At 47.2% G+C, this 99,089-nt stretch carries 85 protein-coding genes and 2 tRNA genes (1 of these 87 only partly in view); 32 read left to right on the top strand and 55 right to left on the bottom strand.

What is annotated here, in order from left to right:
• Window positions 1–383: 383 nt before the first annotated feature.
• Window positions 384–458, bottom strand: a tRNA-Gly gene (locus C9J03_RS14035).
• Window positions 459–931: 473 nt separating this feature from the next.
• Here C9J03_RS14035 and aspA point away from each other — a divergent pair.
• Window positions 932–2,362 (top strand): aspartate ammonia-lyase, encoded by a 1,431-nt coding sequence (gene aspA, locus C9J03_RS14030; RefSeq protein WP_044621371.1) that lies wholly within the window; start codon window positions 932–934, stop codon window positions 2,360–2,362.
• A gap of 120 nt (window positions 2,363–2,482) precedes the next feature.
• On the opposite strand, the gene C9J03_RS14025 is transcribed toward aspA, so the two are convergent.
• The gene (locus C9J03_RS14025) at window positions 2,483–3,406 is read right to left on the bottom strand and encodes a LysR substrate-binding domain-containing protein (RefSeq protein WP_044621372.1); all 924 of its coding nucleotides are present in this window, start codon (window positions 3,404–3,406) and stop codon (window positions 2,483–2,485) included.
• A gap of 397 nt (window positions 3,407–3,803) precedes the next feature.
• On the opposite strand from C9J03_RS14025, the gene C9J03_RS14020 reads away from it, so the two are divergent.
• Entirely contained in the window at window positions 3,804–4,991 is a 1,188-nt protein-coding gene (locus C9J03_RS14020; protein ID WP_044621373.1) for a dicarboxylate/amino acid:cation symporter, read from the top strand.
• A 194-nt stretch (window positions 4,992–5,185) separates the two neighbouring features.
• Window positions 5,186–5,401, top strand: a complete 216-nt coding sequence (locus C9J03_RS14015) for a hypothetical protein (RefSeq protein WP_044621374.1) — start codon at window positions 5,186–5,188, stop codon at window positions 5,399–5,401.
• 223 nt (window positions 5,402–5,624) lie between these two features.
• On the opposite strand, the gene C9J03_RS14010 is transcribed toward C9J03_RS14015, so the two are convergent.
• The 3 genes from C9J03_RS14010 to C9J03_RS14000 form a co-directional block, all read right to left on the bottom strand.
• Entirely contained in the window at window positions 5,625–7,628 is a 2,004-nt protein-coding gene (locus C9J03_RS14010; protein ID WP_044621375.1) for a methyl-accepting chemotaxis protein, read from the bottom strand.
• Window positions 7,629–7,773: 145 nt separating this feature from the next.
• The gene (locus C9J03_RS14005; RefSeq protein ID WP_044621376.1) at window positions 7,774–11,004 is read right to left on the bottom strand and encodes a glycoside hydrolase family 3 protein; all 3,231 of its coding nucleotides are present in this window, start codon (window positions 11,002–11,004) and stop codon (window positions 7,774–7,776) included.
• A gap of 84 nt (window positions 11,005–11,088) precedes the next feature.
• A complete protein-coding gene (locus tag C9J03_RS14000) occupies window positions 11,089–12,282 on the bottom strand; it encodes a carbohydrate porin (RefSeq protein ID WP_052829645.1) in 1,194 nt (397 codons plus the stop codon).
• Between the two features lie 1,018 nt (window positions 12,283–13,300).
• Between C9J03_RS14000 and C9J03_RS13995 the strand changes: the two genes are divergently transcribed.
• A complete protein-coding gene (locus C9J03_RS13995; RefSeq protein WP_044621378.1) occupies window positions 13,301–14,302 on the top strand; it encodes a LacI family DNA-binding transcriptional regulator in 1,002 nt (333 codons plus the stop codon).
• A 101-nt stretch (window positions 14,303–14,403) separates the two neighbouring features.
• Here the strand turns inward: C9J03_RS13995 and C9J03_RS13990 are convergent, their stop codons facing one another.
• The 9 genes from C9J03_RS13990 to C9J03_RS13945 form a co-directional block, all read right to left on the bottom strand.
• Complete coding sequence (locus C9J03_RS13990; RefSeq protein ID WP_197078553.1) at window positions 14,404–14,835, bottom strand: hypothetical protein; 432 nt, start codon at window positions 14,833–14,835, stop codon at window positions 14,404–14,406.
• Window positions 14,836–14,851: 16 nt separating this feature from the next.
• Window positions 14,852–18,301 (bottom strand): hypothetical protein, encoded by a 3,450-nt coding sequence (locus C9J03_RS13985; RefSeq protein ID WP_044621379.1) that lies wholly within the window; start codon window positions 18,299–18,301, stop codon window positions 14,852–14,854.
• A 62-nt stretch (window positions 18,302–18,363) separates the two neighbouring features.
• The gene (locus C9J03_RS13980) at window positions 18,364–19,341 is read right to left on the bottom strand and encodes an ABC transporter ATP-binding protein (protein ID WP_044621380.1); all 978 of its coding nucleotides are present in this window, start codon (window positions 19,339–19,341) and stop codon (window positions 18,364–18,366) included.
• A 10-nt stretch (window positions 19,342–19,351) separates the two neighbouring features.
• Window positions 19,352–20,308: an ABC transporter ATP-binding protein gene (locus tag C9J03_RS13975; protein ID WP_044621381.1), complete on the bottom strand. Its 957-nt coding sequence runs from the start codon at window positions 20,306–20,308 to the stop codon at window positions 19,352–19,354.
• Window positions 20,305–21,252 (bottom strand): ABC transporter permease, encoded by a 948-nt coding sequence (locus tag C9J03_RS13970; RefSeq protein ID WP_231580646.1) that lies wholly within the window; start codon window positions 21,250–21,252, stop codon window positions 20,305–20,307. Before C9J03_RS13970 ends, C9J03_RS13975 begins: the two co-directional genes overlap by 4 nt.
• Before the next feature lie 42 nt (window positions 21,253–21,294).
• Window positions 21,295–22,269: an ABC transporter permease gene (locus tag C9J03_RS13965; protein WP_039456067.1), complete on the bottom strand. Its 975-nt coding sequence runs from the start codon at window positions 22,267–22,269 to the stop codon at window positions 21,295–21,297.
• Between the two features lie 54 nt (window positions 22,270–22,323).
• A complete protein-coding gene (locus C9J03_RS13960) occupies window positions 22,324–23,961 on the bottom strand; it encodes an ABC transporter substrate-binding protein (protein ID WP_044621383.1) in 1,638 nt (545 codons plus the stop codon).
• A gap of 433 nt (window positions 23,962–24,394) precedes the next feature.
• Window positions 24,395–24,574 carry a hypothetical protein gene (locus C9J03_RS13950; protein WP_044621385.1) on the bottom strand — a complete coding sequence of 60 codons (180 nt, stop codon included), beginning with the start codon at window positions 24,572–24,574 and terminating at the stop codon, window positions 24,395–24,397.
• Window positions 24,575–24,734: 160 nt separating this feature from the next.
• On the bottom strand, window positions 24,735–27,083 hold the full coding sequence (locus C9J03_RS13945) for a glycosyl hydrolase family 18 protein (protein ID WP_044621386.1): 2,349 nt from the start codon (window positions 27,081–27,083) through the stop codon (window positions 24,735–24,737).
• A 408-nt stretch (window positions 27,084–27,491) separates the two neighbouring features.
• Between C9J03_RS13945 and C9J03_RS13940 the strand changes: the two genes are divergently transcribed.
• The 3 genes from C9J03_RS13940 (at window position 27,492) to C9J03_RS13930 (ending at window position 30,641) form a co-directional block, all read left to right on the top strand.
• Window positions 27,492–28,397 carry a chemotaxis protein gene (locus C9J03_RS13940; RefSeq protein ID WP_044621387.1) on the top strand — a complete coding sequence of 302 codons (906 nt, stop codon included), beginning with the start codon at window positions 27,492–27,494 and terminating at the stop codon, window positions 28,395–28,397.
• A gap of 282 nt (window positions 28,398–28,679) precedes the next feature.
• Complete coding sequence (locus tag C9J03_RS13935; RefSeq protein ID WP_420813008.1) at window positions 28,680–30,074, top strand: FMN-binding glutamate synthase family protein; 1,395 nt, start codon at window positions 28,680–28,682, stop codon at window positions 30,072–30,074.
• Between the two features lie 258 nt (window positions 30,075–30,332).
• A complete protein-coding gene (locus C9J03_RS13930) occupies window positions 30,333–30,641 on the top strand; it encodes a hypothetical protein (protein ID WP_039456083.1) in 309 nt (102 codons plus the stop codon).
• Window positions 30,642–30,716: 75 nt separating this feature from the next.
• Here C9J03_RS13930 and C9J03_RS13925 read toward each other — a convergent pair whose 3' ends face one another.
• Window positions 30,717–33,089, bottom strand: coding sequence for a hybrid sensor histidine kinase/response regulator (locus tag C9J03_RS13925; protein WP_044621389.1), 2,373 nt, complete (start codon window positions 33,087–33,089; stop codon window positions 30,717–30,719).
• 79 nt (window positions 33,090–33,168) lie between these two features.
• Here C9J03_RS13925 and C9J03_RS13920 point away from each other — a divergent pair, with 79 nt between their 5' ends.
• Complete coding sequence (locus tag C9J03_RS13920) at window positions 33,169–33,939, top strand: substrate-binding periplasmic protein (RefSeq protein WP_044621390.1); 771 nt, start codon at window positions 33,169–33,171, stop codon at window positions 33,937–33,939.
• Between the two features lie 69 nt (window positions 33,940–34,008).
• On the opposite strand, the gene ribA is transcribed toward C9J03_RS13920, so the two are convergent.
• The 5 genes from ribA to hdfR all read right to left on the bottom strand — a co-directional run bounded on the left by ribA (window position 34,009) and on the right by hdfR (window position 37,473).
• Entirely contained in the window at window positions 34,009–35,061 is a 1,053-nt protein-coding gene (gene ribA / locus C9J03_RS13915) for a GTP cyclohydrolase II (protein WP_082008411.1), read from the bottom strand.
• A 353-nt stretch (window positions 35,062–35,414) separates the two neighbouring features.
• Complete coding sequence (locus C9J03_RS13910) at window positions 35,415–35,597, bottom strand: restriction endonuclease subunit S domain-containing protein (protein WP_044621391.1); 183 nt, start codon at window positions 35,595–35,597, stop codon at window positions 35,415–35,417.
• Between the two features lie 84 nt (window positions 35,598–35,681).
• Window positions 35,682–36,005, bottom strand: a complete 324-nt coding sequence (locus C9J03_RS13905; protein ID WP_039456088.1) for a DUF6916 family protein — start codon at window positions 36,003–36,005, stop codon at window positions 35,682–35,684.
• Window positions 36,006–36,111: 106 nt separating this feature from the next.
• On the bottom strand, window positions 36,112–36,270 hold the full coding sequence (locus tag C9J03_RS26740) for a hypothetical protein (RefSeq protein WP_162845570.1): 159 nt from the start codon (window positions 36,268–36,270) through the stop codon (window positions 36,112–36,114).
• A gap of 342 nt (window positions 36,271–36,612) precedes the next feature.
• Window positions 36,613–37,473, bottom strand: a complete 861-nt coding sequence (gene hdfR, locus C9J03_RS13900) for an HTH-type transcriptional regulator HdfR (protein ID WP_039456092.1) — start codon at window positions 37,471–37,473, stop codon at window positions 36,613–36,615.
• 100 nt (window positions 37,474–37,573) lie between these two features.
• Here hdfR and C9J03_RS13895 point away from each other — a divergent pair, with 100 nt between their 5' ends.
• The 4 genes from C9J03_RS13895 (at window position 37,574) to C9J03_RS13880 (ending at window position 42,203) form a co-directional block, all read left to right on the top strand.
• Window positions 37,574–37,978, top strand: coding sequence for a MaoP family protein (locus tag C9J03_RS13895; RefSeq protein ID WP_331435669.1), 405 nt, complete (start codon window positions 37,574–37,576; stop codon window positions 37,976–37,978).
• Window positions 37,979–38,096: 118 nt separating this feature from the next.
• A complete protein-coding gene (gene gshB / locus C9J03_RS13890) occupies window positions 38,097–39,125 on the top strand; it encodes a glutathione synthase (protein WP_044621392.1) in 1,029 nt (342 codons plus the stop codon).
• Window positions 39,109–41,091, top strand: a complete 1,983-nt coding sequence (locus C9J03_RS13885) for a flavohemoglobin expression-modulating QEGLA motif protein (protein ID WP_044621393.1) — start codon at window positions 39,109–39,111, stop codon at window positions 41,089–41,091. The genes gshB and C9J03_RS13885 overlap by 17 nt, the downstream gene beginning before the upstream one ends.
• A gap of 113 nt (window positions 41,092–41,204) precedes the next feature.
• Window positions 41,205–42,203 (top strand): YdcF family protein, encoded by a 999-nt coding sequence (locus C9J03_RS13880; protein ID WP_044621394.1) that lies wholly within the window; start codon window positions 41,205–41,207, stop codon window positions 42,201–42,203.
• Window positions 42,204–42,257: 54 nt separating this feature from the next.
• On the opposite strand, the gene C9J03_RS13875 is transcribed toward C9J03_RS13880, so the two are convergent.
• The 5 genes from C9J03_RS13875 to C9J03_RS13855 form a co-directional block, all read right to left on the bottom strand.
• On the bottom strand, window positions 42,258–42,716 hold the full coding sequence (locus tag C9J03_RS13875; RefSeq protein ID WP_044621395.1) for a cytochrome c: 459 nt from the start codon (window positions 42,714–42,716) through the stop codon (window positions 42,258–42,260).
• Window positions 42,717–42,889: 173 nt separating this feature from the next.
• Window positions 42,890–43,729, bottom strand: a complete 840-nt coding sequence (locus tag C9J03_RS13870; RefSeq protein ID WP_044621396.1) for a 2OG-Fe(II) oxygenase family protein — start codon at window positions 43,727–43,729, stop codon at window positions 42,890–42,892.
• A 368-nt stretch (window positions 43,730–44,097) separates the two neighbouring features.
• Complete coding sequence (locus tag C9J03_RS13865; RefSeq protein WP_044621397.1) at window positions 44,098–44,556, bottom strand: NfeD family protein; 459 nt, start codon at window positions 44,554–44,556, stop codon at window positions 44,098–44,100.
• Window positions 44,553–45,497, bottom strand: a complete 945-nt coding sequence (locus C9J03_RS13860; RefSeq protein WP_039456115.1) for an SPFH domain-containing protein — start codon at window positions 45,495–45,497, stop codon at window positions 44,553–44,555. Before C9J03_RS13860 ends, C9J03_RS13865 begins: the two co-directional genes overlap by 4 nt.
• A 131-nt stretch (window positions 45,498–45,628) precedes the next feature.
• Window positions 45,629–47,272, bottom strand: coding sequence for a methyl-accepting chemotaxis protein (locus tag C9J03_RS13855; protein ID WP_044621398.1), 1,644 nt, complete (start codon window positions 47,270–47,272; stop codon window positions 45,629–45,631).
• A 546-nt stretch (window positions 47,273–47,818) separates the two neighbouring features.
• Between C9J03_RS13855 and C9J03_RS13850 the strand changes: the two genes are divergently transcribed.
• From C9J03_RS13850 to C9J03_RS26735, 3 genes are all read left to right on the top strand, one after another.
• Window positions 47,819–49,744 carry a RecQ family ATP-dependent DNA helicase gene (locus tag C9J03_RS13850; RefSeq protein WP_044621399.1) on the top strand — a complete coding sequence of 642 codons (1,926 nt, stop codon included), beginning with the start codon at window positions 47,819–47,821 and terminating at the stop codon, window positions 49,742–49,744.
• Window positions 49,745–49,923: 179 nt separating this feature from the next.
• A complete protein-coding gene (locus C9J03_RS13845; protein WP_044621400.1) occupies window positions 49,924–50,223 on the top strand; it encodes a YfcZ/YiiS family protein in 300 nt (99 codons plus the stop codon).
• 348 nt (window positions 50,224–50,571) lie between these two features.
• A complete protein-coding gene (locus C9J03_RS26735) occupies window positions 50,572–50,736 on the top strand; it encodes a hypothetical protein (RefSeq protein WP_162845569.1) in 165 nt (54 codons plus the stop codon).
• Window positions 50,737–50,873: 137 nt separating this feature from the next.
• On the opposite strand, the gene C9J03_RS13840 is transcribed toward C9J03_RS26735, so the two are convergent.
• From C9J03_RS13840 to C9J03_RS13830, 3 genes are all read right to left on the bottom strand, one after another.
• Entirely contained in the window at window positions 50,874–51,191 is a 318-nt protein-coding gene (locus tag C9J03_RS13840) for a DUF1496 domain-containing protein (protein ID WP_052829646.1), read from the bottom strand.
• A gap of 74 nt (window positions 51,192–51,265) precedes the next feature.
• Complete coding sequence (locus C9J03_RS13835) at window positions 51,266–51,616, bottom strand: RidA family protein (RefSeq protein ID WP_039456125.1); 351 nt, start codon at window positions 51,614–51,616, stop codon at window positions 51,266–51,268.
• A 128-nt stretch (window positions 51,617–51,744) separates the two neighbouring features.
• Window positions 51,745–52,422 (bottom strand): DNA alkylation repair protein, encoded by a 678-nt coding sequence (locus C9J03_RS13830; protein WP_044621401.1) that lies wholly within the window; start codon window positions 52,420–52,422, stop codon window positions 51,745–51,747.
• 229 nt (window positions 52,423–52,651) lie between these two features.
• Here C9J03_RS13830 and C9J03_RS13825 point away from each other — a divergent pair, with 229 nt between their 5' ends.
• The 6 genes from C9J03_RS13825 to C9J03_RS13800 all read left to right on the top strand — a co-directional run bounded on the left by C9J03_RS13825 (window position 52,652) and on the right by C9J03_RS13800 (window position 59,549).
• On the top strand, window positions 52,652–54,019 hold the full coding sequence (locus C9J03_RS13825; RefSeq protein WP_044621402.1) for a glutamine synthetase family protein: 1,368 nt from the start codon (window positions 52,652–52,654) through the stop codon (window positions 54,017–54,019).
• Between the two features lie 14 nt (window positions 54,020–54,033).
• A complete protein-coding gene (locus C9J03_RS13820; RefSeq protein ID WP_231580591.1) occupies window positions 54,034–55,485 on the top strand; it encodes an aldehyde dehydrogenase family protein in 1,452 nt (483 codons plus the stop codon).
• Window positions 55,486–55,488: 3 nt separating this feature from the next.
• Complete coding sequence (locus C9J03_RS13815) at window positions 55,489–56,652, top strand: iron-containing alcohol dehydrogenase (RefSeq protein WP_044621403.1); 1,164 nt, start codon at window positions 55,489–55,491, stop codon at window positions 56,650–56,652.
• A gap of 8 nt (window positions 56,653–56,660) precedes the next feature.
• A complete protein-coding gene (locus tag C9J03_RS13810; protein WP_044621404.1) occupies window positions 56,661–57,416 on the top strand; it encodes a glutamine amidotransferase-related protein in 756 nt (251 codons plus the stop codon).
• 83 nt (window positions 57,417–57,499) lie between these two features.
• Window positions 57,500–57,814, top strand: a complete 315-nt coding sequence (locus C9J03_RS13805; protein WP_044621405.1) for a DOPA 4,5-dioxygenase family protein — start codon at window positions 57,500–57,502, stop codon at window positions 57,812–57,814.
• Window positions 57,815–57,953: 139 nt separating this feature from the next.
• The gene (locus C9J03_RS13800; RefSeq protein ID WP_044621406.1) at window positions 57,954–59,549 is read left to right on the top strand and encodes a BCCT family transporter; all 1,596 of its coding nucleotides are present in this window, start codon (window positions 57,954–57,956) and stop codon (window positions 59,547–59,549) included.
• A gap of 164 nt (window positions 59,550–59,713) precedes the next feature.
• On the opposite strand, the gene C9J03_RS13795 is transcribed toward C9J03_RS13800, so the two are convergent.
• Together C9J03_RS13795 and C9J03_RS13790 are read right to left on the bottom strand one after the other, a co-directional pair.
• Window positions 59,714–60,508, bottom strand: a complete 795-nt coding sequence (locus C9J03_RS13795; protein ID WP_044621407.1) for a PAS domain-containing protein — start codon at window positions 60,506–60,508, stop codon at window positions 59,714–59,716.
• Window positions 60,509–60,802: 294 nt separating this feature from the next.
• Window positions 60,803–61,726, bottom strand: coding sequence for a LysR family transcriptional regulator (locus C9J03_RS13790; RefSeq protein WP_044621408.1), 924 nt, complete (start codon window positions 61,724–61,726; stop codon window positions 60,803–60,805).
• Window positions 61,727–61,931: 205 nt separating this feature from the next.
• Between C9J03_RS13790 and iadA the strand changes: the two genes are divergently transcribed.
• Window positions 61,932–63,068 (top strand): beta-aspartyl-peptidase, encoded by a 1,137-nt coding sequence (gene iadA / locus C9J03_RS13785; protein ID WP_044621409.1) that lies wholly within the window; start codon window positions 61,932–61,934, stop codon window positions 63,066–63,068.
• A 406-nt stretch (window positions 63,069–63,474) separates the two neighbouring features.
• Here the strand turns inward: iadA and C9J03_RS13780 are convergent, their stop codons facing one another.
• The 4 genes from C9J03_RS13780 to C9J03_RS13765 form a co-directional block, all read right to left on the bottom strand.
• Complete coding sequence (locus tag C9J03_RS13780; protein ID WP_044621410.1) at window positions 63,475–64,368, bottom strand: aspartoacylase; 894 nt, start codon at window positions 64,366–64,368, stop codon at window positions 63,475–63,477.
• 128 nt (window positions 64,369–64,496) lie between these two features.
• Window positions 64,497–64,946, bottom strand: coding sequence for a hypothetical protein (locus tag C9J03_RS13775; protein WP_044621411.1), 450 nt, complete (start codon window positions 64,944–64,946; stop codon window positions 64,497–64,499).
• Between the two features lie 87 nt (window positions 64,947–65,033).
• Window positions 65,034–65,447 carry an alternative ribosome rescue aminoacyl-tRNA hydrolase ArfB gene (gene arfB / locus C9J03_RS13770; RefSeq protein WP_044621412.1) on the bottom strand — a complete coding sequence of 138 codons (414 nt, stop codon included), beginning with the start codon at window positions 65,445–65,447 and terminating at the stop codon, window positions 65,034–65,036.
• A 39-nt stretch (window positions 65,448–65,486) separates the two neighbouring features.
• Window positions 65,487–65,624, bottom strand: coding sequence for a DUF2256 domain-containing protein (locus tag C9J03_RS13765; protein WP_082060495.1), 138 nt, complete (start codon window positions 65,622–65,624; stop codon window positions 65,487–65,489).
• A gap of 101 nt (window positions 65,625–65,725) precedes the next feature.
• Here C9J03_RS13765 and C9J03_RS13760 point away from each other — a divergent pair, with 101 nt between their 5' ends.
• Window positions 65,726–66,061, top strand: coding sequence for a DUF3392 domain-containing protein (locus tag C9J03_RS13760; protein ID WP_044621413.1), 336 nt, complete (start codon window positions 65,726–65,728; stop codon window positions 66,059–66,061).
• Between the two features lie 327 nt (window positions 66,062–66,388).
• On the opposite strand, the gene C9J03_RS13755 is transcribed toward C9J03_RS13760, so the two are convergent.
• The gene (locus C9J03_RS13755) at window positions 66,389–68,104 is read right to left on the bottom strand and encodes an NAD-dependent malic enzyme (protein WP_044621414.1); all 1,716 of its coding nucleotides are present in this window, start codon (window positions 68,102–68,104) and stop codon (window positions 66,389–66,391) included.
• A gap of 948 nt (window positions 68,105–69,052) precedes the next feature.
• On the opposite strand from C9J03_RS13755, the gene C9J03_RS27175 reads away from it, so the two are divergent.
• Both C9J03_RS27175 and C9J03_RS13750 read left to right on the top strand, forming a co-directional pair.
• The gene (locus tag C9J03_RS27175) at window positions 69,053–69,481 is read left to right on the top strand and encodes a hypothetical protein (protein WP_338064701.1); all 429 of its coding nucleotides are present in this window, start codon (window positions 69,053–69,055) and stop codon (window positions 69,479–69,481) included.
• A gap of 6 nt (window positions 69,482–69,487) precedes the next feature.
• Window positions 69,488–70,405: an endonuclease/exonuclease/phosphatase family protein gene (locus C9J03_RS13750; RefSeq protein ID WP_338064702.1), complete on the top strand. Its 918-nt coding sequence runs from the start codon at window positions 69,488–69,490 to the stop codon at window positions 70,403–70,405.
• Between the two features lie 64 nt (window positions 70,406–70,469).
• On the opposite strand, the gene C9J03_RS13745 is transcribed toward C9J03_RS13750, so the two are convergent.
• Window positions 70,470–71,858, bottom strand: coding sequence for a glycoside hydrolase family 1 protein (locus C9J03_RS13745; RefSeq protein WP_044621415.1), 1,389 nt, complete (start codon window positions 71,856–71,858; stop codon window positions 70,470–70,472).
• Window positions 71,859–72,083: 225 nt separating this feature from the next.
• Between C9J03_RS13745 and C9J03_RS27310 the strand changes: the two genes are divergently transcribed.
• Both C9J03_RS27310 and C9J03_RS13740 read left to right on the top strand, forming a co-directional pair.
• On the top strand, window positions 72,084–72,209 hold the full coding sequence (locus tag C9J03_RS27310; protein WP_162845568.1) for an SgrR family transcriptional regulator: 126 nt from the start codon (window positions 72,084–72,086) through the stop codon (window positions 72,207–72,209).
• Window positions 72,199–72,618 (top strand): SgrR family transcriptional regulator, encoded by a 420-nt coding sequence (locus tag C9J03_RS13740; RefSeq protein WP_044621416.1) that lies wholly within the window; start codon window positions 72,199–72,201, stop codon window positions 72,616–72,618. Before C9J03_RS27310 ends, C9J03_RS13740 begins: the two co-directional genes overlap by 11 nt.
• A 276-nt stretch (window positions 72,619–72,894) precedes the next feature.
• Here C9J03_RS13740 and C9J03_RS13735 read toward each other — a convergent pair whose 3' ends face one another.
• The 4 genes from C9J03_RS13735 to C9J03_RS13720 form a co-directional block, all read right to left on the bottom strand.
• Window positions 72,895–73,155 (bottom strand): HP1242/YdcH family protein, encoded by a 261-nt coding sequence (locus C9J03_RS13735; protein ID WP_044621417.1) that lies wholly within the window; start codon window positions 73,153–73,155, stop codon window positions 72,895–72,897.
• 263 nt (window positions 73,156–73,418) lie between these two features.
• Window positions 73,419–75,218: a selenocysteine-specific translation elongation factor gene (gene selB / locus C9J03_RS13730; protein WP_044621418.1), complete on the bottom strand. Its 1,800-nt coding sequence runs from the start codon at window positions 75,216–75,218 to the stop codon at window positions 73,419–73,421.
• Window positions 75,218–76,582 (bottom strand): L-seryl-tRNA(Sec) selenium transferase, encoded by a 1,365-nt coding sequence (gene selA, locus C9J03_RS13725; RefSeq protein ID WP_082060496.1) that lies wholly within the window; start codon window positions 76,580–76,582, stop codon window positions 75,218–75,220. Before selA ends, selB begins: the two co-directional genes overlap by 1 nt.
• Window positions 76,583–76,792: 210 nt before the next feature.
• Window positions 76,793–76,884 (bottom strand) — tRNA-Sec (locus tag C9J03_RS13720).
• A gap of 344 nt (window positions 76,885–77,228) precedes the next feature.
• Between C9J03_RS13720 and C9J03_RS13715 the strand changes: the two genes are divergently transcribed.
• Entirely contained in the window at window positions 77,229–77,672 is a 444-nt protein-coding gene (locus C9J03_RS13715; protein ID WP_044621958.1) for a GrdX family protein, read from the top strand.
• Window positions 77,644–78,558, top strand: a complete 915-nt coding sequence (locus C9J03_RS13710; protein WP_052829647.1) for a hypothetical protein — start codon at window positions 77,644–77,646, stop codon at window positions 78,556–78,558. Before C9J03_RS13715 ends, C9J03_RS13710 begins: the two co-directional genes overlap by 29 nt.
• 22 nt (window positions 78,559–78,580) lie before the next feature.
• Here the strand turns inward: C9J03_RS13710 and C9J03_RS13705 are convergent, their stop codons facing one another.
• The gene (locus C9J03_RS13705) at window positions 78,581–79,753 is read right to left on the bottom strand and encodes a cation:proton antiporter (RefSeq protein WP_044621420.1); all 1,173 of its coding nucleotides are present in this window, start codon (window positions 79,751–79,753) and stop codon (window positions 78,581–78,583) included.
• Between the two features lie 621 nt (window positions 79,754–80,374).
• On the opposite strand from C9J03_RS13705, the gene C9J03_RS13695 reads away from it, so the two are divergent.
• Window positions 80,375–80,860 (top strand): VOC family protein, encoded by a 486-nt coding sequence (locus tag C9J03_RS13695; protein ID WP_039459513.1) that lies wholly within the window; start codon window positions 80,375–80,377, stop codon window positions 80,858–80,860.
• A gap of 39 nt (window positions 80,861–80,899) precedes the next feature.
• On the opposite strand, the gene C9J03_RS13690 is transcribed toward C9J03_RS13695, so the two are convergent.
• From C9J03_RS13690 to trxB, 11 genes are all read right to left on the bottom strand, one after another.
• Window positions 80,900–81,880, bottom strand: coding sequence for a hypothetical protein (locus C9J03_RS13690; protein WP_052829648.1), 981 nt, complete (start codon window positions 81,878–81,880; stop codon window positions 80,900–80,902).
• Window positions 81,877–83,151: a cytochrome-c peroxidase gene (locus C9J03_RS13685; protein WP_162845567.1), complete on the bottom strand. Its 1,275-nt coding sequence runs from the start codon at window positions 83,149–83,151 to the stop codon at window positions 81,877–81,879. The genes C9J03_RS13690 and C9J03_RS13685 overlap by 4 nt, the downstream gene beginning before the upstream one ends.
• 867 nt (window positions 83,152–84,018) lie before the next feature.
• Complete coding sequence (gene grdB, locus C9J03_RS13675) at window positions 84,019–85,317, bottom strand: glycine reductase complex selenoprotein B (protein WP_082060498.1); 1,299 nt, start codon at window positions 85,315–85,317, stop codon at window positions 84,019–84,021.
• Window positions 85,318–85,331: 14 nt separating this feature from the next.
• Window positions 85,332–86,624, bottom strand: coding sequence for a glycine/sarcosine/betaine reductase component B subunit (locus tag C9J03_RS13670; RefSeq protein ID WP_044621426.1), 1,293 nt, complete (start codon window positions 86,622–86,624; stop codon window positions 85,332–85,334).
• 104 nt (window positions 86,625–86,728) lie between these two features.
• Window positions 86,729–87,772, bottom strand: coding sequence for a selenide, water dikinase SelD (gene selD / locus C9J03_RS13665; RefSeq protein WP_082060499.1), 1,044 nt, complete (start codon window positions 87,770–87,772; stop codon window positions 86,729–86,731).
• Window positions 87,773–87,903: 131 nt separating this feature from the next.
• Window positions 87,904–89,067, bottom strand: coding sequence for a glycine/sarcosine/betaine reductase complex component C subunit alpha (gene grdD, locus C9J03_RS13660; RefSeq protein WP_044621428.1), 1,164 nt, complete (start codon window positions 89,065–89,067; stop codon window positions 87,904–87,906).
• 12 nt (window positions 89,068–89,079) lie between these two features.
• On the bottom strand, window positions 89,080–90,621 hold the full coding sequence (gene grdC, locus C9J03_RS13655) for a glycine/sarcosine/betaine reductase complex component C subunit beta (RefSeq protein WP_044621429.1): 1,542 nt from the start codon (window positions 90,619–90,621) through the stop codon (window positions 89,080–89,082).
• A gap of 80 nt (window positions 90,622–90,701) precedes the next feature.
• On the bottom strand, window positions 90,702–91,166 hold the full coding sequence (gene grdA / locus C9J03_RS13650; RefSeq protein WP_082060500.1) for a glycine/sarcosine/betaine reductase complex selenoprotein A: 465 nt from the start codon (window positions 91,164–91,166) through the stop codon (window positions 90,702–90,704).
• A 14-nt stretch (window positions 91,167–91,180) separates the two neighbouring features.
• Window positions 91,181–91,648, bottom strand: coding sequence for a glycine/sarcosine/betaine reductase complex selenoprotein A (gene grdA / locus C9J03_RS13645; protein WP_082060501.1), 468 nt, complete (start codon window positions 91,646–91,648; stop codon window positions 91,181–91,183).
• A 107-nt stretch (window positions 91,649–91,755) separates the two neighbouring features.
• Entirely contained in the window at window positions 91,756–92,082 is a 327-nt protein-coding gene (gene trxA, locus C9J03_RS13640; RefSeq protein ID WP_044621433.1) for a thioredoxin TrxA, read from the bottom strand.
• Between the two features lie 10 nt (window positions 92,083–92,092).
• Window positions 92,093–93,304 carry a thioredoxin-disulfide reductase gene (trxB, locus tag C9J03_RS13635; RefSeq protein ID WP_044621434.1) on the bottom strand — a complete coding sequence of 404 codons (1,212 nt, stop codon included), beginning with the start codon at window positions 93,302–93,304 and terminating at the stop codon, window positions 92,093–92,095.
• A 912-nt stretch (window positions 93,305–94,216) separates the two neighbouring features.
• On the opposite strand from trxB, the gene C9J03_RS13630 reads away from it, so the two are divergent.
• Window positions 94,217–95,614 (top strand): aminopeptidase, encoded by a 1,398-nt coding sequence (locus tag C9J03_RS13630; RefSeq protein ID WP_044621435.1) that lies wholly within the window; start codon window positions 94,217–94,219, stop codon window positions 95,612–95,614.
• 28 nt (window positions 95,615–95,642) lie between these two features.
• On the top strand, window positions 95,643–97,121 hold the full coding sequence (locus tag C9J03_RS13625; protein WP_044621436.1) for an oligopeptide:H+ symporter: 1,479 nt from the start codon (window positions 95,643–95,645) through the stop codon (window positions 97,119–97,121).
• Window positions 97,122–97,226: 105 nt separating this feature from the next.
• Here C9J03_RS13625 and C9J03_RS13620 read toward each other — a convergent pair whose 3' ends face one another.
• From C9J03_RS13620 to C9J03_RS13610, 3 genes are all read right to left on the bottom strand, one after another.
• Window positions 97,227–98,483, bottom strand: a complete 1,257-nt coding sequence (locus C9J03_RS13620) for a PTS ascorbate transporter subunit IIC (RefSeq protein ID WP_044621437.1) — start codon at window positions 98,481–98,483, stop codon at window positions 97,227–97,229.
• A gap of 9 nt (window positions 98,484–98,492) precedes the next feature.
• Window positions 98,493–98,780, bottom strand: a complete 288-nt coding sequence (locus C9J03_RS13615) for a PTS sugar transporter subunit IIB (protein WP_044621438.1) — start codon at window positions 98,778–98,780, stop codon at window positions 98,493–98,495.
• A gap of 81 nt (window positions 98,781–98,861) precedes the next feature.
• Window positions 98,862–99,089: the 3' portion of a PTS sugar transporter subunit IIA gene (locus C9J03_RS13610; RefSeq protein WP_044621439.1), read on the bottom strand. 216 nt of this gene lie beyond the right edge of the window; 228 of the gene's 444 nt are visible here — the last part of the coding sequence; its start codon lies beyond the right edge, outside the window; the stop codon is at window positions 98,862–98,864.

Below are 99,089 nucleotides of genomic sequence, written 5' to 3'. Positions count from 1 at the left end.
ATGCTCAAAGGCGGCGATGGCTTGGCTCAGTTTGTCGTGGTTTTGCATAGTGCTGCTCCTCGTTTGGGTATGCACTAAGTAAACCAGAGCTGATTGGCTAAGTTGAGCTATGCCGTCGTAAGCTCACTTTCTGTTGGTGAACTGTTCGAGTTTCAGAAAGAAGGGAACGATTAATTTTGCTCATGTTGAGCTGATGACTCATGGTGTCTACTGAACCAGTAATTTTCTAAATACAAATAATGATCAGTGGACACCATTCTGGTCACAAGTTGGCCACAACGCAGATTTGCTGCCATCACAAGCCAAACGCCAGACACAACAAAACACGCCACTAAGCGCTTTATTTTCAATAAGATAAATAGAATTTACGAAGAAAGGAAACTTGGAGCGGGCAGCGGGAATCGAACCCGCATCATCAGCTTGGAAGGCTGAGGTAATAGCCATTATACGATGCCCGCTTTAAGGTTAGTGGCTGGTAGACCAGAGATGTTGCATCGAATTGAAATTCATAATGTCAGAATTTGCCGTGAATGAAAGCAATGATTCCCAAAACCTGACACTCATCACAAAACAAACCACCAAACGCTTAAGATTCAATCACATAGACTTTAAAGCGCTCTGCTCGCAACAGCATTTCCCGCCTAGGATAACTTTCAAGCTATATTACAATAATTTATGCTTAATTTATTAATTGCTATGTATTAAAAATACAGAAACATTATCGATATTTATCAAACAACAGCGATATAACGTTATTAATTGCAAACATTCGCCCACCTTAATCGATATCGACGAATAATGTTTCAACCTTCGTTTTTACATAAATATCCGCTATGCAATAAATGCATTATTGCTAAGTTTTAAGCATTTCACATTAGAAATCAAAAAGAACATTGTGTTGGTGTCTTATCATTAAACAAAGGTACCCACCATGACCGACAATTTTAATAAAACTCGTATTGAAGAAGATCTACTTGGTAAGCGTGAAATTCCGGCTGATGCCTATTATGGTATCCACACGCTTCGTGCGTATGAGAACTTTAATATCTCGTCGACAAAGATTTCTGATGTGCCAGAGTTTGTGCGCGGCATGGTGTTTACTAAGAAAGCAGCCGCTAAGGCCAATATGGAACTTGGGACAATCCCGAGCGATGTTGGCCAGTACATTATCCAAGCCTGTGATCTGATCCTGAACACCGGCAAATGTATGGATCAGTTTATCTCTGATGTTTACCAGGGCGGCGCCGGCACTTCTGTTAACATGAACGCCAATGAAGTGATCGCCAACGTTGCACTTGAGCTAAAAGGCAATGAAAAAGGCGAATACCACATCATCAACCCCAACGATCATGTCAACAAGAGCCAGTCAACCAACTGTGCCTACCCAACTGGTTTCCGTGTTGCTGTCTACAACAGCATCATCAAGATGATCGACTCTATTGAATACCTACGTACCGCTTTCGATGCCAAGAGCGAAGAGTACCACGACACCCTGAAAATGGGCCGTACCCAGCTGCAAGACGCCGTTCCAATGACGGTTGGCCAGGAATTCCACGCCTTCAGCACCTTGCTGAAAGAAGAAGTCAAAAACCTGAAATACGCCGCCGCCCTGTTGCTGGAAGTTAACTTGGGCGCGACAGCTATCGGTACCGGCCTGAATGCTGCCGAAGGCTATCAAGAGTTAGCAGTCAAATACCTTGCTGAAGCTACGGGGCTGGCCTGCGTTCCATCAGAAGACCTGATCGAAGCAACCTCTGACTGTGGTGCCTATGTAACTGTCCACGCTGCATTGAAACGCCTTGCCGTTAAACTGTCAAAAGTTTGTAACGACCTGCGTCTGCTATCTTCTGGTCCTCGTGCTGGCCTCAACGAAATCAACTTGCCTGAAATGCAGGCCGGCTCATCGATTATGCCAGCCAAAGTCAACCCAGTGATCCCAGAAGTCGTGAATCAGGTGTGCTTCAAAGTGATCGGCAACGACACCACGGTAACATTTGCCGCCGAAGCCGGTCAGTTGCAGCTGAATGTCATGGAGCCTGTGATTGGCCAAGCTGTTTTTGAGTCGATTGAGCTACTGGGCAATGCCTGTATCAACCTGGCAGATAAGTGCATCAGCGGTATTACTGTCAACAAAGAGGTCTGCGAGCACTTCGTATTTAACTCAATCGGCATTGTGACTTACCTAAACCCGTTCATTGGTCACCACGAAGGCGATATCATCGGTAAAATCTGTGCCGAAACAGGCCGAAGTGTTAAAGATGTCGCCCTTGAGCGTAACTTGCTTGGCGAAGAGCAACTGGACGAAATCTTCTCGGTGAACAACCTGATGCATCCTGAATACAAAGCCAAACTGTACAGCTAAAATGAAATTGAGGGGCTTTATCAAGCCCCTTTTTTATTTGTCAGTTAACCTGTTTGCGATATTAACTACGCCCCTAAGTTTCTGCAGTAAGGCAACGAAGATAGTCTTCTATGTCGACCATCACTGCGAAACATCTAACAAACTTTGACCGGTCAACTCGCTTATTGGGCATATTTTGCTCAATTCATTCCACATAGTCTCACAGGAGGAATGTAATTTTGAATAATAACGATAAACATACAAATCCAGGGCAACCGGCTCCCTCTGCGGCAATATTTTCAACTGTCCTGAGGCTAATTCGTCTTTTATGGCATAATCAGGTAACCAGCTGATCCCCTTACCTTGTAAAACCAAGGCCTTAATAAAATCAGTCATCGACGAAGAACACACGGTATTATTGGTTAACTTGCTATTAGCACGATGAAGTGCCCTTCCCATATAACTTTCCGGTGTATAATCAAGGCATGGTACATCATCACTATTGGCCAAATCGAACAGTACTTCACCATTTTCATCGACCGCCGATACACAATACAGATAACTGCGACCAAGATAAATTGAGCGGTATGGAGCAACCTGTAACCTGTCTTCGTAAAACGAAAACAAGAAATCACATTTACCGTCTATAAGTAGCTCAACAGCATCATCAACTTCGTTGGCAACAACGGATAACCGGGTATTTAACTGAGGATCGAGCAGGCATGAATGCAGCTTCGGTAGCAAACTAATGGATATCGAGTGAGCAGCGCTCAGACGTACTGTATGCCTACCATCAAAAGAGCTGCCAGCAAGACGGCTGACTTCTTCATCTATCTGCTGGAGAATAGACAGCGCTGTCGTTTTAAATTGCTTACCGCACAGGGTGAGCTCTATTGGTGTTTTGCTGCGTTCAATTAACACCAGCCCTAACTCAGCCTCCAGCGACTTAATCCTGCGGCTGAATGCTGGTTGGGTAACATTACGGACAGCTGCAGCATGGGAGAAGTTTTTTAACTCCGCAAGAGTCAGAAAGTCTTGCAGCCATTTTGTCTCTATGTTTTTCATTTATTTAACTCAATTAGCATCTATCTATGGCAGTCGTCATCCTCTAACAACCCAACGAAATCAACGGCTATTAGCAAGATAATGATAAGTCAGTCGCAGAAAGCTGTAAGGATCGGTTAGTTATTAACATCTGTCTATTAAGTTGATCACAATCCCTGAATTTCTCTTGATGCATTTTAATAACCAAGCCTTTTTTTTCTGCATTTCACAAGCCATCAGAATAATCATACCATCCAGTTGTAACATTAATAACACTGACTCATCTTTTGTATTAACAATATACAAAGCATGACAGTTTAAAAATCATTCTAATTATTAATTATTTAACCAATAAAATTAACAAACCTACACCTTGCTATATGAACTCTGTATCCTAATAAATAAAAAGGTCAACAAGATGAACTTAATTATTAAGTTATTGTGTGGAATATTCGTCGGTATTCTCATGGGTATGTTTGCCCCTGAAGTTATGGTCCAAGCCCTAATTACAGCTAAATATTTAGTTAGCCAGTTAATTAAATTCACCATCCCGCTTCTTATCCTGTTCTATGTCACCAGCGGTATTGCCAGTCTACCCAAAAACTCCGGCAAATTACTGAGCAAAACCGTTGGATTAGCTTATATATCGACCTTGGGAGCAGGTATTCTTGCCTTTATGGTCGCCAAGAGCCTGTTTCCTGCCCTACTCAGCGGTGCTGGCCAACTGCCTGAAGCTGAAACCGTTTTATCCCCGTTCTTAGAGCTTCAGATCCCGCCGATCATGAACATCATGACGGCTCTAACAGTCGCCTTCATTTTTGGCTTGGGCATCTCCAACACCGGTGCTGAAAACCTGAAAAAAATCAGTGACCAGGGTCGTGATATCATCGAGCTGTTCCTCAACAAGGTGATGATCCCTGCGCTGCCGTTCTACATTGCCGGTGTATTTGCTGATATGACGGTCAAAGGTACAGTCTTCGCAACCCTACAAACTTTCAGCTTAGTACTGCTTGCAGTCGTCGCTATGCACTGGTTCTGGCTCAGCTTCCAGTTCGTGACCACCGGTGTTGCCCTGCAACGCTCACCGCTTAAAATCCTGCGCACCATGTTACCAGCCTATTTCACCGCTGTTGGTACCATGTCCTCTGCCGCCACAGTACCGGTTACCCTGCAGCAAACCAAGCGCAACGGGGTATCGAACTCTATCGCTAACTTTGTTGTGCCGCTGTGTGCCAATATCCACATGTCTGGGTCGGTGATCAGTATTGCCAGTGTCGCTGTTGCCGTCATTATCATGACCGGTGCCGGCCAAGTTCCTAGCCTGCTAGAAGCCCTGCCGTTCCTTGCCATGCTGGGTATCACGATGGTTGCGGCTCCAGGTGCACCGGGCGGTGCAGTAATGGCATCAGCCGGCCTACTTGGCTCTATGCTCGGTTTCACTGAAGAGATGATTGCCCTGCAAATCGTGCTTCACCTCGCCCAGGACAGCTTTGGTACAGCCTGCAACGTCACCGGTGACGGTGTTATTGCCCTGCTGATTGACAAGGTATCCGACTCGGTCGAAGAAAGCGGAGGCGAACTGGTTCCTGCCGAAGAGATCGCCTAAAGCCATAAACGCTTAACCGGAAACTAATAGCACAAGAGCCGTTTACTAACGGCTCTTTTCTTATGGATTGACCGGGTATTGTGAAAGCCCACTTCAGTAGTCGAGCTGAACTTGTGGTGAATTTTTATGCAGCCATTTAATTAACAGCCTAAAATTATAACTGAGTACACCGGCAAAAATTAAAAGGAGCTATTATGAAGTGGTTTATATCCATGTCAGTTGCTTTGTTAATCGCTGTACCCTCTGCCATGGCGGCACAAGAAGCATCTCCCAGTCTTGCGGAGATACAGCAAGCATGCAAGCTAAAACAAGTGACGCACAGGTGTGAAGTCGTAACGGACAAGCAAGCTATCAAAGGAATATGCATCGATGCCAAATGGTACGGCTTGATCTGTTCAGAACGTAAATAGCTGTTGAGGTAAAAGTTAAGGTTATCCAAGTAACCTTAACTTTTACCTTAAGTGAAAGCGCTTACATGCTTCAGGCCTCAATATTCATCGCATAACGTTTAAAAAACAACCTCAATTGGTTAATCTTATTGAGCATTTAGATTCCTCGCGGTTTAACCATCAATTAACTGGCAATTGGTGGTGAAATATTCAGTCTTTTCTCACAGCAAAATGCCTTAAGCCCCTAGACGATAAACTTCTTAACCAAGGTGTTCTGTTCTTTCGCCAGCGTATCGAGCGCCACACACCCATCAGCAACACGCTCCATTGCCCGGAAGTTGGCATCCGCAATATGGCTGATATCCTCAAGGCTTCTTGCTATCGAATGAGTCGTGGTTGTCTGCTCTTCGGCAGCTTGGGCGATATGGCTACTCATCTCGCTGATCGCTCTGATAATCACCTGGATGTCCTCCATCGCGCGACTGGCATCCAAAGATTGCGTGATACTTTTATGCATTTCGCTGACACACGCTTGCATAACCGATGAAGCCAAGCCTGCATTCTGCTGCAAATTCTGGATCATACTTTCTATTTCTGCCGTTGAGTCGGCAGTCCGTTTTGCCAGCACCCTCACCTCGTCAGCCACCACGGCAAACCCGCGACCTTGCTCGCCCGCTCGCGCGGCTTCAATTGCTGCATTCAACGCTAGCAAATTGGTTTGATCCGCGATATTTCGAATCACATCAAGGATCGAACCAATTTCGCTACTCACCGCCTGCAACGTCGACACGACAGCAACCGACTCGTCAAGACGTTCAGAGAGTTGGTGGATAGTAGAGCTAGTGCTGGCTATCACTGCCATGCCCGTCTGGGCTGCCTCCTCGACGTCCTGTACCTTTTCCATGGAATGCTGCACTCTATCAGCCACATCGATGACCGATTGCTCCATCTCCGTCATTGCTGCGGCAACCGATACCGTCTGCTGACGCTGTATGTTCAAACGAGAATTTGATTCCGCCGTTGCGGCCTGGTTTTCCATCGCGACCTTAGCCAAATTGCCAGACGCGACGCTCATCTGATTCAAGATACCTTGCAGATTGGTAGCCAGCGTGTTGATATGGTTACTGAGCTGATCGAACTCACTGAAGGTATTCCCGCTCACCCTACGGGTCATATCCCCATCGGTTAACGCCCCAAGGGTGTTCAGTACACTGAATAAAGGTTTTCGGACATTCCTCGCAAGCAACCAGCCTAGAGCCATAGCGAAAAACGTAACCATTGCTCCGGCAAGGGAGGCTCGGGTAAAGCTATCCTCATAACTGTCATCGGCATTGCTGATGGCGGCATTCATCAACTGCCCGGCTTCGGCACGGAAGGTTGCCAGAATAGCCATCGCCTGATCGACTTCTTTCGATAATACAGCAATGTTCTGATAAAGACGGTTGGACGCCTCGACATATATAAAATGTTGGTCCAATACCCCTCCCTTCCGGCCGATATCCGACGTGAATTGCGCTACTGGCTGCTCAAAAGCCTCCTTTAACGACGGCAACTGCGCCACAAGGCTGTCGTAGGCATAATTGAGGCGAGTGACACTTCGTTTGTTATCCCTTATCGCTTTGCCTATAAACTCAAGTTCATCGCTGGCCAGCGCATCAGAGGTGATCGTTTCGGTTTGTTTGAGCTTGGCAAAATAACTTTCTGCCATCAGCTTGATCGCAAGGTTACCCTGACTACTGATATGCTCTTTCATCCCGACCCACAACGCCATTTGCAGCTGTTGGAAACGGCGGGCCGCTTTCTGTCGCTCTGCTCTGGCAATCTGCTGTGCCTGGTAATTGTCCATCGCACGACGAGATTCACTGAAATAGCGTTGTTCTATTACCGCCAATGCCTCAAGCTGCTGCGAAAGTGCCGGGTTCGAGCGAGAAAAAACAGTCAGCAACTCCAGCACCGCAGAGAACTCTTGATGTGCCTTGCTGAATTTCTCCTCATATTCCTCAATGTATTCCACATTCTGGTTAGTCAGTACATCCTTGAAGATTTTATCCGCTGCTAACAATTTGACACTGGTTTCGTTTGCCAGCGTCACCAGCGGAAATACATTTGACGTCACAGACTCTAGCTGACTATGAATACGTTTATTGCCATCAAGCATCATGACGACGGTTGCGACCAGCAGAAGCACCATCAGCGCAAATCCGACATACATGCGCTTTATGACTGAAGTTTGTCGTTTCTTTTTCATGTAATTAATGCCATATCCCAACCGACATAGGCAATAAATAGCAAAGCAGCAAACGTCTGGTTCGCTGGCGGGTATCGGTGAGAGAACAGTGGGTAGGTAATAAATAAAAAAGGCAGAAGAGAACATGCCTCTTCTGCCAGACGTGTTATTTCACGAGACGAACATTTTTAAAACTAAACGCAACGCCAGCCTGTGAGTTAGCCCATGCCGGCAAGATGGCAAAAGGTTTATCGACACTTTGTGCAATCTCGCCGATGCCCAAGTCACTAACCGGTACTGAAATCGAAGTCCATGCGCCGGTTGGAATTTCTCCGAGGAAATGATCGGGACTACCCGAATTCTCCTTGGTAGATTCCATCTTTATGACCAAGCCATCGATATTCTCGCCATACGAATCGACATACAAATCAAACTCGAGGCTCCCTGTATCTACATAGTTGACGAGGTTCTGAGTTTCGCCCACCAAGAAAACGACAGCCTTATCATCAACAGGGCTCGCGGGGTTGTAAGATACACTGACCACTACCACACCATCACCATCAACACTCTCGGTAGCCGAGACATGGTCAGGAGCTGGACTCCAGTCGGTTCCGGTATGTGCGCTCCATACGCCAACACTTGGGTTCCAGGTATCACTCCAAATATTGGAAATGGCTTCATCAAGCGGCGGAAGAGGCGGCTCGGCCAGAGCGGCACAGTCGACTTCGTCATTGGCTGCATCCAAACTGCGCGGAACAAAACGAATTTCACCCAAGTCAAACTGCATGCTACCTGCCGTTGTCAGCAGAAATGGCGTATTGAGCATGGAAAACTCCATGCCTTCCTCGGCAAAGCAGCTAAGGGCAAACTTCATCGTCGTCCAGTCCTCAGAGACCGGCGGCAGCACGTCGTTGATCTTGATATCACCAAGACATGGCCATTCGCAATGCATAGCCAACGTCACTTCATCTGTCGCAGCCTGATGCATTTTGATATCGAACTGCAGGGTCGAATCGGCGTTCATGTAGGCATTCTTGTCGACCGCTTTCTCATTGAGAGTCTGCAGGTACACCTGGGCGACATCAGAACCATCAAATGTCACATTAATCGCATCTTGCTGGTGCTGGTAATTGATTGGTTTGGTGGTTAACGAGCCCGTGGTTGTTTCCGAGCCATTCGATACGGCAATCCCCGCCCATCCGCTGGCTGGGCCGCCGATACGGGCTACGAATTCGCCCCCAGACTGGGCACCGTAGATTTCCAGGTTGGTGGTCGCCACCCCGTTATCAGGGGCTTCCTGGCCACAGCCGTAGTCCCGCGGATCAAGAGGCAAGTTGGCTAAATCATATCCCGGCTTATTATCCGATTCATATGAAAGACCGTAACCATATGGAAATAGCGGTTTGTGCTCTCCGGTAATATCCTGCTCGGTTGCAGGTGTCACGTAATCAGCAATATTCGGAGCAACACGGTTAATTGCGGTCGAACATTTCTTCATCGGCCATGAATATGACAGGCGACCGGTGAAATCTTTGCCGTCCTTGTTAAACAGAACATCGGTGATCCCCCCGGCTTCCGTACCCGGCAACCATGCTGCGACAAAGGCATCAGAGTTGTTGATCTCCTCATTGACATACAGCGGGCGCCCAGAATAGAACACGGTGACGACTTTCAATCCTGCGGCTTTCAGTTCCTTCACCTTGTCCAAATCGTCCTTATACGACGCTTTCAGTGACGAGAACTCCAACGTTTTGTTGGACTTGATATCACCGAACATCTCGGCATACGGTTCTTCACCAATGACCACCACCGCGATGGTATCTTCCGTTGCATCCGCAAGATCTGTGATGATATTTTCAGCCCCCACCATCTCGGCCAACGCCATCTGCATCGTGGTGGCCCCAGGGAAATCCTGTTCAATGGTGTTTTCGTTACCCTGCCAAGTCAGCGACCATCCCCCAGTTTGCTTCTGGATATCATTGACTGCGCTACCAGCGACCAAGATTTTCTGCTGCTGTGACAACGGCAAGATACCGCCTTCATTTTTGAGCAACACCAGAGACTGACTCACGGCTTCACGTGCCAAAGCGCGGTGTTCTGCGGAACCCAGCAACTCCTGCTGGCCGGCAAGGGCACGCTCGGATGGCATCGGTTTTTCCCATAAGTTGGCACGCAATTTAACCCGCAGGATCCGGCTTACCGCATCATCAATGCGGGTCATGGCAATCGTACCGTCATTCACTTGGGCAATCACATTGTCATAGAACGCTTTCCAATCGCTATTTGCCGTCACCATGAAGACATCATTACCGGCATTGACCGCTTCTGGGCAGTTCGAGGCACTGCAACCATTGATTTCCCCTTGGCCATTCCAGTCGGTGACCACTATACCGTCAAAGCCCATTTTGTTTTTCAGTACATCGGTGATCAGGTACTTACTGCCATGGATTTTCTTGTTGTACTCGCCGCTTTCAGTCTGGTCATAGTTGGCATCCGCGTGCCAGGAGTTAAATGAAGACATCACCACCTGGGCACCGGCATTCAAACCAGCAAAGTAGCCCGTGGCATGAATATTCCTCAGATACTCTTCGGTGTAATGGTTCTCGCCTCGGTCGACACCATCCATTGTGCCGCCATCGCCAACCCAATGTTTAACGTTCGAAATAACGTTATGCTCACTGGCTAGGCCTGCGGCACCGCCCTGGATACCTTCAACCATCTTGCCGGCATATTGGTAGATAATTTCTGGGTCTTCGGAGTAACCTTCATATACCCGCCCCCAGCGATAGTCGCGCGGCGAAGCAACGGTTGGAGCAAACGTCCAGTCCAATCCGGTTGCAGCTATTTCCACTGCCGTTGCCTGACCAATTCGGTAAATAAGATCGGGGTTATTTGCGGCCCCCAGCCCAATGTTATGCGGGAAAACTGTCGCCCTGAATACGTTGTTGTGGCCATGCACTGCATCGGTCGCCCACATAAACGGGATTCTAAAGCCGCGGTTTTCGTAAGCGCCCTCAAGGGCGAGCCAATATTTATCCGACTCTTTGGCCCAGTCTTCCGCGCTCGAATATTTGTCTTCATTGGGCCAGGCTCCACCGCCATTCAGCAATGAGCCTAGTTTATATTCTGCGGCCTCTTCCGGTGTGACCTCAAGAAGGTTGGGCTGGATCATCTGGCCAACTTTCTCTTCTAAAGTCATTTGAGCTAATATTTCTGTAATTTTGTTTTCAATATTTTGATCTTTTTCAATCGCACTTTTGATTACTGGCCAGTCGCCAAAATATGGCACTTTGACCTGTGCTTTATCATTATTTGTATTGCTATTATTTGATTCATTGCATCCTGCAATTAATGCCAATGCAATTAAGCACGGCAATATTTTTTTATTATGGCGCATACAATTTCCATTTTTGTTTTGAGATAGGCTAAAAAAAGAGCAGCCATTTATCTGGCTGCTCACTAGGTATTAATTAAACCGCTATTACCACCATGCTTCCCACATTGCACCTACAGCGAATGTATCTCGAGTCGTGTCACCAGTTGCTCGAGTACCTGTCGCAGAGTCAACTTTATTGTCTGCTTCACCTACCGTTGCATAGAAACGCAGCATTGGGCGGTCCCAAGCATTCTTTCCGACAGCGATATTCTGCGATAGCGTCACTTTCCAAGCTGAGTTTTCGTCAGAATTATCATAATCAACCAGCGAGTAGCCCGCTTCCAACCACGTTGAGTGGATATCGTTCCATGAGTGCATAGGACGCACAATCACACTGTAGTTAGTGCGGTCATCAACTAGTTTGTTAGCACCATCGGTATTGTGGTAGGCCAGCTGATAATCCATTGATGTATTCTGACCAAGAGATACCCCACCCTCCCAGCTTGCGTAAATTGTTTTTAGATCATCTGTTTTGTTAAAGACCGAGTTATCCGAGTTCTCTGAATAACGAAGGCTAAGTGAGTTGCCATAAATTTTGAACACAGTACCAATTTGGTATGCATCATCTTTCTTACTTTCGCCATTTTCTTTATCAAAAGCTTTGTCAGATGACAAACCGTAGTTGGCGTAAATATCCAGTGAAATATTTTCAGCCAAAGTGATATCGTGCAGTTTGGTTGTCAGGGCATAGTTACCACTATCACCGGTACCTTCACCTGTCTGGCCAACAAAACCAACATTTAACTGAGCGCCACCCAAGTCTAGGTTCTTGATACCCGCCCCCTGACCATCGTGGGTCATGAAGAAATAGTCGTTCAGCCCTTGCTGTGGACGCTGGTGGAAGTCCCTACCGGCCCAGATATAAGCATTAGGCTGGGAAGCGAAGACATTGGAGACACCCGCATAAGCTTTTTTCAGGGCCACATCACCATAATCCGTTGGTGACTTCCACCAGTTTTCCAGCATTACAACAACATCCCATTGTGTGCCGTTGACACCAGTAAAGCCTTTAGAAAACTGCCATTCACCACCGTTAGTCTCATTACCCAAACGACCTGCAGCATTACCAGCAAGCTGGCCATCAGCAGAAACATAGTCATTGCCATTATCTGCATAGTGAAAACCGTAACGGGCATAACCGGTAAAGGCGAAATCGTCCGTTTCCGCCATAGCAAAGTTGGATACAGATAGAGTTGAGGTTGCTAGTAGGCATGCAAGGGTAAGGTTCGATAGTTTCATTATAACTCCAAGAATTGTTTTTAGATTCTTCCGTAAAACACAAAAGAAAGCGCTTTCTTAAGCATTCAAAAAAATAGTTGTTAAATACGTTAATCGCTGTATATCCCCTTAACCAAATGCTGAAAGAACAGACAAATGAGAAGATATTGCTCAGCCAATTAGCTGCTAACCACTTTTATTGATGATTATATGGATAAAAATGCGCTATTAAAGTGATCATAATCACCAAAGCAAGCGCTTTCACGAGATCAAACTCACACACCAAGAAGAAAACACCAATAAGCACGAAAGGGCAAAAACTCACAAGATACTAAACAAGCACTTGAAATAATTAGCTTTTACAAGAAACAATACCAATGGTAACCAAAAGTTATAGCGAATATAACCAACCGACCGATCAGCAGCAAGCATATGCAACCAAAAGCTTCAATCCAACTTCAGCAATTCCCCTTAGCCACAAACAACAAATAAAACCATGAATATAAAGGATAAAATAAAATCACATTCACCAAGACAATTAAACCCACCATGAAAGCCCTTTCACTGTATGTGCTTGTGTCGCACTCTCAATGCCTATCTACCATGCTGAGTATTTGCCATATTGCTAATACGTTGGACGAATAAGAACCTTAACTGTTGAATAAAAACAAATTTCATTGCGGTGTGCTTACCTAGTGATATAAACAACAGCCGAATGTGATAAAGCCAACGCCCGTTACTCCGTAGCACACTTCAACAACAAGTAAGCAACGGCAGTCAGATCAACCTGCTTATCATGTGGATTGACCACAACACAAAAACCATAAGCAACTGAGTTTTAAAAGGTTATATTTGAAATGCATTTTCAAAACCCCAAGAAAGCGCTTGCTTTAAAGTGTTAATTAGCTCAAACTTATTACGTTAATTCCTATCTTATAAACCTTTTCAGAAGTAACATATCGCTATTTCTGACTATATGAATACTAAAACTAGGTATTGTTTTGTAACGTAATGAGCCATTCATCGTAAGGAAGTCCCGTTGATTACAATTAAAGAAGTATCTGAGCTGGCACAAGTCTCTCAGTCAACCGTTTCCAGAGCCTTAAATGGACACCCTACTGTCAAAGAAGCCAACAGAGCGAAGGTTTTTGCCGCAATCGAAAAGTTGGGATATAAGCCCAATGCCTTTGCACAAGCCTTGGCATCGAGCCGTTCAAACAGCATCGGTATGTTGGTCGGCTCACTGGATGGTCCGTTCTACGGCCCGCTAATGCACATGACTGAAGATACTGTCCGGCAAAAAAATCTTCATTTGATTGTCACCAGCGGCCAGGAATCCCATGATAAAGAAGCCGATTCGATCCGTTTCCTCCAATCCCGACAGGTAGATGGGCTGATCATTCACTCTGACAAGCTATCCGATGATGAGCTGATCAAGATAGCTCAGCAAACGGAATCGACCATTATTCTGAACCGCTATATTCCAGAGCTAGCCGAAAAATGTATCTGTATTGATAACGAACTTGGCGGTTACCTGGCAACCAAACACCTACTAGAAAACGGCCATACCACTGTCGCCTGTATTACCGGCCAGATGAGTAAAATAGATAGTCGTGATCGCCTGCAGGGATATCGCAATGCACTGGCCGAATATGGCATTCAATACGACACTAACCTTATTGTCGAAGGGCGCTTCGACCATGACGGCAACCATGAGGCCGTAAGAAGACTGCTTGATAGAAATGAAAACATTACCGCGATTTTCTGCCAGAACGATAATATTGCTCTGGCCGTTTATGATGTTTGCAGCGAACGCGGTATAACTATCGGCAAAGAACTTTCGGTTGTTGGTTTTGATAACGACACATATAGCCAACATATCCGTCCACGCCTTACAACCGTTAACTTCCCGGTGCGGGAAATGGGTGTAGAAGCCGCTAATGGCGTCTTATCCCTGCTCAATCAAGACAAGCAAAGCCTACGTAACAAATTAACGCCAGAGCTCATTATCCGCGACTCTGTGAGCAAGCTTGGCGAATAGTCAAATAGATGGGGAGTCACCTCCCCACTACCTGTTTCCCATCTCAAATCCCATCAAAAAAAAAAGGCAGATAAACTGCCTTTAAAAACAAATTAAAACAACTAGCTCCACAATACAGACACTAATTGCCCCAACTTGTAACGGACAGTGTCATCAATCAATATCTTTGGAGAATTACTATCATTGGTGTCGCTGTTTTCGATGATCAAAACCTTGCCATCATTGCTTAGGGTATGAGTATGGTACACCCCCCGCTTAATGTTGTAGGCCTTATTCGGTTCCATATCCCAGCTGACTATATCAACAATATTGTTCTCTTCGTCGACTTCTGCGCAGAACAGAATGCATTTACCCTCCAGTAGGACAAAGACTTCATCAGTCTCTTCGTGGCACTGAAAGTTATCAATCTTGTCTGTTTCGAGCTCATCAATATAATTCAGCATGGCAACCCGCCATGATTGATAGTCAATCATTGGCGAGTAACCTTCCGCGTTATATTCAGACACCTCTAATAATGGTTTGTTGGCCTTCACATTCTCTCCGTAGCTCTCAGCCCATTAGCAGTGTTGCCGGAACATGGACGGTGATTAGCTTAACTTCACCGGTGCGTGCAAAGAGATTGCGGCTAAGCTCGGCATTCAGAGACATCCCTGACAGCAGGAGCTGCTTGCTATCCTTCATCAGCACTTCGATCTGACCATCACCTTCTTGTACCATTTTGTAGACAACAGGAACCTGGCAATAAGTAAATGCCAATGCCTTCTCAGGCAATAGTATTGTCTGGTTCTCGCTATCAATATTAATGAAATCAAACCGGCTCGCCGCAGGCAGGAACTCCACCTTTCTCAGCAAGGAAGGGGCAAAGTGGATCACTCCGTCTTCCACACATACTCCAAGTTCACCAAAGCGAGTCAGGATTTCCTCCTTCACCTGCCCTGTCATTCCCGGTTGCTGGGCACCTGCATGCTTAGGCGTGTGGGAATATGGGTCGGTTGGGAAGGCACCGTAGTTCTCGGGCGTTTTATTGAAGCCGATCCCGGCGCGGACCTTATAGTAGTACTCCGCGAGTTTCTGGATTTCCTCGGAATTCGGGGCTTTATCCCTGGCCGCAAAGTAGTTTTCCTGTACCGCCAGCAACAACTTAGAAACCATATGCCAGTAGATACAGCCCAAGCCTTCATAGCCGAACATGGTACCCGAGCGCCCAGTGAAGGCTTGGTGGTTGAAAACTTCTTCGTAGCAATCAATCACGTCCTTGATTGTCTCGCGCTCAATATCCTTGTACTCCGATTCGATTGCACTCAACGCAGTCAGCAAGAAACCGGCATTCTCGAAATCAGCATTGAAGTGGTAGTCGCCATCGGCATCAGGCTCAACCAAGCGGTGATCGCTATTGTGTACCATCTTTTTGAGCAGTGCGTTGCTATCGATACGCGACGCAGTCACCTTGTTCTTATTCATGAATGTGGTTAGTTCGCGATCTGGATAAAGCATAAAGCTCTGCTGGTCATCGCGGAACATCTCACTGGCATACAGGTTATCGAGCAACTCCACCGCTTGTGCAGGTGTCAGTACCCCTGAACTAAGAACCGCAACCTGTCCTTCCAGCATCGGGTAAAGCTCTTTAACACAAGCATTCTCCGCTGAATAGCTAATGATGTTATACGCATTGTACAAGCCGTCCTCGCGACGGTTGGCGGCAATGCCTTCGTCAATTACATCCAGGCTGATATCAAGCAGGCGCTGGATAAGCTGGCTGTCGACTTTGGTTTTTCCAGAGAAGCCGCTATGTTGATAAACCGCCGCGCGGTAATCACTCGCTGCGCCTGCTAGCTTGCTCAGCAAAGCTTTGCGAGTCTGGCGAGTAATACTCTTGTGTTTAAGCTCTTTCTTGGCCTCGGTTAAAATCTCGGCAGTGGCAATAACCCAGTCAACCAGCTCCGAAGAGAGATCAACCGCCATCACGTTGTCCTTCAACAATGCTTGCATGAAAGTCACGTAACGGCGCATATAGAACAGGGTCACCATCGACAAGCCGTTACCCACGATGGCATTGTTGGCATCATTCCATTCCGGACGCTGGGTATTGAGCCAAATACCGCCATCGACAACCAAGTTACCCAGTTTTGCTAGTAATGGTACCAGCAGCTTTTCAGTCAGGTTGACCAGGTAAACATCGCCGTCCTCATCGAGCAGAAGCCGGCCATCGCTACCAAGCTCTTCAACCTTATCATTGATGAGATCATGCAGCTCTTGGTTGAAATCGACAGTGTTTTTCGGATCATCAAACAACTCTTCCGTGCCCTTGATGACATAAGGGACGTTGGCGTAGCTGAAGATGTCACTGCCAAGGAGCGAGCTCAGCTCCTGTGGCTGATATTTTTTCGACAACTCAAGGAACTTCAGCAGATAGATAATCTGGTGGTCCCCCCAGTAACCGATGTTGCTCCATGGGTCTTCCGGCTCCAGCACTTCCCAATCCACACCGTCTTTGGTGATGCGGTAAGGGTTATAGCCGTCAGCCGTTGAGGCATTGACAAACTTGGCAATAAACGACTTGATAAAGTTAGGGTAACTGACGGCAAGAGCTTCCCAGTTCTGGAAGATATCACGCCAGTTCCCCTGGTATGACAGCAGACGTTCGCCGTTCTTGTCTTTGACTTTGATCTCAAAGTGGTTCCACGGACGGCTCGGATCACCATGGCGACGTCCAAACGTCAGCGGTAGATATTCATAACAAAGGCGCACAAGCTGGTTATCGTTTTGCTCTGCCGCCATGGCAAGCAAATCCTCATATCCAATGCGCTCTGGCAGAGCGGCAAGGAATGCACCATGGCGCGTCGCAACGGTAATATTGGCGCTGGTTAGTGTTGTTACAAAATCTTTTTTATCCACCCAGTAGTTATCGACAACCACACCGCCGCGCATGTTGTTAAACAGCACATTGGCATAGTGATGAACCGTCGTCTCTTCTTCCGCGGTTTTCTGCCAGGCATCACTGCCAGACATCAGTACCAGCAGCTCCTTGTGATTTTCTTTCACCGAGCGGTTGATATCACTGCCTACCGCCTTCGCCGCCAACAGGCTCTGCTTCAGTTCAACAACCTCGGCATGAGTCTGATCAATATCAGCAACGATCTGCCAAACACTCGCTTCGCCTGCCGCCAGTTCGCACTGCTTATTGACGAAATATGCCCCGCGCAGGCCTCGGCGCAGAGTTTCGGTCGCGACTTGCCCCCCGCGACGGAACGTGCCCAGCTGCTCACTTGACAGCAAAATTGCCTCACAGTCATCAGCAATGCTAAATACCGTGGTTGCCTTCAGGGACTCAGCCGGCTCGGCACGGTCACTTAGTTTGGCATACATACTATAGGTCGCCAGGACCGATTCAGGCAGCAGCTCGTTCCATTTGTAGGCGTCAACCAGTGCACTGCGATCCTGCATTGCTGACAACGGGGCACCAGACGGCAGAATGTTTTGGATGCCGTCAATGAGTTCGAGCTGAACAGGATCCGCGCCGGTGTTGGTCAGCGTTGAGGCCCGCACGAAGCCATACTTGTCACTGGTGCTCCACTGATACTTAAATGCCAGAGACAGGTCCGTATTCACTTCCTCAAAAACAATCTTGTCACCAGCGGCATTTTTATAAAGGTTCCGCTGGATTTGGTAGAGACCATCATGGTGGGTATTGAACGGTTCCCATAGCTTGATGCCATCATCCCCCGTTACCCGTACAAGGGTTTTGCTGCCGGTATTCTCGGCACTCTCATGAATGTAATCGACCGATTTGTAAGGAAACAGGGCATTTTCCGGCTTAGTTCGCCCCGCAGTCAGGCTGCCCGTTGAGGAAATAAATAACCAATGGTTACTTGCCGACACCACACTGATAAAGAAGGGTGCCATATGGTCGACATTTTCAATCAGGTAGTATTTTTCACCGTCGAGTGTAACGAACTTACCTGTAATATCTTTTGACTGTGTATGAGTTTTACTTGCCATATCTTTAACCGAAGCTGCTGAAAGCGCTTTCTTGTCGCGCTAAAATTTTTACCATGACCCAATCAGATGGAGTGGCATCGAATAAAATGATCGTCTGCGATCTGAGTAACAGGAGGCAGAACCAGAGAGCAAGCCTCGCTCGCCCTAGGGCAGCGCGCTGCGAACGGACAACCGTAACTATCGGGCTTCCAAAGCGGAATTTCGCCTTTCTTCGCACTTAGCTCACGACGCCCCGAGCGACCCGCTTCCGGAACCGCAGACAAGAGTAACTGGGTATAAGGATGCTGCGGTGTTTGGGTAACCTTATCGCTGTTTCCCCACTCGACCATATGGCCGACATACATAACCGCTGTTTTCTCGGCAAAATAGCGCGCAGTCGCAATATCATGGGTAATGTACATAAACGAAATGCCGTGCTTGTCTTTCAGATCTGCCATCAGGTTCAAGATCCCGAGTCGCACCGACACGTCGAGCATCGAAATCGGCTCATCGGCCAAGATAACTTCCGGCGAAACCGCAATGGCACGCGCAATAGCCACCCGCTGGCGCTGACCACCACTTAGCTGGTGCGGGTACTTTTCCGATGTTTCTACTGCCGGGTTAAGCCCCACCATTTCCAGTAGCTCGTAGACCAGCTTCCTGACATCGTTCTTGCCTACCCGGTTGTGGATCAATAGCGGCCTGGCAATATGGTGGTATATGTTGTGCACCGGATTGAGCGAGCCAAACGGGTCTTGGAAGATCATCTGCACCTGACGGGCATACTCAAGGCTGCCGTGCTCTTTGGTGTACTCCTCTAGCGGTTGCCCCTTGAAGGTGATTTGCCCATCCGTCTTGTCATAAATACGGGTCAAGATCCTCGCGCCTGTACTTTTGCCAGACCCCGACTCACCTACGATCGCCAGCGCCTCGCCTTTGCACAAATCGAACGACACATCATTGACGGCGCGCATATGCTGGTTTTTGCCACTTCCAATCGGAAAATCTTTCACCAAATTTCGTACAGAGAGTACAACTTCTTTATTCTCTATCGTTTCCATCTCTTCGTCCTTAGATCCGATGACAAGCGGCATAGTGGCTTTCGTTTAGCTTGAGCAGTTCAGGCTCTTGCTGTCTGCAAGCAGCAAAGCAGTGGCTGCAGCGATCCTGGAAGTTACATCCCTGGGGGATACGCAGCAGGTCAACCGGATTGCCTGGAATGCCATAGAGCCTTTCCTTAGGGCCATGAATGGTCGGGAATGATGCAATCAAGCCTTGGGTATAGGGATGGGAAGGCTTGCCAAAAACGGTGGCTGCATCACCAAGCTCAATCAGGTTACCGGCATACATCACACCAATCCGATCCGCAATCTCCCCCATCAAACTCAAATCATGGCTGATAAAGAGGATTGAAAAACCAAATTTCGTTTTTAAGTCGTAAAGTTCATTGAGGATTTCACGCTCGACCACTACATCGAGTGCAGTTGTCGGCTCATCCATAATGATCAGCTTCGGCTCCAGTGCCAATGCGACCGCGATAACCACACGCTGTCTCATCCCGCCACTGAGCTGGTGTGGGAAACTGGCCATCCTGTCGCCGTGAATACCGACAATGTTCAATAGCTCCACGGCCTTCGCGTGAGCTTCTTCATAACGGACTTTCTTATGGGCCAGAATCACATCCACCAGCTGCTCACCAATGGTGATAACAGGGTTGAGCGAGTTCATTGCGCTCTGGAACACCACTGAAACATCTTTCCAACGAAAGTTGCGCAGCTCTTTGTCTGACATTTTCAGCACATCGCGCCCCTTGTAGAGGATCTCCCCTTCGGAGATCAGCGCAGGTGCCTTGTGCAAGCGAGAAATGGCAAATGCCAGAGTACTTTTACCACAGCCCGACTCGCCGGCAATACCCAGAGTTTCCCCGGGAGCAATACTCAAGCTGACATTGTTGACTGCCCGTGCAACCCCGTTAGGAGAAACATAATCGACACAAAGATTGTTGATCTCTAGCAGTACATCTTTCATAGCAAACCTCGGCGCTGATCAGCTTCTCTTTTCAGTTTTTTCCACAACTTCATATGTGGACCAGTCTTAAGTTTAGGGTTACTAACCTGGTCAATAGACATATTAATCAATGCCAATCCCCCCCCAGTGATCGCCAGAGCGGTTGCAGGAACAATCATTTCCCACCATGCCCCGGTATAGAGTGATGACGAGGTCTGAGCCCAGTAGAGCATCGAGCCCCAACTCACTTCTGTCGCATCACCTAGGCCAAGGATCCCCAACCCGGCTTCCGAGCCCATCGCGTAAATTACCGTCCCCAGGAAGCCACCGAATACAATCGAAACAAGGTTTGGCAGAATTTCTACAAGAATGATCCGGATTTTCGACTCCCCCATTACCTCAGCAGAGATAATGAACTCTTTGTTTCTGATCGCCATGGTTTGCGAACGTATAACTCGCGCCCCCCAGGGCCAGGAGGTCACCCCGAGTAATATGGTGATAACCAGTGAGCCGACCTGGCCAAGAAAGGCCGCTAAAACGATCAGCAGTGGCAGTTGGGGAAAGACCAGGAAAACATTGGTAATGAAGTTAAGCCATTCATCCACCTTGCCGCCCATGTAACCAGACGTAACACCAATTGCGACCGCCAGCGTCATTGCTATAACCCCAGCAGACAGGGCAACGGCAAGCGATTTTCTCGCCCCGTACAGTACTTGGCTGTAGACATCGCGCCCACTTCGGGTGGTGCCCAGAACATGTTCGGTATTCGGGGCCACATGCGGCCTGGCAACACGCTTGTTCGGATCATGGCTCGCCAGCACCGGTGCCATCAGGGCACCAATCAGGACAATCGAGATCAGGACGGTACCGATGATCGCCGGGGGGTTGCCATGAAAGAAAGCATGCACTGTCGAGAGGATCTCTTTACCCTTTTTGACAAGCGGATTGGGCTGTTGAACAGACATATTATTGTCGATCGAATCTATTAACTTGCTCATATTCAAACCTTATTTAGAAATCCGAGGATCTAGCCAGACGTAAAGAAGGTCTGCGATGAAGTTTGCAGTTAGGACTGCGGTAACAAGAATCAGCAGAATTGCCTGGATCAGAGGGTAATCACGGGCAACAATGCCTTTTAGCAATACATTCCCCAGCCCCTGATAGTTAAAAACGACTTCGGTCATAATTGAACCGGCAAATGAGAAACCTATAGCCATCGCAATGGCTGTGGCCACTGGGAGGATGGCATTTCGCCCGGCATAGCGATACATGACACGCAAACTGCTCAATCCCTTGGCTTCAGCCATGGTGACATAGTCTTCGCCCAACACGTTGATCATGGCATTGCGCATATTGAACACCCAGGTCGAAATACCAACGATGATCATTGAGCCCATAGGCAAAACAGCGTGCTTGGCGACACTGGAAATGAACTCCCAGTTAAAGCCAGGGGTTAAAGACGGATCATAGGTATAGGCAAGCGGCAACAGTTCGAGCTTCAGGCCGAAGAAATAGAACAGCAGCAATGCTGTCACGATATAAGGAAAGTTACTGATGAAAGCCAGAGTCGGCGGTACGATTTGACCAAATAGGCCTTCACGCCGATATGAGGCATAGGTACCGATGGAGACGCCGATGATCAAAGCAACAATCAGGGAGCCTAGTGCCAGGAAAATTGTCCACGGCAGTGCCTGGCTAATCACTTCGGTCACACTCACCGGAAACATCAGTACCGAAGGGCCCAAATCCAACGTGAAAACACTTTTAATATAGGCAATATATTGCTCAAATACAGAGCCATCGACAAAGCCATACATTTCACGCACAGCATCCATCTGGGCCGGGTCCATGCGGCCCTGTGCTGCTGCGAATAAAGCATCGACGGGATCGCCAGGCATCAGCCGAGGAAGAAGAAAGTTAAAGGAAATTGCTATAACAAAAGCAACAAAATAAAAACTGAGTCTGCGTAAGATAAAGCTCATAATAAACCCCGGAGTTTAAAGAGCCATTACCTGGCTCTTTAAACTATTTAGCAATTACTTAAGGTGAAGATTGTTGAGGATTAGCACTCGCTTACCGCCGTCATACCATACCGGCTGAACATATGGGTTGTCTTCGCTTGGCCATCCAGCAATTTTTGAGCTGTTATACTGGAACCACGTCGGATTTGAGAACAGTGGGATAAACGGTAGGTTTTCGGCCGTAAACACTTGAAGTTCATCTAGAATTTCTTTTTGCTGTGCTGGCTCATTGGTTTTACCGAAACTGTCGATCAGCTTATCGATCTCTGGCGAGTTGATACCATGGCCTGCATGCCAAGTCTTACCGATTCGCGATGTTGAGAAGTACTCCTGATAAGCCAAGATCGGGTTTGTCGCGACCATAGACCAGTTGATTGACATCTTATATTCGCTATCTTTCAGTGACTTGTCATACACCGCCCAGTCCACGGTTTTAACATTGGCTTTAATACCGATTTCTTCGTAATACTCTGTGACCATCTGGACGACCTGGATCCAGTCAGTCCAACCATTGACTACCTCGATGTCGAACTCCACCGTCTCGCCATTTGGCATATCGCGGAAGCCATCACCATTGCGATCTTTAAGTCCTGCCTCATCCAATAGTGCTTTGGCTTTTTCAGGATTGTACTGGGTCAACTCTTTATATTTCTCGCTAACATCCTTACTGATGTGCGTGCTATAGAGCTCGCCGATACCACCAACGTTGAAGTTTGCTGTCGGGTAACCATAAGCGGCGATATCGACAATGGCTTCACGATCCAGAGCCACCGAAAGGGCTTGACGTACCTGCAAGTTATCAAATGGTGCTTCTTTGGTATTTACGTAAAGGTGAATCGCATCATTGGCCGGGTACCAAAAGTGGTGGTTTTCCGGGTTTGCTTTGACAAATGTATTCTCGACATCGGCAATAAAGTTTGACCCCCAGTCAATTTCACCCTTCATTAATGCAGGCTGAATTTGCGAGTTATCGTTGTAAGAACGGTAAGTCAAGCAGTCAAGATACGGGCGGTTCTCAAGATAATAATGCGGGTTGCGGCACAACTCCATTTGCTGCGCATTCACATATTTCACTGAAGTCATTGGCCCACTGCCAATTGGATCAGGGTTGGTGAAGATTGTTAGGTCTTCAACCTTGCTCCATACTTTCTCTGGTACCACATGGTATGCAGGCAGTGACCAAACAAAAGTAGAGTCCGCTTCATTAAGCTCAAAGACAACTGTCTTCGCGTCGCTAGCAGTTACACTTACTAGGTTACCGCCACTCCAGATACCTTTCTGGTCAAATGCTGCTGCGTCTTTGGTCATGTTGAAACTAAATGCGACATCGTTAGCCGTCAGCGCAGAGCCATCAGACCACTTCAAGCCATCACGCAACGTCACGTAGACTTTCTTCAAATCGTCAGAGTACTCAACGGACTTAGCCAAGCGGTACTCTGTTTTGCCTGTCATGTTGTTGAAAACCAGCAGAGGTTCGAACATCACACCATGCAGTAGGTCTTTGGTTGTATATGGGTTGAAGTTTTCAACAAACCCAGTACCAATAATTGGCACTGTCAATGTACCACCTTGCTTGATTTCATCAGCTACAACACCATTTGCAGTTAGCATCAAGCCGCATACTAAGGAAGCCAATACCTTTTTACTATGCATCACATAATCCTTCACATTTGGAATAATCACAAAAGAAAGCGCTTTCTTTTATGCTTGGCGATGTTATATCGGGACATTCTTATAAAAAATCGCCTATGCTTCCTGCTCCAAGAAAGCGCTTTCTTGAAGAAGATACTATGTCACCCAGACATAACGGACAACCGAATATGGTTGAAAGCTTTACTCCGATCACAATTACAAATCTGTGCAAAATATTCGTGCAAGAACATTTTTATAACCAAAACCAAGAACTAGATGAATTTTTATGCTTCATTCGGCAAAAAACGTGAGCGATACTATGACCGCTGATAACGACTCGCATAAAGCCAACCTTCTCGTATAAGCTATTGATTTAAAATACTATAGACAGCAGAAAGCAACAGCTAAAAAAAAACCAACAAGATGCTGGTTTTTCTTCGAAATCAACAGTGTGTTACTTAGAGGGGTACTCACCGGTCTTGTCTTTTTCTACCTCCCCACTCACTTTCCAGTGCTCGTTTGGATCATACGCCTCATCACAAATATCCAGGGTAAAGCCCATATCAACGATTTCTTTCAAGGTCAGATTATCGGCCAATTTAGCAATGTCACCTGATTTGTTACGTAGTTCCATATCTGTCCACCCTTTCAAAAACGCCTTTTCACCATCTTAAATATAGTGGCCATAAGGAAACTTGTCCTGCAGTTAAAAACAAGGCCCGCAAATCGCGGGCCTTAACTCAACTTCACGCTAATGCGCAGACAAAACCGTCATGCAACGAAATACACGGGGGCTAGACAAGCTCCCAAGGGCCGCTGGCACTACCGGGTTGATCGCCCTGAGTCCACCACTTCGCACGGTATGTTTGACCATTGAAGATCACCTCATCGCCGCCATTATAGGCCTTGGTCGCGATCCATTCGCCAACACTGCCATCATCGAACACTTCCCACGCTGAGCTCGTTCCAGGCTGATCGCCTTTGGTCCACCATTTAGCGATATATTTTACTCCCTCGAACATTACGCTATCACCAGTGTTATACACTTGGTTTGGATCCCAGGTTGAAACTCCCCCGCTAATGTCTGCAAGCACAGTCACGGAAATAGTTACTGTGTCACTGGCAATACCATCTGTCACGGTAACGACCAAATCAATAACAGTATCCGCCGTTACACTCGGCGCTACAAAGGTAACTTCAGCGCCTGTAGCCGTCGGAGTAACCGTTCCCGCAGAAGCCGTATAAGTAAGCAGATCGCCATCGGCGTCATCAGCCGACACACTGATAACAACGCTCTGCCCGCTATCCACCGAAGTACTAGCCGGTGCCGTTAATACCGGCGCGCTATTGCCAGCACCGCCACTGCCCTTCACGTTGATAACAACGCTATCGGTCGTTGAGGTCCGACCATCAGACACTTTCACCACGACCGTGTCTTGCAGATCTGTTGCGGTATTCGGTGCTTGGTATGTCACCGTTGCGCTGCCGTTGCCATTATCAACAACTGTCGCGTTGGTCACCGTAAAACTGAGTGGATCGCTATCGGCATCGGTTGCTGACACATCGAAGCTAACAACCGCTCCCGCATCTATTGTCTGCGGCGATGGCACTGTCAATACTGGCGCGGTATTTAGGCTACCGCCGGTCGTAAACACCCGGTCAATGGCTTCGGCCAATGGCGAACTGAGATTGGTACATTGCTTAAGCTTGGTGCCGTAACTAACAAATGTCCCTTCACACTTAATATCGCCATGCACCTGCCAAACAATCACGCCTCCTAGCTGATTATCGACAATATACTGGGCTTTTTTCTCAATCGACGGTACATCGTCGTAGCTGAGGAAATACTTGCCTTTCACTGCATACGGTACTTCCGCGTTACTATCCCAAAGGTGCTCCCACCCGGGAGTCTGGACGATGTAGTTATAGTTAGGCTGGCCTTCAAACTCTTTCCAGTTATCCAGATCGACGGCTGACTCTGTCGGGCCATCCACACTGAAATTGACCATCCGTTTGTCTGTCGGCGCCCCGACATAAGCTGTTGCTTCGGTGGTTTGGACACCTCGACCATAGAAAGCGGCACCAAAGTTAATTTTTCCTGAAGGAATGCCTTTGGCTGCCATCCATGAACGCAGGTGGTCAAGAACAAGGCCCGGATACTCTTCTTCGGGGTACGGATAGAGCGGCGCATTATGCCCGGCCACATTTGACCACCCGCCGTTGAGGTCGTAGGTCATCATATTAAAGTAATCCATCGACGCTACCAGGCGCGGCCAGTTGTACCCTTCCAGTTTGGCTGTCGAGGCTGAAAATGCCGCGGTCAACAATTTATTTGGGCCAATGCGCTCGCGGATATCTTCCATTAATTGCTCGAAGTTCGCGTAATCTTCAGGGCTTCCCTCAAAATTCATCCCGCCCGTTCCCGGATACTCCCAGTCGATGTCGATACCGTCAAATCCCAGCGCCATGAGCTTGTCGATGTCTGCGAGGAAACGGGCCTTTTTGACCGGGTCGGCAGCCATTTCGGGGAAGTGCTTTGACATACTCCATCCCCCCAGCGAAGCCATGACTTTCACCCCCTTCTGGTTTGCCAAATCAATCAGTCCCGGCGCCCCCCCGGCTTTTTTGAGTGGAATAGGGAACTGACCAGACACACCGGTTGGGGTATGTAGCCAGCCGCTGCCTGACTTCACGAAGCCCTGCTCTTGGACTTTGCGCAGCGTATCCGCTTCCCAGGCTTCATTGCCTGGATACTGGTGAATATACTCTAATTCGCCCCACAAAATATGAAAGTCCCAACTCGAGTAAACATCAGGATGGAGCAGCGGCCCCGGCTCCTGTACCGCTCCAGGCTGGTAAATGCTTTTGTTGCGCAGATCGCCACTGTGCAGCGAGCCATCTTTTGCTACCCCAAAGAAAGAGAAATTCAAAATAGAGTAAATATCCATATTCACATTCAGGTGCGTGGCTTCGCCCTTTACACTGAACCCAGCATTCGTCCCTTTCCATGCTTCCCACTGAGTGATGTAGCCAATGACATTTTTGTCATGGGTTGGTGCAGAGTGCACACTTGCGGCAGTACCTGCCAATAGCATGACAGCCATTGTGCCAGCCAGTTTACTCAGTCGTAATCCCTTTTGCATTTTGATCTCCACGTAATGGTTTATTGAAAGTAAAACAATGAGGGCACATTTTTTTCTCCCTCAAAAAAGTCCCATTAAGTGTTAGCAAGTATTTTAAGGTTCGCCCGATATTCATCGCAGAGGAATGACATTCTTAATGTCATTTCAAATCAATATGTAAGTGACATGTAATACATAGAAAAAAAGGCGATGGGTGTTCAAAATCCCACCACTGCAAACCTCTTTTCGAGCCCAGTCAGACGATTTTTATCGGTGTGAAGCGAGAAAAGATCAATGAGTGCCCAATTATCTCCATCCACCTGTTCCATCTTATGGATTAACCGCTAAGATATAGGCAACTATATATTTCCACACAGCTTTAGCCACCACATCGCCGTGTGGCCAACATATTGAATAAGGGATTGGCCAATGATTAAAGCAGCAACGAATCAATCTCAAGGAATGCTGTTATTCAAACTGACCCACAGGCAGTCTTTTGCCATCGGCACGCTAAAAGTCAAAGAAATTGTGCCCTACACTCCCCTCACCGCCATTCCACACTCACACCCTACCGTGCTTGGTGCTGCAAACTTAAGAGGTGACACCTTACCGGTGATTGATATGGCTAAAGCCGTCGGGTATCCGCCGCTCACTAAAGAAGAGCTAAAAAGCAGCTACATCATAATTACCGACTGCCGCCGTATGTTGGTCGGCTTCTTAGTTCGCGGTATAGACCGGATCACCGAATGCAACTGGCACAACATTGATGCGCCACCTAGCTCACTTGGCAAGAATGTGTTTGTTACCGGGGTGACCAATGTCGATAATAAGCTGGTTCAGCTCCTTGACGTTGAATTGCTGCTATCCAAAGTATTCCCCGACGATCCAGATAGCCTTCACCCGATCTTGACTGATATGGAACGCGAAGTACTGCGACCGCTTAAAATTCTACTGGTCGATGACTCGGCAGTGGCCCGTCGCCAACTGTCGCAGGCTTTGGACAGTATATCGATCCCGTATTTCATTGCGACCAATGGCCACGACGCACTTGAGATGCTCAAGCATGCGGCAGGCGCAGGCGCGCCGTTTGATATACTGGTCAGCGACATAGAAATGCCTGGGCTAGACGGCTACGAGCTCGCTTTTGAAGTGCAAAATACACCACAACTTTCACACGCCTATATTATTTTACACACGTCGCTGTCGAGTGAGATCAGTGTATCCCAAGCCCACCAAGTGGGTGCCCATGAAGCGCTGACAAAATTTGAAGCCAATGAACTTATACATGCCATGCTGCGTGGTGCGGAAAAGACAAATAGCGTAGCAACGGCATAAAAAGCCATCCGCCTGATTAATCGGCAACACTTTCCTCCCTTTAAAGCCAAGCATCCTGCGCTTGGCTTTTTCTTGGCAAGAGACCTAGCGGGTTCACTACGTCGCTTAACCCTCTGAATCCAGCACCTTGAGGTAGCTTGGGTATATACTCCTGATAAAGCAAGCTGTAGTTAAAGCATCTCGTTGGGAGGCTCCGTGGGCGAATTCTTACTCTTTGCAATCAACTTTCTCTCTGGCTTATTTATTTTCTGTATCGGTGTTGGGGTACTGGTAGTGATATACATGTACATTGCAGACATCCGCCAGCATAAGCACGCGATCAGACACAACTACCCTGTTATTGGGCGATTCCGATACTTATTCGAAAAACAAGGAGAATTCTTCCGCCAATATTTTTTTGCCATGGATCGCGAAGAAATGCCCTTTAATCGCGCCGAGAGGAGCTGGGTCTATAAAGCAGCCAAAAACGTCGACCGTACCCTTGCATTTGGCTCAACCCGCAGCCTGGAGCCAGCCGGCACTATCATGTTCATGAACTGCGCCTTCCCGACCCTAGAAGAGGACGCTGTTGCACCCGCCCCCATCACTATCGGCCCCAACTGTCGCCTTCCCTATACCACTTCATCTATTTTCAACATCTCCGGCATGAGCTATGGGGCGATATCTAAACCGGCGGTCCAGGCACTATCCCACGGAGCCAAAATCGCTGGTTGCTGGATGAATACCGGAGAAGGAGGCTTGAGCCCCTACCACCTCGAAGGCGGGGCAGATATCGTCTTCCAGATTGGCACAGCAAAATATGGAGTCCGGAATACCGAAGGCCGTCTCAGCAAAGAGAAACTCGAAGAAGTCGCTGCACACCCGCAAGTAAAAATGTTTGAGATAAAAATCAGCCAAGGAGCAAAACCCGGCAAAGGAGGTATATTACCAGGCGAAAAAGTAACGGCAGAAATTGCTAAGATTCGTGGTATTCAAGAAGGCCAGGACTCAATTAGCCCCAATGGTCACACTGATATCCGTAATGTTGGCGACTTGCTCGATATGATTGATTTTATTCGCCAAACAACAGGCAAACCCGTTGGCTTCAAAACAGTGATTGGTTCGCTCAACTGGTTCGATGAATTACTGGATGAAATTAAACATCGAGGAAAAGCCTGCGCCCCTGACTTCATCACTATCGACAGTGCGGACGGTGGTACAGGTGCTGCTCCCCAACCTCTTATGGATTATGTCGGCCTGCCTTTGAAAGAAAGCCTCCCTCTTGTGGTCGCAAGGTTAGAAAAGCATCAACTTAAAGACCAAATCAAGGTCATCGCCTCAGGTAAACTGATCACCCCGTCAAAAGTAGCGTGGGCCATTGCTCTGGGAGCAGACTTTATTGTTTCTGCCCGAGGCCATATGTTTGCCCTTGGTTGTATCCAGGCGCTTCAATGCAATAAAAACACTTGCCCTACTGGCATCACGACTCACAATCAGCGGCTACAGCAAGGACTCAACGTGGCAGACAAAACACGGCGAGTCGCTAATTACAATAAATACATACATTACGGACTAGGGGTTATTGCCCACTCTTGCGGCGTCACCAATGCCAGGCTTTTGAACAAGTCACATATTCGGGTTGTGACAGAGAGCGGGTTATCAATTGCACTTGATAAACTCTATGAGAATCATCAATAAGCTGACACCATGCTTACCTCTGGCACAGGTGAAATTAAAAACATTGTTTTCAATTAAATCAATGGTTAAATAGCCACCAACAACAAATTTCCCCCTAGCCAAACGGTCTTATTGAATGGTGTTTTAATATACTTTTAGCTTTCATTAACTATAACTACTTTGAAAGGCGCATTTTTGACTCTTTTTACCTGATGCTGACATTTCCTGACAAAAGCCATGTCAAAGTAATACCACTGACTGACAACCCATGATAGAACCATGATTTCACGCACTATCGCAGCACTTGCATTACTGACAACTTCCGTATTTTCTTACGCATCCCCGGAGCTGCTTGTCCCGCTTGAAGTCCCAAATACTCAACTCGCACACGTAGAAACACTTGTCATCGACGGTGACATCAACGACAGCCTGCAGCTACTGCTGGACAATACCTTGAAAAACAAAACCAGTGACTTTTATGTCATTGACGAGATATCGGAAGACACTTTCAATAATACGCTGACCGTTGTGATCACTCTGTACAACCAACCAATTCTGCTACCGACGGATGATTGGTCGCTGAGCTAATTCAACAATTGAACACATAAATTAACAGCGCCAAGCAGGCGCTGTTTTTAATGAGACAAGCTGCCGGCAGAGATATTATGAAACACTCAATGACGCATGCTGCTCAAGTTTCTGCTTCAGTACCTGCAATGACACCGGCTTCGACACAAAATCATTCATCCCGGCAGCGAAGCATTTCTCTCTTTCTTCTTTCACGACGTTGGCGGTAAGCGCAATAATCGGTGTAAAGTGACCAGTTTGCTGTTCAATACCGCGGATTTGTCGAGTTGCTTCAAAGCCATCCATCACCGGCATCTGGCAATCCATAAATATCACATCAAACCGTTTTTCTTGATAGATAGACACCGCGAGCTCACCATTTTCAACAATGTCGACCACTGCACCAACTTTCTCCAGCATCATTCTCGCAACCTTCTGATTAATTAACGTATCTTCCACGACCAAAACCTTCACCGCCATATCATTTGGCTGCTGCAAAGCATTTTTCCGTACGCTAATGTCAGCTTGCGCTTGCTCGTGATGCGCTAACTCTGAGGTATCAGCCGATAAATCAATATTATGCACCTCACCCTCAAGTATCCTGTCCGGATGGGGTGACTCAGGCGGAAGAGCCACCAGTTTTAAAATCGCCCACTTCAAATGCGCATCTTTATAAGGACGGGTAAGGAAGGATTTTATCCCGCAGCTGGCTGCCTTCTCCTCATCATTTATTTCAGGTACCGCAGTTATCATCAACAGTTTCGGACAGCTTTCGCCAAAGTGCTGCCGGAAAAGCTCTGCCAGTTCAAAGCCATTGAGAATTGGCATGAACTTATCGATTATCACAATATCAAAGGCCTGCCCCTGCGAAGCAGCCTGTTCGGCCATGGTAATCGCCATATTGGGGTCAAGGCAGCTCACTGCTTTTGCACCAAATCCCTCAAGCTGGACCGTTGTGATACGCATATTCAACATGCTGTCATCCACCAGCAAAATATTCAGACCGTCAAAGATAAACCGCTCTTCCTGCGGAATGGATGTCTTCTCGCGGGGGAGCTCGATGACAAAAGAAAAAGTACTGCCTTTCCCCGGTGTACTATCAACAGTGATTTCTGCCCCCATCATCTTGACCATTTCACGGCAAATAGCCAATCCCAGCCCAGTGCCACCATACTTCCTGGTTGTGCTGCCATCTGCCTGCTGGAATTTTTCAAAAATAGCAGCCTGCTTATCCTCTGCAACCCCAATCCCGGTATCGCTAACACGAAACTGCACTTTGCACGAATCGTCACTACTCTCTACGTGCGCCATGACAAGGGATACCTCCCCCTTGTCAGTAAACTTTATCGCATTACTTACCAAATTATTGAGGATCTGCCGTAATTTCGCCCCGTCCCCCATTAGCATCGGGCTGATTGTCTTTTCGACAGAACATGAAAAATTCAGCCCCTTCTCTGCGGCCTTCAGCAAAAACAGGGATTCGACTTCTTTATTGAGTTCAAAAAGGTTCAACGGAATAGATTCCAACTCAAACTGGCCGGCTTCGATTTTGGAGAAATCAAGAATGTCATTAATCAAATCCAGCAATGACATCGAGGAGGTATGGAGCATGTTGATATAATCTTTTTGATTATCCGGCATCTCCATGTCCTTCATCAAACCCGATAGCCCGATAATGCCATTCATCGGAGTGCGGATCTCATGGCTCATATTGGCAAGAAACTCGCTTTTTTTGAGGTTTGCCTGTTCAGCGGCTTTCTTGGCTGCTTCTAGCTCTAGGTAGTGATGACGTATGTGTTCTGCTGATTGGTTGTACTGTGAAGCTAAAGTTGTAATTTCGTCGTCGCACCAACGCTTAGACAGCTGCACGGGTAGCGGTACATTTTGGTCATCGAACTTGGTCACGGCCAAAGACATTTTCGTCAATGGTTGTACGACCAGCCGATAAGCAATTAACAATATACACACGGAGATAAAAAAGATTTGCAGGCTATGGCCGAATAGCAACAAGAGAAAGGTGTCATAGAGGTTTTGATAGACAGGTTGAAGATCTGACTGAACCAACAAGGTTCCCAACCTAAAATCTTTTTTTGCTGCTTGATGGGACAACAGCCATTGACGCTCAAGCATCCCCTCATTCAAGAAATCGCCCAACTCGATAATGACCTGATCGCCGTCGATGACTTTCACATAGGAAATAGAAGGAAGGCTTAACACCCCTTCGGCCTGAGTCTGCAACAACTCGCGGTCTTCCACCCATAAGCTCGAAGTGAGACTGGACAGATAGCTGTCTTGTATTTGGGTAAACCGGTTGTCGATCTCTCGAAGTTCACCTTTATATTCCAGAAATAAACTCAGACTCGTGAATAACAGTGTGAATATTGAACTCAACAAGATAATCAAAAACAGTAATTGCTTAGCCAAGCTGATTCGACGACTTTTTTTTAACAGTCTTGTCACGTCATTCATCCTTAAACTCGCATCTTCCTATTACTCTACTAACCTAATAATAGACCTTCAAAACGGAATATTTAGACAAGGAACGAAAATGAAGATAAAAACTCTACTCTCAATCTGTATAGCGGCAACTCTGCCACTATATACTGCCGCCAGTTTCGCTGAGCATGCAGAAACCGTTAATTACTACGTTATTGCCAAGCAAGCTGAACCTTTTCAGATTGAAAATGACAATAACCACCAAGGAATTGTCACTGATATCGTTAAAACCATTTTTGAGGAAAGCCCGTACGAGATTGAGTACCATACTTATCCTTTCAACCGTATGATCACCTTATTGGAAGCTGGCGGCGAGCCAAACTGGATCACATACGGTAGCCCCAGTTGGGGGGGGGTCCAAGCCGAAAACTTATCGGACAACCCGATCTACAATGTCCATCATGTACTGCTAAGCAGCAATAGTAGCCCTTTTAACTTCAATACCATGCAAGATCTTCAAGACAAGGTCGTGGTATTGCTACATGGTTTCGATTACCCACAACTTGAGCCCTACATTGAGAAAGGGGATATCGAAGAGCTACGCGTAAAAGACTACAGCGCTGCTTTTCGGGTTATAAATAAATTGCCAGGCGATACCGCTTTTGTCGAAATGGAGTCACGGATTAAATACAACTTGAACAAGCAAAATAAGAATAAAGAAAAATTCAACATGACATCGTTTAATAATATCATCCCCGACTACCCAATTTATTTAGCGTTTGATCCTAAAATGGATCCTAAACTACAAACATTTATTAACCAGCGCCTCAACAACTTAAAATCAACCGGTAAAATAGACAACATCGTTAATAAATATCTATAAATTTCAATATAAGATAAGCCATCATTATTATGATGGCTTTTTCATTGGCACCAATTAATCAATGACAAGTTACTTAATAAAAGATGTATCAAACATATGGCCTAGCTTATTAGCCTTTGTTTTTAAATACCCATGATTATGTGGATTATTTCCCTCTTGCAAGGCAACACGCTCCACTACATTGATACCGACATCCCTAAGCGCTTTAACCTTTCTAGGATTATTGGTCATCAGCTTAACAGACTCGATATTTAGAAAACTCAACATACCTTTGCAAAAAGTATAATTACGCATATCAGCGGCAAAGCCAAGCGCTTCGTTCGCTTCAACGGTATCGGCCCCTTCATCTTGGAGGTGATAAGCGCGAATTTTATTGATTAGCCCTATGCCTCGACCTTCTTGACGTAAATAGAATAGTACGCCACAACCGGCGTTGACAATATTTTCCATCGCTCTTGATAACTGGAAACCACAGTCACAACGGGCGCTGAACAATGCATCACCAGTGAGGCATTCTGAATGTAGGCGGATCAATGGCGGCTCACCATCTTTGAGCTCACCATAGACCAACGCAAGGTGTTCCTTGCCAGTGGCTCGCTCTATAAACCCATACATCCGAAACGTTCCCCAGCGGGTCGGAAGCTTGGCACTATCAACGAAGTTAACATAGTTATAAGGCTCTTGTTCTGCGAAGTAATCCCTCACTTCCATGAGGATTTTACCCAGCTCGTTCTGCCCTTTTCCATCGCCGCCATCGCCCCAATAACTATCCTTATGGGAGTGCTCTGTCAGTAATTTATCACCAGTGCTCACAAGCAAATGTGCAAAACGCGGGTTTTGTCGGAATTTTTCAAACACGATATAACGCATGACGGAATGACGAACATCCAGCCAATCTGGTTTAACCCGGTCGGCATATTCGCGGCTTAGCCTAAATGCTTCGTCAGGGGTTGATGCTTTTAATATCTGTTTTTGGATAAATGAGTCTGTAAATTTTTGTGCTTGGTAATAATGCTCACTGGTGGGCCAAACTACATCACTTAACTGGATAGGACTGTAGGCAAAATTAGATAAAAAACCATAGTCTTCGTTGGGTTCATAGAACTGAATTTCTTCAATCATTCATTGCACTCCTAATAAATGAATAATTACAACTTTAAATACAATGGTGCCTCCTTATGCATACATGTAAGTATAGTGAAAGTATGAAATTATCAACAAAAAAATTTATTATTTTACGATTGAAACATTAGAAAGGAGTTAAAGTCATTTTAATTTAGTAGCTTAGTAAAAATCACTCACTGAACAAGATAGAAATACATACCACAAAATAATGACAGGAAATAATAGACAGTCCCAAAACAGCTTGTCGGCCAATCAATACAAAGAAACCACCTTGATTATCCCCCACCAAAAAAGGCATCATGATGGGTATCATGATGCCTTTTTTCAAATATCTTTTGCCACGAAAAACGTTATTCGCTTTCCGGCGCTGTACGTTTACCTGTCATGAACGCTTCCAGCACTTCTGGCGTCAACTCACCGGCTTCTTCTAAACGCTTAAGTTCTTCAACAATGCGCTTTTGCTCCTCAATCGATGGAATCGCTAATTCAGGCTCTTTTTTGATGTCTTCTGGGATAGAAAGATTGTCTAGCATCATTTCACTCTTGTGTTGCAGTATCTAAATTCAAACTGGGGTCAGTATACATGATTTACAACGAGAAATATTGATCAAGATACTTCAACCGATCTGGCCAATCACCAACTCCGTTTCCACCAGAACCTCATAGTCATGATCATGCTTATGGATCACATGTAGCTCCACTTCACCTAACTTGGGGTGCTTGAAGTGGTAGTGACCATCTGGGAAATGGGTACTTCCATCTCCTTGGAAAGTGATGATAAAGTGCTCGATGAATCGCCCGAGATCGTCAAAGCCGTGCCGAGGTTGCGGTGTGACCTTGCTGACGGTGAATTCGGCCTCATGACCCATGTGATCAAACACCTTGACTTGCTCCCCGACCAACTTTTGTACGTTATCCATCGACATCGGATTTTTCGACATGATACTCGCCTCTTAACAGATACCTGCCTATAAGCGTAAACCACAAACCCCAAAAATCACAAAGGGCGCTATCAAGCGCCCTTTATCGGTATATCAAATGACTGAATCAATAACTGTCGTCATACTCCGGAAAAGCGTCACGCTGACGTGCGATACGGCGCTTCTTCTTCTTTGATGATTGGTCGAGATCTTGAAAATCATCCTCAAAATCAAACTTATGTTTTGACTTAGACCCTTTAGAGAATTTTTGATCTAATTTAGCCATGATTGTTTCCTGAAACCATTCCAGAGTAAGTAACAAATACAGATTAGCTGAACAACAGCAACAATACACGCCAAAAGCAGAATATCATTGCCAATAATTACTGAAGTATAACGTTGGATTATGACAATAGTACTAAAGACCAGCGGACCGGCAACAAATAATACCAAGGCCATCAATCCTATAATGCCATTTGTGATATACATCTATGTTCTCGTATCGCAATCCCCCAATAAAACGTTGGGAGATACTAAGAGAATATGAGATCACTATAATTTATGTACAACAAGTAATTTAACTTGTCTTGATAAAATTTTCTAATGGTCACGCTTCACAGATTTCAGCTTACACACTTTCAATAATCTGGTTGAAAGGTACGGCTAGCATAGCCTCAAGCATCTCCGCTTTTTCACTGTCTTCCCGCCATACCAGATACAGCGACTGCTCCATCACCGGGGCTCCTTCTACCGGGAACAGCAGGCCATCCTGAACGCTGGCAGCCACGACAGGTGAAGGCAAGAAACCAACGCCTTTATTATTAATCAGGAACTCCAAAGCCATCTTGCTGGAGTGGGTATGCATGATTGGTGTCTTCTGCAGTTCGGCTATCCGACTATGCTCAACCGAAAAACGGGTTCCCCAGTCCAAATAGACAAGAGGAAGAGATTTAAGCTGCTCCATATCGCAACTTTTCTCTTTCGTCACTAATTGAAGTTGATAATCCCGAACCTTAGTTACCTGCAGGTTCTCAATCTTGGGTGGCTCAGAGGTGATTGCCACATCCACACTTTTATCTAACAGTTGTTTCGCGAGGCTTTGGCGCGGAATTGACTCCAAACGGAGCGCAAGCCCATCGACATGCTGGTAGATACGGCTGACCCAATCGGAGATCCCATCAAACTCCCAAAACATCGGTGAGGCACCAATGGTGACCTGCTGATTGAGCGATTCAGTTAGAGCCACATCCTGCCTTGCCCTGCCCCAGGTTTGCAGTATCGCCTCAGCATAAGGCTGCAGACGTTCACCGGCAGCGGTGAGGTGGACATTACCCCTCTGGCGTGAAAACAAATCATTCCCCAACTGGGTTTCCAGTTGGCGAATGCGAAAGCTCACTGCAGACTGAGTAAGAAACAGGTTGTCTGCAGCACGACCAAAGTGACGTGTTTTGGTCACTTCAAGAAAGGTTCTGAGTAGTTCAGTATCCACTAGGTCCTCGACATCGAAGATAATAGAATAAAGGGCGCATATTACATCTGATTCTCATCTCATCTTAATCAATTTTTTTTATCGTGACGACGAAAATTTTTTGATTTACAAGATCAACAACCTGAAAGAATATCTGCGTAAATTACGTTCGGAAGCATATTCGATGAGAAGTGTAGGCAAATTTTACGACGATAAAAATTTCCCACGAGGCTTCAGCCGTTCAGGTGTTTTCACTGTTAGCGAAGCTCAATTATTAGAAAACTATGGTCGCACCATGCGCGGCCTCGCTGATGGTTCACTGATCCCAGAAACGGATAATGAACAAGACTTTCTGTCTGAGATCACAGGTTCAAAAGATATTCAATCCAGCTATGCAAAGTGCTGGGCTAAATACGTGAACAAGACCACAAATAAAGTACGCAGTTATACCCTTTGTGTTTCGCAACGAAAACAAAGCAATAACGACTACGAAGATGAAGATGTCGATAACGATTTAGACATCTAACAGAGTAATGCACAATTACTCAATACATTACCCATTATCGAATAAGCCATCCACCCTTCGTGCGATGGCTTACTTCTTTTTTATCCCTGTCAAAAGAGACAGTAATTAGGCGATTGTTATGAAGATTTGTTTTGTTATGTATCCGTGGGACAAAGTTGAGCCAGAAAATGACTCGACATTGCGTCTGATCCACGAGGCTGCCACACGCGGTCACACGGTTGCCATTACAACACCGAATAATCTGACTATGCGACACAGTACGGCTATTGCATTCTGCCAAGTACTGAAAAAGGGCGCGGTATCTAGCAATATCCCTAGCTTTTATCGCAAGGCGGAATTTCGCAAGGCCCAGCTGCCACTGGCTGGCTTTGATGTTATTTTCATGCGCGCCAACCCGCCACTGGATACCATGGCACTAAACTTCCTCGATTCCGTTCGCGACCATACCTTTATCATGAACGACATCGACGGTTTGCGTGTGGCAAACAACAAGCTATACACCACATCGCTGCCAGATCCAAACAACGAGTTCATTCCGGTGACCCATGTGTCGAAGAACCGCGATTACTTGGAACGTGTTCTGGAAGAAAACCCAAATGAACGCATGATCATGAAACCGCTAAACGGTTATGGCGGCAAGGGGGTCATTCTTGTTGAGAAAAGTGCCAAGTCTAGCGTGAAATCATTGCTGGATTTCTACATTGGCGACGACAAGAACTACGTGATTCTACAGGATTACATCGAAGGGGCGGAAGAAGGTGATGTTCGCATCATGATGCTCAACGGTGAGCCAATTGGTGCAATGCGCCGCGTACCAGCCAAAGGCGATGTGCGCTCTAACATCCACGCCGGCGGCAAAGAAGTGAAACATACGCTGACCAAACAAGAGCTTCGCTTGTGTAAGCATATCGGTCCAAAGCTGGTTCGCGATGGCCTTTACTTTGTAGGGCTGGATGTTATCAACGGCAAACTGGTTGAAGTCAACGTACTGAGCCCTGGCGGCATTACTCGTATCAACCGCTTGAACCGTACCAAACTACAAGCACAGGTCATTGATTTTGCTGAAAGTGTTGTGATGGCTAAAGAAGTCAGTATCAACCGTAAAAATGAATTTCGTCAGGTGATTGCCGATGCTACAACTTTCTGAAGCGGAAGTACTGGAGAAAATCCAGCAACTTGTTCCGTTTGAAGCCCAGCTTAACGATGGAAGCTTGACCATTCGTATCAGCGAATATCAGCCATATATCGCAACAGCTATCCATCACGGTCACCGCCTGCGCGGTGATCTGATGCCAAAGTGTCTGTTGGCTGAAGAGGAACGTTATTTTGAGGAAGATCCCTTCACGGGCGATTTCATTTCCTCGCTGCCTATCGTGCTTCAGGGCGAGGACTCACGCTACGAGTATGACTTGAACCGTGCACCTGAAAACTGCATTTACGACGAAGCCTGGGGCAAACCGGTTTGGCAAACACCGCTTTCTGATGACGAGCGGGCGGTGTCACTGGCCAAGCATAACTGCTACTACCGTATTTTGGCGTGCCTGATTGACACGCTGGAGAGCAAGTTTGGCCTTTGTCTGCTGTATGATATTCACTCATACAACTACCAGCGCATTGAGCGAGATGTGCCTGTATTTAACTTGGGTACGAAGCAAGTCAATACCCGCCGCTGGCGCAAGGAAATTGACAGCTTGGTCGGCAAGCTGCGTAACATCGAGCTGCCAAATATTGATGTCACGGCAGAAGTAAATGATGTTTTTCAAGGGATGGGCTATCAAGCCAGCTTTGTCAAAACCAACTTCGCCAATACACTGATCATGCCGTTGGAAGTGAAGAAGGTCTTCATGGACGAAGAGCGCGGTGAAAGCTTTCCGTTGGTTATCGAGAAACTGCGTGCTGATATGAAAAACGTGTTGACCGAACACGCCGCAGAAACCATCTTGCGTCGGACCAAGGTCAAAAAACTGACCAGCAGCCATGTGCTTGCTTCCAAGTTGCCACGAGAGGTGCTGAAACTCGATCGCCAGCTGTTTTCGATTGCCAGAGGGGTAAATACCCTTAGCTATATCAACCCGCTGAATATCAAGCAGGAGAAACGTCGGTTCTTGCACCGTCCATATGACTACCAGCCTGACTTTACGTACCGTCAGCTGAACCTGGACCCGTTCAAGTTCCGCGAACAGCTTTACCGCCTGCCAGTGGAAGATATCCGTGATGCGGATATTCAGGCGATGTACCGCAAGGTTATCGATCAGCTTGCAGTCCGTATCGACCTACTGACCAGTATCGGCACGGAAGAGTTCTTGTACAACTCGCTGCGCTACTATGGCCAGCCGGATCAGAACGACATCGCCAATGCAAACTTTATCTTGCACGCCGGTGAGTACAGCGAGCCAGATGAAGAGACAATCTCCGCTCAGGAAGCGATTGAGGCTTTCAAGCAAGCTGCCGATGAATACGGGATGAAGTGTAAAGTTGCGGGTTCCAAGCAATTGATCGCCCGTGCGATGGTCAGTGGCCGGACAATCAAGGTCAACCAAGGCGCGAAGTTTAACCGCAAGGACTTGGATGCCCTGATCCACCACGAGCTGGGTGTGCACCTTGTAACCAGCGCCAACGCCGATTTGCAACCTCTAAAGGTACTGAAGCTGGGCCTGCCGGGTAACACCCACTCCCAGGAGGGTTTGGCCATATTGTGTGAGCACCTATCGGGAAGTTTCCCGCTGCACCGCCTGAAAACACTGGCGCTGAGGGTTATTGCTGTCGATATGATGGTCAAGGGAGAGAGCTTTAATGAGACCTTCCATGTTCTTAAGCATGATTATGGTATCAGCAATGATCAAGCCTTTACCGTTACCGCCCGGGCATACCGTGGCGGAGGCTTCACCAAGGACTACCTGTACCTAAAGGGGCTTAAGGATGCACTATATGCCTATGCCAGTGAAGATCTCACGTCGATGTTCATCGGTAAAACCGGTTTTGAATTCAAGCCACTGCTGGATGAATTGATCACCCGAGAAATCCTCAAAAAGCCGGCTTACTTACCCAAAGCACTAACGATGAAGGATACCAGCGACCCTATCATCAACTACTTGCTCAAGTGCATTAAGTAAAACGGTTATAATCCAAATAGCCGCCAGGTCATCCCTGGCGGCTTTCTTTTTGCCGGAAGGAAAGATACGATAAGTCAATACTGCGAAGTTTCCGACAGGCATATAGATTAAGCATGGACTACATCCAACAGGCCCTGGATGCCTACAATAGCCCCCATCGTCACAACTTCAACTTAAACAACAAAACCATCTCGAACCTTGACGCTGTCACCTACTACCTGTCGCAAGCCCTCAATGCGACAAAAGGCGGAGAGAGAGCCGATACCCTCATCACCTTGGCGAATATCGACAGCTTCCGAGGGAACATCGAACAGGCGATTCTAGGCTATTCCCAGGCACAGTCCGTTGCCAATCACCGACAACAAATAACACTCCATTTCTATCTAGCCCTATGGCATCACTACCAGGGAAACATAACACCTGTCAGCCAGCATATAGAGCAACTCTCGGGCCTCGATGCCAGTTCCGCGCAAGACGCACTGGGAATTATCGAGATTCTTGAGGAACAACTCAGTACCTCCATTTGTTATCATCACAATGTTCACTCCCCTAAACACCCCCCGGCTTCACAGCATGCCATTGTGACCCTTGGCTACAAGCTTAACAGCGACGGAACAATTGCTCGCCCTCTGAAACAGCGATTAGAGCAAACCCTCAAGCTTGCTAGACACTTACCGGGTAGCCTCATCATTGTCACCGGAGGGCTTGAAGTGGCTGGCACCACCGAAGCGGCACAAATGAAAAAGTGGCTGGTCGAACATGGCATAAAAAGCGATCGGATTATCAAAGAAGAGCAAGCAGCCAACACCATCGAGAACGCCCAAAACAGCCTAGCAATATTACAAGAGCACCCGATACAACATGCAACCTTGGTCAGCGCGTCTATTCATGTTCACCGTACACAAATCCTGTTTGAGACCATTCAGCTCTGCCAAAAGCAAGTCAGAGGCCAGAGACAAAACTTTCACATTGCATTTGACCACCTCGCCGTCGCGGATGGATTATCCCCCGACCACTTTCCTTCTGGGCAAACACGCATCAATTGTTACATTGATGCGCTTCGAAGTTATGGATTACCCGCTTTTCAATGGGGGGACATCCACCAGATTTAAATAGACAAAATAAAAAAGCCAACCTTACGGTTGGCTATGATTGGCAAATAGAACTCAATGATAAAAGCCTCGGTACTCGGTATAATCATAGGGCTCGAGTTCATACTTACTTTCTAAGAAAGTGATCAAGTCAACCAAGTCGGTGACCATCATCACATCGTTATAACTCGGCATAATCGACTCTCCCGACCGAGTGACAACTTGTGGATCATATCCGGATGCAATACGGTGCGAAGGGTTTATGACCGAAATTACCAATTCTTGATATTTCTTAAGTGACGGAACTTTACCTCCCAACGCAACACTTACACCGGACTCATCCAAAACCTCAGGTCGCTCATAACCTTCCATGACATGGCAGCTCAAACACTGGTAGTGAATAAACAATTCTTCACCATGAGCCGCATTGCCCGGTGGCAATGTAAATGCAGCTGTGTTGCCACGCTCCGGCGGTTCACAACCTGTCAGCATAATGGCCAATAAGGTACCAAATACTAATGTAAAATATTTCATAACTTACCACCTGTTCTTTAGTTTGTTTTTTCAGCAGATTATGAGGCTCAGGTAAGTGTAGTTGCAGATATGCGAGTCATCACTGCGATTGACGAATGTTTTATTGCCGTTTGATCACAATCAAAGCCAGCCCTTAGGCTGGCGTGCAATAACAATTGTTAAAACTAGCTAAATTAAATAACGCCCAGTTCGCGTAGCCGATCCATCAAGTAGCTATTTGCAGTATGACGCTCTGACAGCACTACTTCTGGCTTTGGATGCAAAAACAGCGGCAGTGAGATACGCGCTTTGGTCTTATCTGCACCTTCTGGGTTGATCACACGGTGGGTGGTAGAGGGGAAGTAGCCACCAGAGGCTTCTTGCAGCATGTCACCGATGTTGATGATCAAGTGACCGAAGTCGCATGGAACATCCAACCACTCACCTTCTTTTGTCATTACCTGCAAACCTGGCTCATTAGCCGCAGGCAGCACCGTAAGCAAGTTGATATCTTCATGGGCGCCTGCACGGATTGCACCGAGTTCTTCGTCACCATTCAACGGCGGGTAATGAAGTACGCGCAACAAGGTTTTTTCGCTACCATCAATCATGGATGACAGTGGCTGTGAGTAAAACGCTGATACCTCAGCTGGAGAATGAACTTCCACCCAGCCTAGCAGTTGGCTAGCAAGTTTGTTTGCTTCCTCGTAGTAATGCTGAAGCTCTGCATTTAGCGTGTCAGGGCACTGGCCCCACGGGTAAAAATGAAAATATTCTTTGATGTCTTTTTTGCTATGCCCCTTCGCCACTTCAGAAACTTCGGCAGGGAAAAAACCATCCTGGGTCTCGGTATTGAATCGAAACGCTTCTTTCTCGTCAGAGTTGAAAAAGCCATACCAGTTATCATAAATTGACTGAACCAGCTGCTGCTGGATCGGATGGTTCTTCAATACCCCGAAGCCTGTACGTCGAAGAGACTCGACAAAGCGCTCAGCGGCATCAGGTGCGTTATAATCTACAGCTTCCAATTTCATTTGTTATCTTCTTCTATCTAACTGACTTGTAATGTTTATAGCACCGACGTAATCGGTTGCATCGGATTCTATCCTTTGCAAATAGCCACCAACACCGTCATTTTGGAAACATTCTGTTTACATCAAGAAACAAAAAAAAGCCTCCGCGAGTGCAGAGGCGATTCCAGCAAATAACAAACACATTTCATTAATGTTAATTACACCCAATAATGCGCCGCTTAGCTAATTGGGGTAATCAGCAAAGAGGGGCATTAATAAGCCATGCTATGAGCACTTCTCTCAAGCACGGAGACAATATAATGGATACAAGGCCGATAAACTTACCATTGCGCGCCACCTACAGTCATCACAGCCTGGATGTTAGCTTTCTATTGATTCACTTTTTCTCTGATAACGACCACAATGCCTTCAACCCGAACCACTTCTACCAGCGTACCTGCTGGTATATTGGATTCTGATTTGGCCGACCACGTCGTATCGCCAAGCTGCAAACGCCCCGGCCCGACGGGGAAGTCTTTCTCAAGCACACAAGTTTGGCCAACCAGTTGTTCACTGCGCTGGTTCAAGCAGCGTTGCTCGTCACCGGCTTTATCTTTCGTATGCTGATAACGCCACCACAGCCAGGTAGTGAACAAACAGAACACAGCGAATGTCAGCCACTGCATCTCCCAGCCTAGCGGAATAAAAAAGAGAATCACGCCAACCAGCAATGCCGATACCCCAAGCCACAGCAGATAACCGGCAGTACCCAACAACTCCAACAGCAGCAACACTAGACCCAATGCCAACCAGTGCCACACATTCATTTGCTCAAGTATCGTGATCATGCCGGATTAACCTTGTCGCCCTCTTTTTTACCCCCGGTCTGACTTAGGATCTCAGTGATCCCCGCAATAGAGCCCATCAGGCCTGTCGCTTCCAGCGGTAGCATTATAATTTTACCATTATCAGCCTGACCGATAGTTTTCAGCGCATCGGTGTAGCCCTGAGCGATAAAGTAGTTCACAGCCTGCAGATCACCCTTGGCAATGGCATCAGACACCATAGCCGTCGCTCTTGCCTCTGCTTCTGCAGCACGCTCCCTGGCTTCTGCCTGCAATATAGCCGCTTGCTTGTCACCTTCAGCTCGCAAGATCTCTGATTGCTTGTGGCCCTCAGCACGCAAGATTTCAGCCTGCCTTACCCCTTCCGCTTCGAGCACCTCAGCACGCTTGTTACGCTCTGCTTTCATTTGGGCGTTCATGGCGGAAGTGAGATCAGCTGGCGGCTGGACATCTTTGATTTCGATACGGGTGACTTTCACCCCCCAAGGGTTCGTCGCTTGGTCAACAATGCTCAGCAAGCGACTATTGATGGTATCGCGCTGAGAGAGCATCTCATCAAGCTCCATTGAACCCAGAACCGTACGAATATTGGTAAGCGTAAGATTACGAATAGCATGCTCGAGATCGGTCACCTCATAAGCCGCCTTGGCCGCATCAATTACCTGTACGAAACACACCGCGTCAATGGTCACATTGGCGTTATCCCGAGAAATCACCTCTTGGGCGGGGATATCCAGCACGCGCTCCATCATATTAATCTTGTTACCAACTTGATCGATAAACGGCACGATGAGATTCAGACCAGGTCGTAATGTTTTGGTATAACGACCAAAGCGCTCTACCGTCCACTCACTACCCTGTGGAACGGTTTTGACTCCAGAGGCAATAAACACAATTGCCACTATGATAAATATTCCCACAGTGATCAAAGTATCGTACGGCATCTCTTTCTCCTTAATAAACAGCGTTCAGTTGGTAATCAGAATAGCGTATGCAACCATCTCAATACAATGGCTAGTGCACTGATTTAACATAAAAAACCAATAAAATATCGTGAATTCATCAACAGCAGTTTTCACACTCGAAAACGACCAACTTGCCCATGTAGTTGCTGGCATTGCTGCGCCAGCTGGCCAAATGCCGTTTTAGTGGTAGTAATTTTATCAACCACTCCTTGGCTTTTATCTGCAATTAGCTGGACATTATGGCTGATATTTTCACTGGCCTGGCTCTGCTGATTAGCCGCTGTCGCAATTTGCACATTCATATCGTTGATCACTTCAATTGAGTGACTGATGTGATCTAACGATTCGTTAGCAGTATTTGCTTGGCCTACCGTTGCTATCCCGCTCTCTCGACTCCGTTCCATAGCCTCTACCGCCTCTTTGGCACCCTGCTGCAACCGTTCGATCATCGCTTGAATTTCACCGGTACTCATTTGGGTTTTACTTGCCAGTGTTCGCACTTCGTCGGCGACCACAGCAAACCCGCGTCCTTTTTCACCGGCACGCGCCGCTTCAATGGCGGCATTAAGAGCCAACAAATTCGTTTGCTCGGCAATCCCCCGGATCACATCCAAGATCTTGGCAATGTTAACAACGTCCCTTTCAAGCGCCGAGATAACCAGGCTTGAGCTCTCGATATCATCTGCCAACTGATGAATCGACTCTACAGCCTCCCCCAATACCAATTTTGCTGCCCTTGCTTCATTGCTAGCATGCAGGCTGGCTCTTGCCGCTTCATCGGCATGACGGCTGACATCTTCACTGGTGGCACTCATTTCATGAACAGCAGTGGCGACATGGGCGCTTTCTTCTTGCTGGGCCGTCGCATGGCTTGCAACATCTTGGGATGAATGCTGGATATTGCCTGTCGCCTGCTGCACCACCTCAAGTGTCGCCGATACATCCGATATTGTGTGGTGAATCGTCGACACAAACGCATTGAAGCCTTCTGCAAACTGCCCAACCTCGTCTTGGCTATCCACCGTGACACGCTGGGTCAAATCACCATTGCCCGAGGCAATATCGTACATCGCAACAGAAAGTCGCTTTAAAGGGGAGACAATGATATTTGAAAGTAGCCAAGTTCCAACAAGGGAAAATAACACGGTCATCCCCCCTCCAACCTCAAGCAGGATCGTTGCGTGGTCAACTTTCTTATACAATTCAAGCTTTACGGCTTGTTCTTCCGCTTCAATTGCCGTACGCAGTAACATGAAGTGGTCAATCAATGAGGTAAACCCCTTATTCATCTCTTCACGATTAACGGAATAATACCCCTCAGCCAATGAAGGGTTGTCGAAGATATATTGATAATGCTCTATCCACTGCTGATATTTTTTTTCGATGGCATTGAGGTGCTGTTGGCTTGGACCATCAATATACCCTTCGGAAATTAACGATTGAGCAGACAGCAATCGAGGTAAGGCTTTGGGCTCATTATCAGTAAACAGCCCTTTGTTGTAGGCAAGTAGCTCTGAATCCCCGGCAGCTAGAACAATACCTTGTGCCGCGGTAATTACCTGATACAGATCCCTATAGCCCTGATCCATCTGTGACAGCACAGGTTGGATAGTCTGATCATGGAATTCAATCATGCGATTTTGATCGCTGGACACTCCCACCACAAGGCTAAAACACACCACAAACATAGTAATGGCAAAAATGACGGGGATCATCAGCTTCCAGCGAAAACTAAGGTGATGAATCAATGACATAACACACTCCAAAATATTGTTTCCCCTCTTGATCTCGACAGCTTGCCGCTACCTGTCAAGCAGTAACCAAGAAACAATATCGAAGGCTAACGACAACAACAATGCGCAGTGATAAATCAAAGAGGTATGAATTGAAGCGCCATCTTAGCATCCAGCCATTTGCTGGTTATCAACTGATGTAAATTATACAACCAAGCTCATTACAACCATTTCCCATACACAACGCTTTGAGCCATTGATGACCCATATCGTCAGTTATATAAAAATCTGGCAACTCCTTAATTTTATTGAAAATTAAAAGTGCAGCATGAACCACCATCACGCTCTACCGAAGATGCCCTTTGCCGATCGCAAACCGCGGGTTGATGATTTCTACCATCTTGCAGGTCAATTTAAGCGCCACTCGAGCCACTTCACAGTTTGGTGCAACTGCTAGCCGTCTCTTATACGGCGACTAGCGATCAATAAGCAAATAAGCAAACTCCGTGGGCAATCCCTCCATACTTAGGTATGATCTACGGATTGCCCTCATTATGTGTATTGCCCATGTATCTCAATAACCTTAAACAGTATTTTGGCTTCGATAGCCTGCGTCCAGGTCAAGATAAAGTGATCAGCAAGGTCGTTGATGGCCATTCAGCTGCCGCTATCTTCCCAACCGGATCTGGCAAATCACTGTGCTACCAACTTCCGGCTCTACAGCTTCCTCACCTGACGCTCGTGATCTCGCCGCTGTTGGCATTGATGAAAGACCAAATCAGTTTCCTGCACAGCAAAGGCATACAGGCCGCCTCTATCGATTCGAGCCAGACATGGGAAGAGACTCAGCAGGTAATGCAAGGGGTGCGCTCCGGCAACATTAAGATCCTGATGATTTCAGTCGAGAGATTAAACAATGAGCGCTTTCGTCAGTTTATCTCCCAAGTACCTATCTCATTGCTGGTGGTCGATGAAGCCCACTGTATTTCCGAGTGGGGACATAACTTCCGCCCCGATTACCTCAAGCTCCCGCAATACCGCCAGTTGCTTAATATTCCTCAGGTCCTCTTGCTGACAGCAACAGCCACACCCGCGGTGATCAGTGATATGGGGCAAAAGTTTGGCATTAATTCAGACGATATCGTTATCACTGGCTTCTATCGCCACAATCTCGATTTGACCATTGCCCCGACGCCGGAAAATGAAAAGCAAGCGGCTTTATTCCAAACACTCAGCAGCAATCCATCACTGCCGAGCATTGTTTATGTGACCTTGCAAAAAACAGCGGAAGATTTGGCGGTTTACTTACAACAGCAAGGTATGATGGCACAGGCTTATCATGCAGGGATGGATAGCGAGCGCCGCCAGCAAATCCAAAATGACTTCATGGCAGGCAAGCACCAATGCATCATTGCGACTATCGCTTTCGGCATGGGGATCGATAAATCTGATATCCGCCGGGTAATCCACTTTGATCTGCCTAAATCGATTGAAAACTATAGTCAGGAAATTGGCCGCGCCGGTCGTGATGGCCTGCACTCTGATTGTATTTTGCTTGGCAGCAAGTCTGGACTGAATGTATTAGAGAATTTTGTTTATGGCGACACGCCGGATCAATCAGCGATTGAAACAGTACTTAGGCTGATCCAACAAAATGTACCTCAATGGGAGGTCGTGCAATTACGCTTATCCAAGGAAAGTAACATCCGCATGCTGCCATTGAAGACCCTGCTGGTGTACTTGGAAATGGCCGACATCATTGAGCCTCAATACACCTACTTTGCAGATTATCGCTTCAAGCTACTTGTTGATCAGCAATTTATCATCAACCAGTTCCAGGGAGAGAGGCAGCAGTTCGTCAGCGATATATTTGCTTGCTCGCCAAAGGCACGTACCTGGCACACTGTTGACTTTGATGCGTTGTGGCAGACCACACAAGCAGAGAGAAAGCGTGTTGTGGCCGCCATCGACTATTTCAGCGAAAAGGGCTGGGTGGCATTGGAAAGCAAGCAAATGACCGATGTGTACCGGGTGACCAACCCCAATTTCGATATCGGTCGAGAGGCTACACGCCTCTATCAGTTGTTCAAAGCCAAGGAGCAGAGTGAAATCTCAAGGCTAGACAACATGCTTTCCTTCTTCGAAAGCGAGCAATGCCTCAGCCATAAGCTGGCCAGTTACTTTGCCGATCACCACGCCCCGCAGCAATGCGGCCACTGCTCAGTTTGCCGGGGTAATATTGCAACACTACCTTCAGACACCCAACAGGCCGAAGTCTCCGAGAACATGCTAAAGGCTTGGTGCGACCCATTTATTGCCGCTTGCCCGACCCCACCTTCGGCAGCAGCGATCACGCGCTTCCTTTGCGGTATGACAAGTCCGCTTCATACTACAATCAAAGCCCGCCAGCTGTCTGGCTTTGGCAAAATGGAACAATACCCGTTCCAGCAAACCCTGACGCAAATTAGTCAGTGTTATCCGCACCTTACCTAACTTGACTAGGACAGCGTTAGCGAATTATTAGAAGTTGGTACTCGCCCTACCAACTTCTCCCTATCAACTCATCCAGCCAATACACATTTGTATTATGAAAAATAACATTCCCCCATAGCGATCTTCATCACAAAGTTTTAAAATAGCCTCATAATATAAATGGAGAAAGAGTAAACGCCATGACAAACGAAAGCCAAGAATACCAAACCTGCGAAGCTTGCGGTGTTTCAGCTGAGATGGGTTTCATCATCAAAGAAAATGATGATGTTGCTGACGTAAAAATCTTCGGTGGTGATAAAGCTGCGCTCGAAGCAGAGCTTGCCAACTACCTAGCCCTTGCACAGGAAGTAAACGCCAACTTCAAGCATGAAGTTAGCCCTATGCAAGACGACAGCACAGAACTAACAGCTCGCTTCCAGTTCGAATGCAGCGCTGAAAAGCTGATCTTCGAACTTAAAACACGCTCGCTAATGCGTTAATAAGTCTTATCAGACGGGAAAATTGTGTAATTTTACAACATTTTTCTCAGATTCCAGAAAAGCCGATTCCCTTTGGGTATCGGCTTTTTTTCTATCCATTTGCAGCTATATTTAATAAAGCACTCAACAAGGACATAGTTACTCCGTTTGTTTGCATATATTCCCACAATACTGGTCAGATATGCTTGCAGGCGATTTTCTGTTAGCTATGAATATCAAATTGACTGCATTCGCATAACGAATTAATAGTGGAAATTAATTTCGTTTTGTATAAAAATGACAGCATGACTATGAATCACTAAGCACATGATATTTAGCCCATATCATGGAAAGAAAAGGAAATATTCGATGAACAGCAATAAAGCACGAGTGATCTCTAACTGGAAACCAACCAACGAGCGCGAATCTGCCGCATTGAAAGAATTTTTGATGCAGGAAATGGGAGTGAAGACCGCTCACCATGAAGGTGGGACAGGCAAAGTTGGCCCTGATTCCGGCCGCCTAGTTCGTTAAGAGCTTACTGTTAGCCCTTGGTGGCAAATACCGCTCGAACGATTATCGCAAGAACCCAAGTAACAGTTCCCCCTGTTACGACAATGCAGCCAGCCCCTTTGGGGTTTGGCTGCATTTTCTTATCCGCTTTACTTAAACTACACCTTGTTTTCGATTCTTACCCATTTCAGGGCACCGTTAGATTCGAAGTGTTTTTCCGGCTGGCATTCCAGCAGCACGCCTTCAATGGCTATCACGGCACCCAATGAGTAGGATCGCCCTTCATAGAAGCAAACTCGCTGAGTATTAAATGTCCCCTCAAGACTCACTTTGGGCTGTGACTTCACCGAAATCTCTTTTGCTACCACAGCCTGGGAGTAAGGCAACATCAGCAATAAAGACAAGGTAAGTGTGAAAAGCGACGGTTTGAATAAACCTTGTTTACTCCCTGGCTTTACCAGATTCCACTTGTTCATCATCTTCTCCTTGATACCCCTGCTCTATATCATCGACCCATTTAGCGCTTTACTTAAGAAAAAAGGTATCGCAATTACTCTTTAACGGCAGCAACAACAGAAATTTCAACCAACAACGCTTCGCGTGCCATACTCGCTTCAACACAAGCACGTGCCGGCGCGTGACCTTCTGGCACCCAGTTATCCCACACTGCGTTCATTTCAGCGAAATCTTTCATATCTTTGATATAAATAGTCGCAGAAAGCATGTGCTCTTTATCACTGCCCGCTTGTTCCAGAAGTTTTTCTACTTTGTCCAGCATGGTTTGAGTTTGCTGGGTAATGCCTTGCGTCGCATCGGCACACACTTGGCCACATAGGTAAACAGTTCCGTTATGCTTAACGATACGACTCATTCGCTGACCAGTTTCTTGACGTTCAATCACAGTAATTGCCTTTTAATGTATTCGTTTCAATGTAATTCTTATCGATTACGGCTCACCGCTATATTAACAACTACATCCAGCTCAGTAAAAAGTATTTCTAACTATCATTTTGATAGCTAACGTCTTACTTACAGATTTTTCAGCGCCTCTTGCCGGCTCAATGGAGATAATTGTTCTTGGTATCGTTGCACGAAAGACCTGACATAATCAGAGTCTGTTTTCGCATATTCTCGAAGCACCCAGCCAATCGCTTTTCGAATAAAAAATTCATTCTCACTCGCCAGCATTAAAATGGTCTCTTCAAGCAAGGATAAATTGGTCTCTGACTTATGCTTGAGATGAACCAACAAAGACGCCCTGCATAACCACATATTGTCTGATTGACGCCAATTGCGGACAACCTGTTCTAATTCTCGGTGTTCCTTCACCAATGGACCAATCAAGCTAGACGCAATCTTATCGACTGTATCCCAGTGGCTTGCTTCTGTCAGCATCTCTTCGTAAACAGGAAATGCATCGATAGTACGAAAGGCTTTGTAGTATTCAGCCACATCCAGCGCGAGGTATTGCTCTTCGCGGTTCTCCCCTGACCATAGCCAAAGCACCAATCGCTTGTACTCAATGAAAGACGTGATCTTCGTATGCTCACGAGCTTGCTTGAATATTGCCTTCCTCTCAGGTGCCTTTACCCCATAGAACGGCTGGTCGGTTTTCATATACGCTTGCATGGCTTTCGCATCATTGACATTTCCAGCTTCGGCCATTCGCTGCTGCATGAATATCACCATAGGAATAACAAGTGACATCAATAACTTCCTTTTCTTTACTTATCATTAAAATATTTTGGCGATATTGGAACACAGTTGCTGCCATAGTACCAATGAATTGCAAGTGAGACTTTTTCACCGTACTGATAAAGTTGACGAATGTCCGACCTCTTCCTAGGTTTATAACAACAATAAAAAAATCCTAATACCAATGCTTATTTGCCTATTTAACTGAACACCGCTCAGCCAACAGAAGGGATACCCACCTATGGTGCCAAGAGAGGTCAAAACGGCTAAAGATGCCAAGCAGATCATCGAAGAGCGCAAGCTTAGCCACGTCAAAGTCGGATTGTTCGATAACGACGGTGTAATGCGCGGCAAGTATATGTCCAAGGAAAAGTTCTTCTCTTCCCTAGATAATGGCTTTGCCTTTTGCGACGTGGTCCTGGGCTGGGATGTCAAAGATCAGCTCTACGACAATACCCAATACACAGGTTGGCATACAGGCTACCCCGATGCCCCAGTTCGTATCATCCCTTCCAGTTGCCGGGAGGTATTAGGTGAAAATGGCATGCTGCTGTTTATGGCTGAATTTGCCGGAGAGGCGGAATCCGTCTGCCCAAGGGCCACGCTCCATCGAGTACTTGATAAATGCAAATCAATGGGATTGATACCAAGAGCAGCTTTCGAGTACGAGTTTTTTCTCTTCCGCGAAACGCCACATTCTGTCCGAGAAAAGGGCTTTCGCAATCTCGAGCCAATAACCCCCGACTGGTTTGGCTATTCGATGATACGCAACTCGACCTACTCCGAGCTCTATAAGTCCATCCTCGCGATGGGCGAAACCATGGACTTCCCGATTGAAGGCATCCACTCCGAAACTGGCCCCGGGGTGATAGAAGCCGCACTAGCGGTCGACTTTGCCTGTCATGCCGCGGACAAGGCCGCACTCTTTAAAACCTATATGAAAGTGCTCGCCCAGAAGAATGATTTGATGGCAACTTTCATGGCAAAGTGGAGCAATGACTACCCCGGACAGAGTGGTCATATCCACCTTTCGCTACGCGATCAAAATGGCAAAAATGCCTTTTTCGATGGCGATGCCCTCCATTCGATGAGCTCGCTTCAACGGCATTTTCTTGCAGGCCAACAGCGCCTTATGCCGGAGCTACTGTGTATGGTCGCTCCTTCTGTTAACAGCTATAGCCGAATGATTCCTGGCTTCTGGGCACCGACAGATGCCACCTGGGGCATCGAAAACCGAACAACATCTCTTAGGGTAATAACCGGTACGGAAAAGTCGCAACGTATTGAATACCGAATCGGGGCGGCGGATGCCAACCCGTTCCTCGCCCTTGCGGCTGCACTGGGTTCTGGCCTTATTGGTATTGAACAAGGCTGGGAGCCTACGCCACCGGTGTTAGGAAATGCTTACCAACAAACCCATAGCGATACCCTTGCCTTACCACGCACGCTATGGGATGCCACTCAGCAATTCAAGCAATCAGAAGCCGCTGTTTCACTGTTCGGTCAGGCCTTCGTCGGCCATTTTGCCGCATCGCGCGAATGGGAGGACAGGGAATTTAGGAAGCACGTAACTGACTGGGAGCTCAGCCGTTACTTCGAAATTATATGATGCGAGGAAAGGCCTTGAAGCATTCAGCCCAAACTGATAACCGGCAAGGAGTTACCCAAGATACGATATCTCCTGCAGACGGCAGTGTTGTCGCAACCGTTGTTATGGCAACACATGAGGACATCCAGCACTCGTTAGATAAATCAAGCAACGCGCAACAGAGGTGGAAACAAACCCCGCTAGCGCAAAGGCAGGAATATTGCCGACGGGCAATCGATGCCCTGCTCAGCCACCGGGATATGATAGCCAGCGAACTGAGCTGGATGATGGGACGGCCGATACGCCATAGCAGCAGTGAGCTAAAAGGGGTAGAGGAGCGAGCTCGCTACATGATCAAGCATTGTGAGCAAGCACTTGCCACCATCGAGCTCCCTGAAAAAACCGGATATACCCGATATATGGTCCGGGAGCCGCTCGGTACAGTAATGGTCATCTCTCCGTGGAATTACCCCTACCTCACCGCAGTCAACGCCATTATTCCTGCATTATTGGCCGGAAACAGCGTGATCTTAAAACCGTCTTCCCATACCCCGCTCAGCGCCCAGCGGTTCCAACAGGCTTTTGATGAAGCGCAACTTCCCGCCGGGGTTTTCCAGCACCTGTTCTTAAGCCATGAGGCAACAGAATTTATTGTTAGCAGCGATCAAGTGCAGCATGTGGTATTCACTGGTTCCGTGGCGGGAGGGGCCAGCATCGAAAAGGCAGCGGCCGGCCACTTCCATGGGCTGGGTCTTGAGCTAGGCGGCAACGACCCCGCGTATGTATGCAATGATGCCGATATAAACCAAGCCGTTGAAACCATTGTCGACGGCGCTCTCTACAATGCAGGCCAATCATGCTGCGCCATCGAGCGGGTCTATGTCGACTACCGAATCCATGACGAATTTGTCGAAAAGGTAGTCCAGCTCGTCAATCAGTACCAACTGGGTTTTCCGCTCGACAAAAACACCACATTGGGGCCGTTGATATCGACGTCAGCCGCCGACCATGTCCGAAAGCAAATCGTCGAGGCCAAACAAAAAGGCGCCCAAGCTCATATATCGGAAGCCTGCTTTCCCAATAGCAAGCCCGGTAGCCCGTACCTTGCCCCACAAGTATTAACGGACGTAAACCACCAAATGCAGGTCATGACCGAGGAAACCTTTGGCCCGGTACTGCCTATCCAGAAAGTATTCTCTGATCAAGAAGCCATAGACCTAATGAATGATAGTGAATACGGTTTAACTGCCAGCATCTTCACCCCGGATATGGCGCGAGCCATTAAAATTGGCGAGCAAGTTGAAACCGGTACCTTTTTCGCTAATCGCTGTGACTACCTGGATCCCGCATTGGCTTGGACAGGGATAAAACAGTCCGGAAAAGGCTATACACTGTCTTCACTCGGGTTTGAGACGCTGACTCGTCCCAAGTCATTCCACCTCAAGCACATTAGCAATACTACCATTGCTCCCAAGGCGGCGGACTAACTCATGACTCTCCTGCATTGGCACTACCCTACCGAAATCCTTGTTGGCGAAAATGCCAGTTCACAGCTGGCCACACTATGCCAACAGCAATCTATTGAGCGCCCACTCTTTGTCACTGATCCCTCGCTAGCCGCTACCCAAGCTATTAGGGGGATTATCGCAGCGTGCCATAACGGCCATCTGGCTGTATCCGTTTTCAGCGACTTCTCGGGAAACCCGACCGGCGAGCAAGTAGAAAGCGGCATCCGGTGCTTTCTCGAAGGCCGGCATGACGCTGTTATCGCCGTTGGCGGAGGCTCATCAATCGACACCGGCAAAGCCATTGCCTTAGTGGCAAAACAGCAGCACCCCTTGTGGCAGTTTGAAGATATTGACGACAATTGGAAAAAAGCCGATCCCTCGTTTATCGCCCCAGTGATTGCTCTACCCACAACAGCAGGCACAGGTTCAGAGGTCGGCCGTGCATCGGTCATTACGGATAGCCAAAGCCACTGCAAACGGGTCATTTTCCACCCGAAGATGCTGCCCGAGCAGGTTATTTTAGACCCAACTCTGACCGTTGATCTGCCCCCGCATCTCACTGCGGCAACGGGAATGGACGCGCTATCGCATAACCTTGAAGCCTATTGCTCCCCGAGCTACCACCCGATGGCCGAAGCTATCGCGATTGAAGGCATGAGACTGATAAAGCTCTACCTCCCCATTGCCTACACTGACGGCAGCAACCTACAGGCAAGAACCCAGATGCTAATTGCTTCATCCATGGGAGCAACGGCATTCCAGAAAGGGCTTGGAGCTATGCATGCGTTAGCACATACCCTCGGGGCGCGCTACAACTTACATCACGGCTTGCTCAATGCCGTTTTGATGCCCTACGTGCTTTGTGCCAATCGGCATTACCTGCATGAAAAAATGCAGAGGCTCTCCCATTATCTCGAGTTGGACAAAGATGGCTTCGATGGCGTACTTGAGTGGACTCTAGCATTGCGTAAGCAGCTCCGTATCCCTCACACTCTAGCTCAGCTTGGCGTGACCGCTCAGGAGCAAGCAACCATTGCTGCGCAGTCGGTAAATGATGCAGCGGCCAGTGGAAACCCGATCCACCTTAGCCAAGAGCAATATCTCGCCTTGTTTAACCATGCGCTTAACGGCACCCTCGACTTATAGGAATCAAGATGAAGCTAGGCGTATTACTGTGTGATGATGTCAGGCCCGAATTGCAGCCGAAACATGGCAACTACCCAGCAATGTTTTCCAACCTGTTTGCGGCAGTGGACCCAAGCATCGCGTTGCAGTTTTACCGAGTTATTGACGGCCAATATCCGCAATCATTAAGTGAATGCGACGGCTACCTAACCAGTGGCAGCCGCTATAGTGTCTATGAGCAAAACCGCTGGATAAATGTCTTCCAAGGCTTTGTTCACCAACTTTATTTTCAGCATAAACCCCTGGTGGGTATCTGCTTTGGCCATCAAATGATGGCCCAAGCACTTGCAGGAGAAGTAATACAGTCTGATAGGGGATGGGGAATAGGAGCAACTCAAGTCAGCCTTGACGTCCCATTAATACAGCAACCACCTTGGTTAACCGAGCAGCCAAGCAAAATAACCCTTCTGGTAAGCCATCAAGATCAAGTCATTCGCCCACCAGAAAACAGTACAATCCTGGCAGGCAGTGATTTTTGTCCCAACAGCATGATGCTGGTCGGTGAACATTTCCTTGGCATTCAAGGCCACCCCGAATTCACCCCAGAATACCTTTTCGACTTGATAAAATTCAGAAAAAGCACCTATCCAGCACTTACTTACCAAAACGCAGTGGATTCACTAGAGCAACCAACAGACCACCTTCAAATGACACAGTGGATCATCCAATTTTTCCGTTATAGGCAACTGTTAAGCCATCAACAGATCTTCGATAATACCGAATAACTCCATCAAACTGCGCCTCTCGTCTCTGTGTCTTCAAGGCTTACAATATTTCCTACATTCAATGGACGCTCATGGAGACGACTATGTATCACGCCCATATTTACTTTGATCACAACCAAGTCCGTGCGGCAGAGCAGCTACACGATAAAATCGCTCAGCACAAAGCGGCCAAACGCGTATTTCCCCTCGTGCATCGCGAAGTCGGCCCTCATAGCAAACCGATGTTTGAAGTTCATTTTACTGAAGATAAACAAGGCTTTGTCAGCTGGCTGGATAGCCAGCGCGGAGAGCTATCGGCTCTGATCCATCCGGTGTCTGATGATGCACTCTCGGACCACACTACAAAAGCACTATGGCTTGGCAAAGTACTTCCAATCAAGACCGATATATTGTTTTGAGTACATAATAAAAAACCGAGAGATGATGTCAATATCATGCATTTGAAGTGACAAACCTCTCAATAATTTGGTTTTCATGATTCATTTTGTTAGCATAGCCATCGAAATTTATTTTGGACTCTAAACAATTGGGGAAATAATGACTGTCACTAAGGATAAGTACAGTATTGAAAATACCGACTATACCGTCGGTCAGGACAACATTCAGAAATGGGGATTTGATGTTCATAATCCCGTCTTCGGTGCCAGCGCTGGCCTCATCATCGTTTTTCTAGTTGCACTTTTTGTCAGCGAACCTGAAACAGCAAAAGCCACTCTCGATGGCATCAAATGGCAGATCATCGGCAGCTTCGACAACATGTTCATGTGGGCAGGAAACCTCTTCCTACTATTCTGCCTTAGCCTGATTGTTTCACCATTCGGTAAAATCCGCATTGGTGGTCATGATGCAACACCCGAACACTCAAGCCTATCTTGGATTGCGATGTTGTTTGCTGCCGGGATGGGGATTGGCTTGATGTTCTGGGGGGTAGCAGAGCCTGTCGCTTATTTCACTGGCTGGTACGAAACCCCGTTGGGTGTCGAGGCCTACTCAGAAGAAGCCGCTTACGCCGCACTTGGCGCAACCATGTTCCATTGGGGTCTGCATCCTTGGGCGATCTATGCGGTCGTGGCACTGTCGATGGCATTTTTTGCCTTCAACAAAGGTCTACCGCTTTCTTTCCGCTCGGTCTTTTACCCGCTACTTGGCGACAAGACTTGGGGGTGGTTCGGCCATGTGATTGATGTACTTGCGGTGCTTGCCACCCTGTTTGGCCTTGCCACCTCGCTCGGCCTAGGGGCCCAACAAGCGGCCAGTGGTCTGAGCCATGTCTTTGGCTTAGAGAATGGCTTAGGTATTCAACTCGCCGTTATTGCCTTTGTGACCTCTTTGGCAATTATCTCGGTGATTCGCGGTATCGATGGTGGAGTAAAAGTACTCAGCAATATCAACCTGTTAGTGGCTTTCTCGCTGCTTATCTTCGTTATTGTCGTTACCCTATCAACCTTCTTGAAAACAGTCCCAACAACACTGCTAGGTTATCTCGATAACATGTTGCCACTGAGCAACCCTCATGGCCGTGAAGATGAAGCCTGGATGCATGGTTGGACAGTGTTCTACTGGGCATGGTGGATTTCATGGTCACCATGCGTGGGTATGTTTATTGCCCGTGTCTCGAAAGGCCGTACCGTACGCGAATTCATCACTGCAGTAATCTTCATCCCGAGCGCTATCACATTAATTTGGATGTCAGCCTTCGGTGGTCTGGCTATCGAGCAAGTGGTAAGTAAAGTGGGTGAGCTGGGAGCTAATGGGCTGACTGACGTCACGCTGTCACTGTTCCACGCCTATGACGCTCTGCCGTTTAGCACAGCACTGTCGGTCATTTCTATTGCATTGATTATGGTATTCTTCATTACCTCGTCTGATTCGGCATCACTGGTTATCGATAGCATCACTGCCGGTGGTAAAATCGATGCGCCAGTACCTCAGCGTATTTTTTGGGCGACCGTCGAAGGGGCCATCGCCGCAATGCTGCTGTGGGTGGGTGGTACCGAAGCGATTCAAGCGCTACAAGCCGGTACGATTTCAACGGCATTACCATTTACTATTATCTTGATGGTGATGTGTATCAGCCTTGTACTGGGTATGCGCAGTGAACTGAAAGTTTATCACTCGGCATACGCTAGCTAACGATTACACCTTTGAAAAAAGAATTGCAACGTCAAGTGCATCTTAAAGTAAAAGAACTCTGTTAAACAACATGACAAGGCCTGATTGCTAAACTCTGTCGCAGTCAGGCTTTTTCGCTTCTCTTTCATGCCGTTGATATTGTGATAATACCAATACAGGCAAACTCAAATCCTCTGTTCAAAGTCATCAAGTCGCAGAAAATGACTCAGTGAACTGCCCCCAGTCTCAATACTGTTACTCGGTACCGTAGTCAGTGTTTTGATAAAGGGTTTCATTGTCCCTGCCGGCGACAAATTGGTGATCTTATTTTTCAACAAATAATTGCGAAACTCTCGCCGGCTGATAATGTAAGGGCTGTAGCACATCTGTGCTTTATCAAACAGCCGAGACATATTGTTTTCAACAGTCTTAATTGATTTGTTAAGAATGGTACTTATCACATCGTTTGAAAAACCACACATAATGAAGTAGGCATAGGTCTCTTGTAATGGCGTAAAACAATCGCATAGCCCCTTCACCTCATCAAGCTTACTTCCTTGCTCTTGGTACATACTAGGGTCGTTAAATGACGAATACAATGAAAAAATAAAGCCAGTGTTAAACATAGTGACCTCAATACCAACAACCTCACCAAGTGCATTGATTAAAGGTCGTTTTGATACATAGAAAGCCTCAGTTCCCGATGTCGTTGGCACTATGTTCAATGAAAAAAGATGCTCTTTAGTTTCCATTACATGCTTATTCTGAGCATCTATAACGCTAACAAAATCATTTACATTACTTTCTAAAGATAAGATATCCCTCCCAATAACCTGCTCATTTTTCACACTAAAACAAACTTCAAACGCCCTGTTAATAAAAAAATAATTGCCTTTTTTATCATAAATAACACAGGGAAACGGGTGAGATATATTTTTTAATCTAACAGCATAAAGATACTGTTCATCGGTTATATTCATCTTTGGCTGTAATTAACTTAAATAGGGCATTCTTATGTACTTTAACACGGCCATAAGAATACCCAACAAGTGTACTATATCAATGTAATTCTCTTTTATATTGTAAGAAAAGTTGACATTTCTATTGAAGTGTTGCATTCGAACACTATTTCAATAGCACTTTAACTACTGCTATGATGTACACAGCACTAAAGATATTTTTCAAAACACTGCAATCAAAAAACCGCAGTTCTTACTGCGTTTTTTAGCGATTCACCTTATAACAGCTTATTCATTTAGCACTAAGCCTCCAAGTTAATGATATTTCTCACCATAAAACGATGATTCAACAACCTCGCTGAGCCCCCGCCAAAACTGGCTAACCGATTGACGATTAGCTTCTTTTGCGCGATAACAAACGATATCCAAAATAATCAGCAACTCTGTCATTTCAGGAAATGCCCTGACCAGAAGCCCAGCCGACAACTCGGCGTCAATTGCATGGCGAGGAGCCCAGGCCACCCCATAGCCATTAACGGCCATCTTTATTAAAGACTCGGTCAATGTCGTCTCGAATACCTGATTAAGGGGGCATCGGCTTTTATCAACTAAAGGGGCAACGACATTGTGCAGGAAAGTATGCTCTGAATATGCCAAATACGGATAGTCTTCTCCTGAAGCGTGCTGTTCCAGCAGCCTCGGTGAAATGACGGGAATGATCTCCTCCTGAGACACCAGCAACTTTTCCACCTTATCTTCAATCAAAAATGATGGGCGCATTCCCTGAGTATTGTAAGCAAACAGAATATCGCTCGAGCCATCGATTAAAGCCTGGAAATGATTGTCTATTCCCTGTACGGAGGGGTTGATGGCCAAGTTAAGCGTTTTGAACTGCCCACTTCCCTGCCGAAATAAATTGGGTAACAGGTTAACGGCAAACGAATGCAAACTAACAATACGAACAGTATTATCCGTTTTCAGTGATACCTGGGCAAAATCTTCTTTGGTCACCTTGATCTGTTCAAGCAGATTTTCCACATAAGGGACAAACTTCTCACCATGCTCTGTCAGGGTGATTGGGTAAGATGTGCGATCAAACAAAGGCGTGCCGACCCACAACTCCAACGCCTGTATCCTGCGACTAAAAGCGGACTGGGTCACATGCCGAGCCTTGGCGGCTGCGCCGAAGTTCCCTAACTCCCTCAGGCTCATAAAATCATCTAACCATTTGAAATCCATAAACTCTTCCTGCCATACGTCAAGCTATGATCTGAATGAATAGTTTCATTCGAAAACAGCAATAGAAATAAAAATACTCTTATAAAAATTAAGGTTACTCTCTTTTTGAAGCAGAAAGGCTGGTGACAACAGAACCTCTGCCAAAGCAGCTGGTTTGACTGAGCATCAAACACAGTACTTACAATCAATAACAAAAGAGCACCCTATGTTTACCCTACTTAAAAACGCTGAGCTTTATTCCCCGTTACCTATTGGCAGGACGGATATTCTAATTTCTCACGGCAAGGTACTGGCAATCAGCCCCTCAATGCAAGTTAATGCGCTTAAAGATGTGAGTACCATCGACTGTCAGGGCAAAATTGTTACTCCCGGCCTGATAGACCAACACCTCCACCTCACAGGCGGTGGTGGCGAAGCGGGATTTGCCAGCCGTACCCCGCAAGTCACCCTAAATAAACTGATTCAGGCAGGTACCACTACAGCCGTTGGTGTACTGGGTACCGACGGTATCTCCCGTTCTCCACGGGACTTGTATGCAAAGGCTGCGGCACTGCGCGAAGAAGGCATCAGCGCCTACATGCACACCGGATCTTACGAAGTACCGACCAAAACCATTACCGGGTCGATCCGCGATGATATCACTTTCATCCCTGCTATCCTCGGTGTCAAAATTGCACTTGCCGACCATCGGTGCTCCTTCCCCACGACCGGAGAACTTGCCCGTATCGTCTCGGATATCCGTATTGCAGGCATGCTTTCTGGCAAGCGAGGGCTGCTACATATCCATATGGGCGGCCTCGATAACCCATTCGCCCAAGTCAATGAGCTTCTAGCGATGGGCCTGCCCATTCACCATTTCTCGCCAACCCATGTCGCCCGTACCGAGCAGCTATTTAACCAGGCCATCGAATTTGCCCGCAAAGGCGGATTTATCGATATTACTTCCGGTGGTAGCCGTTTCACTCCGCCTGAACAAGCCGTCAAATACGCGATGGCCTCAGGTGTAGAGGCCCATCACATCACCATCAGCTCTGACGGTAACGGAAGCTTGCCTAAATTCGATGAAACTGGAGCCATCGTCGGCATGGCTGCTGCCGATGTCAATAGCAACTTACTGATATTGCCGAAGTTAATTAATGCAGGGATAGCACCAGAGCTCGCTATTGCCATGGTAACGGCCAATGTTGCTGACTCACTGGGTATTAAAAAAGGCCGGGTTGAAGCCGGCTTTGATGCTGATCTGTGTATCTTCAATGATGACTTCAGCCTAAATAGCGTCATTGCTCATGGCAAAACGATGATGCTCAACGGCGAGATGCTGGTAACAGGAAACTTTGAGTAAGCAATTCAAAATCAACATAATACAAACGACAAAGCCGTAGCGTTTCGAGCTACGGCTTTTGTATAAGCAAATGATCAGTGCTTAAGAGATTGACATAGAGCTGCCACATTGCGGGCATTTCCATAATGACTTGTATTTGATTTTTTGCCACCAGTTACGGCGCATTTTGACCATTTGAACATTACAGTGCTGACACACTTTAACACCTAACTATCTGTGATTAAAAAGCTACATCCTCAGTCTTGAGCCTTCCTTGGACGCACAAATAGTACGCCATACCAATTCTATTCGGCAAGTCATTTTCTTGACTACGCCGTCAAAATTTTTGAAAAACAAATATCAATAATCTGTTTTTAGGTAATAAAAAACCGCCAATGGCGGTTTTTCACATAGTGAACCAAGTCATTTATACGTCAACCGTCACTTTCTTGGCTAACGACATCGCCAGATTATTATCATAGTAGGCCGCTTCGTTGATAAAGTGCGGATACGCCTCGTAATCCCCCTCCCAGCATACCTCCTGACCATCAAACAAGGTAAAGATCGGATCGCCATGACGAAGTGCTTTGAAATCGGCATCTTGAACATTTCGATGAACCATACCAATACGCTCACCCTGTTTATTTTCAGGCAGCTTCAAGGTTTCATGGTACTTATAGGCCTCATAGCTAGCTGGCAGCTCAGGGACAGCGTTACGGTTGTGAAGATCAACAAAGTCCAAAATATGGCCAGTCATCTCTTCCATCCAATCCAGCACATCCTGACGGATCACAGACTGTGGCTGAGGGCCTATTTCAACGATCACTCCCTGCTGCGAAATGGAACTCAAGAAGTAGTGTTCATGAACCGCAACATGATCTTCGAGCACCACTACCGCATTCGGCATTTTCGCCTTCACATAGGCCCCGAGCTGTCGGTTAAACGCGTCACTCTGGAGCAAGATCAGCGAAGGGCCCATATTGCTGGTCGTGTTATGCAAATCGATAATAAAATCCGTTTTTGCATCCCCTTTCGGCCCTAGCTGGGCGTTAATCGCTTTTGCTCGGCTTTGTTCATAATTAGCCAAATCGGGGTTATTGAGATCATCCGCGCCAAACTGACGATTCATGTCACAGTCCAGGTAACGTTTGTTTTCCTCGAACGCCTTGGGATTGGCAAAAACAGTTTCGACCGTGAAACTACCACGCTCAATGAGCTGCGGTGTGTCACGCCACTTTCGTAGCAAATAAATGCCGCTGAATTCATTACCGTGGGTACCACCAACAATCGCGACTTTGTTCAATCTATTCGTCCCTGTCATTTCAGCTTTGACTCACCTAAATCAGTAAAAATATCATATTCACTGATACCAGCTTAATCACTATTTTTCCAGAACAATTGCATGTTTATTTACTTGAAATTCGCTGGTCGAGCCAGAGAGCTCTAGCCCTAAATGCCTTGAGGTCGGGTTTGTGCCAGCTTCAAATAGGCATGTAATTGATCATTTTTATACTCAATGGCTGAATGGATACTGCTGCCTAGGTTGGCAATAACGGTACTGGTATAGCGATTATCATCCTTATAGATGCTCAACACTAACATGCCATTGATGAGCTGCCACTCCCCTGCCGTTTTCTGCCTACGAAACAAAGTAAACTCTTCTAAGCAACCGTTGGGATAAAGCACCAACTCGGTGGTATGTCCCGCCGAGCACGTTTTGATCCAGTGCTGCTGGGTGAGCTCCTCGAGAGCAAAATCCCGCTTACCTGCCAGCCATACCTGAAGCGCATCTTGCTCCTTACTATCCGGAGTCGGTAATTTATCCAAGTCCAATAACCTTACCCGCTCCGTTTCGCGGTAAAAAAGCTGCAACAATTTTTGGGTCTTCTGATCAGACATCCCTATCTCCATAGAACAATGAGGTTTTTAAATGTAACGCTAATTAAAATACAAAATTAGTGTTAAACATTGATTTTGCAATACAAGTCAAAACTTCACCTTGCCGCGCAACACTTTCGTCTGGCCTCGCTGCGTTTTCTTATCCATTCGCTTTTTCTGCGATGAACGCGTTGGCTTGGTCGCTCGGCGTTTCTTCTGCTGTACCACCGCCGACTTGATCAAAGCCACCAACCTTGCCAGGGCATCCTCACGGTTTTGCTCCTGGGTACGGTATTGCTGGGCTTTGATAATAATAATGCCCTCTTTCGATATCCGGCTATCAGATAAAGCCAACAGCCTTTCTTTGTAAAAAGGCGGTAAAGACGAACGTGAAATATCAAATCGGAGATGAATGGCCGACGAGACTTTGTTGACGTTTTGCCCACCGGCCCCCTGGGCGCGAATCGCTGTCAGCTCAACTTCCCAGTCACCCAATTGAACTGAATTGGAAATCTCTATCATAAAGGTAAAAAATAAAGGGATTCAGCGAACAGTATACATTTAGTTGACGACTTTGTGTCGACGGCAACGTTCAGAGCAATAACGAACCTGCTCCCAGCATAAGCGCCATTTTTTTCGCCATGTGAACGGGCGTCCACATGCCGAGCACTTTTTCTGCGGCAGATGGCTTTTTTTCATTTAATCCTCACCGAAATACGGTCGTCTTTAGCCTATATACGTTCAACTAGTGATAACCGCTCAACGATAGAAACATGTCGTGCGGATTGTGGGATTACCCTATGGAATTTATTACTTCATTGATTACTGATATCGGTAATTGGATTAGACCTTGGACCGATGATATATCAACGGCAGCCATTACCTGCCTGCTTGTCATGTTCGCCGCTGACATCAACCGATTTATGCGAAAGCAACTTATTGGCACCAACTTTATTGTCAGAACAATGATTTTTATTTTGATCAATGCCTTTGGTTACGGTTTGTTTATCGTCACGACGGCCCCGATCTTGGCAACGCAGTTAAGCCAGTTGGCTAACCACTGGCTCATTATCGTTGTCACAACGCTATTCGTTGTTATTGGCATCTGGGCCCAACGCCACCGCCAACAGGTTTAACATCGTCGTCCTAGCGTTACGCTGCCATTCTGAAAATGTGGTACATCATCAACAACCACAGACCAACGCCAGACACTGCCATCAAAGAGATAACGGCAAGCTGTTTTAATTTTGCAAGAAAGCACGACATATGCATAACGAACCTCCCGAACTTACACTGGCTTGATATAGAAAGGAAAATTAAGCTTTAACAACATTTTAACCCTGATAATTCACCAGCCGTTAAGACCCAGATCAGCTTCTAGAAAAGTGGCCCGAAATGCTAAATCATTGGCATGAAATGTAAAAAAACCCGGCTTTATGCCGGGTTATCATCTTTGCCGATACCTACACCCGCCGGTAAGGCAAGTAAATCGGCTCCCAAATATGTTCAGCCAACTCGTGAGCGATATCTTTACCCGCTAAATCACAGTTAGGATCTTTGGCCTGCATGTCCTTGAGAATCCGGGTAGCTACGTGCAGCGATACCTTTTTCAGGTTACTGATACGAGGGTAAACACAGCCAGACTCCAAGTCGTCATCCTCGACCATTTCCGCCAGTGCATAGGATGCGGTGGTAAACATATCTAGCGTCACCTTTTGCGTGTGGGACACAATCGCTGCCAAGCCGACGCCAGGGAAAATAAAGACGTTGTTACCCTGCCCTATGCGGTAGTCCTCGCCGTTGTAGTTAACGTCACCAAAAGGGCTGCCTGTTGCAACAATGGCCTGTCCGTCACTCCAGCGATAGATATCTTCCGGAAGCGCTTCGCAATTCGCTGTAGGATTCGACAGAGGGAAGATCATCGGGCGCTGGCTATATTCCATCATTTTCTGAATATGCTCTTCTTTAAATGCGCCACCAATCCCACTTGTCCCCAGCAGTACCGTAACAGGATAGTTATTGATTAACTCCGTCAGCGAAACCTTACCTGCCTCAGCAACACGCCAACCTTCTGCGAGGGTTTTTGGTTTAGCATAGCGTTTCTTGTACTCATCCAACCCCTCACGGTCATCAAACACTAAACCTTGAGAGTCCAAAATAAAGATCTTGTCTCGAGCAACAGCATGAGAGCAGCCTTCTTTAAGCAGACCTGCAAAGATCTGATCGGCAACGCCTACGCCACCAGCCCCGGCTCCGTAAACGACATAGCTTTGATCCGCCAGTGATTCGCCTTTGATCTTTACCGCACCGAGAATACCGGCGAGCACCACGGAACCTGTGCCCTGAATATCATCATTGAAAGATGGCAGGAACTCTTCATAATCAGAGAGATTATCGAAGGCGTTAGATTTGCTGAAGTCTTCCCATTGAAGAACTGCCTTGGGGAAATTGCGCTTTACCTGATGCACAAACTTTTTAATAAACGCTTTATAGGCTTCGCCTCTCAAGCGTCGGCGTGGCACCCCTAGGTACATAGGATCATCCAATAAATCCTGATTGTCTGTGCCAATATCAAGTGCAATCGGCAAGCAGTGGGCAGGATGAATACCAGCACCCAAGGTATATAAAGACAGCTTCCCAATGGGAATACCCATACCTCCAACCCCTTGGTCACCGAGCCCCAAAATACCTTGGCTATCTGTCACCACGATAATTTTTATATCTTTGCCGGTAAAGTGGCGAGCCAACTCGTCCATGTTCTCAATATTGTCTTCGGTGATATAAAGGCCGCGGGCTTTTTGGTAACGATGACTGAATTCTTGGCAGGCCTTACCAACAGTTGGGGTATAGATAATCGGAGTCATTTCCTCTATATGCCTGGAGAGCAGCGCATAGAACAATGTTTCGTTCCTATCTTGCAGAGCACGCAAGAACAGGTATTTTTCAATATCGGTAGAGGCATTGCGAAAGCCATCATAGACCCGGTTTAATTGGTCTTCGAAAGTCTGAACACGCGGTGGCAACAAGCCTTCCAACTGAAAAGCTTCCCTTTCTTCGTAAGAAAAAGCGGTACTTTTATTCAAAGTCCGGTCATTGAGCAATTCAGTACCTGTCAATGAGACAGGCCTGAAGTCATCGCCATTTTCATCCTTCCAACGTAGGTATCTCCCTATCGTCATATATTCCTCCGTTCACATTATTATCATTGTTATTCATAAGCTTTCTGCTGAAGAGAAAGCCATCAAATTGTAATACTTATAAACAATGAAAAATGTGACAGTTGAAGGTTTGTCAAAAATGAAAAATACCGACAAATTGCTTTTAAAGCACAGAAATAATGTTAAAGATACAAACTATAGAGCCGTCCTGTCGTTGACTATTTCTGCCTAAAAAACACAATAACGTGGGTTTTAATCACTTTATTGGCTTTTTGCCATATGCTTGCTTCTAGTTTTTTCAAGTAAACTCATAGATTTCGACTTTACGATTTGTCGAACCAACTTCTTGTCTTTCATAACCTTTTCTCCTTGCCACAATCAACACATTTCCATATGGATTTAAACTTCAATCGTTGAATCCAGTTACGACGCACTTGAACCAAGCGCCCAGAACAATAATCACACATACAACTAGCCAAAATAATTTATTGTGAATAATTAGAGAATCAATATGTCATACACCTGATTCTCTATTTCAGGTGAAAGTAAATTTTAAGTCTGCATTATGTAATGCATTTAACAATTGGAATAAATATCTCACTTAAATTTTCAGACCAATTTCACAAACACCAATATGATTAATCAACGCTATTACAAGCCCTCTACGAGGAAAAACGCATATACAGCTCATTGTATTTACCAAAGCTCCTGAACATCATTTAGTGACAAAAAGTTAGAATATACTACCTATTAACACTCAATTCAGGCTCTGCAAGTTCCAACAAGCAAACGTTTTTGCGCTCAAAAAGCGCACAAGCAATCGGTCACCTTCTATCAACCCGGTTGTATTTCAATCAAACTCATAAAAATAATTTGAAATGGCTCACAATTATTTGAGAATCAACAGATACGAGCACAAACTTTCTTTAGCCTCTATCACTCATTAAGCTCTGAACGACAACAAATACAATGACTATGAAGAAAACTTTCATTGCAGCATCTATTGCCCTTGCTGCCCTTTCTGGCTGTAACAGCAGCGATTCGGTTAATACGTACACTGAAGCGCGATTTGCCACTTTTAACCTATCTTTTGATCGTGCTACATACGAAGATCTTGTCGCAGAGATGTCACTGACTCAAGACGAGCAATCTGTATTGATTGAGCGCTACAAGAATGAAGATCCTTCATTAACTGACCAAGAAATTGCAACTGCCGAAAAAGTGATTCAAATTCGAAATGTTGCTGAGATTATCCAACGAGTACGCCCGAATGCCTTCGTCCTTGCCGAGTTCAACAACGACGGCAATGGCGAAGATATGAAAGCCCTAAATGGTTTTCATGACAACTACCTGGCCCACTCTCAAAATGATCAACAACCTATTGCCTTTGCCTACTAGCAAAACATCGCCACCAACACAGGCCTACCAAGCGACTATGATCTGAACCTTAACGGTACCGCTTCAGGTACCGGTGATGACGCATGGGGTTTTGGGTTCTACCATGGTCAATATGCCTTTGCTGTTTTCTCCCAGTTTGAAATCGACAAAGAAAACGTACGTACTTTCCAGCACTTCAAGTGGAAAGACATGCCTGGTGAGAAAAACATCGAAATCGTAAATTGTGATGTTGAACTGCCAGCGGGTAAAAAATGCGGTGATGCTTGGTACAGCGATGAAGCCTGGGCACAATTCCCACTTTCTTCAAAAAACCATGCGGATATCCCAGTGATTATTCCTCAACCAAATGGCGAAAAAGAAGTGGTGCACTTCTTGGTCTCTCACCCTGCGCCACCGATTTTTGACAACCCGGCCAAACACAACACCGAACGTAACCGTGCCGAACTGCAATTCTGGAACGATTACATCGATTCCAAAAACTACATGTATGATGACAAAGGCGTTTACGGCGGCCTGCCAGCAGGTAGTCACTTCGTTGTTGCTGGCGATTTGAATGCCGATCATCAAATGGGAGATGGTGATCGTGAAACGATTGCGAACCTGATTAGCCACTCAATGGTCAATGTTGAAGGCACCCTAGGTAGCTATGCGCCAACCAGTAACGGTGGTGAATTCTGCCTTAACGAAGGTATCTGTACTCGCAACCCTGATACCCCGCATGTTGAAAATATCACAAGCACCAGTGGTCTTCGCCTAGACTACGTGATCCCATCGGCAACATTGGATGTCAAAGGCTCTGGCGTATTCTGGCCTGCCGGTAACGAAGACGGTTACTACCTCGTGTATGACGAAGAGCTAGGCAACAACAAAGGGGTTTCATCTGATCACCGCATGGTATGGGTTGACTTGGATCTCACCAAGTAACCCTTCAAACAAAGCCTCGCCCAATGGTGAGGCTTTGTAGATGCAAAAGCCAAAACATAACACCTTATTTCAGCGAGCGTCCCTGCGTTGCAATCATCTCCTGATACCAGCTAAAGCTCTTCTTGCGCTTGCGCTCAAGGGTGCCGGAGCCGTCATCGTGGCGGTCAACGTAGATAAAGCCGTACCGCTTGCTCATTTCAGCCGTTGAGTTCGCCACCAAATCAATAGGCCCCCAGCTAGTGAACCCCATCAACTCGACACCATCTAACAAGGCTTCCCTCGCCTGCACCAAATGATCGTTGAGGTACTGGATCCGGTAATCGTCTTGGATTTCACCATTTTCATCGATTTCATCACGAGCCCCCAAGCCGTTTTCAACGATGAATAATGGCTTCTGGTAACGGTCGTATAGGAAGTTCAGCAGAATTCGCAGCCCTTTAGGATCGATAAGCCATCCCCATTGACTTTTCTCTAGGTACGGGTTCGGCACACTGTCGACAATGTTACCGACCTCCTTCTGTTTCGGATCGGCACTGGCGCAGCCACTGGCGTAATAGCTAAATGAAATGAAGTCGACAGAAGCCTGAGAAATTGTTTCAAGGTCGCCCTCCTCCATCGCTATTTCAATGTTATTTTCACGGAAGTAGCGCAGCATATAACCAGGATATTTACCTCGGGTTTGTACATCGCCGAAAAACAACCACTTGTTGTTCTCGTGCATGGCGGCAATCACATCATCCGGGTTACAGGTATACGGGTAGTTGATCGCTCCAAGCAACATATTGCCAATTTTGCCATCAGGAATAATTTGCTGACACAATTTCACAGCTTTAGCATTGGCAACGAGTTGATGGTGGATAGCCTGATAAATAGCCTGCTCAGTGGCATCTTCATGCAACCCCACCCCTGTGAACGGCGCATGCAGTGACATATTGATTTCATTGAAAGTCAGCCACAATTTCACTTTGTCCTTATAGCGCTGGAAAACCGTACGTACGTAACGTTCAAAGAACTCAATCAGCTTGCGGTCTGCCCAACCACCGTAATTCTCTACCAGTGCGTAAGGCATTTCATAATGGGAAAGCGTCACGAAAGGGGTGATATCGTGCTTGGCAAGCTCGTCAAAAATGCGGTCGTAGTAGGCTAGGCCCGCTTCATTTGGCTGTTGTTCATCACCATTGGGGAAAATACGGCTCCAGGCAATAGACAGGCGCAGGCAGTTGAACCCCATCTCCTTGAACAGGGAAATATCGTCCGGGTAACGATGATAGAAGTCGATTGCTACATCCTTTATACCCGCAGTACGCACTTCCCGGGTTTGATGAGGACTTAAAATCCCAGAAGGTAGCATGTCCGACGTCGATAGCCCTTTGCCATCGAGATCATAAGCACCTTCAACCTGGTTAGCGGCAATTGCCCCACCCCATAAAAAATCGTCCGGAAACTGAGTCATAGCTACCCCTAATGAGTCTTTAAGCGGCCCAAGGCCAAGCAAGTCAAACTGAATATAGAGCTAGTATCGGTAAAAATAAGGAAAAGAAAAAGAGTCCAATTTTATAACTTTACTTCCCCTTATTGACGACAACCCAATACAAATTAGCGCTTTTTGCCGCATGAGCTTAAAATAAGGAAGTTTTAAACTTGTCGCGTTCCTTATTTGCAACATATTTGCTGTCCAATGAAAGATGAAAGAGCTTTTCAGTACTACTCGCGCTTAATGCCTCTGGGTACCAAACAAGATGTGATGATTTCCCTATCGGAGGTGGCAGGCATACTATGCACCACAGCACGACATGGCCTATGACCATATGGTCATCCTCGATTGCGCCAAAGCACTCAGCGATAAACTCCAGCGTATGGGTATCTCCAGTAAGGTTAAGGTCTATCCTTTTGCCGAGTTCCATGAACGCGCAGAGCGAGAAGTGTTAAAGGAGGCCATCATCATTGCCAGCTTCAATGTTGACGATAACCTACCGGTTTCCGTTTTTCGCTGGTTTTACTCCAATACCATCTTGCACAGCGGTTTATCCTCCGAGGCGCAAAGCTGGCTTCACCAACAATTGAACCACATCCGCGAACGGTGGGAAGTTAAAGACTATTTAGCACAACTGGAATCAATCGGAACAACTATGCAATACGAAAACTGGCTGGTGCCGTTATTCCATCATCGGCAAACACTTCGGTGGCGGGGGTCTTACAAGGGGTATCAATAACCGACTGGTCTTGGCCAGACTTTAAAAAAGTCTGGGCGGATGATGAGTAAGAAAACAGGTGATATTTTATATTCACTTGCTATTAGAAATGATCGACGGGATATCCGGCAAAACTCATCAAATCAAGATCATAACGCTCCATAAGCTTCTTGGTGTTTCCTAGAGTCCATTTGAAAAAAACCGTTCAAAATAACATGAAGCGATTATATAAAAAGGATAGGTACAGGAGGAATTATAAATAAAAAGCCTCACTAGATAGCAAGGCTTAAGCTGTATTTACCCTAATTTCGCCTGCTCGTGATGTTGAGTGAGCTGCTTATACAAGGCATCTTTTAGCACCATTCGCTGGTGTTTCAAGTCATTCATGCAAGTATCATCAATCGGGCTGCCTGAAATTTCCAACTGACGAATCTTGTAGTCTAGTTCGTGGTAGCGCTGCAGCTCGGCTTTAAACCTCGGGTCATCGTGGTTGAGTTGAACAATATCGATTTTGAGCTCAGGAAAATCTAATATAAACGCATGGTTATCATTTAGCATCAGCAGTCCCTCAATGGTTAATCTATAACTCATTATAGAGGTTGGATTTACATAGAACTGTGCCCTAAATACTGTTGGCCTGAGTTAACTTAGAAAATTAGATTAAGCTAAAAAATAATCTGCCAGTAAATGCTTCCCATAACGTTAATCTACGTAGCCAATCTGGCAGGTCGGTTATTCGAGATGACTTATCTTGAACATCAAAAGCCTATGCCCAAATAAAGCATAGGCTTTGATATGCCCGCAATGAAATAAAGGTTAGACTATGCGTACTCAACCTCTAAAGCCTTAAGTACTTCCCTATCATTATCAACCCGCTTAATCCAACCATCGGCTTCCATGCGATTTAGTAAAGGGATCATATACTTGCGGGATAGTCCTGTTCGCTCCCTTGCTTCAGAGATAGCGAACCGCTCCCCTTCCTGCCGATGACGGAGTAGGTCTTGTACCAACCCCTCATAGATTGATGCGAGGTAGTATATTTTCCCTTCCATCGGCACCGCAAAACCAAGCCTGACTAAGTTTCTCAGCTCCTTCTGTGCGCCTGGAATTTTCTCTTTATCCGCCTCGTAACCTTGCTTACCGGCTTGCTCCATATGCTCAAGGATCTTCTTGGCTGTCGGCGACAACTGAGCTTCATTCTGCCCACTACCTAGTGAGTAAAGCTCATTGCATTGTCGTATCTTGCCTTCTTGAACCAGCTCATCAAGTACAGCCGACAATGGGGCCACTGCCATTTGCAGCTTTCCACTCAGTTCAATAGACGACAGATCAATTTGTCCCTGCTTAAGAATTGCTCCGACCTGCTGATAGGTTTGATTGAAGCACTCTTCGGTATACAGCCAGTCACCACAAATTTTGTAGCCGGACTCATCGAGAGCTTGCTCTCCGCGCTTGGCAAAACCATAGAGCGACATATTGATAGTGACGTAGTCTTCCCATGCAGGATGCTGTGGCATCGCCATCAGAAGATCATAGAGTTTATTACGATCCGCCTTCGCAACAGCCCCCGACCAGACGATGGCACCACAGTTGAGAATACGACTGCCACCATGCTGGATCAGCAACGCTCTTTGATTCCAGAAGCAGCTTGCAGGCTGTTTCAGCCGAAGCCGGGCAAGGTTGGTCCCCTTGAAAACAAATATCTTAGCTAATGTATTAAACGTCCCAAACGCCACTTCCACTTCGCTGTTGTTTCGACATTTGTTTTCGAAGAGCTGGCTGTTGAGACGGACAATCACTTCATCGGTAACAAATGAAGCCTCCTTGTGGCTGGTCAAGCAGAAACCCCGCTCAACCTCTTTTTTCTTGATCCCCTTGAGACCAATCGCCACTCGGGAAACCGGCTTTGCCAACTGAATATTCTGGTGGTATGACTGCAGGCTCTTAACCTGCACCTCACGACCGCCGGGCTGCATATAGAGCTTTTGACCAACCGCAAACTCACCACCACACAGACTGCCGGTGACTGTCGTCCCGACACCGTTAACGGTAAACACGCGATCGATGTATAAGTGGCCGTGGCGTGCATGGTCTTGCCGTTCGCCATCTACCGTTTTATCCAGCTTCTGACAGATGTGCTGACGCAGCCCCTCAATGCCTTCTCCTTGAAGGGCTGACACCGTGACCGAATCTGGGATAAAGCCGGCAATATCGAGAAACTGCTCCAGAGATTCTTCTTCCACCAGACCCAACATCTCCTCGTCCACCAAATCGGCTTTGGTGATCACCAAGGTGACATTTTCAATCCCCATCGACGCGATGACTTTGAGGTGATCGGTGGACATTTGCATCCAGCCTTCATCAGCCGCCACCACAAACAGCACCATATCGAGGCTCCACACCCCGGCAACCATATTGCGAATAAAGCGCTCGTGGCCCGGAACATCAATCACCCCAACTGGCTCGCCATTTTGGTGTTTAAAATAGGCAAAACCCAGATCAATGGTCATACCTCGCTTCTTTTCCTGCGGCAAATGTGCAGTATCTATCCCTGTTAGTGCTTTTATCAGGGCTGATTTACCATGATCGACGTGCCCTGCGGTTCCGACAACATAACTCATTACAACACCTCCGCCAGCTGGTTACGTAAATACGGGATCTCAGAAGCCTCAACTGTCGCCATATTAAGCTGGACCTTGTCATGCTTTATCACCCCAATCACCGGCAGTGGCCACTGCCTCATAAGGGCCAGCAATTTATCAGGAGATCGCTGGAAAGCTGGCTGGCTAGGGTTGATCTGCACCGACCAAGAGGGATCAGACTGATCAGGCAGCGATCCTCCACCGACCGTCATTTCCGATTGCACCACCGAAATAAGATCACCAAAACCAGCGACCAATTCTTGAGCTCTTTGTTCCAGCAATCTGAGATCAGCATGGCTTTTGGTTTCGGCAACCCCTTTTCCTTCTGCCTGCTGGTTCAGCTTTCGCACCACCAACTCTTCCAACAGCGAATAAACAATCCTGCTGGGACGAAAAGCACGCATCATCGGGTTCTTCTCAAGCTGTCGAATAAGCGCATCTTTGCCCGAAATCATACCCGCCTGAGGTCCACCAAGGATTTTATCCCCTGAATAACACACCAAGTCCGCCCCGGCATCAATGTAGCTGGAAACCGTTGGCTCGTCCGGCATCTGCTCCGTCGTAGTACCAGAACCCTGATCAACCGCTAATATCACGTGATCCGGAAGCGCACTTGCCAACTCTCTGACATCAGGTGATTCGGTAAAGCCCCGGATCTTGAAGTTTGAAGTATGCACTAGCAGTACCATCGCAGTCTCGTCAGTAATGGCATCGAGATAGTCCTGGGTGGTTGTGATGTTAGTGGTACCCACTTCAACCAGCTTGGCCCCCGACAGTGCAAGAATATCCGGGATCCTGAACCCGCCGCCAATCTGGATCTGCTCACCGCGAGACACAATCACTTCTTTGCCCTTGGCCAATTCATGTAGTAGCAAATAGATCGATGACGCATTATTGTTCACAACAAGCGTGTTCTCGCCTTTGACCAGATATTGCATCAGTTGCTGGAGAAGCCCTTTGCGCTTACCTCGCTTACCCGTGCTCAAATCAATTTCCAGATTGCTGTAGTGGGTATTAACTTCGGTGACCTGCTGCCAGAGATCAGCATTGATTGGCGAGCGTCCCAAGTTGGTATGAACAATAACCCCGGTACCGTTAACGACTCGCTGCAAACGCTGCTGGTTAAGCAACCAGCAAGCTCGCTCAATATTGTGATACAACTGCTCCAAGGAAAACGGATACTTTTCAGGCTCCTGTAAATGCTGCTTTTTATACCGGGCAACCTGCTCTCGAACAGCATCGGCGACTACAGGACGACTCAAGCGCTCTATAAAGGGTGCCAAAAAAGCTTGCTGCAAGATTTTTTCAATTTGTGGAATCGATGATAAGGTGCTTACTGCCATGATAAAGCCCCATAAGTTAAAAATTAAAACTGCCAGAGTAAATACTCAGGCCGTTAAGAATTAAGTAGGGCTTTGAAAAAGTCAGGGACAATAATAAAAGGAGACTTAATAAAGAATCAGTGGTATTAAAATGCCGCTGTCATTTTTCACCCCTGAATAAAACATACGAATAACTGATGTTTTATAATTTCTGAAATAATAGAAATGAGTTGGCGGAAGGAGCAGGAATCGAACCTGCCAAAGCCTATTCAGCTCACGTCGGTTTTGAAGACCGGGAGGGCCACCAGACCCCATCCACTTCCGCGTTTCGATGGATTCAATATAACCATAATAATCATTAAGTTAAAGCGCAAAATGATGGTAATGTGAGCTCGCAGACAAAGTATGAACATTATGCAACACAATGTACTTAAGCGTGCGCAAGTTAACATTATTTCGCTTCACAAGCATTATCAACTCAGGGGCTTTATCAGTTTTAAATACAGATTAATTACAGCTAATTAACATCGAATTATATTTACTTATCTGAGCGATTATCTTTATTTAATTGTCCATTTTTTGATTAAAACAACCAACAAGATCAAATTTGTGCATGGCAAATGAATTTATAATCTAGCGTGATATTAAAACAATAATGGACAAGAACGTGAGATACGACAGACTAGAAATTATTAGCAACAACTTAAGCCTTGCGACCCTATCCCCCCATGTCACCATTACACACCAGGATCATATTCTGGACGTATTGACATTAGCCCGTGACAAAATTCATACAGGAGCAAGATTGGTCTCCCATCCCCTCGCGGGCAGTGTGAAGCCACACGAAACTCCTTACCGGAGTATTGTTCTGCTCAACCAACAGGATGGTCTGGATATGGAGTCACTCAATACCATTGAGCAAGCGATTGAACGCTACCAAGTCCTGTGCAAACCCAACCCAAACCACATGACTTTAACAGCTGCAGATATCCATCGGTTATTTCCCGAGAAGCAGAACCGCGATTTTCAGTTTATCGATCTGCAACTGATCAAATCCAGCCTCAGCGCAATGGGAGTTCGATTTGCCGAATACCAAGCCGCTGTGGTTTAACCCTATTCCTCCCGTATCAGAATATACCCATAGCCATGTTGTTCGCTGCCGTTCTGGGCTTAGCGCGAGCAAGCAGAGCAACACCAAACCTGTCGGAACAAAACTCCGGGGACTTGATTGCTGGTTTCTCACTACCTCGGACAGCAATACGGGTTATCAGCTTTTGATCAGCGATAACCTGTTACCTCAAGTTGCGACGGGTATACGGAAGCCCCATCACAGCCACTGCACTGGCGAATTTGCCAAATCCAATGAGGGCACATTGCTACGGCCTGTATATGCGGCCCATTCGCATTTTCAAAACCTTAAACAGCGCCTTTCCAGCAATATTGCTCTCAACTTAGTACTAGAGCATGAAAGCTTTATTCAGGGGGCTGCGATAACCGCTTTTGCCGAACAGGTGAAACTCGATCAGGCTAATTTGTATTACCTTCATGCTTTTCGTTGCCATGAGCCCTCCTTTGCATCATCTGAAGTAACAAGCAACAAGCAGACTCTGAGTTGGTGGCATGAAAAGTGGTACCAGTTTAGCCATCACAACCAATGTGAGCATTGGCAGTTAGGCCTTGGCGTGCTCACCCATACCGGACAGCTTGAAATTTCGGCCAAGAATAATGCTGTCCCTACCCGCCCCGACTGGCACAATCAATTCTGGGGCCACTTCGACAATTGGTTGCCGGCCTCGTACCGCAGCAAGATCAGCCATGCCCAGCTTATGCAGTGGATTGGCATTTTTCGGTATCTGTATAATTTTTCGGGGCGTTACTTGGCAATTCCCCAATTTCAGAACCATGAGCTCTTTTCGGAAAGTAACGGCTGGGGCTCAGTCGAGCATCTCGTTGATACCGTAAATAAGTTTGTCATCACATTCCAGGCCAACCAGTAGACGGGCCTATCAATGCAACTGTTCACTGTAATTCCCCGGCACGGTAAAGGCTCCACCGCGTAACAAGCGGCCCGATTAATTCAAAGAATACCGTCGTGGTCACCGCTAAGGTCAAAACGGGCTCGCCAATTTCTGGCAGCCGCTCTCCAACCAATAATGCCATACCGATCGCCACGCCAGCCTGTGGTAATAAGCACCAGCCCAAATAACGGGTTACCTGTGGCGATGACTGGGCAAAATGTGCAAACACCACCGCTCCGAAAATTTTACCAAGGCAGCGGGCTAACACGTACACAAGGCCGATAACACCCAACAGGTTAAGAGCCGAGAGTTCTATGCTCATCCCGGAGAGAAGAAAGAAGATGATGAGAAAAGGATCACTGACTGTTTCAATATCATGAAAAGGCCTTTCGATATGTTTTGCCCTTCTTGCCACTGTTGCCCCTAGCATCATACAAGCTAGCAAATAAGAGACGTCTAAGAAGAGAGCACAACCACCACAGATGAAAACAAAGCCCATCGCTTCAACAAGCGTCGGCTCGCCAGGCCGGTGACGCCCTACCACTGCCGACATCGGTATTCCGATGACAACCCCCAATAGCAATGCCCCGAACACCTCCCAAGCACTGTGTGCAATATCGCCAACACTTGTTTCATTACCAGCGACAGTGGTCGCGGCAACCAATAGCAAGCTGAATATTATTACGCCCCACGCATCATCGACCGCAACGACCCCCTTGAGGAGCCTGGATACGGCCCCACGGGCCCTGTACTCATGAATAACATCGACGGTAGCGGCCGGATCGGTTGCCGTTGCAATACCCGCAAGGACCAAGGACAAAACAAGGTTGGAGGTCGCCAGAAAGATAAGGCTAAATACGGCGATTGCAGGCACCAAAGAGGCACCGAGTGAAATGAGAAAGATCTGGCGTCGCTCGGCAATGAGATCCCGCCCTGCAAAGCTTTCGCCAAGCAAAAAACCAATCATCGCCAATGCTAGGTGGGTGACGGTTGAAAAGTGTTGGGTAAATGCCGCCGGAACGATATCCAGCCCGACCGGCCCTACTAGCACACCAATTGAAACCAGGATGGTGACACGGGGGATATGGGCTCGTGAACTGATAGCGTGAGCGAGCCAACCGGTCAGGAAAATAAAGCCGATAATCAACAAATCAGGCATCGTTTCAACTAGCATGTCTTTGGGATTGCATTCTCAGTTTGTTTGAGCACCACATTCTTTTACTTTAGGTGAATTCTCACCCGCTGTAGTGTTCACCGACTCACTTAATCCGAGAAACTAGGTAGCATGAGTTTATTGTGGGCTCACAGCATCAACAGCTGAAAAAGCAGTAACTCCACTGCCGCGACGGCAACTTACAGCCTCATACCCAGTCCGGTCTACACGAGATGGGGATCTCTCTGGAGCAAAAATGCACGGTCGCCGAGCGTTGGAGTGCCTATGTCGAACTTGGTGCGGTGTATGAGGGATTTGAGTTGGATACCACCGAAGGCATGTCCAAACTGACGTTGACGCATCAGTTTTTGGTTATTAGTACTGGATGCGAGTTTACACAGAGGAAGCGGGAATATGAGTGAGTGATTTCATGATGGCTCAACGATTCGCCTTTGTTACAGAGCTTGTCCCTATTCGTCCAATGCAGAAACGATATAAATCGGCACATCTTTCAATAAAATTAAATTATTATTTTTATAATATTTGATAATTTCAGTTAATTGTTAGTTCTCCATATACTCTCTCCATCGAAACAAATCTTGTACTAATCACGAAGCAAGACATCAGAGTCTGGAGCAAATTATGAAAATGAATCACGTAGGTATCATGGTCGGCGATATGGATAAAGCAGTTGAGTTTTATACCAATGCTCTAGGCCTGAAAGTCGTTATGGGTAACACCAAAGTCGTTGAAGAGCGTGAGACCGCCATCGGCAGAATGTGTATCGCTGTTTTCGGCGAAGGCTTCAAAGGTTTCAACATTGCCCACCTGGTCACTACCGATGGCATTGGTGTTGAGTTGTTCGAAATGAAAGAGCGCCAAGAGCGTCACGAAGTTGACTTCTCTCGCCTGGGTATTTTCCACTTCTGCCTTCAGACCGATGATTTCGCAGCGACAATTGAAAAAGTGGAGAAGTTCGGCGGTAAAGTACGTATGGATATCATGCGCTACCATCCAGAAGATGATAACAAACCAGCTAAAATGGTTTACCTGGAAGACCCGTTCGGTAACTTGTTTGAGCTTTACTCTCACACTTACGAAGAAACTTACGCTTCTGAGTACGAGTAAAAACCGAAAGCCAGCCTAGTCAGGCTGGCTATTTCACTTCTATGTGTCACCTAAGTCTATTGTTTTCACAGCGATAGCACTCGGTACTTTGTTCACCGACTCACACAGCAAAATAAAGGCGATGGCAAAAATAGGGAGATGGCCTAACACATCGGCTGGCCCCGCTACATAGGTCGTTATCAAGAAAATAGTCGCCAGCAACCCCATCACCAATCGGTTTGCGAAGCCTAACATTAGCATTAGTCCTAGCAGAGACTCACTCAAACCCACAAACCAGACAAAATGCAAGTGACTGAATGCTTCCCAGCCAAGTAACTGGAAAAAGTTATAGTAAGGATACATTTCAAGAAACGTCAGCGATAAACCTGGCAGCATGAGTTTATTGTGCAGCCCCAATATCAGCAGTTGTAACCCCAGCATAAAACGAAGCAAAATCACGGCGGCTTCTCTCCCACCGATTTGCTGGGCTAAGTAACTGAACATTTTCTTATCAAAGGGAGTAATGTAAGGGCCAATCAATACTAACGCGCCTCCAATACCGATAAGCTCTGGAAGATAGTCAATCACTGCTGAAAATGGCAACAATATGCTCGAGGCTATTGCGATCAACAAAATCATAAACCCACTGATTGTTACCGAAAAAACCATGACAGTGGCCACAGCAACTTGCAAACAAACACCAATCATCTCACGTCCCGTATCCAATTGGAGATTCGGCGCAATAAACTCGCCCAGCACCACATTAAGGATAAAAAATAACGCCATGACGACGGTTAAAAGCCGCCAAAAAAAGAAGGTGTCGGTCATAACAGGATTGGATGTCACCGAGCCGATTAACCCTTGCCGAGTAACAACATACGCAAAGAGACAAAAACCCAGTACGGCCACTAATATCGAATAGAATAACGCATCAACCGGTAGGCTTACATCCGTATATTGCGTGGAGTTAACAAACCATCGTACATGTGCCCAACTAGGTAGTGAAAATAGGCTAATAAACAACAGGGAAATATATTTCATTCTACTTTCTCCTGGTTGTGGGCAAGCTCCCATACAGATGAAGGTGCTATTCCACTTTCAAGTGACAATAAAAACTGCTCAAGTTGTTTGAGTTGGAAGGGAAATAGGTAAAGCGGTTCTAGCTCTGTGTGGTTCAAGCTATTCCGAGGCGAGCGATTGTAATAATCCATTACCTCACTAAGCTCATTAAACGCGCCGTTGTGCATGTACGGTGCCGTTAAGCTTATATTTCTGAGTGTTGGGACTTTAAATGCATGGCGTAACTCTTCACCTGCTGTTTTTAAATACACCAGCTCATCACAACTACCTTCACCTTCATCGGCATATCGGCTTAAGCAATTGAACTCATTATTTGGCAGTTGCTCAATAATCGCCAAGCGCCCTTCATCATGCAGACTCCCAGGCGCTGCGGTTGCGGTGAATCCTCCATTTGAAAACAATGGTCCGCTATGACAGCGGATACAACGCCCCCTGTCGCTGATAAATAGGCGTAGCCCTGCCTCTTCAGCGGGGCTCAAAAGCTGATGAGCCGACCCATAATCTTTTTTGACAACCGCTTCGACATACTTATCAAACCTCGACTCTGCGGGCATCAGTCTGGCTTGGTATGCCGCCAAAGCCTTACCTATTGACGCATAGATCTGGTTGATTTGGCTGCGCTGCCCATCGGTCAACAACTCCCAGTTTTCGGCACTGTTTACTGGCGAGGCTTGTCTTGGCAATGATGCCTTTTCGTTCAGAAAATTAGTCAGTTTTTCCGTTGCTCCAAATGCCTCTTTGTAGTCATCCTGGAAGTTGTCCAGTACGATATGAACAACTTCAAGCCGACTCAGTGCATGCTCAGTAGGATCTTCGAGCGGAAACAGTGCCTGTGACCATAAACTATCAGCCCGACCATCCCAAAATTGCCAAGAAAAAGCCGCACTGCCCACCACAGTGGGCGTATTACGCTTGCCGTCTACCGCTTTACCCGATGTGAAGTAATGTTTAGGTTGGTGGCAATGGGCACAGGAGGTATCGCCTTTTTGGCTTAACTGGGGTGAGAAAAACAATTTTCGTCCCAGCTCTGCGGCAGCATCATTACCGATATAAGCATTACCAGGATCAGTGACTGGCGGTAGATTGGACAAATGCAGTGACTGCAGAATCCTTAGGTCATCTTGGTTCCAATGCTGGCGAAAAGCGGGTCCCTCCCCGGGGCACCCGATAATCACCATACACAGCAATAGGTAATTGAAGCGCCTAAAGCATAAACTCAAAGATAAATTCATGGGTACGCTCTCTGTCATCCTTACATGAAAAGACCACTTGCCATAAACCCGGCATCTGAAACTTCAAGCCATCTATTCGGTAGTTTCCAACGTCTCTCTCTTGGTGCCATTGGGGTTGAGTAGGTAAACCATGCCGATGAGCAGGCATACCACCTCTTACCTGCAGTGGAACACAGTCGGTAGGATTTCCTGAACTATCAGTTATGTGCAAATTCCAACTATGTATCTGATTAATGGGTACATCATTATATTTCTCAACGTTATACGCCCTCCATCCAAACTCACTAGCAGCCTCGATACTCTCTGATGCGATCGCCATCACGCTATAGATAATTGAGATAAAGACAAAGAGAGGACGAGTAACTGCCCTTACCATAAATATATTTACCTTATATAAATTATTTGTTGATTTAATTTAACCCATGAATATTTTTCAAACACTTTAATACTGATTAAATCAATAACAAAACACATCAAACCGAATAAACAAGTGATTATTTTAAAAATACCCCATCATATTTTTAATATATAAAGTGAAAAATTTTCCATTGAGAATGTTCTTACTCTCTTGGCAAAAATTCCTTTATGAAGCGGCGTCACACATTCAATAAATCAATCGCAGATTACATACATAGATGTTCACACAAGTGCACAGTAATTTAGTCAAAACCGCCATCAATAACCTTAATCCACAGATGGTTATTTAGCCACGTTCATAAATAAAATCTTTATTACATCTAGGAATATACCCAAGCTACTTCAAGATGCAGGTTCAGCACCTTGAGGTAACTTGGGTATAAAATAAAAAAGCCAGCCGTTACCGGCTGGCTTGGTCTCATGCAATTGGGCAATTACACAAGTCTCGACTTAGAATACCGTTTGATCATCAATCTTAGTCTGAAGTGCACGTAGTGCCTTCTCGACTAACTGACGACGCAGGTATTTCTCTTCAGCTGGCTGCATAGTCGGATTGCCCAGTGGGTGTGGGATTGCCACGGCTGGAACAATACGGTTTGCGCCGACTGTTTTCGAAATTGGGACTACGGTTGCAATGTGAACCACTGGCATGACTTTCTCGATTTCTTTGACCATCGTTGCGCCGCAACGTGTGCAAGTGCCTCAAGTGGAAGTAAAGATAGCAGCGGTGACCCCGGCTTTCTGCAGCTTCATCGCGATTTCTGCACCGTATTCTTTGGCTTTGGCAACCGCCGTACCGTTACCAACCGTGGTGTAGAACATATCATGCAGACTACCGATGACGCCTTCGCGTTCCATGTCGCGCAGCACGTCGACAGGCAGTACGCGGTTAGGGTTGTTGTTACATGCCACAGGGTCGTAGCCGCCGTGTGCGGTTTCGTGAGTATCTTCGGTCAAGCACTCTAGCCCCTGAATGCTGTACTCACCGTACTTGGAAGCACTGGAGGACTCGATATGATCCGGGTTACCTTTAGGCACCACACCACCAGATGTTACCAACGCAAACTTAGCTGTGCTGAGCATTTCAACCGGAGGTTGGGGCTCGACACGGTCAAACACTGGCATTGGGTATTCGGTTGTATACTCGCTACCCGCCAACTTGTTAATCAACAAATCAACCGCACGCTCAGAACCACGCTTTTGCGCGAAGAAGTTTACACGGATACCGCGGGCCATGTAGCCAGCTTCTTCCGGCGAGCCCATTTCACCTTCAGTGTCGATAAAGCGGTTGATCAGGTTAACCATTGCCGGCACCGCTTTACGCATGCTGGCAGCGCTATTGCCGGTTTCAACCATGTAGGCATATTGACGGAATAGTTCGTAACCAGGGTTTTCAGGGTACATACCAGAGATAGTAGTGATACCCATCTCATGCGCCACTTTTGCTACCGTACCACACGCCATACCATAGCGGCCGGCATTAAAGGCCGGGCCTGCTACCACAAGATCAGGTTTCAGCTGGGCTAATATTTCCTGCAGGCCGTGGCAACATAGGCTTTCGTTTTCGTTGAAGTAGGAGTCACCACAGATAATGGTATGGGTGATTTCTGCTTTGTCCTTCAGCATGGTGTTCACTTGCGCACCGACGCCAACCGGACCTTCCGCCACTTCCATTGGAATGTGGGCCATCTCTTCACCACCTTTCTGGGCGAAGAACTGGTTTAGGTAATATACGACTTTAATTGTCATTTGCGTGTCCTCGCTTAGCTAGCTTTGGTGGTGAGGGTGTGGAAACCAAGCTCACTGGTCGCACCGATAATCGCCTGTAGTTCTACAGTGATTGAACCGTCTTCATGCAAGCTACCATTAAAGCCACCCGCGACCACATCGGCATAGCGGTCGTGGCCAATCACGGTATTCATGGCAGGTAGGGTCACTAGCTGATTCGCGTTACCATTGGTGATCACCGCATCGGCACTCTTGTGGGAGTCAGCCAATGACTGGCTTTCACCGTTCTGGCCGGCATATTCGTCAGTCAGCAATACAGTCTTGATACCTGCGGCTTCCAACTTGGCACAGTTCATCATCAAGTCGGCATCTGGGTTACCAAAGCCTTCCTCGCTGACAATCGCCGCTTCCCACCCCATTTGCTTGGCGAGCTTGACGGTGAAGTTCGAAGAGCGCTCTTTGTCTTTCAGGGTGACGTTTTCGTTCGTCACGATAACGCCCATGAAGTTATACTTGGTGCCGTGGTGGCGGTATAGGTCATAAATGACCGGGCTGTTCTGGTGAACGAAGCTGGTGTTCTTGTCACAGGCCGATACACAGTTACCACTGATGATCGCGCCGTCCATCACTTCGGTTGGGTACATCAATGTTGGCAGAATGCCCTTCACATCAACACCGTAGTAATAAGTGTCGTGCAGCAAGCCCTGGCTTTGCAGCATGTAGACATAACCCACTTTCGGCAGGTGCGGGAATTGTGCAGCTTGCTCTAGCAGTGGCTTGGTTTCGTAAGTCTCAATCTCTTGTGGCTCAACATGCTCAGCCAAACGGCCGATCCAGCGAGCGGCTTCCAAGCCCACCAAACGAACCACGCCTTCGTGATCGTACTGGTTACAGCTATCGTCCACTTCGCACTGGATAACCAGGTTAAGGGTTGACGAGAACGGCGTGTAATCCGCGCCCGGCCCGCTCATATCGATGATCCCTTCCTGGAAACCAACGATTTCACCGGTGGTCACCACTGCCATGCCTTTTAGCACATGGGTGCGGCCTTCACCGACCATGGCTTCTTCGCCGAGGTGGCGCCCTGGGAAGATATCGCCTTCGCAGCCGACTTTAACGCGCGGTTCGATAACATCTTTAACCGGCATAATGCGGGTGCTGTCGCCGGGTTTGGCGATAGACAGTTCTAACGAGCGGATACGGTGATCCAGCTCGGTCAGGTGGGCAATTAATGCCTGCTGATCGATGACCACGGTATTTTCTTTGACTTCGCTTACTGGACCAAAGGCCAGATCGCGAACATGGATATTGCCTAGTTCGAGTTTCATGTGTTTCTCCAAACAAGCGTCAAATGGGAGGAGATCCCAAGATAGAATTGATTTAGCAAGGTGCCGGCCTCGGCTGAGGCCGGACAACCTGATTAGTGACCGAGTTAGCTGACCTTGAGGCCAGAACCTACCTCGGCAAACCCGACAACCCAACAGGGTTCATCTTGACTGCTAAATTCAGTTAATAACGCATCCAGACAATCTTTCGGTACTGCTGCCAGCAGGCCGCCGGAGGTTTCCGGGCAGCACAGCTTGCGATGCCAACTTTCATCCAGACCATCGTCGAAAGCTATGTCTTCACGATACGCATCGAGATTGCGCTTCGCCCCGCCCGGGAATAACCCTTGAGCGGCATAGTCTTCAGCTTCTGGTAAGAACGGCACCTGCTCCGCCTTGAAGTGCATACAGATATCACTTTTCTCTGCCATTTCATGGGCATGGCCCAACAGGGAGTAACCAGTGACATCGGTACACGCCTTAACGGGGTAGTTGGCAAAGATCTCAGCCGCCTTGCGGTTTAGCTTTTTCATATTGTCAGTAGAAGCTTTGATCGCCGCCTGACTAGCTTTACCGCGTTTTGCAGCTGTCGAGATCAGCCCGGTACCAATCGGTTTGGTCAGTACCAGGACATCGCCACTTTCCACCGCCGCCTTGGTTTGCACTTTGGACGGGTGGATGGTACCCATCACAGACAAGCCAAACTTCGGCTCGCTGTCTTCCACGGTATGGCCGCCAACCAATACCGCGCCGGCTTCACGGACTTTCTCCGCACCGCCTTTGAGGATTTGGCCGACAACCTCTTGAGGAAGGTCGGTTGGCACACAAAAGATATTCATCGCCAGTGTTACCTGACCACCCATGGCATAGACATCACTCAGGGCATTCGCTGCGGCAATGGCACCGAAGTCATAGGGGTCATCCACGATCGGAGTAAAGAAATCCAATGTTTGGATAACGGCAACATCGTCGTTGATTTTGTAGACGGCAGCATCATCACTTACCGTCAACCCAACCATCAGATTGGGATACGCTTGTTCGGGAAATAGGGGTGAAATGGACTGCAGAACCTGCGCCATGGCCTTGGGGCCTATTTTAGCGGCTCACCCGGCTTTCTTGGTCATCTGCGTCAGACGAATTTTCTCTGTCATCTCTAATTCCTTTGAAGTGGACGGTAAGGGTGCCCCACTATTTGATATCAATATCAGCAACTGAGGCCCCGATGAACTATTCCAATCGGACAGAATAGTGTAATTATCTGGATTTAAAGCAGAAATCCATGTTAGCTGATATAGTCTGCCTCAACTAACCTGATTCTTGCTTGTTCCAAATCATCTTTTGCCACTAGCACGATAGGACCCGTACAGCCCATCCCGGTGCGGGCAAAAATGTTCGCTTTCCACAGTGCCTGGCAGGCCTCTTCGATAGCGAGGATATCTATCCCGCCTATCTCTGCGTCGGTCACCTTCTCCGGTGGTGCAACCACCGTTTCAGTCTGCTCCGCAGCAGGCTTGGCCGTGCAATATCTGGTCAAGACACTGTTTAACCCTGACAGGGTGGCGGCTTCCCATTCCTCGTCAACGCGCTTCATAACCTCTCCTCTCGCTGCGTCAGCACACAACCTCATGGCTCCTGCCACAACCGGTGCGCCTGACGCCCGTGAGATGATATTCACAGGTTGTTTCGTCGCGCCCTCACCTAACCCCGGTCCATAGCCAAAGCCAGAGGCTTCATAACTACCACCAGTCGTAAATGACGAGAACATTTTCATCAGCAGATTGCCAGTCAGGCTATCGGTCACCATTACATCCGGTGTGCCCTGCAACAGATCGTTGCCGCGCATGGCAATACCGCCATCAGCTCGTCCGGATTCGGCAAACTGGATATCGTAACCACCCTGCTTCAGCTCACGCAGTGCCCGTTCGCACACTGCGGCGCCATCCACATTGAGCACACCGACAGTAGGCTTTTCGATCCCTGTTGATTTAGCCAGCGCGATACCGTAAATCGCATTTTTCAGCATGGCTGCCTGACGCTGGGTATCGGTGGTCCCTGTCGTAGAAGCGATGATCATTTCACGCCCCGTTGACGGTGTTACCACCTTGCCCATGGTGCTCACTCCTAATGGGAAAGCGTAATGAAGGGTGACGCAGCCGTCGAGCTGCTGCTCGGCAAACAGGCTTTCCATCACCTTGTGGCACTCATGCAGATCCGCTGCCGGATAACATTCGAAGCCACAATCTGGTCCATCACAGCCAATCAGGACAGGTTCGATATCACTGTACTGGCGGGCAACCATCTGTGCCCCGCGCAGTAATTCTTCAGACCCGTGCTCGCTGCCAATTAGGGTCAGGCCGATGCGAAGTTTTTTGCCAAACTGTCCACTCATCAAGCCATCAGCCATGGCATTGAAAGTATCGGCCAGTTGTTGATTGATATTCGCCATCTCAGCCTCCGGTTACTGCTCACCCTGTTTAGGGGTCAGTAGGTTCTCAGCCACATCGCGCATTGCCTGCGCAACGACTTGTTTAACCTGATTTTCGTCAAAGGCTTGTGCTTGTTTGCCGCTGTTCTTCTGCACCACAAAGCTGAGGCCATCGAACAAGTTGGTCATACGCCCGAGGAACAAGCTGCCTTTGCCGACCATCATGAAATTGTTGATTTCACCGTTGATAATCATCTCGCGACCAAAGCCAAGGAAGGGAACCCCTGATGGAATATGGCCCTGGGTCGGCGCAAAACCTGTCATGCCATGCTGCTGAACAAAGGCGGGAAGCTGAGTACGCTCCATTTGGCCTTCTTTCACTGCCAGTGCCGCAATCATCTTGTAGTTGGACTCGGGCACATTCCCGGCGCCGGCTGGCTTGGTGATCTCAGGGTTTTGCATTTCCACCGAGTACTTGTCGATATCGGTCATCTTCATGCCCGCTACTTTCAGCGGGTTGGCAATCAGAGCTGTCATAACGGCCTGAGGCGATGAGCCCGTCCCGATCTGGTGACGGCCGACAATATCAGTATTGATTTCCGGGCTGACACCGTCGTTTTCTGTCACCATGCAGGCAAAGCCTGCCAGGCAATCTTCCAATACCGGCATGTTTTGCTTCACATGGTCACGGCCGTTCATGCCCAGTTTGGCAACCGCGCCACCTGCAACCACCATCACGTTCTTGAACACGCCTGATTTCACTAAAGCTGCAGCCAGTGTCATCGCATGAGCCGGTGCGGCGCAGAAACCGCGGACGTCAGAGCCCGTCGCGCTGTTACAGCCGATGATTTCCCCAATCGCTTTGGCGAAGTTACCGCCGCCACGCTGGTTGATATCGCCACACGCTTCTTCAGAACATTCAATGATGTAGTCAACGTTATCAAGTTCAATGCCCTGCTGCTTGAGGTGCATTGCTGCCATCACACCAGACGCCTTTGTGCAAAGGTTTTCCAGCATGATATGGGCTGAGAGATTTTCGTCTTCGTCGTGGGCGGCTTTCACACAGCCGACCAACTCGCCGTTCATCATCAGGACTTCGGCCTGATGATGTTCAACCAACGCCAGGATTTCGTCTTTGCTGATCAGCTGATGGCCTGCCAATAAATCAACCTCGCCGTATAGCGGATGGTGGCCAGCACTAGACTGATAGCTATCAATGAATTCCTGGGTAAGGTGGACCAAGTTGAACACGTCAACGTGATTCAACATGGCATAAAATTGAGGCTGGCTGTAAATTTCACCGAACTTACCTTCATGGGCCTTGTGCTCATGGTTTTCATACCAAGGTAGGGGAATATCAGCCAACTGCTGTGGGGTCAGGTTTCCGATGTAGCACTGGTTCGCGGGGTAAGATACCACTTCTTCGAAGGGGCGAAGATGGTCTTTCAACTGCTGCAAGTAAACGTCTGATGGGTCTTTTGCCCTGGTCTGAACTTGCACCGAACCGTGTTGGATCAACACATCTGGGGTATGGGCGAGCACATAGCTCACGCCTTTGATTACTGCGTATCCCATTGTTACTCCTGCATCCGAGCCGGATAAGAGGTTCGAACCTGCCTGTTTGAAAACAGATCCGAACCAGCATTGAGATATACTTATGCTAATGCAGTTTCGCTGCGGTATTGTTGCATTTCCGCTTTGATAGCATCGACATCAAGTACCATTTCCATCATTCCAACTTGTTCATCATAAACAACCGGATCGACGGCATTTTTAACTTCGTCTTCAACCACGTGATAACAAGAGAGTCCCAACTGGACTCCCGCCAATGGTCCTGCAAAAGTCGGATCACCGGTGGTGACGGTTTCACACGCTAGGCCAGAAGCTTCCGCTTCTGCGCCACCCAGAATCACAACCAGATTCTCGGCGCCTTTTTCATCGGCTAGGGCTTTAATCCGCTTTTGGTTCTCAAGATCCATTGCGCCAGCGCTTGTTCAGACGAAACATTCTGTGGTGGAGAAAGCAACGTGAGCACCTGTTGTCTTCATGCAAGCTTCAATTGCCTGCCCAGGTACGCCGTCACGGTCTCCCAGAATGATCACTGTTTTGTTAGCGAACACAATTCTGCTCCCGATTAAACATACTTTCCAAATTGCTCACGATACTCTTTGACTTCCGCCACGATGGCATCGACATCAAGTACCATTTCCATCATGCTGACCTGCTCGTCATAGGTAGCAGCGTCGACATTGTCTTTTATTTCCGGCTCAACCACATGATAACAAGAGAGTCCCAACTGGACTCCGGCCAATGGTCCGGCAAAAGTAGGATCGCCGTTAGTCACGGTTTCACACGCTAGGCCCGAAGCTTCCGCCTCAGCACCGCCAAGGACGACAACCAGATTCTCTGGGCCGAACTCGTCAGCGAAACCTTTAATCCTCTTTTGGTTTTCCAGATCCATAGCACCTGCGCTGGTTCAGACGAAACACTCAGTTGTAGAGAAAAGAACATGCGCACCGGCAGATTTGATGCAGGCTTCAATTGCCTGACCCGGTACACCGTCCCTGTCTCCCAAGATAATCACTTTCTTATCTTTGAGCATTGTTCACTCCAAGGGTACGGATTACATAGTTATTACTAATGGTGATTGCTCACCGGTTTATTTGTGCCAACGGGCTTTCACCCATTCAATACAAATTCTTTTATGCTTTAGGCAGTTTCAGCCACCAAGCTTTCGATCATGCTTTCTACATGTTCGATTTCTAACTCTTCACCGGAAAGGTGCTCTGCTTTCTCACCGTTACGGTAGAAAACAAAAGAAGGTAGCCCCATCACTTTCTGCGCCATCGCCAAACGGCGATTACCCTGAATGTTGAGCTTGCAGAACTTGATCTCTTCACCGTACTTTTCAGCCAGCTTGATCACGTCCGGCATCAGCTCAATACAGCGGCCGCAGTTCTCGCTCCAGAAATCGACCAGCACAATGCCGTCGACCTTCACTTCCGCATCGAAATTTTCTTTGTTCAATTCGATCATTGTGTTTCCCTTAATACAGCGTTTCTAACTCTGAGATATCCTTTACATCTACTCGCTTGGCTTCCTGCCCAGCGTCAAATCGGATCACGACCGGCACTTCGGACACAGAGAAACGGCTGGCAATGTTCTGGCTCTTGTAGGTATCGATGGTGACGACACGCTGCTCTGGATGATCTTTACAATTAAGCTCAAGCTGGTTGATCACATCCAAGCTTTCTTTGCTGAGCGGATTCCAAAAGGCCACCATTGCAGTGCCGCCAAACTCGGCTACAGACTTACGCCAGTTCTCTTCTTCTTCGATATAACGGTCGGCAGCAACAGCAGCCACGGCACCATCACCGGCAGCGGTAACGACCTGACGAAGGAACTTGTCGGTCACATCACCCACGGCAAAAATACCGGGGACGCTGGTTTCCTGCTTGTCATTGGTAATAACGTAGCCTTGTGGTGTCAGCTCTATAAGCTCTTTGACAAAGTCGGTTTTTGGCACCGTACCGACGAACATGAACACCCCGTCGGCGGCTCGCTCGCTGATCTCGCCGCTTTTCAGGTTCTTCAGCTTCACGCCGTTGACCAACTCATCGCCGGTGATCTCTTCCACCACCGAGTTCCAAACAAACTCGATTTTGTCGTTAGCGAAAGCCTGCTCCTGGGCGGTACGGTCAGCATCCAAAATGCCCTGGTCATGCAACACAATCATGGTGACTTTATTGACAAACTTGGTGAGGAAGACAGACTCTTCCACCGCAGTATTGCCAGAGCCAACCACCACCACATCCAACTCTTCATAGAAATCGGCATCGCAGGTGGCGCAGTAAGACACCCCTTTACCACGGAACTCAGACTCGCCTTTGATTCCAAGGATGCGCGGTGTTGCCCCTGTGGCAACAATAATGCTTTTTGTCTGGTAGGTTTCGCCTTTGTTGGTCATTAAGGTTTTAATAAAACCGTCTTCGGCGATTGAAATACCGGTTACCAAACCACGGACGAATTCGACACCGAATTTATTGCAGTGCTCACGGAACATATCCATCAACTGTGGGCCGGTGGCTTCCAGAATACCCGGATAGTTTTCCATCTCACTGGTTGTTGCGGCCTGACCACCGGTATTCCTTTTATCCTCAATGATCAGGGTTTTCATTTTACCGCGAGCAGCATAGACACCAGCAGACATTCCACCAGCACCGCCACCGATAATAATGACATCGTAAAGTTCTGACATATTTTTCACCGATTGCTATTTCACACCACACTCTGAATACTTAGCAGCATAAAGAGTGCATTTAGAACAAATCAGTTTTCGCAGACCTCTCATTTACATGAGAACCAAATATCAAGCCTCAATATCTATAGTTACCAAAAGGACTGCCGTATCTCTCTTGGGTAGATAATTCTTTTATAATTTAACTTTTACCCAGTGATTGCTTCTTATTCATAAAACTTATGGATGATTATAATTAGTAATGTCATATTTTTTGTGAGCAAAGCCCAATTCCAGTACAAAACTCTACATCTCGTATTATTATGATACCTAAGTCATATTAATGCTTATCAAGCCCTCCATTTTGTAAAGATCACCCAACCTAACCGCTACAAAAAAGACACAAAACAGCTCCTATAGTGAATTATTACGTAAATATTCTACTTATAGTGAATTTATACTCACACAGGAAACAGATGTGATCATAGTTCAACAATATTTTATAAATAGGTCAGATCATGCCGCTCTCGCTCTTTCATTAGAAAAACTTATCAAAGTGCGCAATAAAAGTATTGCATTCCCTTCCAGAGCAAAATAGATATTTTCAAATTAAATCGAACCCATCCTTTTCATCATCTTTCTATATAAAATGCGATTAACACAGTCTATTTTATTTATATTTACCACCCCCTTCCACCGCCCTAAAAATAAGACTCCAACCAACCAAAACAGGGTTTTCACAACCATAGCCAAGCACTTTTCCGCCAGATACAAGAAAACACAAACAAAAGAACTTTTAATTACATAATAGTCAATAAATTAGAATTAAAAACCATATAGTTTATACATGTAAGCAGATCAAACTCACATTAAAGCAAATATGCAGAATGATAGTCTTCACAGCGAAAACAATCGCCCTTTTGGAGATAAGCAATGGAAACGCTGCAATATACGAATGGTTGGTTAAATCTCGACAATACCCAAATCAATGACATCAATCATTTCTGCGAAGACTACAAAGACTTCCTCAATAAAGGTAAAACCGAACGCCAATGCGTGAATGTCGCCATTGAGAAGGCCAAACAATACGGCTTCCGCCCAATAGAAGACTACCAGCAGTTACAACCTGGCGACAAAGCCTACTTCGTCAACAGAAACAAAAATGTTGTATTGGCTATTATCGGCCAGCAACCAATTCAAGATGGGATCCGCTTTGTCGTTTCGCACATTGACTCACCACGCCTCGATCTAAAACCCAATCCAATGTACGAAAAAAATGAACTGGCCCTGATGCGTACCCACTATTACGGCGGTATCAAAAAGTACCAGTGGGCATCCCGTCCTCTTGCGTTGCATGGTGTGGTGGTGACGAAATCCGGCCGTCGTGTTGATATCACGATTGGTGAAGAGGAATCCGATCCTGTTTTCACTATCCCCGACCTGCTCCCCCACCTCGACCGCAAAGTTCAGCGTGACCGCAAGGCAGACGAAGTCCTCAAAGGTGAAGAGCTGCAGATTATTGTCGGCTCGGTTCCAATGGCTTTCGACGATGAGAAAGTCAAAGACAAGGTAAAACATCACGTACTCACCAAGCTGTTCGAGAAATACGAGATCAGCGAGACCGATTTCATCTCTGCAGAACTGATGTTGGTTCCTGCAGGTAACGCCCGTGATGTCGGTATCGATCAAGGCATGATCGGTGCTTACGGCCAGGACGATCGCATCTGTGCCTTCACCTCTCTGGAAGCGATTTTTGATATCCCTACCCCAGAGCAAACCGCAGTGTGCTTCTTGGTTGATAAAGAAGAGATCGGCTCATCCGGTGCGACCGGCCTGGAGTCTCGCTATCTGGAATACTTCGTGGGTGAACTGCTGATCCGCCAAGCTGGCAATACCTACAACGACCAATTGCTTCGCCGCTGCCTATGGCAATCCTATGCGCTGTCTTCCGACGTGAATGCCGGCCTTAACCCGCTGTTTGAGTCGGTCCACGATGCGCAGAATGCCTCTAAGTTGGGCTACGGACTGGTACTCACCAAGTACACCGGCCATGGTGGCAAAGTCGCTTCCAACGACGCCGATGCTGAATATGTCGCCGCGCTACGCCGTATCTTCGACGAACATGAAATCAGCTGGCAAACCGGCCTACTTGGCAAAGTGGATGAAGGGGGCGGCGGTACGGTTGCCAAGTACCTTGCCCACTACGGCATCAACACTATAGATGCCGGTGCTGCATTGCTTTCCATGCATTCGCCTTTCGAGTTGTCTTCCAAGTTTGACATTTTCGAACTGTACCGTGCTTACAAGACGTTCTACACCCAAGCCCTGTGATAACGCTTAAGAAAATGGAATTCCGCACATGAAAAAGAAACATCCGATAACCTTCTATATCCTGTGTTCATGCCAGTTCTGGTGGGCGCTCTCTTTCTACAGCTTATGGGCGATCTTGCCGGTGTTCCTCGGTGAAGAACTCGGTATCGACCAGAAGACCTCGTTTGCCACCTTCGGCGCATTTGCCGCCCTCGGTGCAGCGATGCTGTTTGTCGGTGGCTGGCTGGCCGATAAGATCCTTGGGGCCAAACGTACCTTGGTCTGGGGCTTCTTTTTCCAAGGTCTCGGTTATTTCATCATTGCCTACTCGGCGATCACTGCCCAGCCGCACTTCGTCTTCGTCGGTTTAGGTACTGTCGCCGTTGGCCGTGGTATCGGTAGTGTTGCACCGCCAACCATCATAGCCTCAGCCTATGAGAAAAATGACCCTCGCCTGGACGGCGCCTATACCTTGTTTTACATGGTCAACAACATCGGCGCCTTTGTCGCCCAACTGGGCGCACCGATCATGGCTTACAGTATCGGTTGGACCTCAGCCTTTATCCTATCAGGGGTCGGTATGGCGGTTAACGTCATTACCTATTTGATGCTCAACAAGAAAATCACCAAGGCGACCGAAGCCGACAAGCATGCCATCCCATTCAAGACCAACAGCTTGTTCTTATCTGCGGCCTTGATTGCCGTAGCCCTAGCCAGCTACTTGCTCACCAACTTACCGTTAGCCCAGTTCGTCCTGGCCACGGCGGCTCTGGTCATCCTGTTCCTGATCACCAAGGAAATGAAGAAAGAAGCCCCGATCAGCCGCAAGCGCATGATCGTCGGCTTGGTATTGATGGGACAGGCATTGGCCTTCTTCGTGTTGTATAACCAGATGCCGACCTCCTTGAACTTCTTCGCGATCAATAACGTTGAAGCAGAGATTTTTGGTTTTGCCATCAACCCAGTTTCTTACCAGTCATTCAACCCGCTGTGGATTATTTTCCTCAGCCCGGTACTGGCCCACATCTACACCACGCTGGGCGAGAAAGGCAAAGATCTGTCCATGCCGGGCAAGTTCGCTCTGGGGATGCTGGTCTGTGCTGCCGCCTTTGGTTTGGCTGGTTTCTCACAGTACTTCGGTGATGAAAACGGCATGCTCAACCCGTTCTGGATTGCCGCGCCGCACTTCTTGTTCGCCATCGGTGAGTTGTTAATTTCTGCCCTTGGTCTATCTGCCATCGCCAAACTGTTCCCGAGCCGGATCCGCGGTTTCATCTATGGTGCATGGAACATGACGCTGGCACTGGCCTCGGTTGCGGGAGCCTGGGTGGCAGGTCTGTCTGCAACTGGCGAAGCAGAGATGACCCCGGTCGAAAGCCTGGTTTCTTATGGTAATTATTTCTATGCCTTGGCTATCGCGTCGACCCTTGTTGGCTTGGTTTGTGTCTACCTGGCACCGCGCCTCAACCGGCTTATCGAAACCGACGTTAGCGAAGAAACTGAAGCGAAAGACGCGCAAACTGCGTAGTCTTTTCAACGCGTTCCACAATAAACAATTCAGTATGGTTATATGAAAAAGCGAGGGCTCTCCCCTCGCTTTTCTCTGGTTCAACGCAGATTCTATAAGTTGCCCTTAGCGGACAATCAGACCTAGCAAGATACCGACGATACCAAAGTCAGCATCACTGAAGGTAGTATTGGCAAAGCCAAGGTCACCCAGTACCGGCAGCAAGAATACCGGTAGGAAGGTAATCAATAGGCCTTGGGCAAACGCACCCAGCATTGCACCCCGGCGGCCACCGGTTGCGTTGCCGAATACCCCTGCAGCAGCGCCAACGAAGAAGTGCGGTACCACCCCCGGGATAATGACTGTCAGCCCCATGATGTAGAGCAGGAACATACCGAACAGGCCGGCAGTGAAGCTGGATAGGAAGCCAACCAAAACCGCGTTTGGTGCATATGGGAACACCACCGGGCAATCAAGCGCAGGTTTGGCATTAGGTACCAGCTTGTCAGAGATCCCTTTGAATGCCGGTACGATTTCAGCGATAACCATACGCACACCCTGAAGGATAACGTAAACACCGGCTGCAAATGTGATTGACTGCATCAGCGAGAACATGAACCAGTGCTTGCCACCACTCACTTCACGGACAAAATCACCACCAGCAAACAAACAGGTGATCAAGAAGATGATACTCATGGTGAAGGAGATCGCCACCGGCGTATCACGCAAGAACAACAAGCTCTTTGGCACATCCATATCTTCGGTAGAGTGCTCTTTGTTACCAAATTTGCTACCGATGAAACCCGCCAGCACATACGACATGGTGGAAAAATGACCAATGGCCACATCATCAGAGCCTGTCACCTGCTTCATGTACTTATGGGCAATGGCTGGGAATAGCACCATCACAAAACCAACAACCAGCGAGCCAAGAACAATCAGCGGCACACCACTCATGCCACTCGACGACAGAATCGCAGCCACCATCATCGACATGAACAGGGTGTGGTGGCCGGTCAGGAAGATAAATTTCCAAGGCGTGAAACGGGCGATCAGGATATTCACCAGCATGGCGAAGAACATGATCATCGCCATCTCTTTGCCGAAGGCTTCCTGAGCAATCGACACAATGGCTTCGTTATTAGGTACTACCCCGGAAATACCGAATGCTTCAGTGAAGATGGCAGAGAAATCGCCCAGAGAGGTGACAACCAATCCCGCACCGGCCCCCAGGATCACAAAACCCATAATGGTCTTGACCGTACCCTTGATACACTCGGTCACTGGTTTTTGCTGGGCAATCAGACCGATAAGCGCTATCAGACCGACCAGGACGGCTGGCTCGGCCAGCACGTCGTTCATTAAAAAGCGAAAGAATTCCATAGTGGCCTCTTATAGTGCGCCAAGCTCTTGTAGGGCTGCAGAAAGACGGTCTTTCATCGCGTTTTTATCTACCATGTTGTCCAGAGCAACGATTTTTCCGCCGATACCCTGAGCGACCAGCTGCTCAGCAATATCATTAGTACCGATAAAGATATCGCTTTCGGTGCCTTTCGCCGACCCCAAATCAATATGGTCTACATTTGCCGCTACACCCAAGTCTTTCACGATGCCCTTGATGCTCATTTCCATCATCAGAGAAGTGCCTAGACCGTGACCACATACAACCATGATTTTCATAATATTCTACCTTTCTACTACTTTAAGCGTTATTAGTGTGCGAACAATTCGCCGTTGTTTGTTTGGCAAAAGCCATTTGAATTAATAGGTTTCGATGATGCGGCGAATAGCGGCAACATCTTGCGCGGCACAGATTTGCGCCACATGTTCTTCGTTCATAAAGAGCTCTGCGAGCTGGGCAATCGCATCGACGTGGCTGTTGCTATCGGTCGCAGCCAGTGTCACCAACATTTTCACCGGATCATTTTCATCGGCATCGAAGTTCACACCGTTGCGGATCACTGTCAGCCCCAGCGCCAGGCGGTTTAC

This window comes from Photobacterium gaetbulicola (assembly GCF_003025515.1).
Classification (GTDB): Bacteria; Pseudomonadota; Gammaproteobacteria; order Enterobacterales; family Vibrionaceae; genus Photobacterium; species Photobacterium gaetbulicola.
The sequence above is the reverse complement of the archived record's forward strand: the minus strand, read 5'-3'. Positions and strand labels throughout refer to the sequence as shown.

Bases quoted from the DNA above. Each gene is read 5' to 3' on its own strand.
- C9J03_RS13775 (WP_044621411.1), bottom strand. From the start codon at position 64,946: ATGTCTGATCAGAAGACCCAAAAATTGTTGCAGCTTTTTTACCGCGAA.
- C9J03_RS13880 (WP_044621394.1), top strand. From the start codon at position 41,205: ATGGACTACATCCAACAGGCCCTGGATGCCTACAATAGCCCCCATCGT.
- C9J03_RS13985 (WP_044621379.1), bottom strand. From the start codon at position 18,301: ATGGCAAGTAAAACTCATACACAGTCAAAAGATATTACAGGTAAGTTC.
- C9J03_RS13790 (WP_044621408.1), bottom strand. From the start codon at position 61,726: ATGGATTTCAAATGGTTAGATGATTTTATGAGCCTGAGGGAGTTAGGG.
- C9J03_RS13620 (WP_044621437.1), bottom strand. From the start codon at position 98,483: ATGGAATTCTTTCGCTTTTTAATGAACGACGTGCTGGCCGAGCCAGCC.
- iadA (WP_044621409.1), top strand. From the start codon at position 61,932: ATGTTTACCCTACTTAAAAACGCTGAGCTTTATTCCCCGTTACCTATT.
- C9J03_RS13850 (WP_044621399.1), top strand. From the start codon at position 47,819: ATGTATCTCAATAACCTTAAACAGTATTTTGGCTTCGATAGCCTGCGT.
- C9J03_RS13615 (WP_044621438.1), bottom strand. From the start codon at position 98,780: ATGAAAATCATGGTTGTATGTGGTCACGGTCTAGGCACTTCTCTGATG.
- C9J03_RS13810 (WP_044621404.1), top strand. From the start codon at position 56,661: ATGAAGCTAGGCGTATTACTGTGTGATGATGTCAGGCCCGAATTGCAG.
- ribA (WP_082008411.1), bottom strand. From the start codon at position 35,061: ATGATTGAAGAAATTCAGTTCTATGAACCCAACGAAGACTATGGTTTT.
- aspA (WP_044621371.1), top strand. From the start codon at position 932: ATGACCGACAATTTTAATAAAACTCGTATTGAAGAAGATCTACTTGGT.
- trxB (WP_044621434.1), bottom strand. From the start codon at position 93,304: ATGTCAGAACTTTACGATGTCATTATTATCGGTGGCGGTGCTGGTGGA.
- C9J03_RS13840 (WP_052829646.1), bottom strand. From the start codon at position 51,191: ATGAACAAGTGGAATCTGGTAAAGCCAGGGAGTAAACAAGGTTTATTC.
- C9J03_RS13920 (WP_044621390.1), top strand. From the start codon at position 33,169: ATGAAGATAAAAACTCTACTCTCAATCTGTATAGCGGCAACTCTGCCA.
- C9J03_RS13735 (WP_044621417.1), bottom strand. From the start codon at position 73,155: ATGCTAAATGATAACCATGCGTTTATATTAGATTTTCCTGAGCTCAAA.
- C9J03_RS13945 (WP_044621386.1), bottom strand. From the start codon at position 27,083: ATGCAAAAGGGATTACGACTGAGTAAACTGGCTGGCACAATGGCTGTC.
- C9J03_RS26735 (WP_162845569.1), top strand. From the start codon at position 50,572: ATGAACAGCAATAAAGCACGAGTGATCTCTAACTGGAAACCAACCAAC.
- C9J03_RS13825 (WP_044621402.1), top strand. From the start codon at position 52,652: ATGGTGCCAAGAGAGGTCAAAACGGCTAAAGATGCCAAGCAGATCATC.
- C9J03_RS13975 (WP_044621381.1), bottom strand. From the start codon at position 20,308: ATGAAAGATGTACTGCTAGAGATCAACAATCTTTGTGTCGATTATGTT.
- C9J03_RS13625 (WP_044621436.1), top strand. From the start codon at position 95,643: ATGAAAAAGAAACATCCGATAACCTTCTATATCCTGTGTTCATGCCAG.
- C9J03_RS13815 (WP_044621403.1), top strand. From the start codon at position 55,489: ATGACTCTCCTGCATTGGCACTACCCTACCGAAATCCTTGTTGGCGAA.
- C9J03_RS13630 (WP_044621435.1), top strand. From the start codon at position 94,217: ATGGAAACGCTGCAATATACGAATGGTTGGTTAAATCTCGACAATACC.
- C9J03_RS27310 (WP_162845568.1), top strand. From the start codon at position 72,084: ATGAAAGATGAAAGAGCTTTTCAGTACTACTCGCGCTTAATGCCTCTG.
- C9J03_RS13830 (WP_044621401.1), bottom strand. From the start codon at position 52,422: ATGTCACTTGTTATTCCTATGGTGATATTCATGCAGCAGCGAATGGCC.
- trxA (WP_044621433.1), bottom strand. From the start codon at position 92,082: ATGATCGAATTGAACAAAGAAAATTTCGATGCGGAAGTGAAGGTCGAC.
- C9J03_RS14005 (WP_044621376.1), bottom strand. From the start codon at position 11,004: ATGCGCCATAATAAAAAAATATTGCCGTGCTTAATTGCATTGGCATTA.
- C9J03_RS13760 (WP_044621413.1), top strand. From the start codon at position 65,726: ATGGAATTTATTACTTCATTGATTACTGATATCGGTAATTGGATTAGA.
- C9J03_RS13875 (WP_044621395.1), bottom strand. From the start codon at position 42,716: ATGAAATATTTTACATTAGTATTTGGTACCTTATTGGCCATTATGCTG.
- C9J03_RS13855 (WP_044621398.1), bottom strand. From the start codon at position 47,272: ATGTCATTGATTCATCACCTTAGTTTTCGCTGGAAGCTGATGATCCCC.
- C9J03_RS13885 (WP_044621393.1), top strand. From the start codon at position 39,109: ATGCTACAACTTTCTGAAGCGGAAGTACTGGAGAAAATCCAGCAACTT.
- C9J03_RS13865 (WP_044621397.1), bottom strand. From the start codon at position 44,556: ATGATCACGATACTTGAGCAAATGAATGTGTGGCACTGGTTGGCATTG.
- C9J03_RS13970 (WP_231580646.1), bottom strand. From the start codon at position 21,252: ATGTCTGTTCAACAGCCCAATCCGCTTGTCAAAAAGGGTAAAGAGATC.
- C9J03_RS13905 (WP_039456088.1), bottom strand. From the start codon at position 36,005: ATGTCGAAAAATCCGATGTCGATGGATAACGTACAAAAGTTGGTCGGG.
- C9J03_RS14010 (WP_044621375.1), bottom strand. From the start codon at position 7,628: ATGAAAAAGAAACGACAAACTTCAGTCATAAAGCGCATGTATGTCGGA.
- C9J03_RS13930 (WP_039456083.1), top strand. From the start codon at position 30,333: ATGATTTCACGCACTATCGCAGCACTTGCATTACTGACAACTTCCGTA.
- C9J03_RS27175 (WP_338064701.1), top strand. From the start codon at position 69,053: ATGACTATGAAGAAAACTTTCATTGCAGCATCTATTGCCCTTGCTGCC.
- C9J03_RS13805 (WP_044621405.1), top strand. From the start codon at position 57,500: ATGTATCACGCCCATATTTACTTTGATCACAACCAAGTCCGTGCGGCA.
- C9J03_RS13980 (WP_044621380.1), bottom strand. From the start codon at position 19,341: ATGGAAACGATAGAGAATAAAGAAGTTGTACTCTCTGTACGAAATTTG.
- C9J03_RS14015 (WP_044621374.1), top strand. From the start codon at position 5,186: ATGAAGTGGTTTATATCCATGTCAGTTGCTTTGTTAATCGCTGTACCC.
- C9J03_RS13780 (WP_044621410.1), bottom strand. From the start codon at position 64,368: ATGACAGGGACGAATAGATTGAACAAAGTCGCGATTGTTGGTGGTACC.
- C9J03_RS13925 (WP_044621389.1), bottom strand. From the start codon at position 33,089: ATGAATGACGTGACAAGACTGTTAAAAAAAAGTCGTCGAATCAGCTTG.
- C9J03_RS13950 (WP_044621385.1), bottom strand. From the start codon at position 24,574: ATGGAACTACGTAACAAATCAGGTGACATTGCTAAATTGGCCGATAAT.
- selB (WP_044621418.1), bottom strand. From the start codon at position 75,218: ATGAGTTATGTTGTCGGAACCGCAGGGCACGTCGATCATGGTAAATCA.
- C9J03_RS13740 (WP_044621416.1), top strand. From the start codon at position 72,199: ATGGCCTATGACCATATGGTCATCCTCGATTGCGCCAAAGCACTCAGC.
- C9J03_RS13795 (WP_044621407.1), bottom strand. From the start codon at position 60,508: ATGAATATAACCGATGAACAGTATCTTTATGCTGTTAGATTAAAAAAT.
- C9J03_RS13685 (WP_162845567.1), bottom strand. From the start codon at position 83,151: ATGAATTTATCTTTGAGTTTATGCTTTAGGCGCTTCAATTACCTATTG.
- C9J03_RS13745 (WP_044621415.1), bottom strand. From the start codon at position 71,858: ATGACTCAGTTTCCGGACGATTTTTTATGGGGTGGGGCAATTGCCGCT.
- C9J03_RS14025 (WP_044621372.1), bottom strand. From the start codon at position 3,406: ATGAAAAACATAGAGACAAAATGGCTGCAAGACTTTCTGACTCTTGCG.
- C9J03_RS13935 (WP_420813008.1), top strand. From the start codon at position 28,680: ATGTACATTGCAGACATCCGCCAGCATAAGCACGCGATCAGACACAAC.
- C9J03_RS13860 (WP_039456115.1), bottom strand. From the start codon at position 45,497: ATGCCGTACGATACTTTGATCACTGTGGGAATATTTATCATAGTGGCA.
- arfB (WP_044621412.1), bottom strand. From the start codon at position 65,447: ATGATAGAGATTTCCAATTCAGTTCAATTGGGTGACTGGGAAGTTGAG.
- C9J03_RS14020 (WP_044621373.1), top strand. From the start codon at position 3,804: ATGAACTTAATTATTAAGTTATTGTGTGGAATATTCGTCGGTATTCTC.
- C9J03_RS14000 (WP_052829645.1), bottom strand. From the start codon at position 12,282: ATGAAACTATCGAACCTTACCCTTGCATGCCTACTAGCAACCTCAACT.
- gshB (WP_044621392.1), top strand. From the start codon at position 38,097: ATGAAGATTTGTTTTGTTATGTATCCGTGGGACAAAGTTGAGCCAGAA.
- C9J03_RS13800 (WP_044621406.1), top strand. From the start codon at position 57,954: ATGACTGTCACTAAGGATAAGTACAGTATTGAAAATACCGACTATACC.
- C9J03_RS13960 (WP_044621383.1), bottom strand. From the start codon at position 23,961: ATGCATAGTAAAAAGGTATTGGCTTCCTTAGTATGCGGCTTGATGCTA.
- C9J03_RS13755 (WP_044621414.1), bottom strand. From the start codon at position 68,104: ATGACGATAGGGAGATACCTACGTTGGAAGGATGAAAATGGCGATGAC.
- grdD (WP_044621428.1), bottom strand. From the start codon at position 89,067: ATGGCGAATATCAATCAACAACTGGCCGATACTTTCAATGCCATGGCT.
- C9J03_RS13670 (WP_044621426.1), bottom strand. From the start codon at position 86,624: ATGAAACTCGAACTAGGCAATATCCATGTTCGCGATCTGGCCTTTGGT.
- C9J03_RS13765 (WP_082060495.1), bottom strand. From the start codon at position 65,624: ATGAAAAAAAGCCATCTGCCGCAGAAAAAGTGCTCGGCATGTGGACGC.
- C9J03_RS13695 (WP_039459513.1), top strand. From the start codon at position 80,375: ATGAAAATGAATCACGTAGGTATCATGGTCGGCGATATGGATAAAGCA.
- C9J03_RS13870 (WP_044621396.1), bottom strand. From the start codon at position 43,729: ATGAAATTGGAAGCTGTAGATTATAACGCACCTGATGCCGCTGAGCGC.
- C9J03_RS13940 (WP_044621387.1), top strand. From the start codon at position 27,492: ATGATTAAAGCAGCAACGAATCAATCTCAAGGAATGCTGTTATTCAAA.
- C9J03_RS26740 (WP_162845570.1), bottom strand. From the start codon at position 36,270: ATGGCTAAATTAGATCAAAAATTCTCTAAAGGGTCTAAGTCAAAACAT.
- grdC (WP_044621429.1), bottom strand. From the start codon at position 90,621: ATGGGATACGCAGTAATCAAAGGCGTGAGCTATGTGCTCGCCCATACC.
- C9J03_RS13705 (WP_044621420.1), bottom strand. From the start codon at position 79,753: ATGCTAGTTGAAACGATGCCTGATTTGTTGATTATCGGCTTTATTTTC.
- C9J03_RS13910 (WP_044621391.1), bottom strand. From the start codon at position 35,597: ATGCTAGACAATCTTTCTATCCCAGAAGACATCAAAAAAGAGCCTGAA.
- selA (WP_082060496.1), bottom strand. From the start codon at position 76,582: ATGGCAGTAAGCACCTTATCATCGATTCCACAAATTGAAAAAATCTTG.
- C9J03_RS13965 (WP_039456067.1), bottom strand. From the start codon at position 22,269: ATGAGCTTTATCTTACGCAGACTCAGTTTTTATTTTGTTGCTTTTGTT.
- C9J03_RS13845 (WP_044621400.1), top strand. From the start codon at position 49,924: ATGACAAACGAAAGCCAAGAATACCAAACCTGCGAAGCTTGCGGTGTT.
- C9J03_RS13690 (WP_052829648.1), bottom strand. From the start codon at position 81,880: ATGAAATATATTTCCCTGTTGTTTATTAGCCTATTTTCACTACCTAGT.